This window comes from Streptomyces sp. iso_384 (genome assembly GCF_056172905.1).
This window is the reverse complement of sequence record NZ_JBWBTT010000001.1, coordinates 5043605-5157364: the sequence shown is the minus strand read 5'-3', so window position 1 is coordinate 5157364 and position 113760 is coordinate 5043605. Positions and strand designations below refer to the sequence as shown.

The 113760-nt window shown below is 72.2% G+C and carries 109 protein-coding genes (2 of these 109 only partly in view); 78 read left to right on the top strand and 31 right to left on the bottom strand.

What is annotated here, in order from left to right; translation table 11 throughout:
• A protein-coding gene (locus AC0VY3_RS23165; RefSeq protein WP_475550488.1) for an extracellular solute-binding protein crosses the window boundary here: on the bottom strand, positions 1–661 show its 5' portion. Its footprint begins 608 nt before the window's first position; the window shows 661 of its 1269 coding nt (coding positions 1–661); it begins with the start codon at positions 659–661; its stop codon lies off the left edge, out of view.
• Positions 662–941: 280 nt separating this feature from the next.
• On the opposite strand from AC0VY3_RS23165, the gene AC0VY3_RS23160 reads away from it, so the two are divergent.
• The 11 genes from AC0VY3_RS23160 (at position 942) to AC0VY3_RS23110 (ending at position 11472) form a co-directional block, all read left to right on the top strand.
• Positions 942–1781 (top strand): GntR family transcriptional regulator, encoded by an 840-nt coding sequence (locus AC0VY3_RS23160; RefSeq protein ID WP_475550487.1) that lies wholly within the window; start codon positions 942–944, stop codon positions 1779–1781.
• A gap of 123 nt (positions 1782–1904) precedes the next feature.
• Positions 1905–3164 (top strand): lactonase family protein, encoded by a 1260-nt coding sequence (locus AC0VY3_RS23155; protein WP_475550486.1) that lies wholly within the window; start codon positions 1905–1907, stop codon positions 3162–3164.
• A 110-nt stretch (positions 3165–3274) separates the two neighbouring features.
• On the top strand, positions 3275–3526 hold the full coding sequence (locus AC0VY3_RS23150) for a YkoF family thiamine-binding protein (protein ID WP_086778741.1): 252 nt from the start codon (positions 3275–3277) through the stop codon (positions 3524–3526).
• Positions 3523–3921 carry a helix-turn-helix domain-containing protein gene (locus AC0VY3_RS23145; protein WP_103508729.1) on the top strand — a complete coding sequence of 133 codons (399 nt, stop codon included), beginning with the start codon at positions 3523–3525 and terminating at the stop codon, positions 3919–3921. Before AC0VY3_RS23150 ends, AC0VY3_RS23145 begins: the two co-directional genes overlap by 4 nt.
• Positions 3922–4085: 164 nt before the next feature.
• The gene (uraD, locus tag AC0VY3_RS23140; protein WP_103508730.1) at positions 4086–4622 is read left to right on the top strand and encodes a 2-oxo-4-hydroxy-4-carboxy-5-ureidoimidazoline decarboxylase; all 537 of its coding nucleotides are present in this window, start codon (positions 4086–4088) and stop codon (positions 4620–4622) included.
• 20 nt (positions 4623–4642) lie between these two features.
• Positions 4643–5032 carry a hydroxyisourate hydrolase gene (gene uraH / locus AC0VY3_RS23135; protein ID WP_103508731.1) on the top strand — a complete coding sequence of 130 codons (390 nt, stop codon included), beginning with the start codon at positions 4643–4645 and terminating at the stop codon, positions 5030–5032.
• Positions 5033–5039: 7 nt separating this feature from the next.
• Complete coding sequence (gene pucL / locus AC0VY3_RS23130) at positions 5040–5963, top strand: factor-independent urate hydroxylase (RefSeq protein ID WP_103508732.1); 924 nt, start codon at positions 5040–5042, stop codon at positions 5961–5963.
• Between the two features lie 68 nt (positions 5964–6031).
• Positions 6032–7435, top strand: a complete 1404-nt coding sequence (locus AC0VY3_RS23125) for a nucleobase:cation symporter-2 family protein (protein WP_103508733.1) — start codon at positions 6032–6034, stop codon at positions 7433–7435.
• Between the two features lie 45 nt (positions 7436–7480).
• Positions 7481–8869 (top strand): 8-oxoguanine deaminase, encoded by a 1389-nt coding sequence (locus AC0VY3_RS23120; RefSeq protein WP_103508734.1) that lies wholly within the window; start codon positions 7481–7483, stop codon positions 8867–8869.
• Between the two features lie 310 nt (positions 8870–9179).
• A complete protein-coding gene (locus AC0VY3_RS23115) occupies positions 9180–10637 on the top strand; it encodes a nucleobase:cation symporter-2 family protein (RefSeq protein ID WP_103508735.1) in 1458 nt (485 codons plus the stop codon).
• A 151-nt stretch (positions 10638–10788) separates the two neighbouring features.
• Positions 10789–11472 (top strand): alpha/beta fold hydrolase, encoded by a 684-nt coding sequence (locus tag AC0VY3_RS23110; protein WP_475550485.1) that lies wholly within the window; start codon positions 10789–10791, stop codon positions 11470–11472.
• Positions 11473–11616: 144 nt separating this feature from the next.
• On the opposite strand, the gene AC0VY3_RS23105 is transcribed toward AC0VY3_RS23110, so the two are convergent.
• Entirely contained in the window at positions 11617–12234 is a 618-nt protein-coding gene (locus AC0VY3_RS23105) for a TIGR03086 family metal-binding protein (RefSeq protein WP_475550484.1), read from the bottom strand.
• Between the two features lie 159 nt (positions 12235–12393).
• On the opposite strand from AC0VY3_RS23105, the gene AC0VY3_RS23100 reads away from it, so the two are divergent.
• Both AC0VY3_RS23100 and AC0VY3_RS23095 read left to right on the top strand, forming a co-directional pair.
• Complete coding sequence (locus tag AC0VY3_RS23100; protein ID WP_475550483.1) at positions 12394–13386, top strand: fibronectin type III domain-containing protein; 993 nt, start codon at positions 12394–12396, stop codon at positions 13384–13386.
• Between the two features lie 186 nt (positions 13387–13572).
• Positions 13573–14994: a hypothetical protein gene (locus AC0VY3_RS23095; protein WP_475550482.1), complete on the top strand. Its 1422-nt coding sequence runs from the start codon at positions 13573–13575 to the stop codon at positions 14992–14994.
• 70 nt (positions 14995–15064) lie between these two features.
• On the opposite strand, the gene aceB is transcribed toward AC0VY3_RS23095, so the two are convergent.
• The gene (gene aceB, locus AC0VY3_RS23090; RefSeq protein WP_103508740.1) at positions 15065–16684 is read right to left on the bottom strand and encodes a malate synthase A; all 1620 of its coding nucleotides are present in this window, start codon (positions 16682–16684) and stop codon (positions 15065–15067) included.
• 259 nt (positions 16685–16943) lie between these two features.
• A complete protein-coding gene (locus tag AC0VY3_RS23085; RefSeq protein ID WP_475550481.1) occupies positions 16944–17573 on the bottom strand; it encodes a nucleotidyltransferase family protein in 630 nt (209 codons plus the stop codon).
• 201 nt (positions 17574–17774) lie between these two features.
• Here AC0VY3_RS23085 and AC0VY3_RS23080 point away from each other — a divergent pair, with 201 nt between their 5' ends.
• Complete coding sequence (locus AC0VY3_RS23080) at positions 17775–18077, top strand: DUF5955 family protein (RefSeq protein WP_475551723.1); 303 nt, start codon at positions 17775–17777, stop codon at positions 18075–18077.
• A gap of 55 nt (positions 18078–18132) precedes the next feature.
• Here AC0VY3_RS23080 and AC0VY3_RS23075 read toward each other — a convergent pair whose 3' ends face one another.
• A complete protein-coding gene (locus AC0VY3_RS23075) occupies positions 18133–18780 on the bottom strand; it encodes a response regulator transcription factor (RefSeq protein WP_103508743.1) in 648 nt (215 codons plus the stop codon).
• Positions 18777–19976 (bottom strand): sensor histidine kinase, encoded by a 1200-nt coding sequence (locus AC0VY3_RS23070; protein WP_475550480.1) that lies wholly within the window; start codon positions 19974–19976, stop codon positions 18777–18779. Before AC0VY3_RS23070 ends, AC0VY3_RS23075 begins: the two co-directional genes overlap by 4 nt.
• 111 nt (positions 19977–20087) lie before the next feature.
• Here AC0VY3_RS23070 and AC0VY3_RS23065 point away from each other — a divergent pair, with 111 nt between their 5' ends.
• Together AC0VY3_RS23065 and AC0VY3_RS23060 are read left to right on the top strand one after the other, a co-directional pair.
• Positions 20088–21167: an ABC transporter permease gene (locus AC0VY3_RS23065; RefSeq protein ID WP_475550479.1), complete on the top strand. Its 1080-nt coding sequence runs from the start codon at positions 20088–20090 to the stop codon at positions 21165–21167.
• Positions 21164–21844 carry an ABC transporter ATP-binding protein gene (locus AC0VY3_RS23060; protein WP_475550478.1) on the top strand — a complete coding sequence of 227 codons (681 nt, stop codon included), beginning with the start codon at positions 21164–21166 and terminating at the stop codon, positions 21842–21844. Before AC0VY3_RS23065 ends, AC0VY3_RS23060 begins: the two co-directional genes overlap by 4 nt.
• 107 nt (positions 21845–21951) lie before the next feature.
• On the opposite strand, the gene AC0VY3_RS23055 is transcribed toward AC0VY3_RS23060, so the two are convergent.
• Positions 21952–22755: an IclR family transcriptional regulator gene (locus AC0VY3_RS23055; RefSeq protein WP_030084043.1), complete on the bottom strand. Its 804-nt coding sequence runs from the start codon at positions 22753–22755 to the stop codon at positions 21952–21954.
• 373 nt (positions 22756–23128) lie between these two features.
• Between AC0VY3_RS23055 and allB the strand changes: the two genes are divergently transcribed.
• The 3 genes from allB to AC0VY3_RS23040 all read left to right on the top strand — a co-directional run bounded on the left by allB (position 23129) and on the right by AC0VY3_RS23040 (position 26114).
• The gene (gene allB / locus AC0VY3_RS23050) at positions 23129–24472 is read left to right on the top strand and encodes an allantoinase AllB (RefSeq protein WP_103508746.1); all 1344 of its coding nucleotides are present in this window, start codon (positions 23129–23131) and stop codon (positions 24470–24472) included.
• Positions 24473–24497: 25 nt separating this feature from the next.
• Complete coding sequence (alc, locus tag AC0VY3_RS23045) at positions 24498–25619, top strand: allantoicase (protein ID WP_103508747.1); 1122 nt, start codon at positions 24498–24500, stop codon at positions 25617–25619.
• Between the two features lie 165 nt (positions 25620–25784).
• Positions 25785–26114: a putative quinol monooxygenase gene (locus AC0VY3_RS23040; RefSeq protein WP_103508748.1), complete on the top strand. Its 330-nt coding sequence runs from the start codon at positions 25785–25787 to the stop codon at positions 26112–26114.
• A 72-nt stretch (positions 26115–26186) separates the two neighbouring features.
• Here the strand turns inward: AC0VY3_RS23040 and AC0VY3_RS23035 are convergent, their stop codons facing one another.
• The 3 genes from AC0VY3_RS23035 to AC0VY3_RS23025 all read right to left on the bottom strand — a co-directional run bounded on the left by AC0VY3_RS23035 (position 26187) and on the right by AC0VY3_RS23025 (position 28723).
• Positions 26187–27017 (bottom strand): aldo/keto reductase, encoded by an 831-nt coding sequence (locus AC0VY3_RS23035; protein WP_475550477.1) that lies wholly within the window; start codon positions 27015–27017, stop codon positions 26187–26189.
• Between the two features lie 124 nt (positions 27018–27141).
• Positions 27142–27969 (bottom strand): SDR family NAD(P)-dependent oxidoreductase, encoded by an 828-nt coding sequence (locus AC0VY3_RS23030; protein WP_242743092.1) that lies wholly within the window; start codon positions 27967–27969, stop codon positions 27142–27144.
• 112 nt (positions 27970–28081) lie between these two features.
• Positions 28082–28723, bottom strand: coding sequence for a TetR/AcrR family transcriptional regulator (locus AC0VY3_RS23025; protein WP_103508749.1), 642 nt, complete (start codon positions 28721–28723; stop codon positions 28082–28084).
• Between the two features lie 240 nt (positions 28724–28963).
• On the opposite strand from AC0VY3_RS23025, the gene AC0VY3_RS23020 reads away from it, so the two are divergent.
• Entirely contained in the window at positions 28964–29893 is a 930-nt protein-coding gene (locus AC0VY3_RS23020) for a DMT family transporter (protein ID WP_475550476.1), read from the top strand.
• 53 nt (positions 29894–29946) lie between these two features.
• Here the strand turns inward: AC0VY3_RS23020 and AC0VY3_RS23015 are convergent, their stop codons facing one another.
• Positions 29947–30150, bottom strand: a complete 204-nt coding sequence (locus AC0VY3_RS23015) for a hypothetical protein (RefSeq protein ID WP_475550475.1) — start codon at positions 30148–30150, stop codon at positions 29947–29949.
• Positions 30151–30295: 145 nt separating this feature from the next.
• Here AC0VY3_RS23015 and AC0VY3_RS23010 point away from each other — a divergent pair, with 145 nt between their 5' ends.
• From AC0VY3_RS23010 to AC0VY3_RS22995, 4 genes are all read left to right on the top strand, one after another.
• On the top strand, positions 30296–31516 hold the full coding sequence (locus AC0VY3_RS23010) for a sensor histidine kinase (protein WP_475550474.1): 1221 nt from the start codon (positions 30296–30298) through the stop codon (positions 31514–31516).
• Between the two features lie 73 nt (positions 31517–31589).
• Positions 31590–32330: a response regulator transcription factor gene (locus AC0VY3_RS23005; RefSeq protein ID WP_475550473.1), complete on the top strand. Its 741-nt coding sequence runs from the start codon at positions 31590–31592 to the stop codon at positions 32328–32330.
• Positions 32331–32370: 40 nt separating this feature from the next.
• Positions 32371–33543 (top strand): cytochrome P450 family protein, encoded by a 1173-nt coding sequence (locus tag AC0VY3_RS23000; protein WP_475551722.1) that lies wholly within the window; start codon positions 32371–32373, stop codon positions 33541–33543.
• 46 nt (positions 33544–33589) lie between these two features.
• Entirely contained in the window at positions 33590–34786 is a 1197-nt protein-coding gene (locus AC0VY3_RS22995; RefSeq protein WP_475550472.1) for a cytochrome P450 family protein, read from the top strand.
• An 18-nt stretch (positions 34787–34804) separates the two neighbouring features.
• Here the strand turns inward: AC0VY3_RS22995 and AC0VY3_RS22990 are convergent, their stop codons facing one another.
• Positions 34805–35824, bottom strand: a complete 1020-nt coding sequence (locus AC0VY3_RS22990; protein ID WP_475550471.1) for a Gfo/Idh/MocA family protein — start codon at positions 35822–35824, stop codon at positions 34805–34807.
• A gap of 98 nt (positions 35825–35922) precedes the next feature.
• Here AC0VY3_RS22990 and AC0VY3_RS22985 point away from each other — a divergent pair, with 98 nt between their 5' ends.
• The 11 genes from AC0VY3_RS22985 to AC0VY3_RS22935 all read left to right on the top strand — a co-directional run bounded on the left by AC0VY3_RS22985 (position 35923) and on the right by AC0VY3_RS22935 (position 45986).
• Positions 35923–36681 (top strand): GntR family transcriptional regulator, encoded by a 759-nt coding sequence (locus tag AC0VY3_RS22985; protein WP_242743097.1) that lies wholly within the window; start codon positions 35923–35925, stop codon positions 36679–36681.
• A 368-nt stretch (positions 36682–37049) separates the two neighbouring features.
• Complete coding sequence (locus AC0VY3_RS22980; protein ID WP_475550470.1) at positions 37050–38060, top strand: sugar ABC transporter substrate-binding protein; 1011 nt, start codon at positions 37050–37052, stop codon at positions 38058–38060.
• The gene (locus tag AC0VY3_RS22975) at positions 38057–39112 is read left to right on the top strand and encodes an ABC transporter permease (protein ID WP_103508755.1); all 1056 of its coding nucleotides are present in this window, start codon (positions 38057–38059) and stop codon (positions 39110–39112) included. Before AC0VY3_RS22980 ends, AC0VY3_RS22975 begins: the two co-directional genes overlap by 4 nt.
• Entirely contained in the window at positions 39109–39978 is an 870-nt protein-coding gene (locus AC0VY3_RS22970) for an ATP-binding cassette domain-containing protein (RefSeq protein ID WP_103508756.1), read from the top strand. Before AC0VY3_RS22975 ends, AC0VY3_RS22970 begins: the two co-directional genes overlap by 4 nt.
• Positions 39979–40111: 133 nt before the next feature.
• Entirely contained in the window at positions 40112–41278 is a 1167-nt protein-coding gene (locus tag AC0VY3_RS22965) for an ROK family glucokinase (RefSeq protein ID WP_103508757.1), read from the top strand.
• 77 nt (positions 41279–41355) lie between these two features.
• A complete protein-coding gene (locus AC0VY3_RS22960; protein ID WP_103508758.1) occupies positions 41356–41952 on the top strand; it encodes a hypothetical protein in 597 nt (198 codons plus the stop codon).
• Between the two features lie 124 nt (positions 41953–42076).
• Positions 42077–42541: an anthrone oxygenase family protein gene (locus AC0VY3_RS22955; protein WP_475550469.1), complete on the top strand. Its 465-nt coding sequence runs from the start codon at positions 42077–42079 to the stop codon at positions 42539–42541.
• A 118-nt stretch (positions 42542–42659) separates the two neighbouring features.
• A complete protein-coding gene (locus AC0VY3_RS22950) occupies positions 42660–43487 on the top strand; it encodes an NmrA family NAD(P)-binding protein (RefSeq protein ID WP_103508760.1) in 828 nt (275 codons plus the stop codon).
• Between the two features lie 171 nt (positions 43488–43658).
• A complete protein-coding gene (locus AC0VY3_RS22945) occupies positions 43659–44264 on the top strand; it encodes a hemerythrin domain-containing protein (protein WP_181010829.1) in 606 nt (201 codons plus the stop codon).
• Between the two features lie 56 nt (positions 44265–44320).
• Positions 44321–44830 (top strand): anthrone oxygenase family protein, encoded by a 510-nt coding sequence (locus tag AC0VY3_RS22940; protein WP_475550468.1) that lies wholly within the window; start codon positions 44321–44323, stop codon positions 44828–44830.
• A 163-nt stretch (positions 44831–44993) separates the two neighbouring features.
• Positions 44994–45986, top strand: a complete 993-nt coding sequence (locus AC0VY3_RS22935; RefSeq protein WP_103507155.1) for an AraC family transcriptional regulator — start codon at positions 44994–44996, stop codon at positions 45984–45986.
• Here AC0VY3_RS22935 and AC0VY3_RS22930 read toward each other — a convergent pair.
• The 6 genes from AC0VY3_RS22930 to AC0VY3_RS22905 all read right to left on the bottom strand — a co-directional run bounded on the left by AC0VY3_RS22930 (position 45976) and on the right by AC0VY3_RS22905 (position 52239).
• Positions 45976–46728, bottom strand: coding sequence for a 4'-phosphopantetheinyl transferase family protein (locus AC0VY3_RS22930; RefSeq protein WP_475550467.1), 753 nt, complete (start codon positions 46726–46728; stop codon positions 45976–45978). The genes AC0VY3_RS22935 and AC0VY3_RS22930 overlap by 11 nt on opposite strands.
• A gap of 106 nt (positions 46729–46834) precedes the next feature.
• A complete protein-coding gene (locus tag AC0VY3_RS22925) occupies positions 46835–47716 on the bottom strand; it encodes an alpha/beta fold hydrolase (RefSeq protein ID WP_103507653.1) in 882 nt (293 codons plus the stop codon).
• Complete coding sequence (locus AC0VY3_RS22920) at positions 47713–48222, bottom strand: SRPBCC family protein (protein WP_103507654.1); 510 nt, start codon at positions 48220–48222, stop codon at positions 47713–47715. The genes AC0VY3_RS22925 and AC0VY3_RS22920 overlap by 4 nt, the downstream gene beginning before the upstream one ends.
• Positions 48223–48288: 66 nt before the next feature.
• A complete protein-coding gene (locus AC0VY3_RS22915) occupies positions 48289–49797 on the bottom strand; it encodes an FAD-binding protein (protein ID WP_258047053.1) in 1509 nt (502 codons plus the stop codon).
• Positions 49798–49837: 40 nt separating this feature from the next.
• Entirely contained in the window at positions 49838–51349 is a 1512-nt protein-coding gene (locus AC0VY3_RS22910; RefSeq protein ID WP_103507656.1) for a flavin-containing monooxygenase, read from the bottom strand.
• 5 nt (positions 51350–51354) lie between these two features.
• The gene (locus AC0VY3_RS22905) at positions 51355–52239 is read right to left on the bottom strand and encodes a class I SAM-dependent methyltransferase (protein ID WP_030084110.1); all 885 of its coding nucleotides are present in this window, start codon (positions 52237–52239) and stop codon (positions 51355–51357) included.
• A gap of 205 nt (positions 52240–52444) precedes the next feature.
• Between AC0VY3_RS22905 and AC0VY3_RS22900 the strand changes: the two genes are divergently transcribed.
• From AC0VY3_RS22900 to AC0VY3_RS22890, 3 genes are read left to right on the top strand one after another with little or no spacing between them, the layout of a single operon-like run.
• A complete protein-coding gene (locus AC0VY3_RS22900) occupies positions 52445–52705 on the top strand; it encodes an acyl carrier protein (RefSeq protein ID WP_030084112.1) in 261 nt (86 codons plus the stop codon).
• A gap of 9 nt (positions 52706–52714) precedes the next feature.
• Entirely contained in the window at positions 52715–53698 is a 984-nt protein-coding gene (locus tag AC0VY3_RS22895) for a 3-oxoacyl-ACP synthase III family protein (RefSeq protein WP_103507657.1), read from the top strand.
• Positions 53695–54450: an SDR family NAD(P)-dependent oxidoreductase gene (locus AC0VY3_RS22890; RefSeq protein ID WP_103507658.1), complete on the top strand. Its 756-nt coding sequence runs from the start codon at positions 53695–53697 to the stop codon at positions 54448–54450. The genes AC0VY3_RS22895 and AC0VY3_RS22890 overlap by 4 nt, the downstream gene beginning before the upstream one ends.
• Positions 54451–54512: 62 nt before the next feature.
• On the opposite strand, the gene AC0VY3_RS22885 is transcribed toward AC0VY3_RS22890, so the two are convergent.
• Complete coding sequence (locus AC0VY3_RS22885; RefSeq protein WP_103507659.1) at positions 54513–55319, bottom strand: AfsR/SARP family transcriptional regulator; 807 nt, start codon at positions 55317–55319, stop codon at positions 54513–54515.
• A 416-nt stretch (positions 55320–55735) separates the two neighbouring features.
• Between AC0VY3_RS22885 and AC0VY3_RS22880 the strand changes: the two genes are divergently transcribed.
• The 17 genes from AC0VY3_RS22880 to AC0VY3_RS22800 all read left to right on the top strand — a co-directional run bounded on the left by AC0VY3_RS22880 (position 55736) and on the right by AC0VY3_RS22800 (position 71605).
• Positions 55736–56950: an aminotransferase class I/II-fold pyridoxal phosphate-dependent enzyme gene (locus AC0VY3_RS22880; RefSeq protein ID WP_242743108.1), complete on the top strand. Its 1215-nt coding sequence runs from the start codon at positions 55736–55738 to the stop codon at positions 56948–56950.
• A gap of 93 nt (positions 56951–57043) precedes the next feature.
• The gene (locus AC0VY3_RS22875) at positions 57044–58303 is read left to right on the top strand and encodes a beta-ketoacyl-[acyl-carrier-protein] synthase family protein (protein WP_103507661.1); all 1260 of its coding nucleotides are present in this window, start codon (positions 57044–57046) and stop codon (positions 58301–58303) included.
• Positions 58300–59145, top strand: coding sequence for a MaoC/PaaZ C-terminal domain-containing protein (locus AC0VY3_RS22870; protein ID WP_103507662.1), 846 nt, complete (start codon positions 58300–58302; stop codon positions 59143–59145). Before AC0VY3_RS22875 ends, AC0VY3_RS22870 begins: the two co-directional genes overlap by 4 nt.
• Entirely contained in the window at positions 59142–60629 is a 1488-nt protein-coding gene (locus AC0VY3_RS22865) for an AMP-binding protein (RefSeq protein WP_103507663.1), read from the top strand. The genes AC0VY3_RS22870 and AC0VY3_RS22865 overlap by 4 nt, the downstream gene beginning before the upstream one ends.
• Positions 60630–60725: 96 nt before the next feature.
• Positions 60726–60989: an acyl carrier protein gene (locus AC0VY3_RS22860; protein ID WP_103507664.1), complete on the top strand. Its 264-nt coding sequence runs from the start codon at positions 60726–60728 to the stop codon at positions 60987–60989.
• A 3-nt stretch (positions 60990–60992) separates the two neighbouring features.
• Positions 60993–62009 (top strand): hypothetical protein, encoded by a 1017-nt coding sequence (locus AC0VY3_RS22855; RefSeq protein ID WP_242743111.1) that lies wholly within the window; start codon positions 60993–60995, stop codon positions 62007–62009.
• A complete protein-coding gene (gene trpA / locus AC0VY3_RS22850) occupies positions 61999–62838 on the top strand; it encodes a tryptophan synthase subunit alpha (RefSeq protein WP_103507666.1) in 840 nt (279 codons plus the stop codon). The genes AC0VY3_RS22855 and trpA overlap by 11 nt, the downstream gene beginning before the upstream one ends.
• Positions 62825–63199, top strand: coding sequence for an ectoine synthase (locus tag AC0VY3_RS22845; RefSeq protein WP_103507667.1), 375 nt, complete (start codon positions 62825–62827; stop codon positions 63197–63199). The genes trpA and AC0VY3_RS22845 overlap by 14 nt, the downstream gene beginning before the upstream one ends.
• 131 nt (positions 63200–63330) lie before the next feature.
• The gene (locus AC0VY3_RS22840; protein ID WP_475550466.1) at positions 63331–64476 is read left to right on the top strand and encodes an acyl-CoA dehydrogenase family protein; all 1146 of its coding nucleotides are present in this window, start codon (positions 63331–63333) and stop codon (positions 64474–64476) included.
• Positions 64473–65174 carry a phosphoribosylanthranilate isomerase gene (trpF, locus tag AC0VY3_RS22835; RefSeq protein ID WP_103507669.1) on the top strand — a complete coding sequence of 234 codons (702 nt, stop codon included), beginning with the start codon at positions 64473–64475 and terminating at the stop codon, positions 65172–65174. The genes AC0VY3_RS22840 and trpF overlap by 4 nt, the downstream gene beginning before the upstream one ends.
• A 48-nt stretch (positions 65175–65222) precedes the next feature.
• Positions 65223–66062, top strand: a complete 840-nt coding sequence (locus AC0VY3_RS22830) for a beta/alpha barrel domain-containing protein (protein WP_242743114.1) — start codon at positions 65223–65225, stop codon at positions 66060–66062.
• A complete protein-coding gene (locus AC0VY3_RS22825; RefSeq protein WP_475550465.1) occupies positions 66059–67000 on the top strand; it encodes an alpha/beta hydrolase in 942 nt (313 codons plus the stop codon). The genes AC0VY3_RS22830 and AC0VY3_RS22825 overlap by 4 nt, the downstream gene beginning before the upstream one ends.
• A 150-nt stretch (positions 67001–67150) precedes the next feature.
• The gene (locus AC0VY3_RS22820) at positions 67151–67738 is read left to right on the top strand and encodes an anthrone oxygenase family protein (protein ID WP_475550464.1); all 588 of its coding nucleotides are present in this window, start codon (positions 67151–67153) and stop codon (positions 67736–67738) included.
• 279 nt (positions 67739–68017) lie between these two features.
• Positions 68018–69283 (top strand): bifunctional 3-oxoadipate enol-lactonase/4-carboxymuconolactone decarboxylase PcaDC, encoded by a 1266-nt coding sequence (pcaDC, locus tag AC0VY3_RS22815; protein WP_475551721.1) that lies wholly within the window; start codon positions 68018–68020, stop codon positions 69281–69283.
• Between the two features lie 12 nt (positions 69284–69295).
• A complete protein-coding gene (locus AC0VY3_RS22810) occupies positions 69296–69949 on the top strand; it encodes an MBL fold metallo-hydrolase (protein ID WP_475550463.1) in 654 nt (217 codons plus the stop codon).
• A 42-nt stretch (positions 69950–69991) separates the two neighbouring features.
• Positions 69992–70771 carry an exodeoxyribonuclease III gene (locus tag AC0VY3_RS22805; RefSeq protein WP_032767892.1) on the top strand — a complete coding sequence of 260 codons (780 nt, stop codon included), beginning with the start codon at positions 69992–69994 and terminating at the stop codon, positions 70769–70771.
• 87 nt (positions 70772–70858) lie between these two features.
• Positions 70859–71605 (top strand): Clp protease N-terminal domain-containing protein, encoded by a 747-nt coding sequence (locus tag AC0VY3_RS22800; RefSeq protein WP_103508209.1) that lies wholly within the window; start codon positions 70859–70861, stop codon positions 71603–71605.
• A gap of 36 nt (positions 71606–71641) precedes the next feature.
• On the opposite strand, the gene AC0VY3_RS22795 is transcribed toward AC0VY3_RS22800, so the two are convergent.
• Positions 71642–72421: an SDR family NAD(P)-dependent oxidoreductase gene (locus AC0VY3_RS22795; RefSeq protein WP_103508208.1), complete on the bottom strand. Its 780-nt coding sequence runs from the start codon at positions 72419–72421 to the stop codon at positions 71642–71644.
• Positions 72422–72529: 108 nt separating this feature from the next.
• Here AC0VY3_RS22795 and AC0VY3_RS22790 point away from each other — a divergent pair, with 108 nt between their 5' ends.
• From AC0VY3_RS22790 to AC0VY3_RS22770, 5 genes are all read left to right on the top strand, one after another.
• Complete coding sequence (locus AC0VY3_RS22790) at positions 72530–72970, top strand: DUF6278 family protein (RefSeq protein ID WP_103508207.1); 441 nt, start codon at positions 72530–72532, stop codon at positions 72968–72970.
• Positions 72971–73126: 156 nt separating this feature from the next.
• Positions 73127–73870: an amino acid ABC transporter ATP-binding protein gene (locus tag AC0VY3_RS22785; RefSeq protein ID WP_103508206.1), complete on the top strand. Its 744-nt coding sequence runs from the start codon at positions 73127–73129 to the stop codon at positions 73868–73870.
• A gap of 12 nt (positions 73871–73882) precedes the next feature.
• Positions 73883–74812, top strand: a complete 930-nt coding sequence (locus AC0VY3_RS22780; RefSeq protein WP_103508205.1) for a glutamate ABC transporter substrate-binding protein — start codon at positions 73883–73885, stop codon at positions 74810–74812.
• 17 nt (positions 74813–74829) lie between these two features.
• The gene (locus AC0VY3_RS22775) at positions 74830–75474 is read left to right on the top strand and encodes an amino acid ABC transporter permease (RefSeq protein ID WP_103508204.1); all 645 of its coding nucleotides are present in this window, start codon (positions 74830–74832) and stop codon (positions 75472–75474) included.
• A complete protein-coding gene (locus AC0VY3_RS22770; protein ID WP_475550462.1) occupies positions 75471–76358 on the top strand; it encodes an amino acid ABC transporter permease in 888 nt (295 codons plus the stop codon). Before AC0VY3_RS22775 ends, AC0VY3_RS22770 begins: the two co-directional genes overlap by 4 nt.
• Before the next feature lie 32 nt (positions 76359–76390).
• Here AC0VY3_RS22770 and AC0VY3_RS22765 read toward each other — a convergent pair whose 3' ends face one another.
• A complete protein-coding gene (locus tag AC0VY3_RS22765) occupies positions 76391–77998 on the bottom strand; it encodes a CocE/NonD family hydrolase (RefSeq protein ID WP_103508202.1) in 1608 nt (535 codons plus the stop codon).
• 122 nt (positions 77999–78120) lie between these two features.
• Positions 78121–79329 (bottom strand): L,D-transpeptidase, encoded by a 1209-nt coding sequence (locus AC0VY3_RS22760; RefSeq protein WP_103508201.1) that lies wholly within the window; start codon positions 79327–79329, stop codon positions 78121–78123.
• Positions 79330–79487: 158 nt separating this feature from the next.
• On the opposite strand from AC0VY3_RS22760, the gene murJ reads away from it, so the two are divergent.
• Positions 79488–81140: a murein biosynthesis integral membrane protein MurJ gene (gene murJ / locus AC0VY3_RS22755; protein ID WP_475550461.1), complete on the top strand. Its 1653-nt coding sequence runs from the start codon at positions 79488–79490 to the stop codon at positions 81138–81140.
• A gap of 9 nt (positions 81141–81149) precedes the next feature.
• Here the strand turns inward: murJ and AC0VY3_RS22750 are convergent, their stop codons facing one another.
• Positions 81150–81896 carry a hypothetical protein gene (locus tag AC0VY3_RS22750; RefSeq protein ID WP_475550460.1) on the bottom strand — a complete coding sequence of 249 codons (747 nt, stop codon included), beginning with the start codon at positions 81894–81896 and terminating at the stop codon, positions 81150–81152.
• A gap of 105 nt (positions 81897–82001) precedes the next feature.
• On the opposite strand from AC0VY3_RS22750, the gene ggt reads away from it, so the two are divergent.
• A complete protein-coding gene (ggt, locus tag AC0VY3_RS22745) occupies positions 82002–83819 on the top strand; it encodes a gamma-glutamyltransferase (RefSeq protein ID WP_475550459.1) in 1818 nt (605 codons plus the stop codon).
• A gap of 136 nt (positions 83820–83955) precedes the next feature.
• The gene (locus tag AC0VY3_RS22740; protein ID WP_475550458.1) at positions 83956–84666 is read left to right on the top strand and encodes a glycoside hydrolase family 75 protein; all 711 of its coding nucleotides are present in this window, start codon (positions 83956–83958) and stop codon (positions 84664–84666) included.
• A 107-nt stretch (positions 84667–84773) separates the two neighbouring features.
• On the opposite strand, the gene map is transcribed toward AC0VY3_RS22740, so the two are convergent.
• Positions 84774–85541, bottom strand: a complete 768-nt coding sequence (gene map / locus AC0VY3_RS22735) for a type I methionyl aminopeptidase (protein ID WP_475550457.1) — start codon at positions 85539–85541, stop codon at positions 84774–84776.
• A 73-nt stretch (positions 85542–85614) separates the two neighbouring features.
• Between map and AC0VY3_RS22730 the strand changes: the two genes are divergently transcribed.
• From AC0VY3_RS22730 to AC0VY3_RS22695, 8 genes are all read left to right on the top strand, one after another.
• Positions 85615–85884, top strand: a complete 270-nt coding sequence (locus AC0VY3_RS22730) for a helix-turn-helix domain-containing protein (RefSeq protein WP_018961443.1) — start codon at positions 85615–85617, stop codon at positions 85882–85884.
• A gap of 87 nt (positions 85885–85971) precedes the next feature.
• Positions 85972–86352 carry a PPOX class F420-dependent oxidoreductase gene (locus AC0VY3_RS22725; protein WP_242743138.1) on the top strand — a complete coding sequence of 127 codons (381 nt, stop codon included), beginning with the start codon at positions 85972–85974 and terminating at the stop codon, positions 86350–86352.
• Between the two features lie 173 nt (positions 86353–86525).
• A complete protein-coding gene (locus AC0VY3_RS22720; protein ID WP_475550456.1) occupies positions 86526–87956 on the top strand; it encodes a hypothetical protein in 1431 nt (476 codons plus the stop codon).
• 198 nt (positions 87957–88154) lie between these two features.
• Positions 88155–88997, top strand: coding sequence for a nitrilase-related carbon-nitrogen hydrolase (locus AC0VY3_RS22715; RefSeq protein ID WP_103510257.1), 843 nt, complete (start codon positions 88155–88157; stop codon positions 88995–88997).
• A complete protein-coding gene (locus AC0VY3_RS22710; protein ID WP_103510256.1) occupies positions 88994–90277 on the top strand; it encodes an aspartate aminotransferase family protein in 1284 nt (427 codons plus the stop codon). The genes AC0VY3_RS22715 and AC0VY3_RS22710 overlap by 4 nt, the downstream gene beginning before the upstream one ends.
• A gap of 97 nt (positions 90278–90374) precedes the next feature.
• Complete coding sequence (hydA, locus tag AC0VY3_RS22705; protein WP_475550455.1) at positions 90375–91775, top strand: dihydropyrimidinase; 1401 nt, start codon at positions 90375–90377, stop codon at positions 91773–91775.
• An 11-nt stretch (positions 91776–91786) separates the two neighbouring features.
• Positions 91787–92788, top strand: coding sequence for a TIGR03842 family LLM class F420-dependent oxidoreductase (locus AC0VY3_RS22700; RefSeq protein WP_475550454.1), 1002 nt, complete (start codon positions 91787–91789; stop codon positions 92786–92788).
• 83 nt (positions 92789–92871) lie between these two features.
• The gene (locus AC0VY3_RS22695) at positions 92872–94416 is read left to right on the top strand and encodes an NCS1 family nucleobase:cation symporter-1 (RefSeq protein ID WP_475550453.1); all 1545 of its coding nucleotides are present in this window, start codon (positions 92872–92874) and stop codon (positions 94414–94416) included.
• 235 nt (positions 94417–94651) lie between these two features.
• Here AC0VY3_RS22695 and AC0VY3_RS22690 read toward each other — a convergent pair whose 3' ends face one another.
• Positions 94652–95959 (bottom strand): ThuA domain-containing protein, encoded by a 1308-nt coding sequence (locus AC0VY3_RS22690; RefSeq protein ID WP_475550452.1) that lies wholly within the window; start codon positions 95957–95959, stop codon positions 94652–94654.
• Between the two features lie 285 nt (positions 95960–96244).
• Between AC0VY3_RS22690 and AC0VY3_RS22685 the strand changes: the two genes are divergently transcribed.
• Complete coding sequence (locus AC0VY3_RS22685) at positions 96245–98479, top strand: RICIN domain-containing protein (RefSeq protein WP_475550451.1); 2235 nt, start codon at positions 96245–96247, stop codon at positions 98477–98479.
• 27 nt (positions 98480–98506) lie between these two features.
• Here the strand turns inward: AC0VY3_RS22685 and AC0VY3_RS22680 are convergent, their stop codons facing one another.
• Complete coding sequence (locus AC0VY3_RS22680) at positions 98507–99268, bottom strand: hypothetical protein (protein ID WP_103510250.1); 762 nt, start codon at positions 99266–99268, stop codon at positions 98507–98509.
• Positions 99269–99466: 198 nt separating this feature from the next.
• Between AC0VY3_RS22680 and AC0VY3_RS22675 the strand changes: the two genes are divergently transcribed.
• Together AC0VY3_RS22675 and AC0VY3_RS22670 are read left to right on the top strand one after the other, a co-directional pair.
• On the top strand, positions 99467–99844 hold the full coding sequence (locus tag AC0VY3_RS22675; RefSeq protein WP_103510249.1) for a hypothetical protein: 378 nt from the start codon (positions 99467–99469) through the stop codon (positions 99842–99844).
• Positions 99845–100010: 166 nt separating this feature from the next.
• On the top strand, positions 100011–101489 hold the full coding sequence (locus AC0VY3_RS22670) for an amidase (protein ID WP_103510248.1): 1479 nt from the start codon (positions 100011–100013) through the stop codon (positions 101487–101489).
• 29 nt (positions 101490–101518) lie between these two features.
• Here AC0VY3_RS22670 and AC0VY3_RS22665 read toward each other — a convergent pair whose 3' ends face one another.
• Both AC0VY3_RS22665 and murG read right to left on the bottom strand, forming a co-directional pair.
• The gene (locus AC0VY3_RS22665; protein WP_475550450.1) at positions 101519–102526 is read right to left on the bottom strand and encodes a GDP-mannose 4,6-dehydratase; all 1008 of its coding nucleotides are present in this window, start codon (positions 102524–102526) and stop codon (positions 101519–101521) included.
• A complete protein-coding gene (murG, locus tag AC0VY3_RS22660; protein ID WP_475550449.1) occupies positions 102523–103674 on the bottom strand; it encodes an undecaprenyldiphospho-muramoylpentapeptide beta-N-acetylglucosaminyltransferase in 1152 nt (383 codons plus the stop codon). Before murG ends, AC0VY3_RS22665 begins: the two co-directional genes overlap by 4 nt.
• A gap of 64 nt (positions 103675–103738) precedes the next feature.
• Here murG and AC0VY3_RS22655 point away from each other — a divergent pair, with 64 nt between their 5' ends.
• The 4 genes from AC0VY3_RS22655 to AC0VY3_RS22640 all read left to right on the top strand — a co-directional run bounded on the left by AC0VY3_RS22655 (position 103739) and on the right by AC0VY3_RS22640 (position 110052).
• A complete protein-coding gene (locus AC0VY3_RS22655) occupies positions 103739–104452 on the top strand; it encodes a response regulator transcription factor (RefSeq protein ID WP_475550448.1) in 714 nt (237 codons plus the stop codon).
• A complete protein-coding gene (locus AC0VY3_RS22650) occupies positions 104449–105906 on the top strand; it encodes a sensor histidine kinase (RefSeq protein WP_475550447.1) in 1458 nt (485 codons plus the stop codon). The genes AC0VY3_RS22655 and AC0VY3_RS22650 overlap by 4 nt, the downstream gene beginning before the upstream one ends.
• A gap of 174 nt (positions 105907–106080) precedes the next feature.
• Positions 106081–108303 (top strand): NADP-dependent isocitrate dehydrogenase, encoded by a 2223-nt coding sequence (locus AC0VY3_RS22645; protein WP_475550446.1) that lies wholly within the window; start codon positions 106081–106083, stop codon positions 108301–108303.
• Positions 108304–108426: 123 nt separating this feature from the next.
• Positions 108427–110052, top strand: a complete 1626-nt coding sequence (locus AC0VY3_RS22640) for a molybdopterin-dependent oxidoreductase (protein WP_103510242.1) — start codon at positions 108427–108429, stop codon at positions 110050–110052.
• Between the two features lie 33 nt (positions 110053–110085).
• Here the strand turns inward: AC0VY3_RS22640 and AC0VY3_RS22635 are convergent, their stop codons facing one another.
• The 3 genes from AC0VY3_RS22635 to AC0VY3_RS22625 all read right to left on the bottom strand — a co-directional run.
• Positions 110086–111735, bottom strand: a complete 1650-nt coding sequence (locus AC0VY3_RS22635) for an FAD-dependent monooxygenase (RefSeq protein ID WP_103510241.1) — start codon at positions 111733–111735, stop codon at positions 110086–110088.
• Positions 111736–111820: 85 nt separating this feature from the next.
• Complete coding sequence (locus AC0VY3_RS22630; protein WP_242737962.1) at positions 111821–112885, bottom strand: lipoate--protein ligase family protein; 1065 nt, start codon at positions 112883–112885, stop codon at positions 111821–111823.
• A gap of 83 nt (positions 112886–112968) precedes the next feature.
• Positions 112969–113760, bottom strand: partial view of an MFS transporter gene (locus AC0VY3_RS22625; RefSeq protein ID WP_475550445.1) — the 3' portion only. 570 nt of this gene lie beyond the right edge of the window; only the last 792 of its 1362 coding nucleotides appear in the window; its start codon lies beyond the right edge, outside the window — the gene reads right to left on this strand; the stop codon is at positions 112969–112971.

Below are 113760 nucleotides of genomic sequence, written 5' to 3'. Positions count from 1 at the left end.
CGGACCACTTCTCCCCGGACCTGCCGGCGAGGTCGCCGCCCTCGTCCCAGATGAACCCGGCCAAGGCGTACCACATCTGTCCGGGCAGGTAGATGCCCTGCGTGCCGCCCTTGTTGAGCTTGGTCGTGGCGGCGATCCACTGCTCGCGGGTCTTGATCGCCGTGGCGTCGACGCCCGCCTTCTCGAAGAGGTCCGTGCGGTAGACGACCACCCGGTTGGCCGCGTAGTACGGGATGCCGTACTGCTTGCCCTCGTACGAGCCCGGCTCGGCCAGGCCGCTCAGCCAGTCCTTGCCGTTCAGCTCCTCGGTCCGGTCGCTGAGGTCGAGCAGCCCGCCGCTCTCCGCGAACTGCGCCACCTGGGTGTTGCCCGCCTCGATGACGTCCGGGGCGTCGTTGCTGGCCAGGGCGGCGGTGATCTTCTGGCCGATCCCGTCCCACTCCTGGACCTGGATCTTCACGTCGATCGTCGGGTGGCGCTTCTCGAAGTCCGCGGTGAACTCCTTCTGGAACTCGTCCGAGACACTGTCGCGCATCAGCCAGACGTCCACCGTCGTCCGGCCGTCCCCGTTGCCGGAGTCCGGCCCCGACGACGAACCACAGGCACTGAGTGCGACGGTCAGGACGAGCACGGACCCACCGGCGAGCAAGCGGTACTTCACGGTTCACCTCGGAAGCAGAACGGATCGGACGGACCTGACGAGGCCTGACCACCTGACCAGTAGGGCTCACTGGACAGCTCGCCTGTCGGTGGTGGATGAAGGTGGCATAGACCAATGAGGCCGTCAACCCCCTGCGTACAAAGGGGAATTGGTGATCTATCCGTAATGCGAGCGACCGGCCCGGGCCGGGCAAGCGCTACACTTCACCTGACCAGCAGGCCAGTTGGGGTGGCGGGATGGTCAACTGGTAAGAAAAATGCAGTCGTCGGGAGGGGAGACCATGGACGCGGATGTGCCGGGGACGGTGCTCAAGCGGGAGCGGACCCGCGATGCCGTACTGGAGCTGATCGAGTCGCGCAGCCCCGGCGACGCCATCCCCTCGGAGCGTGCTCTGTGCGCCCTGCTCGGCGTGTCCCGGCCCACCGTGCGCGCGGCGGTCGACGAGCTGGTCGCCGCCGGACTCCTGGTGCGCGAGCACGGCCGGGGCATGTTCGTCGCGCCCGCCAAGATCACCCAGGAGCTGGTGGCGGGAGACCGGTCGCTGACCGTGCCGCAGGCGTCGGGAGCCTGGTCGAGCCGGCTGCTGGAGTTCACCACGCTCCAGGCGGGGGCCCGGGTCGGCCGCAAGCTGCGGATGTCACCGGCCGCCGAGATCGTCTACGTGGCGCGGCTGCGGCTGGTCGACGGGGCGCCGCTGGCCATCGAGCATCTGCACATCCGGGCGGAGCTGGTGCCGGGGCTCAGCGCGCAGGAGCTGGAGAGCGGCGACCTGTACGAGCATCTGCGCGCCACCCACGGCGTGCACGTCCACGAGGCGGTCCAGGCGATCGAGCCCACCGTCGTCACCCGTGCCGAGGCCGGGCTGCTCGACGTCCCGGAGCTCTCGCCGGCGCTGCTCTTCGAGCGGCTGACCTCCGACACCACGGGCCGCCCGGTGGAGTACGTCCACTCGCTCTACCGGGGCGACCGCTACCGGATCGTCTCCCGGCTCGCGCTCGGCCCGGCGGCCGACATCGCCCCCGACCGGGAGGGACACCACCCGGGTATTCCGCCCGGCGATTTCGCGCACGGCGACGCCATCGCCTCCTCGACCAGGGGGGACATCCAGGCGGGCGCCTGATCGCGACCTCCCGGTCGCGTTGCGCAGGATGCAACTCCGGTTGCGCCTCTTGTCGAACGGGCGTCGGCGGGCCAGGGTGGCGGACGCATCCGAAGCAGCCGAACCCCACACGAGGTGCCTCGCATGAACCCAGCCCCCCACCCGAACCCGGTCCCCGGCCGTCCCGGCCGCGCCCCCGCGTCCGCCGTCCAGGCCCCCGCCCCCGGCCCGCTCAGCCGCCGGGGCCTCCTCGGCGGTCTGCTGGCGGGAGCCGCCCTGGCCGCCGCCCCCGTACTCGCCGCCCCGGCCCTCGTCGCGCCCGCCCATGCGGCCGCCCGGTCCGCTCCGGCGCCCGCCGCCCCGCGCGCCACCCGCCCGCTGCTGCTCGGCACGTACACCTCCGAGGCGGGAGGCGGCACGGGGATCGGCACCGCCGCCTACGACACCGGCACCGGCGCGATCACCACCGGGCCGGCGATCGCCGGCGTCGAGAACCCCTCCTACCTGGCTCTCCACCCCTCCGGCGCCACCGTCTACGCGGTCGCCGAGCAGGACGCGGGCGCGGTCACCGCCGTGGCGCTCGCGCCGGACGGGACGTACGAGGTGCTCGGCACCCGCCCCACCGGCGGTTCGGGCCCCACCCACCTCTCCGTCCATCCGTCCGGGGACTGGCTGCTGAGCGCGAACTACACCTCCGGCAGCGTCGCCGTGCACCCGGTCGCGGCGGACGGATCGCTGGGCGAGCGCACCGACCTGGTCACCCACGGTTCGCCGCCGCCCGGCCCCGGCCGGGGCGGACCGCACGCCCACCAGATCGTCACCTCGCCCGACGGCGGCCATGTCCTCGCCGTCGACCTGGGCACCGACACCGTGTACACGTACGCGCTGGACGAGTCCGCCGGGACGCTCACCGAGGTCTCCCGCGCCGCCCTGGCCCCCGGCTCCGGCCCCCGCCACCTGGCCTTCCACCCCGACGGGCGGTTCGCCTACCTGGCCTGCGAGCTGGACGACACCATGGTCGTCTGCGCGTACGACCCCGCCACCGGCGTCCTCACTCCGGGCCCCGGGCAGTCCACCGGCACGGGACCGGGCACCAGCTACCCCGCCCAGCCGGTGGTCACCGGCGACGGGGCGTACGTCTACCTCGCCAACCGGGGCCACAACAGCCTCACCCGGTACGCCGTCGAGGACGACGGGGCGGCCCTGCGCCTGCTGGACACCGTGCCGGTCGGCGGCGACTGGCCCCGCCAGCTCGCCCTCTCCCCGGACGGCTCCCTGCTCTTCGCCGCCAACCAGCGCTCCTCCACCGTGACCGTGTTCGCGGTCGGCCCCGACGGCTCCCTGACCGGGTCGGGCGAGCCCTTCCCGGCGCCGGTCGCGGTCTGCGTGCTGCCGCTCCCGTGACCACCCCGGCCGGGGCCCCGTGCGCACCGGAGCGGGGCCCCGCCCAGCGGTTACAGTCGTGGCCGAGCCGCGGGAGCCCGCACCCCGGGCGAGGACACCATGGAGGCACAGTGCGCTTGAGGGTGGAATTCACCACCGAGCCGTTCGATCTCGACGAGGCGCCCACCCACGCGGTGGTGGCCCGCGAGGTGATCCAGGGCGCCGAGCTGGACGCCGTCGACGTCGGCCCCTTCGGCAACACCGCGGAAGGCGGCGCCGACGAGGTGCTGACCGCCGTGGACGCCCTGCTGCGGCAGGCCCTGGCCTCGGGCGCCACCCGGGTCTCGCTCCAGGTGAACGTGATCGAGGGGGACGTGTCATGACCGAATCCGCCGATCACCCCCCGGTGGCGGGCGATCACCCTCTCGTCTCCGCCGTCAAGCCGCTCGTCGACGCGATGGGCGCCGAGCTGCTGGGCCCCGAGCAGGCCCAGCCGGACGATGTGGTGCTCGCCTGGGAGGGCCGGGACGTCATAGCCGTACGGCTGCCCCAGCTCTCCGACTCGCTGGACCACATCCTCGCCGCGATGGAACGACGGCACGGGATGCCGCTCGCCGACCTGGACCGCAAGGCCAAGCAGGGCGTCGTCCGGACCCTGGAGGCACGCGGTGCCTTCTCCGTACGGCACGGAGTGGAGACCGTGGCCGGCGCTCTGGGCGTCTCCCGGTTCACCGTGTACAACTATCTGAACCGGGAACATTCGGCCAAGGGTGAGTAGTTGGCCGAACCCGCCGAACGCACCGGAAAGCCGCCGTCCGCATGTCGGGACGGCGGCTTTCTTCGTTCGCGAGATTTCAACAAAGTGTTGACGTGGTGTTGCGGAGGGCGTTAGCTATCCGCAGCCCGAACAACGCACAGCGAAAAACAGCCACGGAGGCTCCCGTGACTTCGAGCTCCACACCGGGCCTCACCCGGTTCAACACCCTGGCGGACGGCGAGGCCACTCCCGCACTGCACGAGGTGTGTGCCAGTGCGACCTGGGGAAACACCATCCTCGCCGGGCGTCCGTACGCCACCGAAGAAGCCCTGCTCGCCGCGAGCGACGCCGCCATGGCGACGCTCACCGCGGCGGATCTGGCCGAAGCGATGGCAGGCCACCCGCCGATCGGCCGCCCGAAGCCCGGCGACCCGACCTCCTCCCGTGAGCAGCGGGGGATGGCCGGCGCCTCCGAGGAGCTCAAGACCGAGATGCTCGAACTGAACCTGGCCTACCAGGAGAGGTTCGGACATGTCTTCCTGATCTGCGCCACCGGCGCCACCGGTGAGCAGATGCGCGACGCGGTGAAGTCCCGGATCGGGAACTCGCCCGAGCAGGAGCAGGAGATCGTGCGCACCGAACTGGGCAAGATCAACCGCATCCGGCTGACCCGTCTCGTGACGGAGCCCCTCGCAGAGGGCGCTCCCGCACAGGACTCTTGAGATCTAGGAGAGTGACGGTCTTGAGTACCGACACGACCGCATCGGTGTCCACCCACATCCTGGACACCAGCATCGGCCGCCCCGCCGCGTCCGTCGCCGTCTCGCTCGCCGCCCGCAGCGGAAGCGACGCGCCGTACGTGACGCTCGGAGCGTCCGCGACCGATGCGGACGGGCGTTGCAAGGACCTCCCGGCACTGCCGGAGGGAACCACCCATGTGCGTCTCGCATTCGACACCGAGGCGTATTTTTCCAAGAAGCAAGCCGAGGCGCAGCAGGACGCCCCCCGCGTAAGGGACAGCGGCGCGTTCTTCCCGGAGGTGACCATCGCGTTCGCGGTCGTCCCGGGCGAGCACTATCACGTACCGCTGCTGCTCAACCCGTTCGGCTACTCCGTTTACCGAGGGAGCTAGCACCGACATGCCCACGATTCTCGGCCAGAACCAGTACGGCAAAGCAGAGAACCGCGTCGTCAAGATCACGCGGGACGGCGACACCCACCACATCAAGGACCTGAACGTCTCGGTCGCCCTCTCCGGCGACATGGACGACGTCCACTACTCCGGCTCCAACGCCAACGTCCTGCCGACCGACACCACCAAGAACACGGTGTACGCGTTCGCCAAGGAGCACGGGATCGAGTCCGCCGAGCAGTTCGGCATCCACCTCGCCCGGCACTTCGTCTCCTCGCAGGAGCCGATCCACCGCGCCCGGATCCGGATCGAGGAGTACAGCTGGGAGCGCATCGCGACCTCCGACGGCAACTCCAGGTTCATCGGCGCCGACGAGGTCAAGCACTCCTTCGTCCGCAAGGGCCAGGAGACCCGCGTCTCCCAGATCACCTACGACGGTGAGAACTGGGAGGTCATCTCGGGCCTCAAGGACCTCACCGTGATGAACTCGACCAACTCCGAGTTCTGGGGCTACGTCAAGGACAAGTACACGACGCTGAAGGAGGCGTACGACCGCATCCTGGCGACGGACGTCTCCGCCCGCTGGCGCTACAACTGGACCAGCGACGAGCAGCGCATGCCGAACTGGGAGAAGTCCTACGAGCAGGCGCGCAAGCACATGCTCCACGCCTTCGCCGAGACGTACTCCCTCTCGCTCCAGCAGACCCTGTACCAGATGGGTTCGCGCATCATCAACAGCCGCAGCGAGATCGACGAGATCCGGTTCTCGCTGCCGAACAACCACCACTTCCTGGTGGACCTCGAACCGTTCGGCCTCAAGAACGACCATGAGGTCTACTTCGCGGCGGACCGTCCCTACGGTCTGATCGAGGCCACCGTGCTCCGGGACGGCGTCGAGCCGAAGATCCCGGTCGACATGACCAACCTCTGACGCGGCACTGAACCGGCCGCCGTCCGTCCACAGCCGGGCGGCGGCCGGTCATCCCGGAGGGAAAACCCATGGCACAGCCTGCAACGGGGCCGGCCGAAAGCCCAGGCAAAGAGCCCTCGAAATCCCTCGCCGACCCGGCAGTTCACCCGGTCGACGAGAAGCTTCCGCCCGCGCGGCTCGTCCCCGCCGCGCTCCAGCACATCGCCGCCATGTACGCGGGCGTCGTCACCCCTCCGCTCATCATCGGCCAGGCCGTCGGCCTGGACACCGCCGGCATGACCCGGCTCATCGCGGCCAGCCTCCTGATCGCCGGTCTCGCCACCATCCTCCAGACGATCGGTCTCGGCCCCTTCGCCGGCAACCGGCTCCCCTTCGTCAACGCCGCCTCCTCCGCCGGGATCGCGCCGATGCTCGCCATCGCCGAGACCAGCGCACCGGGCCACCAACTCCCCGCGATCTACGGGGCGGTGCTCGTCGCCGGAGTCTTCTGCCTGGCCGTCGGCCCCTTCTTCGGCAGACTGCTGCGCTTCTTCCCGCCGCTCGTCACCGGCGTGGTCATCACTCTCATCGGCGTCACCCTCATGCCCGTGCCGGTGGCCTGGGCGCAGGGCGGCGACGCCACCGCCGACGACTTCGGCGCCATGAAGTACCTGGCGCTGGCCGCCTTCACGCTCGTCGTCATCCTGCTCATCCAGCGCTTCGGCCGCGGCTTCCTCAAGCAAGTGGCTCTGCTCATGGGCATGTTCGTCGGCACGCTGGCCGCGATCCCGTTCGGGCTCGCCGAGTTCTCCGCGCTGAAGTCCGCGCCGCTCGCCGCCCTGCCGACCCCCTTCGCCTTCGGCGCGCCGGAGTTCCACCCCGCCGCCATCCTCTCGCTCTGCATCGTCATGCTCGTCCTGATGACGGAGTCCTCGGCCGGAATGCTCGCCCTCGGCGAGATCTGCGACCGCCGCACCGACGGCCGCACGATCACCCGCGGCCTGCGCACCGACGGCATCGCCACCCTCTTGGGCCCAATCTTCGGGGGCTTCCCGACCAGCGCCTTCGCCCAGAACGTCGGCGTCGTCTCGCTGACCCGCGTCCGCAGCCGGTACGTCGTCGCGGCGGCGGGCGGCGCGCTCCTGGTCCTCGGCGCCTTCCCGGTGCTCGGCGCGGTCGTCTCGCTCGTGCCCATGCCCGTCCTCGGTGGCGCCGGGATCGTCCTCTTCGGCTCCATCGCGGTCAGCGGCATCCGGACGCTCTCCGAGGCCGGCCTGGACGACAGCTCCAACATCATCCTGGTGGCCGTCGCGCTCGGCGCGGGCATCATCCCGCTCGCCGCGCCCACCTTCTACGCCGGTTTCCCGGCCTGGGCACAGACCGTCCTCGGCTCCGGGATCAGCGCGGGAGCACTGGTCGCGGTCGTGCTCAACCTGTTCTTCCATCATCTCGGCACCCACAGCCGCACCGCTGTGGCACTCAAATCCTCCTAGGGTCCTGCCGTGCCCACATCGCCACAGAGAGAAGAAGGAAGCGCCATGGCAGCTTCGGCAGACCCTCAGCGCATCGTCATCGAGAACTGTTCGATCGCCACCGTCGACGCCCACGACACGGAGTACGCGTCCGGGTACATCGTCGTGGCGGACAACCGCATCGAGTCCGTAGGCGCCGGCAAGGCGCCGGTGGGCCTGACCGGCGTCGTCCGCCGCGTCGACGGCACCGGGCACCTCGCGACCCCCGGCCTGGTCAACACCCACCACCACTTCTACCAGTGGATCACCCGGGGCCTGGCCACCGACCACAACCTCTTCAACTGGCTGGTCGCCCTCTACCCGACCTGGGCGCGCATCGACGAGCCGATGGCCCGCGCCGCCGCGCAGGGCTCGCTGGCCATGATGGCCCGCGGCGGCGTCACCACCGCCATGGACCACCACTACGTCTTCCCGAAGGACTCCGGCGACCTGTCCGGCGCGATCATCGGCGCCGCCCGTGAGATGGGCGTACGGTTCACCCTCGCCCGGGGCTCCATGGACCGCAGCGAGAAGGACGGCGGACTGCCGCCGGACTTCGCCGTCGAGACCCTGGAAGGCGCGCTCGCCGCCACCGAGGCGACGATCGACGCCCACCACGACGCCTCCTTCGACGCGATGACCCAGGTCGCCGTCGCGCCCTGTTCCCCCTTCTCGGTCTCCACCGAACTGATGCGCCAGGGCGCCGAGTTGGCCCGCCGTCGAGGCGTACGGCTGCACACCCACGGCTCGGAGACCGTCGAGGAGGAGCAGTTCTGCAAGGAACTGTTCGGGATGGGCCCGACCGACTACTTCGAGTCCACCGGCTGGCTCGGCGACGACGTGTGGATGGCGCACTGCGTCCACATGAACGACTCCGACATCGCCGCTTTCGCCCGTACGGGAACGGGCGTCGCCCACTGCCCGTCCTCCAACGCACGCCTGGCCGCCGGTATCGCCCGGGTCCCCGACATGCTCGCCGCCGGCGTACCCGTAGGCCTCGGCGTGGACGGCACCGCCTCCAACGAGTCCGGCGAACTCCACACCGAGCTGCGCAACGCACTCCTCATCAACCGCCTCGGCGCCCACCGCGAGGCCGCCCTGAACGCCCGTCAGGCCCTGCGCCTCGGGACCTTCGGCGGGGCCCAAGTACTGGGCCGCGCCGATCAGATCGGCTCCCTGGAGGCCGGCAAGCTCGCCGACCTCGTCCTGTGGAAGCTCGACACCCTGGCCCACTCCTCGATCGCCGACCCGGTGACCGCGCTCATCTTCGGCGCGGCCGCCCCGGTGACCCTCTCCCTCGTCGACGGCAAGCCGGTCGTCGAGGGCAACCACCTCACCACGGTGGACGAGGACGCCATCGCCCGCGTCACCCGCGACGAGGCCCGCCGCCTCGCGCAGATCGCCGCCGGGGCCTGACCCCGGGCGGTATCCCCGACCGGCCGGTCGAGGGGGACGGCCCGAGACCGGCCGCCGTGGACCCGAGCGGGGCCCACGGCAACCGGTCCGGCGGACGCGCGCCCCATGGTGCGTGCCCGCCGGACCGGTGATGAACGCTGCCCGCACACACCCCCGGTGCGCGCTCCTTCCCGCACCCCCCTCTGCACGACCTGCACGACCTGCACGACCTGCACCACCTGAGAGAGCCGCAAGCACCGCCGCACCACTTACGCATCACCTCCCTGACACCCGCGTCGCCGACGACGCGTAACCGACCGGAGGAACCGCCGTGGCCGCTAAGCCCAGGTTTCGCAAAGACGCAGATGCAGCCGCCCCCGACGCGACGGCCGATACCGCCGTGGACACGGGAGACGACCGGAAACACCCGGTCGACGAGACCCTTCCCCCACTGAAGATGTTCACCAGCGGCCTCCAGCACGTGGCCGCCATGTACGCGGGCGTGGTGGCCCCGCCGCTCATCGTGGGGCCGGCCGTCGGCCTCACCGCCAAGGAGACCGCCTTCCTGATGGGGGCGAGCCTGTTCACCGCGGGCATCGCCACCCTGCTCCAGACCATCGGCTTCTGGAAGGTCGGCGCCCGGCTGCCCTTCGTCAACGGCGTCTCGTTCGCCGGTGTGGCCCCGATGATCGCGATAGGCAAGGACCGGGGGCACGACGGGATAGCCGTCATCTTCGGCGCGATCATCGTCGCGAGTCTGCTCGGGTTCGTCCTCGCCCCGTACTTCTGCAAACTGGTCCGCTTCTTCCCGCCGGTCGTCACCGGCACCGTGATCACCCTGATCGGCGTCTCGCTCCTCCCGGTCGCCTTCAACTGGTCGCAGGGAGGCAACGCCACGGCGGACGACTACGGTTCGCTGACCAACATCACCATGGCCGCCGTGACCCTGGTGATCGTGCTGGCCCTGCGCAAGCTGCTGCGCGGCTTCCTCCAGCAGATCGCGATCCTGCTCGGCCTGGTCCTCGGCACACTGATCGCCATCCCGGCCGGCATCACCGACTTCGGCGCCATCAGTGACGCGGACGTCGTGGGCTTCCCGACGCCGTTCGCCTTCGGCGCCCCGCAGTTCGAGATCGCCGCCATCATCTCCATGTGCATCGTGATGCTCGTCTGCATGACCGAGTCCACCGCGGACATGCTGGCCCTCGGCAAGATCGTCGGCCGCCCCGCCGACGAGAAGATCATCGAGGGCGGTCTGCGCGCCGACACCCTCGGCAGCGCCATCAGCCCGCTCTTCAACGGGTTCATGTGCAGCGCCTTCGCCCAGAACGTCGGCCTGGTCGCCATGACCAAGATCCGCAGCCGCTTCGTCGTCGCGGTGGGCGGCGCGATCCTGATCGTCCTCGGCCTCGTCCCGGTCGCCGCCTCGGTCATCGCCCTCGTACCGCTGCCGGTGCTCGGCGGCGCGGGCATCGTCCTGTTCGGCACGGTGGCGGCCAGCGGCATCCAGACCCTGGCCACCGCCGCCCTGGAGAAGGGCGAGAACGCCCTGATCGTGGCGGCCGCCGTCGGTATCGGCCTGATCCCGATCGCCGCGCCGCAGTTCTACCATGCCTTCCCCGAGGACCTGCTGGTCGTCCTCGACTCGGGCATCTCCACCGGCTGTGTGGTGGCGATCGTGCTCAACCTCGCCTTCAACCACTTCGGCCGCAAGCCGGACACGGAGGACGAGGAGCCGGCGCACGGCGAGCACGTCGTGCCCGCTGCCGCGGGGGTCGGTGTCCACTGACGTATCCGCCCGCCCTCCGGTGAAGCCCCGTGCCCCGCACGGGGCTTCGGCCGTGCTCCGGCGACGTCAGCCCTGGTCACCCGCCCAGCCTGCCAGGCCGGGGCCGGGGGCAGGGAGCCGACCGGGGTCCGTCGGCTGTAGCGTCAGGGGCATGGAAGATCAGTCTGTTGTGGATGTCGGCGATGTGCGCCTCGCTTACCGGACCTGGGGCGACGCGTTCGGCTCGCCCGTCGTGCTGCTGCACGGCCTCGGCGGTTCGGCCGCGAACTGGGAGGCGGCCGGCGCCCTGCTGGGCCAGGAGTGGCGGGTCTTCGCCCTGGACCTGCGCGGCCACGGCGAGAGCGACTGGCCCGACGACTACGACCTGGAGCTGATGGCCGAGGACGTCGTGGGCTTCCTCGACGAACTGGAACTGGACCGGGTCGGCCTCGTCGGCCACGGCATGGGCGGTGTCGTCGCCCGGCTGCTGGCCCAGGAGCACTCCGACCGGGTGGAGCGGCTGGTGCTGGTGGAGACCCCGGCCCCGTTCCCCGGCGACCCGGGTCCGGCGGGGCGGGCCGAGGGCCCGGTGGACTACGACGAGAACGCGGTGTCCGCCGTACGGAACCAGCTCGCTGACCCGGGACCGGACGCGGACGCGGCCCTCGGCGACATCGTCTCCCCGACGCTGATCATCACCGGTGGCCCGGAGAGCGCGATGGAACAGCACCGTCAGGCGGATGTGGCCTCCCTGATCCCGGACTGCCGGCTGATCACGGTCCCGGGCGGCCACCGGATGCACGAGACCCGGGCCGACCAGGTGGCCGCGCACATCACGGAGTTCTTCACCAGCTGAGCGGCGCTTCGGCCGCGCGCGGTGATCAGGGCCGGATGATCGTGCGGACCAGCTCCGGCGTCCACTCGACGAGAGAGGCGCCTGAACGAAACCGTCAGGTACGCCGAGGCACGCCGACTCGGACGGGCCCCGCCTCCGCCGCCCTCACCCGCCCGGCGGCCGCCAGTCCGGACGGCGGCCGCTGAGGCCGATCACCCGGTCCAGCAGCGGGGCGTCGTCCGGCACCGGGACCGGCGGCCCGAAGATACCCCCGCCGTCCGGGTCGTCCTCGTCCGGAGCGAGCAGGACCGCGCAGGACCGCAGCTCCGCCTCGCCCGCCGCGTACGGCTGCCCCGTCGACCGGGCCAGGTCCCAGCCGTGGACGACGAGCTCGTTGAGCGCGACCGCCCCGGCCACCTCGCCGGGCAGCTCCACCCCGCCCGCCCGGGTCATGCCCGTCCAGGCGGCGGGGGAGCGCCAGGCCGCCGCCACCTCCTCCAGTCGCCGGGGCAGCACCTCACGCCAGTCGTCGTCGAGGACGGGCAGGGCGGCGTCCGGGGAGACGGCGGTGCTCGCGCCGAGATCCTTGCGGGCGGCGTCACGGAAGGCGGCGGTGAGCCCGGCGAGATGGCCGAGCAGCTCCCGTACGGCGTAGTCGGGGCAGGGGGTCGGGCCGTCCAGCCGGCCGTCGTCGACCGGACCGAGCAGCCCGGCGATCCGCCGGGCGGCCGGCTCCAGGTCCAGCAGGACGGAGGCCGACGCGGAGGTCTCGTGCGTATCCATACAGGGCAGACCCCTCCACCACCGAAAACTCATCGGCCGGCGGGCCACCCGGACCGCGAGGCGAGCGACGCAACCCGGCACATAGCGGAAGGTTCCCGGCCGGACTCTTGTCGGAGGGCCCCACGCCATGTCATACAGGTCTGGACCATTGCTGTCCGGATGGAAGGCACCCCCGTGCAACGCCCCCACATATCTGCCGCGTTGGCCTTTTCCGCCCTGCTCCTCACCCCCCTCCTCTCCGCCTGCGGTGGTACCGTCGAAGCCGACACACAGCCCCCCGGCACCCCCGAGGGCGTGACCGCCCAGGCCAGCAGTTCCACCTCGGTGCACGTCATGTGGAAGGCCGCCTCCGACGACGAGAAGGTCGCCGGCTACGAGATCTACCGGGGAGAGGCCAAGGTCAAGAGCGTCCCCGCGACCAAGACCATGATCGACGTCGACGGGCTCACGGCCTCGACGGACTACACCTTCAGCGTCCGGACCAAGGACACGGCCGGGAACCTGTCCGCGCCAAGCAAGGCCGTCCCCGTCACCACCCAGGCCATCCCGCCCAAGGACGACACGCCTCCCACCGCCCCGGCGAAACTGGCGGGCCGCGCCGACGGAAGCCGCGCCGCCACCCTCACCTGGGGCGCCGCCAAGGACGACGTCGGCGTCACCTCGTACGACATCTACCAGGAGGACTCCCGGATCCACAGCGTCGTGGGCACCGAGACCTCGGCGAAGGTGACGGGCCTGCGCCCCGGGACCGTCTACACCTTCACCGTCCGGGCCCGTGACGCCTCCGACAAGTCCTCGGCCGACAGCAACGCGCTCGACCTCACCACCGAGTCCGCCCCCGGCGCGCCCGCGAGCACCGCCCCCACCGGTCTGCGCACCGAGATCGGCAAGGAGGGCGCCGAGTTCACCCTCGACCTGTCCTGGGACCAGCCCGAGACGGGCGGTGTGATCCCCGCCTACGAGCTCTACCTGAACGGCAAGCTGACCACCACCATCGTCTGGGGCGGCACGCCCCCGAAGGGCCGGGCCACCTACCGCCTGAACCTCCCCGACCCGGCGGGCACCCGCTACTCGCTCAAGCTCAGGGCCAAGCTTCCGGACGGCACGTGGGGCGACTTCTCGGCCCAGCCGACAGTGGTCCTGACGGACTGACACCGGTCGCGGCATCCGCCTCCCAGGCGTGCGGCCCCTCGCGCCCTGTGGCCATCGGCACCGGAAGAGCCGGAGGGGCGGAACCGGCGGAGGCCGGCTACGACAGGAGCCTCCGCTCGCCCGGTGTCACGCTGAGCGGGCTTCGCCTACGGTAGATCTCTGTGGTGATCCATGAAGGGCGGGGAGATGCGCGGCGCGCGAAAGGGCCTGTCGGGCCTGCTGGTTGTGGTATTTCTGGCGGTGGCGGGATGCAGTTCCGGGGGCGAGGACTCCGCCGGTGCGAAGGACGACAAGGGCGGCCGGAGCGCAACGTCGAAGCCCGCCGGGAAGCCGGAGCTGAAAGCGCACGAAGCGCCGGTGAGATTCGCGGCGCAGCGTACGGGTGATCAGCTCGTCCAGTACGGGCCCTGGCGGAATTCGGCTCTGGTCGGGCGCTATCTCTTCACCCGGACCGTCGAGGACGTCCAGGTCACGGATGTGGCCACCGGGCGGCAGGCGGGGCCGCGACTGAGGCCGAAGAACCCGGTCGGGCGCGTGTACCAGGGCGCGTTCGAACGGGACACGGACCGTCAGGACGCCCTGGCCCCGTTCGCCCTGGAGCGGACGGACGGGCCACCCCTCGTCCTCGTCCCCTTCCACGTGTCCAAGCAAGGCCGTGGCACCGCCGCATCCCAGGAACTCGTCGAGCTCATGGTGCTCGACTCCGGCACCGGCAAGCTCCGCAGCAGCCTGGAGACCCCGCTGGTGGCGGATGCGTACCGGGACGCGAACCAGGGCCGGTCCACGGCTGTACGCGTCGTGGGCGCCCAGGACGGCACGGTGGCGGTCTCGCTGCGCGTCCACGCACGGCGGTCCGGCTCGGCCAACTCCGTGAGGGAGACCATCGGTGTCGACCTGAGCGACCCGGACCGGCCCAGGACCGCCTGGAAGAAGGCGGGCTTCGAGGCGTACACCGTCGCCGGAGGAAACGCGGTGGGCGCGGAGGCCGACACCGGCCTGCAGTACAAGGTGCTGACGGCCGTGAGTATGGAGGACGGCAACACGGTGTGGCAGGACCGCACCCACGAGCGCACCGCGGGCATGAACCCCGAACTCCAGGCGCAGTGGACGACGCCCGCCGGGCCGGACCGGATCATCACGACGAGGGTGACGCGCAGCGGCCTCGTCTCCTCCACCGCCCAGCTGCTCCTCGTGGACGCGGCGACGGGCAAGCACCGACCGCTGTCCGGCAAGCAGCGACCTGTGCACTGCCGCTACGACGGTACGTCGGTCGTGGTGTGCGGTCCGTACCCCGGCACGAGATCCCCGAAGGAGGTCTTCGCCCTCGACGCCCCCAGCGGAAAGATCCTCTGGGAACTGCCCGACCGTGCGGCAGGCCGCATCGTCCCCGAGGTCACCGCCGTCCGGCACGGCCGGGTCTACGCCGACACCCCTTCGGGCCCGGTGGTCCTGGACGCGCGCAGCGGCAAGGACATCGAACTCGATCCGGGCGTTGCTCCGGTGCTCGTCAACGAGTACGCGGGAGTGGCCGCCAGGTCGCGCGGCTCGGACTCCGGCCGGGCATCGGACGAGGACTGGGAGCTGTCCCTGCACCACACACGCGGCTGACCCCGCCGTGCACGCGAACCGCCCCCGGCGCTGTGCGGTGCCGGGGGCGGTGTTCGTACCTCGTGACGGGTCAGCGCAGTTGCTCGTACGCCGGCAGCGTCAGGAAGTCCGCGTAGTCCTGGTCCAGGGAGACCTGGAGCAGGAGGTCGTGGGCCTGCTGCCACTTGCCGGCGGTGAAGGTCTCCTCGCCGATCTCCGCGCGGATCGCGGCCAGTTCCTCGGCGGCGACCTTGCGGGCCAGGTCGGCCGTGGCGTGTTCGCCGTTCTCGAAGACCACGTCCGCGTTGATCCACTGCCAGATCTGCGAGCGGGAGATCTCGGCGGTGGCCGCGTCCTCCATCAGGTTGAAGATGGCGACCGCGCCCAGGCCGCGCAGCCAGGCCTCGATGTAGCGGATGCCGACCGCGACGGCGTTGCGCAGGCCGTCGTAGGTGGGCTTGGCGTCGAGGGTGTCGATGGCGATCAGGTCGCCGGGCGCCACCGAGACGTCCTCGCGCAGCCGGTCCTTCTGGTTCGGCCTCTCGCCGAGGACCGCGTCGAAGGAGGCCAGCGCGATCGGGACCAGGTCGGGGTGGGCGACCCAGGAGCCGTCGAAACCGTCGCCCGCCTCGCGGTCCTTGTCGGCCTTGACCTTCTCGAAGGCCACCTTGTTGACCTCGGCGTCGCGGCGCGAGGGGATGAAGGCGGCCATGCCGCCGATCGCGTGCGCGCCGCGCTTGTGGCAGGTGCGGACCAGGAGTTCGGTGTACGCCCGCATGAACGGGGCGGTCATCGTCACCGCGTTGCGGTCCGGCAGGACGAACTTGGCTCCGCCGTCACGGAAGTTCTTGACGATGGAGAAGAGGTAGTCCCAGCGGCCCGCGTTCAGGCCGGCGGCGTGGTCGCGCAGCTCGTAGAGGATCTCCTCCATCTCGTACGCGGCGGTGATCGTCTCGATCAGGACGGTGGCGCGGACCGTGCCCTGCGGGATGCCGACGTAGTCCTGGGCGAAGACGAAGATGTCGTTCCAGAGGCGGGCCTCCAGGTGCGACTCCGTCTTCGGCAGGTAGAAGTACGGGCCCTTGCCGAGGTCGATCAGGCGCTGAGCGTTGTGGAAGAAGTAGAGGCCGAAGTCGACCAGCGCACCGGGCACGGAGACGCCGTCCAGCTGGAGGTGGCGCTCCTCCAGGTGCCAGCCGCGCGGGCGCATGACGACCGTGGCGAGTTCGTCGGCGGACTTCAGCGCGTACGACTTGCCGGACTTCGGGTCGGTGAAGTCGATGCGGCGCTCGTAGGCGTCGGTCAGGTTGAGCTGGCCGAGGACGACGTTCTCCCACGTCGGGGCGGAAGCGTCCTCGAAGTCGGCGAGCCAGACCTTCGCGCCCGAGTTCAGGGCGTTGATGGTCATCTTGCGGTCGGTCGGACCGGTGATCTCCACCCGGCGGTCGTCGAGCGCCGCCGGGGCGGGTGCGACCTTCCAGGAGTCGTCCGCGCGGACCGCCGCCGTCTCGGGCAGGAAGTCCAGCGTGGAGGTGCGGGCGATCTCGGCGCGGCGCTCCCCGCGCCGGGCGAGCAGCTCATTGCGGCGCGGGGTGAACTGCCGGTGCAGTTCCGCCACGAACGCGAGGGCCGCGTCGGTCAGGACCTCTTCCTGCCGGGGCAGGGGCTCGGCATCGACGATGGCCAGCGTGGACGGCGCTGGTGCGGACATGAGCTGTCACTCCTTCAGCGGGCGGCGGCGTCATGGCCGCCGGGTCGCCTGATACGGCACGGCGTGCCATGGCTCCGAGATACGGCCGTGGGCGCCGTCTGAGGTTCAGAGGGCTTCTGACCAGTGGATAGTAGTTTCCTCATGGTGGAAGTTCAATGGTTTGTTGATGTCGAGATTCTCCGGGTCGACAGAAACGGGCCGGTGGCGGCGCAGCGTGCCAGCACGGCCACGGACGGTGGACGGTGAGCGGCGTCGTCCGTCACTCCAAGTGCTTGAGATCCTGCGTGGTGTCGATGTCGTACGCCTCGGCCACATCCGAACACTCCACGAGCGTGATCGCATCGCGGTGTTCCCGCAGATACACCCGCGCGCCCCGGTCGCCCACCGCCCCCGCGGCGATGTCCGTCCACCGGTCCGCGCCGAACAGCACCGGATGGCCCCGCTCCCCGTCGTACGAGGCGGCCGCCAGGCTCGCCCGCGAGCGGTACGCCAGACGCACCCGCGCCACCGCCTCCGCACCGATCCCCGGCTGATCGACCAGAAGGACGAGCGCCGCATCCGCGTCCGTCCCGCTCAACGCGGCCAGACCCAGACGGAGCGAGGAGCCCATGCCGTCCTCCCAGCCCGGGTTCACCGTCACCGCGCAGCCCGGGAGATCCGCGCGGGCCCGCACCTCGTCGGCCGCCGCGCCCAGCACCACGTGCAGCGGGCCGCAGCCGCCGTTGCCCAGGGAGCGCACCGCGTGCTCGATCAGCGGGCGGCCCCGGTGCTCCAGCAGCGCCTTGGGCCGGCCGCCGAGCCGACGGCCCCCTCCGGCGGCCAGCAGCAACCCCGCGACCTCGGGGTTCTTCGCCTGGGAGCGCGTGTTCGTAGCCATGTGCGTAACCATGGGGTCTGGATACCACTGAGCCCTTCGCACACGCGACACGCATGTCACCCTCAGGGGTAACCCTGATTTCTTTCCGTGGGCTGGCGCGCACTGCCTGTCATGGCGTTAACTTGCGGACGAACCCGGGGACTTGGCCACCGCCCGGGATCGGGGGTCACACCGGCACAAGGACGTGCGAGGGGGAGTGCTGTGTTGCGAAGCGTGGGGCAGAAGCGGCTGACCGGCAGCGGCGAGGACCCGAGAGTGGCCGAGCTGCGGATGGCCGTGTCCCGGCTTCGCCGGGAGCTGGCCGGGCTCCGGATCGAATTCCCCGACCGGCCGGTCGCCGAGGACGAGCTGGCGGCCCTGGACGCGATGGCCGTCAGCGGCGTGCCCGAGATCCCCCGGATGCGCCGTTCCCTGCTGCTGATCGCGGGGGCGATCGGCTCGGTGAGCGCGCTGGCCGCCGCGCTGCGCGAGGTGCGCAACGCGGTCGACCTCTTCGGGGAGCCCCCGCGCGGGTGAGCGCGAGGCGAAGCCCTCACCCGGCCCGCGCGGCTGAACCGCCGGGCGTGTCCCGTCAGCGGCGGATCAGCCTGCGGGCCGTGGCCGCCGCGACCGCCGACGTACGGGAGTCGACGCCCAGCTTGGCGTAGATGTGCACCAGGTGGGACTTCACCGTGGCCTGGCTCAGGAACAGCCGCTTGCTGATCTGCAGGTTCGACAGGCCCTCCCCGACCAGCTGGAGCACCTCCAGCTCCCGCCGCGTCAGCGCCTCGGCCGGGGTGCGCATCCGGTCCATCAGCCGGTGCGCCACCGAGGGCGCCAGCGCCGAGCGGCCCGCCGCCGCCGTGCGCACCGCGGCCGCCAGCTCCTGCGGCGGCGCGTCCTTCAGCAGATAGCCGCTCGCCCCGGCCTCGACCGCCGCCAGGATGTCCGCGTCGGAGTCGTAGGTCGTGAGGATCAGGACCCGCGGGCCGTCCGGCAGCGCGGTGATCGTCGCGGTGGCCTCCGAGCCGTGCAGACCCGTACCGAACTGGAGGTCCATGAGGACCACGTCGAAGCCGCCCGCCGCCGCCAGGGCGACGGCCTCCTCGGCGGTGGCGGCCTCACCGGCGACCCGGAAGCCCGGCTCGGTGTCCAGGACCGCCCGCAGCCCCGCCCGGACGACCGGGTGGTCGTCGGCGAGCAGCAGCCGGATCGCCGCCGCGCCCTCGCCCCCGCTCATGCCGCACGCTCCGTCTCCGCGACGGGCAGCGGCAGGGTGAGCGCCACCGCCGTGCCCTGGCCGGGCGCCGACTCCACGCTCAGCGCACCGCCGAGCGATCCCGCGCGCGCCCGCATCGCCGGCAGCCCGAAGCCGCCGTCGCCGCGCTCGTGCACCGGCGCCCCGGACGGGTCGAAGCCCTGCCCGTCGTCCACGACGTCCAGGGCCACCGAGGTGTCCATGAAGCTCAGGGTGATCTCCGCCCGCCCGGCCCGCGCATGGCGCACCGTGTTGGCCAGCGCCGACTGCGCGGTCCGCAGCAGCGCCACCTCGTACGGGGTCGGCAGCTCCACCGGAGTGCCGCTGACCGCGAACCGTACGGTCAGGTCCGGTGCGGTCGTACGGGCGCAGAGCCGCTCCAGCGCGGCGGCCAGCGAACCGTGCTCCAGATCCGGCGGCGTCAGGGCGCGGACGAAGGAACGGGCCTCGGCGAGATTGGCCTGCGCGGCCTCGCGGGCGGCACGGACATGCGCGGCGGCCGGGGCGTCCTCGGGCAGCGAGCGCTCGGCCGCACGCAGCAGCAGCTGGATGCTCGACAGACCCTGGGCCAGCGTGTCGTGGATCTCCCGGGCGAGGCGCTCACGCTCGGCGAGCGTCCCGGCGGTACGTTCCGCCTCGGCCAGGTCGGCGCGGGTGGCGACCAGCTCCACGATCAGCTCGCGCCGCCGTTCGCTCTCCCGGAACAGGGCGTCGTACCCGAGGACCGTGGCGACGGCGACCGCCGCTCCGATCAGCGGCCCGATGAACGCGCCGGGCGCGATCTCCTGCCGGTGCACGACGAAGCTGGTGATCGCAGCGGCCGCGGTGACCACGACGGAGGGCAGCGCCCAGCGCATCGGCAGGAAGTGGAGCTGGAGGAAGTAGAGCGGGAAGGCCACCCACAGGGCGTCCGGCGACAGCACCAGCAGCGCCGCCCACAGGATCCACAGCCCGCCCAGCCACCGCGCCCCCGCCCGGCTCCCCGGCTGTACGGAGGAGGTCAGCGCCCCCGCCGCGTACAGCGCCGCCGTCAGCAGCGTCACGGCCACGACCGCCGCCGTGTCCTGCGCGTCCTCGCTCACCGCGCGCACCACGACCAGGGCCAGCAGCCCCGCCAGCAGCGCGTGCAGACAGAGTCGCAGGGCTGCCGTGACGTGGGTGTGCGATCGCGAATCCATGGTTCGTCCAGCGTAGCCGCGGCCTTCCCGGTCCCGGTCAATCGAAAGGTTGATCCCGGGCCCGTCCGCCGCGCGATGTTTTCCCGCCCGCGCCGCATGACGCTGGAGCCCATGTTCGTCGCATGGAGAGACCTCCGCTTCGCCAAGGGCCGGTTCACGCTCATGGGCTCGGTCGTGGTGCTGATCACGCTGCTCGTGGGCCTGCTGTCCGGCCTCACCGCCGGGCTGGCCCGGGAGAACACCTCGGCCGTCACCGGGCTCGACGCCGACCATCTGGCCTTCGCCGCGCCACCGGACGGGCAGGCGGAGTCGTTCGCCGACTCGACCGTCCGGGAGGACGACTGGCGGGCCTGGGCCGCCCGGCCCGGGGTCGAGGCCGCGCAGCCGGTCGGCATCCGGACCCTGAACGCCACCGCCGGTGAGCGGAGCGTCGCCGTCTCCGCATTCGGCGTCGAACCGGACGGCACGCTCGGGCCGGACGGCATCGGGCCGGGGCGGGTCGTGCTCTCCGCACGGGCGGCCGAGGACCTGGGAGCCGCCGCCGGTGACCGGATCGCGCTCGGCCGGACCGAACGCGAGGTCGCCGCTGTCGCCACCGACGCCTCGTACAGCCACACGCCCGTCGTCTGGACCACCCTCGACGACTGGCAGCAGACCGGCCACGACGGCGCCGGGCCCGCCGAACAGGCGACCGTGATCGCCCTGACCACCACCGGCGGCGTCGACCTCGCGGCCGGGGACGAGGCGGCGGGCACCAGCACGCTCGCCCTCGACGCCTCCCTCACCGCGATCGGCTCCTACCAGGCGGAGAACGGTTCGCTGCAACTGATGCGCGGCTTCCTCTTCGCTATCTCCGCCCTCGTCATCGGCGCGTTCTTCACCGTCTGGACGATCCAGCGCAGCGGCGACGTCGCCGTACTGAAGGCGCTCGGCGCATCGACCCCGTACCTCCTGCGCGACGCGCTCGGGCAGGCCGTGGTGATGCTCGCCCTCGGTACGGGTCTGGGCACCGCGCTCGCCGCCGGGGCCGGCGCCCTGATCGGCGGGGGAGCCGTGCCGTTCGTGCTGGACGCGGCGACCGTCCTCGTCCCGGCCGCCGTGATGATCGCCCTCGGCGCGCTCGGGGCCGCCCTGTCCGTCCGGCGGATCACCGCCGTCGACCCGCTCACCGCACTCGGGAGTGCCCGATGACGCTCACCCTGACCGACGTCACCCTCACCTACCCGGACGGCGAGGGCCGGCTCACCGCCCTGGACCGGGTGTCGCTGGACGTGCCGGCGGGCACGCTCACCGCCGTCGTCGGGCTCTCCGGCTCCGGCAAGTCCAGCCTGCTCGCCGCAGCCGCCACGCTGGTCACCCCGGACTCCGGCGAGGTCGTCGTGGCCGGGACGCCGACCGCCGGGCTGAGCCGCGCGGGCCGGGCCGCCCTGCGCCGGGACCATATCGGCATCGTCTTCCAGCAGCCCAACCTGCTGCCCTCGCTGACCGCCGCCGAACAGCTCCAGGCGATGCGCCACCTCTCCGGCGGCCCGGTGCGCGCCGCCCGCCGCCGGGCCCTGGAGCTGCTGGACGCGGTCGGACTCGCCGACCGCGCCGACCGGCGGCCGCACCAGCTCTCGGGCGGTCAGCGCCAGCGGATCAACATCGCGCGGGCCCTGATGAACGAACCGGCGGTCCTGCTCGTCGACGAGCCGACCAGCGCGCTCGACCACGAACGGGGTGCGGCCGTGCTCGACCTGCTGGTCACCCTGACCCGGGAGCGCGCCACCGCCACGGTGCTGGTCACGCACGATCTGGCGCACCTGGACCGGATGGACCGCACGGCGACGATGGACGACGGGCGGCTGACCGTACCGGCCCGGGTCTGACCGGCCCGGGGCGGGGGCGGGACGCGGCGGGGTCCGGAACACCGGGCCCCGCCGCACCCCGTCTCTGAATCGTCGGCGGTCTCGGCGGTCTCGGGGGTCTCGGCGGTTCAGCCGCCGTTCGAACCGCTGCTCGCCAGGGCGTCGGACAGCTCCTTGGCGACCTGCTGGAGGATCGGCACGATCCGCTCCGTGGCCGCCTCGGTCACCCGGCCCGCCGGGCCCGAGATGGAGATCGCGGCGGAGGTGGGGGAGTTCGGCACGGAGACCGCGAGACACCGCACCCCGATCTCCTGCTCGTTGTCGTCCACCGCGTATCCGGCGCGGCGCACCGCCTCCAGGGCGTCCAGGAAGCCCTCCGGCGTGGTGATCGTCTTCTCCGTGGCGGCCGGCATGCCCGTACGGGCCAGGAGCGCGCGGACCTCGTCGGCGGGGGTGTGCGCGAGGAGCGCCTTGCCCACCCCGGTGGAGTGCGGCAGCACCCGGCGGCCGACCTCGGTGAACATCCGCATGGAGTGCTTGGACGGCACCTGGGCGACGTACACGATCTCGTCCCCGTCCAGCAGCGCCATGTTGGCGGTCTCGCCGGTCTCCTCCACCAGCCGGCTGAGGTAGGGGCGGGCCCAGGTGCCCAGCAGCCGGGAGGCGGACTCGCCGAGCCGGATCAGGCGGGGGCCGAGCGCGTAGCGCCGGTTGGGCTGCTGGCGTACGTATCCGCAGACGACCAGGGTGCGCATCAGCCGGTGGATGGTCGGCAGGGGAAGACCGCTGCTCGCGGACAGCTCGCTCAGCCCGACCTCGCCCCCGGCATCGGCCATCCGCTCCAGCAGATCGAAGGCGCGCTCAAGGGACTGCACCCCACCGCTGGAACCGGAGGGCTTGGAGTCGGCTGTGCTGGCGTGGGACGGCGGCACGTCAACGGTCCTTTCGAAGCGGAAGGCAAGGCAGCAGCCTACCGGGCGGTTCCCGGACGGCCCACAGCTGCCCGGTCGGCGTCCATGCCGGTCAGGGCCTGTTTTGTCCGGGTGCCGCCGGTCGGTGCGGGCGGCTCGGCACCGCCTCTCCTGACCCATGCTACGTTCCGCAGTTCGAAATCGGACTTCTACTTTGTGGAAACCTCCAGTCGGGGGTCCGGGTGGTACGGCGGGTCCCCGCGACGGAAGGTGGGGTCTTGACGAGGGCGTTCCCCGAGTGAAGACTCCACCGAAGCTTCAACAGTTCGTTGAATTCCTGTTGTGGATCAGTGGATCATCTGTTGTGGATCATTTCTGGAGTGAAGGAGCACGGGTGTCCGGTCCGGACGTGAACCTGGTACTGCGCTCGACGCGCGTCGTCACCCCCGAGGGGACCCGCCCGGCGGCGGTCGCCGTAGCGGGCGGGACGATCGACGCGGTCCTGCCGTACGACACCGAGGCGCCCGCGGGCGCCCGCCTGGAGGACTTCGGCGACGACGTCCTGCTGCCCGGACTGGTCGACACCCACGTCCACGTGAACGACCCCGGCCGCACCGAGTGGGAGGGCTTCTGGACCGCCACCCGCGCGGCCGCCGCCGGTGGCATCACCACGCTCCTGGACATGCCGCTCAACTCCCTCCCGCCGACCACCACCGTCGGGAACCTGCACACCAAGCAGCAGGTCGCCGCCCCCAAGGCGCACGTCGACACCGGCTTCTGGGGCGGCGCGATCCCGTCCAACGTCAAGGATCTGCGCCCGCTGTACGAGGCCGGGGTCTTCGGCTTCAAGTGCTTCCTGTCGCCCTCCGGCGTCGAGGAGTTCCCGGAGCTGGACCAGGAGCAGCTGGCCCGCTCCATGGCGGAGATCGCCGGATTCGGCGGACTGCTCATCGTGCACGCCGAGGACCCGCACCACCTGGCCGACGCCCCGCAGCGCCCCGGCCCCGCCTACGCCGACTTCCTCGCCTCCCGCCCGCGCGACGCCGAGAACACCGCGATCGAAGGGCTCATCGCCCACGCCAAGCGGCTGAACGCCCGCGTCCACGTCCTGCACCTCTCCTCCAGCGACGCCCTGCCGCTGATCGCCGCCGCCAAGCGCGAGGGCGTCCGCGTCACCGTCGAGTCCTGCCCGCACTTCCTCACCCTCACCGCCGAGGAAGTCCCGGACGGGGCCACCGAGTTCAAGTGCTGCCCGCCGATCCGCGAAGCCGCCAACCAGGACGCCCTGTGGGCCGGGCTCGCCGACGGCACCATCGACTGCATCGTCAGCGACCACTCGCCCTGCACCACGGACCTCAAGACCCCGGACTTCGCCTCCGCCTGGGGCGGCATCTCCTCCCTCCAGCTCGGCCTGCCCGCCATCTGGACCGAGGCCCGCAGGCGCGGCCACTCCCTCGACGACGTCGCCCGCTGGATGTCCGCCGCCCCCGCCGAGCTCGCCGGGCTGACCCGCAAGGGCGCCATCGAGGCCGGCCGCGACGCCGACTTCGCGGTCCTCGCCCCCGAGGCGACTTTCACCGTCGACCCCGCCGAGCTCTTCCACCGCAACCAGGTCACCGCCTACGCCGGGAAGACCCTGCACGGCGTGGTCCGCTCCAGCTGGCTGCGCGGTGTCCGCATCGCCTCCGACGGCGTCCTCGCCGAGCCCACCGGCCGCCTCCTCGAACGCGACCACTGACCGTTCCCGAAAGGACACCCCGACCATGACGGACGCCGCGATACCCCGCTTCACCGGAGACGCCCGCCCCTATGCGGGCGGCGACCCGTACGCCGACCACCGCACCGCCGACTTCCCCTTCACTCACCTCGTCGACCTGGCCGATCGCCGCCTCGGCGCGGGCGTGATCGCCGCCAACGACGAGTTCTTCGCCGAGCGCGAGAACCTGCTGAAGCCCGAGCCCGCCGTCTTCGACCCGGAGCACTTCGGGCACAAGGGCAAGATCATGGACGGCTGGGAGACCCGCCGCCGGCGCGGCGTCAGCGCCGCCGAACCGCACCCCACCGCCGACGACCACGACTGGGCCCTCGTCCGCCTCGGCGCGCCCGGCGTCATCCGGGGCATCGTCCTGGACACCGCCCACTTCCGCGGCAACTACCCGCAGGCCGTCTCCGTCGAGGCGGTGTCCCTGCCCGGTTCCCCGTCGCCCGAGGAGCTCCTCGCTCCCGACGTGAAGTGGACGGTGCTCGTCCCCCGTACGGCGGTCGGCGGCCACGCGGCGAACGGCTTCGCCGTCGACACCGAGCAGCGCTTCACCCACCTGCGGGTCAACCAGCACCCGGACGGCGGAATCGCCCGGCTGCGGGTGTACGGAGAGGTCGCCCCGGACCCCGCCTGGCTCGCCGCCCTCGGTACGTTCGACCTCGCGGCGCTGGAGAACGGCGGCCGGGTCGAGGACGCCTCCGACCGCTTCTACTCCCCGGCCACCAACACCATCCAGCCCGGCCGCTCGCGCAAGATGGACGACGGCTGGGAGACCCGCCGCCGGCGCGACCGGGGCAACGACTGGATCCACTACCGCCTCGCCGCGCAGTCCGGGATCCGGGCCGTCGAGATCGACACCGCCTACCTCAAGGGCAACTCCGCCGGCTGGGCGAGCCTCTCGGCGCAGGACGGCGACGACGGCGACTGGACGGAGATCCTGCCCCGGACCCGCCTCCAGCCCGACACCAACCACCGCTTCGTGCTGGACGGGACCGTCCGGGCCACCCAGGTGCGGATCGACATCTTCCCGGACGGCGGCATCTCACGGCTCCGGCTGTTCGGATCGCTCACCGAGGAGGGCGCCGCCGCGCTGGCTGCCCGTCACCGGGAGCTCGGCGGCTGACCCCCGAGGACGGGCAGGGCCGGACGCACCGCGGTCGCGCAGGGGGGCCGCGGTGTGCCCGGCCGGTCCCGTTACGTGAGGGTGTGTCACCCTGGTCGGGGTGCGGCGAGCGGGCCCGGGGCCCGGCGGACCGCACCTTCCGACGCCCTCGACCAGGAGACCCCCATGATCTTCATCGCCGTCAAGTTCACCGCCCTCGTCGCCGAGCGCGACAACTGGCTTCCCCGGCTGGAGGACTTCACCGTCGCCACCCGCAGCGAGCCCGGCAACGTCTTCTTCGACTGGTCCTACAGCGTGGAGAACCCCGGCGAGTTCGTCCTGCTGGAGGCCTTCGCCGACGCGGCGGCGGGCGAGGCGCACGTGAACTCCGACCACTTCAAGGCGGCGATCGAGACGATGTCGGAGATGGTGGCCGAGGTCCCCGAGATCATCAACGTCGAGGTGGCGGGCACCGGCTGGTCCCGGATGGCGGAGGTCACCCCGCGCAACCGGTGACCAGGGAGCCTTCCCAGGGTCTGTCGTCACACGGCCGCCTGCCGGGCGACGACGGCAGTGTGACGACAGACCCTAGAACTCCTCGTGCGACTCCGGGTCGCCGCCGAACCGCCGCTGCCGCCCGGACGCGATCGTCGTCAGCTCCTGCGCCGTCAGCTCGAACCCGAACAGATCGAGGTTCTCGCGCTGCCGGCCCGGGTCCGCGGACTTCGGCACCGGCACCGCGCCCAGCTGGGTGTGCCAGCGCAGTACCACCTGGCCGGGGCTCACCCCGTGGTCCTCGGCGATCGCCACGGTCGAGGGATCCTCCAGCACCTCGCGGCCCCGGGCCAGCGGGCTCCAGCTCTCCGTGACGATGCCCTTCGCCGCGTGCACCGCCCGCAACTCCTCCTGCGGGAGCAGCGGATGCATCTCGATCTGGTTCACCGAGGGCAGCACGCCCGTCTCCCGCTCCAGCCGCTCCAGGTGCGCGGCGGTGAAGTTGGAGACGCCGATCGAGCGGACCAGGCCGTCCTCGCGGAGCCGGATCATCGCCTTCCAGGTGTCCACGTACCTGTCGACGCGGGGGAGCGGCCAGTGGATCAGATACAGGTCGACGTACTCCAGGCCCAGCCGGGCCCGTGACTCCTCGAACGAGGCGAGCGTCTCCTCGTACCCCTGGTGCCGGCCGGGCACCTTCGTGGTGACGACGACCTCTTCGCGGGGCACGCCGCTGCGGGCGATGCCCCGGCCGGTGCCGGTCTCGTTGCCGTAGGTGAGGGCCGTGTCGACCAGCCGGTAGCCCAGCCCCAGGGCCCCGGCGACGGCCTCCTCGGCCGCCGCGTCGTCCAGCGGGTAGGTGCCGAGCCCCACCGCCGGGAGCCGTGTGCCGTCGTTGAGCGTGTGAACCGGTGTGCCGGACATGTGCTGGTCCTGTCCTTCCCGTCGCTGCCCCGTCCCGGCCAGCGTAGGGGCGCGGCCGGTACGGGGCAGCCGGACGGGGCCGCCGGGGGAGCGCGCCCGGCGTACGCCCGGGCGGCGGCGGTACTCAGGCCGCGTGGCCGCCGTCCACGACGAGTTCCGTGCCCGTGATGAAGCCCGCCTCGGCGCTCACGAGGTAGGCGACGAGCGAGGCGATCTCCTCCGTCGTGCCGAAGCGGCCCAGCGCGTTCGCCGCGCGCTGGCCCTCGGCCAACGGCCCGTCGGCCGGATTGAGATCGGTGTCCACGGCCCCCGGCTGAATCACGTTCACCGTGATGCCGCGCGGCCCCAGCTCCCTGGCGAGCGGCTTGGTCAGCCCGGTCAGGGCGGACTTGCTGAGCCCGTAGAGCGTGGAGCCGGGCCCGCCGGCGTACCGGCTCAGGGCGGAGCCCACGGAGATGACGCGGCCGCCGTCGGCCAGCCGTTCCGCCGCCGCCCGGCAGGCGAGGAAGGCCGCCCGTACGTTCACCGTCAGCGTCCGGTCCACGTCAGGACCGGCGAGCGTGGCGATCGGGCCGAGGACGCCGACGCCCGCGTTGTTGACCAGGATGTCGAGCCGGCCGAGCGCGTCCGCCGCCCGGTGCACGGCGTCGGCGGCCGCGTCGGCGTCCGCCGCGTCGCAGCGCAGGGCGACGCCCCGCCGGCCGAAGCCCTCGATCTTCGCGACGACCGCACGGGCCGCCGCCTCGTCCTGGACGTAGGTGACGGCGACGTCCGCGCCGTCCTGGGCGAGCCGCAGCGCGATCGCGGCGCCGATGCCCCGGCTGCCCCCGGTGACCAGGGCGGCCCGCTGTGGAAGGCCGGTGGGAACGGTGGCGGAAGCGGCGACAGGAGCGGTGCCGGACAGGGGTGCGGAAGAGCTGCTGGAAGAAGCACGGGAAGCGGTGCTGGACATGGCTGTTCCTCGCTGACGGGGATGCCGTCGCTCCGACGGCATCCCCCAGCAAACGCGCGCCGGGGCCCGCGCACCGGCGGCTATCGGACACCCACGGCAGCCCCGGGGCCGCCTACCGTAACGGCAGCAGCGCGGGGTCCGTCGCCGCCGCCCGCAGGCGGACCAGAATGGCGCGGGCCGCCTTGTCGTAGCCGAGGTTGTTGTTCTGGAGCACCGACTCGGCGTTGGCCAGCTCCAGCAGCGCGATCACCTCGAACGCCAGCTGGCACACGTCGGTGTCCCCGTGCAGCTCCCCGGTGGACCTGGCCTCCTCGATCGTCTCCTCCACGAAGGTGACCCAGCCCGTCTGCGCGGACGCCAGGGCGTCGTGGACCCGGCCGCTGCGGGCGTCGAACTCCGCGGTGGCGGCGTAGAAGAAGCAGCCGCCCCGGAACACCCGCTCGCGGGAGTACGCGATCCACGCCTCGCACATCCGCCAGACCCGCCCCAGCCCCGGGGGCACCGACCGGGTCGGGCGCAGCACATGGTCGACATAGACGGCCACCGCCCCCCGTACGGTCGCCAGCTGAAGCCCCTCCTTCGAGCCGAAGAGCGCGAACACGCCGCTCTTGCTCAGCCCCAGCTCGGTGGCCAGCCGCCCCAGCGACAGGCCCTCCAGTCCTTCGACCGAGGCGATCTGCACCGCCCGCCCCAGAATCAGCTGCCGGGTCTGGTTCCCCCGCTCGACCCGTCCGTCCGCTCTTACCGACGCCATGTGACCACTCCGTGTCTCAGAGTTATCGAGGCGTCAGTCTAGGGAGCGGTGGCGCGGGTCGCCGGACCCTCCGTCGCCCGCCGGAACGGCCGGACCGCCTCTGACCACGGCCGATGCCCGCCGACGCCCGGCCGTTGAGACAGGTGTTCCCTTCCCGGGAGCCGGGCGGGTAGCGTGATCGTTCCGCGTGCGAGCCGGTGAGGTCTCCACATCACCTCCGTGGAGCTCCAGGAGAACCAGGTGTCCGCTGTCGCCGTGCCCGCCGTCGCACCCCCGCACCGCGCCTGGGCCACCGATCTGCCCGTGCTGGCGGTCGCCGTCGTCTGGGGCGCCAGCTACCTCGCGGCCAAGGGCATCACCACCACCCACACCGTCATCGCCGTGCTCGTCCTGCGGTTCGCGGTCGTGCTGCCGGTGCTCGTGGCGACCGGTTGGCGCCGGCTGAGGGCGCTGACCGGCGCGCAGTGGCGGGGCGCCGGTCTGCTGGGCCTGGTGCTGAGCGGGATCTTCCTGCTGGAGACGTACGGGGTGGTGCACACCTCCGCCACCAACGCCGGGCTGATCATCAGCCTCACCATGATCTTCACGCCGCTGGCCGAGGCCGCCGTGACCCGGGTGCGCCCGTCGGCCGGGTTCGTCGCCGCGGCCGGGCTCTCCGTCACCGGGGTGGTCCTGCTGACCCAGGGCGGCGGGTTCACCGGCCCGTCGGCCGGTGATCTGCTGATGCTGCTCGCCGCCCTCGCCCGGACCGTCCATGTGCTGGCGATGGCCCGGATCAAGGCGGTCCGGAACGCCGACTCGCTCTCCCTGACCACCGTTCAGCTCGGCAGCGCGGTCGCCGTCTTCGCCGTCCTCGCCGCCGTCCCCGGCACCGGCGCCTCGCCGTGGAGCGCGGCGGCGGACTTCGGCGCGCGGGAGTGGGCGGGGCTGGTCTTCCTCTCGGTGTTCTGCACGCTGTTCGCGTTCTTCGTCCAGATGTGGTCCGTACGCCGCACCTCGCCGTCCCGGGTCAGCCTGCTGCTCGGTACGGAACCGCTGTGGGCCGCCGCGGTCGGCATCAGCCTCGGCGGGGAACGGCTCGGGCTGCTCGGGGCGACCGGTGCGGTGCTCGTCCTGGCGGGCACCGTGTGGGGCAGGCGGGACGCGGACCGGGAGCGCGCCGGGGCGTAGGGCCTGTCGTTCGGATCAGGCCCTACGCCCTCACCGGGTCGTGATCGTGCCCATCAGCTCTTGATCGAGTCCGCGGCGATCATCACGGCCGTGCCCGTCACGATCAGCACGATGTTGACGAACAGCATGCGGTCGCTGAGAAAGTCGATGTGCCGCACCACCGTCCACAGCCGGAACCAGCCCGTCCACTCGTACAGCAGCCCGCCCACACCCTGGGCGAAGACGAGGAACCCGATCGTCTCGACGATTCTCTTCATGGCCCGAGCCTCCCGCCCGGCCCGGGCCCGCCGCGTCGGCCACCGGTCCCGCCCGCCGCGCCGAAAGTAGCGGACCGCGCGACTTTGGTAGCCGCCTGGCCCCGTGACGCCCCTCCGCGGCGGGGTGCTGCGTAACTTTGTCGACATGACGCGCACCGAGTACCGCTGGCTGCTCCCGTCGGCGATGGCCGATCCCGGCCTGCCCGACGACCGGGCCCGGACGCGGCGGACCGTACGGGACTGGGTCGTCGACATCACGGCCTTCCTCTGCGCCGCGGGGTTCGGCCTGCTGGTCCTCGCCGCGATCGAGGCGGACGACACCACGGCGGACGTCGTCGTGGTCGTGGACTCGGTGATCGGGGCCGCGGCCTGCTGCGCGCTCTGGGTCCGGCGGCGCTGGCCCGTCGCACTCGCCGCCGTGCTGACCGTCGTCTGCATCATCGAACCCGTGGCGGCGGGCGCGCTGATGGTGGCCCTCTTCAGTCTGGCCGTCCACCGGCCCTTCAAGCCCGTGGCGATCGTCGGCGCGGGCGCCCTGGCCGTCACGCCCCTCCAGCCCTTCCTGCGCCCCGACCCGGCGACCTCCTACGTCGCCTCGACCATCATCGGGGTCCTGCTGGTCCTGCTGGTGCTCAGCTGGGGCATGGTCGTACGCTCCCGGCGCCAGCTCGTCGTCACCCTCCGGGAACGGGCCCGTCGCGCCGAGGCCGAGGCGGAGCTGCGCGCCGAGCAGGCCCAGCGGCTGGCCCGGGAGGCCATCGCCCGCGAGATGCACGACGTCCTGGCCCACCGGCTGACGCTCCTCAGCGTGCACGCCGGGGCCCTCGAATTCCGGCCCGACGCCCCCGCCGCCGAGGTGGGCCGGGCCGCCGGCGTCATCCGGGACAGCGCCCACGAGGCCCTCCAGGACCTCCGCGAGATCATCGGCGTCCTGCGCGGGCCCGGCGACACCGACGAGGGCGACCGGCCGCAGCCCACCCTCGCCACCCTGGACACCCTCGTCGCCGAATCCCGGCTCGCGGGCATGAAGGTCACCGTCGACAACCGGGTCGCCGACCCCCAGCACGCCCCCGCCGCCACCGGCCGCACGGTCTACCGGATCGTGCAGGAGTGCCTGACCAACGCCCGTAAGCACGCGCCCGGCGCCGAGGTCCGCCTCACCGTGACGGGCTGCCCAGGTGATGGCCTCACCGTCGAGGTGGAGAACCCCGCCCCCGTCGAACCCTTCGAGCGGGTCCCCGGCTCCGGCCAGGGGCTCATCGGCCTCACCGAACGCGCCACGCTGGCCGGCGGCGCGCTGGAGCACGGCCCGACGAAGGGCGGCGGCTTCGCGGTCCGGGCCCGGCTTCCGTGGCCGGCCGCGTGACGCCCGCGGCCGTGACGCCGGGCCGGAAGCCCGCCCCGTGGGCCGCGCGCCCCGGCTGGTTACGGTGGCCGTCATGAACACCCCGGCGTCCCCGACACCCCCGGCGTCCCCCGCGCCCCCGCCCGTCCGGCTGCTGATCGTCGACGACGACCCGCTGGTCCGCGCCGGGCTGACCCTGATGCTCGGCGGAGACGAGGCCATCGACATCGTGGGGGAGGCCGCGGACGGCGTCGAGGTCGAGGAGCTCGTCGAGCGACTGCGCCCCGACGTGGTCCTGATGGACATCCGGATGCCGGTGATGGACGGACTCACCGCCACCGAGCGACTGCGCCGCCGGCCCGGGGCCCCCGAAGTCGTCGTCCTCACCACCTTCCACGCGGACGAACAGGTGCTCCGGGCCATCCGGGCCGGGGCGGCCGGATTCGTCCTGAAAGACACCCCGCCCGCCCGGATCGTCGATTCGGTGCGCCGGGTCGCCGCCGGGGATCCGGTGCTCTCGCCCGCCGTCACCCGTCAGTTGATGGCCCGTGCCGCGGGCGGCGGACCTGATGACCGCAGCGCCCGTACCGACCGCGCACGCAGGCGTTTCGACCAGCTCGCCGAGCGGGAGAAGGCCGTCGCCGTCGCGGTCGGACGCGGCGGATCCAACGCGGAGATCGCGGCCTCCCTCTACCTCAGCGTCGCGACCGTCAAGACCCATGTCTCACGGATTCTTGCCAAACTCGAACTCAACAACCGGGTGCAGATCGCCCTGTTGGTCCACGATGCGGGACTCCTCGACACGGACGAGGAGAGCGGCGGCGGCCTAGGCTGACGGAGTGCAGCGGACCGCAACGGATGAGGGGCTGACCACGATGGCTGTGCTCGATCTGCGGAACCTTCCCGACTTCACCGTCGACCCCTATCCGTACTACGCGAAGCTGCGCGCCGAAGGGCCGGTGCACACCGTGCGCACCGAGGAGATGGAGCGGATCTGGCTGATCGTCGGATACGAGGAGGCCCGTGCCGCCCTCGCCGACCAGCGGTTCGGCAAGGACTGGCGGACCAGCGGGCGTTGGACCGAGTCCGATGCCATGCTCAGCGCCAACATGCTGGAGATGGACGCCCCGCACCACACCCGGTTGCGCCGGCTCGTCGTCCGCGAGTTCACCCCCCGGCGCATCGAGGCGCTGCGCCCGCGCATCACCGAGGTCACCGCACAGCTCCTCGACGCCATGGTGCCCCGGGGCTCCGCGGATCTGGTGGACGCGCTCGCCTTCCCCCTGCCGATGACCGTCATCTGTGAACTCCTCGGCGTCCCGGACATCGACCGGGACGCCTTCCGGGCGCTCTCGAACGGCATCGTCACGCCCACCCCGGAACAGCGGGAGGCCGACCCGGTCGGGGCGATGAACGCCTATCTTGTCGACCTCATCGAGGACAAACGCCGCTCGCCCGGAGAGGACCTGCTGAGCGCGCTGATCCGGGCCCGGGACGAGGGCGGCGACAGCCTTTCCTCCGCCGAACTCGTCGGCATGGCCTTCGTGCTGCTGGTCGCCGGTCACGAGACCACCGTCAATCTGATCGCCAACGGGGTCCGCGCCCTGCTCGACCACCCCGGGCAACTCGCCCTGCTGCGCGCCGACCCGGGGCTGCTCGACAACGCGGTGGAGGAGATGCTGCGCTACGACGGACCGGTGGAGACCGCCACCTTCCGCTTTACTCGGGAGCCGGTGACCGTCGGCGACACGGTGATTCCGCGCGACGGGGCGGTGCTCGTCGCGCTGGCCTCCGCCGACCGCGACCCCGGCCGCTTCCCCGACCCGGACACCTTCGACATCCGCCGCGAGCCCCAGGGGCATCTGGGATTCGGCCACGGCATCCACTACTGCCTGGGCGCGCCGCTCGCCCGGATGGAGGCCCGCATCGCGATCGGCGCCCTGCTGGAGCGCTGCCCGGACCTCGCCCGCGACCCGTCCGGCGGTGAGCTGGACTGGCTGCCCGGCCTGCTGATGCGCGGGGCGCGAGGGCTACCGGTGCGCTGGTGAGGCGCGCCGCGGCCCCATCCGTCACCTCCTCCCGAAGGGAAACGCGTTGACCACTCCGCCCCTGGTCGATCTCGCAGCGCTCGGCGAGCAGTTCACCCGTGACCCCTACCCGGCCTACGCCGCCCTGCGTGAGAAGGGCCCGGTCCACCGGGTGCGGATCCCCGAGGGCGCGGACGCCTGGCTCGTCGTCGGATACGAGGCGGGCCGCGCCCTCCTCGCCGACCAGCGGCTCTCCAAACACTGGAGCCGGGCCTCGCCCGCGCTCGGGGTCAGCAAGGTGTCCGCGGGCTCCTCGATGCTCGGCTCCGACGCCCCCGACCACACCCGGCTGCGCAAGCTGGTCGCCCGCGAGTTCACCCCGCGCCGGATGGAGCGACTGGCCCCACGGGTGCAGGAGATGACCGACGGGCTGCTGGACTCGATGCTCGCCGCCCCGGACCGTACGGCGGACCTGGTCGAGGCGCTGTCCTTCCCGCTGCCGATGTCGGTGATCTGCGAACTGCTCGGCGTGCCGTTCCTGGACCGCGAGGACTTCCGCACCTGGTCCGGCCAGGCGGTCTCCGCCCTCGACGCGTCCCTGCGCGCCTCCTCCACCCAGGCGATGACCGCGTACATCGCCGCGCTGCTGGGCGACAAACGCGAGAAGCCGGGCGACGACCTGCTGAGCGCGCTGATCCACACCGCCGACGAGGACGGCGACCGGCTGTCCGGCGACGAACTGATCGGCATGGCCTGGCTGTTGCTGGTCGCCGGTCACGAGACCACCGTCAACCTCATCACCAACGGCGTGCACAACCTCCTCGCCCACCCCGGCCAACTGGCCGCTCTGCGCGCGGACTTCTCCTTGATCGACAACGCGGTCGAGGAGATCCTGCGCTTCGAGGGGCCCGTGGAGACCCCCACGTACCGCTTCACGACCGATCCGATCGAGGTCGGCGGGACGGTGATCCCCGGCGGCGGCGAACTGGTCCTCGTCGCGATGTCGGACGCCAACCGCGACCCCGCCCGCTACCCCGACGGGTCCCGCTTCGACATCACCCGCGACGCCCGGGGCCATATCGCCTTCGGGCACGGCATCCACTACTGCCTGGGCGCTCCGCTGGCCCGCATCGAGGCCAAGATCGCCATCCGGTCGCTGCTGGAGCGCTGCCCGGACCTGCGGCCGGCCGCCGACCCGGCGACGCTCGCCTGGCGCACCGGAATGCTGATGCGGGGCCCGCTGAGTCTTCCGGTCGCCTGGTAGCGGCGGGCCGGCTTCCGTTCAGCCGCAGGGGATCTCGGTCATCGCCACCGGCCGGCGTTCGCGGCGGGAGACCTCGCACGCCTCGGCGATCCGCAGCGCGTGCAGGGCCTCCCGCCCGTCGCACGGATTGGCCAGCTCCCCGCGGGCCACGCGCAAAAACGCGTCCAGCTCCGCCTCGTACGCCGGGGCGAACCGCTCCAGGAAACCCGGCCAGGGCTTGGCCGGGGCTCCGGGGCCTTCGGACTCGGCCGAGGTCAGCGGCGTACGGTCGTCCAGGCCGACGGCGATCTGGTCCAGCTCGCCGGCCAGCTCCATCCGCACGTCGTACCCGGCGCCGTTGCACCGGGTCGCGGTGGCGGTGGCGAGCGTCCCGTCGTCGAGGGTGAGCAGCGCGGCGGCCGTGTCCACGTCGCCGGCCGCCCGGAACATCGCGGGTCCGACGTCCGAGCCGGTGGCGTACACCTCGGCCACCTCGCTCCCCGTGACCCAGCGCAGGATGTCGAAGTCATGGACCAGGCAGTCGCGGTACAGCCCGCCGGAGAGCGGGAGGTAGGCGGCGGGCGGCGGGGCGGGGTCGGAGGTGACCGCCCGCACGGTGTGCAGCCGGCCGAGCCTCCCCTCCCGCACGGCGGCCCTGGCCTCGCCGTACCCGGCGTCGAAGCGCCGCATGAAGCCGAGCTGGAGGACGCTGCCCGCGGCCTCGACCTCCGCGAGCGCGGCCAGGGTGCCGGGCAGGTCCAGGGCGATCGGCTTCTCGCAGAAGGCGGCCAGTCCGGCGCGGGCGGCCCGGGCGATCAGTCCGGCGTGCGCCGAGGTGGCCGAGCAGATCACCACGGCGTCGGGCAGGCCCTGGGCCTCGCCCTCCCCGGTGAACAGGTCGTCCACGGCGACGGCCCTCCCGCCGGTCCGCAGGGCCGAGGCGGCAGCCCGCTCCGGATCCGCGTCCGCCAGCAGCAGGGCGTCCACGGCGGGGTGTCGGCTCAGCACCTCCGCGTGGAAGCTGCCGATCCGTCCCGTTCCGATCAGTCCGATGCGCATGGGCCCCAAGGTGGCTTCGCCCGGTCGTCATGTCAAGCGTTTGTCCTGACAAACGACAAGCCATGGCCATGTCCGGACAAGCGAACTACGCTCGCCCCGTGACCGCACATGGAACCGACCGGCCGCTGCCGCTGAGCGTGGACCGCACCAGCCCGGTGCCGCTCTACTTCCAGCTGGCACAGCAGCTGGAGGCCGCCGTGGAACAGGGCCGGCTGGCCCCCGGCGCGCTGCTCGGGAACGAGATCGACCTCGCCGCACGCCTCGGCCTGTCCCGGCCGACCGTCCGCCAGGCCATCCAGTCACTCGTCGACAAGGGACTGATGGTGCGCCGCCGGGGCGTCGGCACCCAGGTCGTGCACAGCAAGGTCCGCCGCCCGCTGGAGCTCAGCTCGCTCTACGACGACCTGGAGGCGGCCGGCCAGCGCCCCGCCACCGGCGTCCTGCGCAACAGGGTGGAACCGGCCACCGCGGAGGTCGCGGCGGCGCTCGGGGTCGCCGAGGGCGGCGAGGTCCACCTCGTGGAGCGGCTGCGCAGCGCGCATGGCGAACCGGTGGCCCTGCTGCGCAACCACCTGCCGCTGGGGCTGCTGCCGCTGCCCACCGAGGAGCTGGAGGCCACCGGCCTCTACCGGCTGATGCGGGCCGCGGGCATCACGCTGCACAGCGCCCGCCAGTCGGTGGGCGCCCGCGCCGCGGACGAGGGGCAGGCGCGGGTGCTGGGGGAGCCGGTGGGGGCGCCGCTGCTCACGATGGAGCGTACGACGTACGACGACGGTGGCCGGGTGGTCGAGTTCGGCTCGCACGTCTACCGGGCGGACCGGTACGCCTTCGAGTTCCAGCTCCTGGTTCGTGCCTGAACGGTGAATGCGGCCCGCACATTCAGCCGGTCCGGCGTTCGAGGGCGGAACCGTTGCGGTGGTGTCGGCCGCACTCGTGAGGTTCCTGTGCCCAGGGTCTCTGCGGTCCGCAGGCCCACCACCCGAGGGTTCGGTCCTCAATCGCCGGACGGGCTCGGTGGGGGCCGGCCCCAAAGGCCGGGTGGGCTGAAAACGTGTGGCACACGGGTTGCGCCGGCCGGGCCCCGTGCCCCAGGCTCCTGTGTCCTCGGCCCACCCGCGCAAGGCCCCCGGGCAGGGCTCGGGGATACTTGGGCGGTCGGGTCGGGGCCGTACACTCCGCGGCCCGGTCAAGCGCACAGCGAGCAGCAGTAGAAGGGCACGGCGTCGTGGCAAGGGTTCGGACAGGGGTACGCGCGATGGGCGCCGTGCTGGCAGTGGTGCTGGGCGCCTCCCTCGCGGGATGCAGCAGCACCGGCGGCAAGCGGGCGGAAGAACGCGCGGCCGCGGCCGCCGAGGGACGGGCCGCGGTCAACACACCGCGCTGGACCGTCGCCATGGTCACCCACTCGGGCGACGGCGACACGTTCTGGGACATCGTCCAGAAGGGCGCCGAGCAGGCGGCCCTGAAGGACAACATCAACTTCCTCTACTCGCACAACGACGAGGCCAACCAGCAGGCCCAGCTCGTCCAGACCGCGATCGACAAGAAGGTCGACGGGCTGATCGTCTCGCTGGCCAAGCCGGACGCCATGAAGGCCGTGGTCGCCAAGGCCGTCAAGGCGGGCATCCCGGTCGTCACCGTGAACTCCGGCTCCGCCGAGTCCAAGGAGTTCGGGGCGCTCACCCACATCGGCCAGGACGAGACCATCGCCGGTGAGGCCGTCGGCGACGAGCTGAACGAGCGGGGCCGCGAGAAGGCGCTCTGCGTCCTGCACGAGCAGGGCAACGTGGGCCACGAACAGCGCTGCGCCGGAGCGAAGAAGACCTTCGACGGCACGATGCAGAACCTGTACGTCGACGGCACCAACATGCCCGACGTCACCGCGTCCATCGAGGCCAAGCTCCAGTCCGACAAGAGCATCGACGCGGTCGTCACCCTCGGCGCCCCCTTCGCCGACGCCGCCGTCCAGGCCAGGCAGACGGCGGGCAGCAAGGCCGAGATCGATACCTTCGACCTCAACGCCAAGGTCGCCACCGGCCTGCAGACCGACAAGCTCGGCTTCGCCGTCGACCAGCAGCCCTACCTCCAGGGCTACGAGGCCGTCGACCTGCTCTGGCTCTACCGCTACAACCGCAACGTCCTCGGCGGCGGCCAGCCCGTCCTCACCGGCCCGCAGATCATCACCAAGGACGACGCCGACGCCCTGGCCGACTACACCAAGCGGGGCACCCGATGAGCGGTTCCACCGCCGCCCCGGAGAAGCCGGCGCAGGCGGACGAGCGCCTGGTGCGCACCTCGCCGCTGCGCAAGCTGCTCGGCCGCCCCGAGCTCGGCTCGGTCGTCGGCGCGGCAGCCGTCTTCCTGTTCTTCGCGATCGTCGCCGACAGCTTCCTCCAGGCCTCCAGCTTCGGCACCGTGCTGTACGCGGCCTCGGTCCTCGGCATCATGGCCGCCCCGGTCGCGCTGCTGATGATCGGCGGCGAGTTCGACCTCTCCGCCGGGGTCCTGGTGACCAGCTCCGCGCTGATCTCCTCGATGTTCAGCTACCAGATGACCGCCAACGTCTGGGTCGGCGTCCTCGTCTCGCTGCTGGTCACCCTCGCCATCGGCGCGTTCAACGGCTTCGTGCTGACCCGCACCAAGCTGCCGAGCTTCATCATCACGCTCGGCACCTTCCTGATGCTGACCGGTCTGAACCTCGGCTTCACCAAGCTGATCAGCGGCACCGTCTCGACCAAGGCGATCGGCGACATGGAGGGCTTCGAGTCCGCCCGCGCCCTGTTCGCCTCGACGCTCACCCTCGGCGGCGTCGAGTTCAAGGTGACGATCCTGTGGTGGGCGGCGCTCGTCGGTATCGCCACCTGGATCCTGCTCCGTACCCGCTTCGGCAACTGGATCTTCGCGGTCGGCGGTGAGGCCGACGCGGCGCGAGCGGTCGGCGTGCCCGTGATCCGTACCAAGATCGGGCTCTACCTCGGCGTCGCCTTCGCCGCCTGGGTCTCCGGCCAGCACCTGCTGTTCAGCTACGACGTCGTCCAGTCCGGCGAGGGCGTCGGCAACGAGCTGACCTACATCATCGCGGCCGTCATCGGCGGCTGCCTGATCACCGGCGGCTACGGCTCCGCGATCGGCTCGGCGGTCGGCGCCTTCATCTTCGGCATGACCAGCAAGGGCATCGTGTACGCCGAGTGGAACCCGGACTGGTTCAAATTCTTCCTGGGAGCGATGCTGCTCCTGGCCACCCTGCTCAACGCGTGGGTGCGCAAGCGCGCGGAGGCGACGTCATGACGGCCACCCCTGAAGAGACCGCGGGAACGACCGGGGAAGCGACCGCCGGACCGCTGGTCGAGCTGGACGACGTCAGCAAGTTCTACGGGAACGTCAAGGCCCTGGAACATGTCTCGCTGGAGGTCCACGCGGGCGAGATCACCTGCGTCCTCGGCGACAACGGCGCCGGCAAGTCCACCCTCATCAAGATCATCGCGGGGCTGCACCGGCACGACGCCGGACGCTTCCTGATCGACGGCGAGGAGACCGCCCTCGCCAATCCGCGCGACGCCCTGGACCGGGGCATCGCCACCGTCTACCAGGACCTCGCCGTCGTCCCGCTGATGCCGGTCTGGCGGAACTTCTTCCTCGGCTCCGAGCCCACGCTCGGCGCCGGCCCCTTCAAGCGCCTCGACGTCCGGAAGATGCGCGAGACGACCCGTACCGAACTGCTCCGCATGGGCATCGACCTGCGCGACGTCGACCAGCCCATCGGCACCCTGTCCGGCGGCGAGCGGCAGTGCGTGGCCATCGCCCGCGCCGTCTACTTCGGCGCCAAGGTCCTGGTCCTGGACGAGCCGACCGCCGCGCTCGGCGTCAAGCAGTCCGGCGTGGTCCTGAAGTACGTGGCGGCCGCCCGCGACGCCGGTCTCGGCGTGGTCCTCATCACGCACAACCCGCACCACGCCCACCTCGTCGGCGACCGGTTCGTCCTGCTCAAACGCGGTGCGATGTCCGGCAGTCACACCAAGGACGACGTCACGCTGGACGAACTGACCCGGCAGATGGCGGGCGGCAGTGAGCTGGAGGAGCTCAGCCACGAGCTGGAACGCACCCCGACGCCCACCCTCCCGGGCGGCTCCGCCGCCACCGAAGAGGGCTCCTGACCGCCGACCCGCCCCGGCGCGGCCGACCCCGGCCGACGGCCGCCGGGGCCCGGCAGTGGCAGAATCGAGCGCGGCGGGCGCCGTCCGCCGCCGGCCGTGACAACGGCCCGGACCCCCAGACCCCGCAGGGACGATGAGCACGTACCGCGACTTCGCACACCGCGGCTCCGCCCGCGCCACCGTCCTCAAGACCGTCGGCACCAAGGAACGCCGCTCGCACCTCACCGCGCCCCGGGTCCCCACGGTCGGGATCGACATCGGCGGCACGAAGGTGATGGCGGGTGTCGTCGACGCCGACGGCAACATCCTGGAACAGCTGCGGACCGAGACGCCCGACAAGTCCAAGAGCCCCAAGGTCGTCGAGGACACCATCGTCGAGCTGGTCCTGGACCTCTCCGACCGGCACGACGTCCACGCGGTGGGCATCGGCGCGGCGGGCTGGGTGGACGCCGACCGCTCCAAGGTCCTGTTCGCCCCGCACCTCGCCTGGCGCGACGAGCCCCTGCGCGACGCCATCGCCTCCCGCCTCGTCGTCCCCGTCATGGTCGACAACGACGCCAACACCGCCGCCTGGGCGGAATGGCGCTTCGGCGCGGGCCGCGGCGAGGACCATCTCGTCATGATCACCCTCGGTACGGGCATCGGCGGCGCGATCCTGGAGGACGGCCAGGTCAAGCGCGGCAAGTACGGGGTGGCCGGTGAGTTCGGCCACATGCAGGTCGTGCCCTCGGGACACCGCTGCCCGTGCGGGAACCGGGGCTGCTGGGAGCAGTACAGCTCCGGCAACGCCCTGGTCCGCGAGGCCAAGGAGCTGGCCGCCGCCGACTCCCCGGTCGCGCACTATCTGCTGGACCGGGTCAAGGGAAACATCCCCGACATCACCGGGCCGCTCATCACCGAACTGGCCCGCGAGGGCGATGCGATGTGCATCGAGCTCCTCCAGGACATCGGCCAGTGGCTCGGCGTCGGCATCGCCAATCTGGCCGCCGCGCTCGACCCCTCCTGCTTCGTCATCGGAGGCGGCGTCAGCGCCGCCGACGACCTCCTGATCAACCCCGCCCGGGACGCCTTCAAGCGCCACCTCACCGGCCGCGGCTACCGCCCCGAGGCCCGGATCGCCAAGGCACAGCTCGGCCCCGAGGCGGGTATGGTCGGCGCGGCGGACCTGGCCCGGCTGGTCGCCCGCCGATTCCGCCGGGCCAACCGGCGGCGCGTCGAGCGGTACGAGCGGTACGCCCAGATCTACGACCAGGCGGCGAGCACCATCCGCAACACGCGGTCCACCCGTACCGCCGACTGAACCGCGACCGCCCTTTCGGGCGTCCACCCATCCGTACGTCTCGTCACGTCGCCCCAGCACCTAGGGACCACCTGATCATGATCGCAGCCGAGCACCCCGTGGTGCCGCACCAGTCGGAGTCTCCGGGCGACGGCGAGGGCAAACCGCCCGAGGGCCGTCGGCGGGTGTTCAAGCGGCGCTTCATCACCGCCACGATCATCGTGCTGCTGATCGGCATCCCGGCCGGCTACCTGCTGATCTCGGCCGGCCAGAGCCGCCGCTCGGGTCAGGACAAGGAGGCCGAGGCCGCCGCCCAGGGCCTCCGCGAGGGCTGGCCCTCCAAGATGCAGCGCCGGATCTTCGAGATCCCGATCCCCGGCAACGGCCAGGGCGTCCAGTACTACGAGACGAACAACTGGAAAGCCAGCCGGATGTACGCGAAGTTCCGGACGACCTCCGCCGGCCTCGACCGCTTCCTGTCCGGAGTGGGCACGGGGCGCGCGGCGCTGGAGCCGGGCGAGATCGACATCAGCCAGCGCGACATCAAGATCACCGGCTGGTCCTTCGGCCCGGGCGAGTACTGGGCCAGCACCACGCACAGCAACAAGAAGCCGCGCCCCACGCTGAACATCACGGTCAATATGACCGACCCGGCCAGCCCTGTCGTCTATGTCGTATCGGCGGCGACCCCCTGACCCCCCGCCCGACGGAGGGTGGCCGGGGTGAGGGCCGCCGGCAGGCCGAGAATCGGCCGCGCGTTCCCGGCTCGTCTCAAAGATGTCCTGCGAAGGAGCCTCCTCGGCGACGATGATGATCGCCATGCCGGAAGTTCTGGAGATCCTCGCCCTCGCCTGTACCGGCCTGTACGCCGGATACATGGTCGCTTTCATGTCGGGCATCATGCCCGCGCTCAAAGAAGTGGACGACGCGTCGTTCACCCTGGTCATGCGGGCGGTGAACCGCAAGGTTCCCGGCCCGCTCTTCCTGCTCCTCTTCCTCGGATCGCTCGCCTTCCCCGTGGCCTCGTTCTTCGTCGCGCCGGACGGCCGGGCGGGCGGCGACACCACCCTGATGGGCGTCGCTGCCGGGTGCGCCCTGGTCGGGCACCTGATCACCTCGGGCGGCAACGTCCCGCTGAACAACGCGCTGGAGTCGTCGAAGGGGCGGGGCGACGAGCGGAGCGCCCGTACGGCCTTCGAGGGCCGGTGGAGCGCCCTGCACGCGCTGCGCACCCTGTTCGCGGCCGCGGCCTTCGGCCTGGTCGCCGTGGTCGTCACCGGCTGAGCGGCCGCCGCCGACCGGATGGGTACCTACGTGAAGCTTCGCCGAGATGAGACGATGAAGCATGAAACTGAGTCTGTGAGCTATTCACCGTCTGCGAACCGGAGACTTTAATGGAGTCATGAGCACTCACGGACAGAACACAGCGCCCATCCTCGTCATCGGCGGCACCGGCAAGACCGGGCGGCGCGTCGTCGAGCGTCTGGAGGCGCTCGGCCGCCCGACCCGGGTCGGCTCGCGCTCCAGCGAGACGCCCTTCGTATGGGAGGACGAGAACACCTGGCAGGCCGCTCTCGACGGAGTCTCCGCGGCCTACGTCACGTACTACCCGGACCTGGCGTTCCCCGGCGCCAAGGAAGCCATCGGACGGTTCGCCGCCGTCGCGGTGGAGCGGGGCGTCAAGCGCCTCGTGCTGCTCTCCGGCCGGGGCGAGGAAGGGGCGGTCGCGAGCGAGGACGCGCTCAAGGCGTCCGGCTGCGACTGGACCGTCGTCCGCTGCAACTGGTTCAACCAGAACTTCAGCGAGAGCTTCTTCCTCGACCCCGTCCTCGCCGGTGAGCTGGCGCTGCCGACCGGTGACGCCGTCGAGCCCTTCGTGGACGCCGACGACATCGCCGACGTCGCGGTCGCCGCGCTCACCGACGACCGCCACATCGGCAAGACGTACGAGCTGTCCGGCCCGCGGCTGCTGAGCTTCCACGACGTGGTCCGCGAGCTGTCGGCCGCCACCGGCCGTACCATCACCTACATCCCGGTCAGCGTCGACGACTACCGCGCGGCGCTGCGGGAGCTGGGCGAGCCGGAAGAGTTCGCCGACCTCTTCACCCTGATCGTCGACGGCCGCAACGCGAGTGTGGTGCACGGCGTCCGCGAGGCGCTCGGGCGGGAGCCCAAGGACTTCGCGGACTACGCCAAGGAGGCGGCCGCGGGCGGCGCCTGGAACACCTGACCGCTCCCGTACGAGCAGCGGTGGTCCGCGGAACCGGGAAACCGGACCGCGGACCACCCTGCGGACCGTGTGTTGCCACATACCGACAAGTCGGGAGCCCGGCAGCGCAGCGCCGGAGCGCCCGAAGAAAAGAGGGACGCGATGGACGGGCCGGCGTGGGAGGGCAGAAGTGTGGGCGCACTGCCCCGCCACCTCCGCGGATTCGCGCAGACGCATCTCGCGCTGCGACGTGACTCCCGCCGACTGGTCGCCGCGGTACCGCTGCTGACATCGAGCGGCCTGCCGGCGGTCGCGGAGTGGTGGCGGCAGTTCCGGGACATCGTCGACTGGCACCACCGTACCGAGGACGAGATCCTCTGGCCGGGTCTGATCGAGCACGCCCCCGAGATCGCCGCCGGATCGCACCTCATGGTCCAGGACCACGTGGCCCTCGACGACTCCATGCTCCGGGTGACCCGGGCCCTGGAGGCGGGCCGGGCCGAGGCGCTGGACGGCCCCGTCGGCATGTTCGACTCCGTCCTTCACCGGCACCTGCACGAGGAGGAGGAACTGACGTTCCCGGTCTTCGCCAGGGTGCCGCCGGACGTCTTCACCGCTCTGGAACGCCGCGTCCTGGCCGCGGCTCCCTTCGGCGTCAAGCGGATCCTGCCGCCCTGGCTGCTGGACGGACTCCCCGACCCGGACGGGGTGATGCCGACGCCGGTGCGGCTGATCGGCCGCACGCTGCTCTCGAAGCGCTACCGCCGCTCCGTCACCGGACTGCTGGAACCCACCTGACCCGGACCCTCCGCCGGTGCCGGCGGCCCGCACCACCGAACGACCGGAGAGACATCATGAGCCCCACCTCCTCCCGACCCGACCCCGCACTCCTCGCGGCCACCGTCGGCACCGGTCTGATGGCCGGTCTGTATCTCGCCTTCGACGTCGGTGTGATGCCCGCGCTGGCGCGCCGCGACGACGAGGCGTTCGTGAGCACGATGCGCCGGGTCAACGACGCCCTCGACGACAGCGCCTCCTTCGGGGCGCTCTTTCTCGGAGTGTTCGTGGCCACCGGTGTCGCGGCCCGCCGGCTCCGGCGCGCGGAGCGGGGCGCGGCCGCCCGGCGCGCGGGGGCCGCCGCGGTGCTCTACGGCCTGAGCGTCGCGGTGACGATCGGCGCCAACCTGCCGCTGAACCGTCGGCTCCGCGGCGCCCCGGTGGCCGCGTCGGCGGCGACGGCTGCAAGGACCGCCTACGAGCGGCCGTGGCGGACGGCGAACACCGTCCGTACGGCCGCCTGCCTGGGGGCTCTCGTCCTGCTCGGCGACGCGGCCCGGCGGCGGGCGGTTTCCCGGGCGTGGTGACGGGAAGTGTCGAGCGGGGAGCCGGGAACCGCCGCAGGTTTTGGGCCGTTGGCAGAAGGCCCGGGGCATGACCGAGCTTCACGGACCGTCCGTGCGGTGGTCGGCGGCCGGGTCCGCACCCACTCGCGGGACCACGATGGCGAAACGGTATGAGGTGACTGTGGTGGATGCGTTCAGCGGCCTGCTGGGAAGCCCCAAGGCGCGGGGGGCCTTTCTGCTGAAATCCGTGTTCAACCCCCCGTGGGGCCTGCGGGTCGAGGACCGTGCCCCGCTGTCGCTCGTCACCCTGCTGCACGGGTCGGCGTGGGTGCTCCGCGAAGGCGGCGAGCCGGTCAAACTGGCCGCCGGCGACGTCGCGGTCCTGCGCGGCCCCGAGCCGTACACCCTCGCCGACGACCCGGCCACCCCGCCCGGCGTCACGGTCGCCGCCGAACAGCGGTGCAGCACCACCGACGGCGAGGACGTCACGGAGACGATGTCGCTGGGCGTGCGGACCTGGGGCGAGCCGCACCGCTCCGGCTCCACCGTGATGCTGAGCGGCACCTACCAGGCGCCCAACGAGGTCGGCCGTCGGCTGCTCGCCAGCCTGCCGGCCCTGCTGGTGCAGCCCGCATCGGCCGCCCGGACGCCGCTGATCGGCATGCTGGCCGCCGAGATGGACCAGGAGGACCTCGGCCAGGAGGTGGTCCTGGACCGGCTGCTCGACCTGCTGCTGATCAATGTGCTGCGGTCCTGGCTGGCCGAGCCCGGCACCGGTGCGCCGCTCTGGTTCCGGGCCCAGAGCGACCCCGTCGTCGGCCGGGCGCTGATGCTGCTGCACGACCGGCCGAGCGAACCGTGGACGGTCGCCTCGCTCGCCTCCGCCGTGGAGGTGTCCCGGGCGAAGCTGGCGCGTCACTTCAACGAGCTGGTCGGCGAGCCGCCGATGTCCTACCTGACCGGATGGCGGCTCACGCTCGCCTCCGACCTGCTGCGCGACCCCGATCTCTCGGTCGCCAAGATCGCCGAACAGGTCGGCTATTCGGGGCCGTTCGCGCTGAGTGCCGCGTTCAAACGCGAGCGCGGCGTCAGCCCGCAGGAGTACCGCCGGGGCAAACGCTCGGAGCAGGTCCCGGCCACCGGTTCCGACGGCCGGACGGTGATGCTCAGACGCTGAGCCGCGCCGTCGGCCGGGAGACACCCGGCCGACGGGGGGCGAAGCCCGGCACGGCCACGGCCGTGAGCAGCAGTCCGCCCCCGACGTGCCAGCGGCCCGCATAGGGGTACGCGCCACCCACCGGTCGCGGCACCCCCCTTCCGGTCGCGGCGGGCCGCCGCCGCGCCGGGGGCGGTTCCGTACGCCCCGGACGCACCCGGGCCGTGAACAGGCCGTCGGCGGTGAACGCCACCTCGACGGCCAGCGTCCCGATCCAGCGGCCCGTGGCCGGGTGCCAGGCTTTGTAGACCGACTCCTTCGCGCTGAACAGCAGCCGGTCCCAGGGGACTTCGGGGCTGCTCCGAAGCAGCTCGGCGACCATGCGCCGCTCCGGGTCCGTCGCCACCAGACCCAGCAGCCCCGTCGGCAGCGGCAGGGCCGGTTCGGCGTCCACCCCGAGCGCCGCCCACACCTCGGCGCGTGCGGCCACCGCGCCCCGGTACCCGGCGCAGTGCGTGATGCTCCCGACGACACCGGCCGGCCATGCCGGGCCGCCCTCCGCCGTACGCAGCAACGGGCCCGGTGCGACGCCGAGTCGGTCCAGGCAGCGGTGGGCGCAGGCCCGCGCGGCGGCGAACCGCCGGACGGTCGCCTCGGGCCGTCCGCGCAGCAACGCCAGCTCCCGGGGATCGGGCAGGCCGGGCAACGCGTCGTCGAAGGCCTCCGCCCGTGCGACTCCTTCCGGAACGACCCGCTCGATCACGGCCTGCCGCCCGCCCCGAGCACCCCGGGGCCGTGCCCGGAAGCCCGCGCGCCGGGCGCGGCCTTCCGGACCCGGCCCCGGGGTGCGGAGCGCAGCGGGTCACCGGTCACCGGGAGCCCGTCCGTTTCACGGCCCCGTCGCTCCGGGACCGGCCGGCCGACGCCCCGTGGACCCGCAGCACCGCCGCGACCACCGCGTCCGGGCTCTCCAGCGGCAGGACGTGTCCGGCACCGGGCAGCAGGGTGAACGTGGCGTCCGGCAGCGCGGCGGCCAGCTCCCGCCCCAGCTCCGGCCGGATGACCTTGTCCTTCTCCCCGGCCAGGACCGCGGCCGGAACCCGCACGGAGGCCTGTGCCGCCCGCAGGTCCATGCCCCGGGAGGACCGGAAGCAGGCGGCGCGCACCGTCGGCGCGGTCCCCGCGAACACCTGGCGGTTCACCTCCCGGAGCCGGGAATCCAGCGCCGTACCCGTCATCTGGCCGAGCAGGAGCCGCCCGAGCGCGGGCCGCCGCAGCGCCCAGGAGAAGAGCGGGGCCTCCATCATGGCGGCCTCCTTCTCCGGCGTGTCCTGGTCGTGCGCGGCGGAGGCGACCAGCACCAGGCCCACCGGGCCGGCGTCCGGCCCGGAACCGGCCGCCAGCGACAGCGCCGCGAACCCGCCCCCGGAGTGGCCGACGACGATCGGCGCGTCACCGGCGTACGAGAGGACCGTCGCCAGGTCGGCGGTCATCGCGTCCGCGCTCACCCCGGAGGACCCGACGGTCGACGCGCCGTGGCCGCGCAGATCGTAGAGGACGACCGGGAAGCCGCCGCGCAGCAGGCGGTCGGTCACCAGGCTCCAGATCCGGCGGCTGCCACCCCAGCCGTGCGCCAGCACGACCACGGGACGCTCGTCGCCTCCGTGCTCCAACGGGTGCAGCACGGAGACCGCGATCCGCCCTCCGTCCTCGGCGGTGAGGAAGACCTCACCGGCGTCGGGCGCGGTCACCGTGTCCCCCCGGCGGCCGGAGCGGCGGGCGCGGCCGATGGGGCGGCGGCGAGCAGCAGGTTCAGCCGGCCGAACGCCGCGCGGGTGGCCCGGGTGTGCATCGCGCCGACGTCCACCAGGTTCGCCAGGAGGGCGAGTTGGCCCTGCGGGGTGGCCCGGAACGCCATCGCGAGCCGGGTGCCGCCGTCCTCCAGCGGGGTGAGCGTGAACTCCGCGGTACCGCGGAACGCCCCCTCCACGTACTCCAGCGCCAGCCGCTCCGCCCGCTGTACGGCGGTGGTGCGCGCGGTGAACCGCAGCTTCTTGCCGCCCTTGTCGACGCCCTTGGTGTGGACGGTGATCCGGGTCAGCGCGCCGACCCGGTCGGGGGAGCCGTCCACCGGCTCGAAGGTGTTGTCCGGCACCCACCACCGCGCGTCGCCCGCGAGCTCGCCCAGCAGGGCCTCCCAGACCGCGTCCGGACCGGCGGCGAGCAATGCCTCGTCGACCAGCTCGTACTTCTTCAACTGCTCCTCCTCCTGGGGTGAACGGGAAGGGCCGCTCCCGCAGGAGCGGCCCGGGGCCGTGCTCGGTCAGCCGAAGAAGCCCTGGCCGGGGGTGAGGACGTTGCCGGGGTCGAAGCGGCGCTTCGCGTCGCACAGCGTCCCGTAGCTGCGGCCGAAGTGGCGCCGCCAGTCCGCGGCGGTCAGGTCCGGCACCGCCCCGACGAGGTAGCGCTTGGCGCCCAGCTCCACGGCCCGGTCGTACAGCCAGCGGTTCTGCTTGACCATCCGCGCGATCTCCGCGTCGCTGGTCCCCGGGTTCGGGAAGCGCAGCAGGTCGAAGAGGTATCCGGTCCGGTCCCTCGGCTGCACCGCCATCGGCACGGTGACCTTGGACGTCGGGTACGGGTAGGTGAGCAGCACCCCGGCGCCCAGGCTCTCCGTGGTGAGCTGGCTCTCCACCAGGCGCAGGAAGCGGGCGGCCTGGGAGCTCGGCAGGAAGAGGCTCAGCCAGGGCTTGGCCTCGAACCAGTGGCCCGCCTCCTTGAGGAAGGCCTCGTAGCCGTCCAGCCGGAAGAGGTAGTCGCGCAGCGCGAAGTCCTCGATGTGCGCCTCGGCACGCAGGTCCTTGAGGCCCGACAGCAACCGCGCCCGGTCGGGTACGCGCCCGCCGGAGTACGTGGCGACCGCCTCGATCTTGTAGCGCCAGCCGGAGTCGTCCGGCTTGCGGACCATCTCGCCGCCCTGCATCTGGAAGCGGTGGTCGGCGAGCAGGATCTCCGAGTCCTTCATGAAGGCCGTGACGTCGCTGTAGAACAGGCTGAAGACGGTGGCCCGTTCGGCGGCCGGCACGGTCCGCAGCGTCACGCTGACGATGACGCCGACCTGACCGCCGCCGGCCAGCGCGGCGCGGAAGAGGTCGGATCGCCGGTACCTGGAGGTGGTGACCACCTCGCCGGTCCCGGTCACCACGGTCATCGAGGTCACGGTGTCCGCGATGAGGCCCTCGGAGCCCATGGTCAGGCCGATGCCGCCGACGCTGAGCGTTCCGCCCACCGAGAGCGGCAGGTAGTCGGGCAGCGCGGGCAGGGTGCGGCCGCGGGGCAGCAGGTGGTCGGTGATCTCCGCCCAGGTCGCCCCGGCCTCCACGGTGATGGAGTCGCTGCCGGTCGACAGGATGCGTGCCATGCCGCGGGCGTTGACCGATATGCCCCCGGGCACGGCGGCCTGGCCGTAGCAGGAGTGGGACTCCAGATCGCCGCCGGTGCCGCTGCGGCCGTTGACCGCGAGCTTCAGCCGGTTGGTCCGTGCGTAGCGGATCATCTTGGCGATGTCCTGGACCGAGCCGGGCGTCAGGACCGCCCAGGGCACGGTGCCGTTGACCAGTCGGCCGAAGTCGTGGCTGTAGGAGCCGAACTGGCTGGTGTCCGTGGTGAGCGTGCCGTCCAGCGGCGGTACGGCCACGACGCGGTCGCCGGGGCGGCGCGTCTGATCGGCCGCGTGGGCCCAGCTGCCGGTGGTGGCGTTCCAGCCGATCACCGTGGCGGCGGCGCCGACCGTGCCGAGCACTGCTCTTCGGGAAGGGGTGTGCAGGTTCACGGGGAGGGACTCCATGTCTCGTCGGTCACGGGTACGGCGGTCAGGACGCGGCGGGCGCGGTGGCCCGCAGGTCCTCGCTGGTGCTCAGCAGGTGCTCGGCCGGCTCGAACCGGCTGGTGGCCCGCCGGAAGCGCCAGGTGTAGGTCGGCCAGATGGACGGGTTGCGCCCGTGCTCGTCGAGGTACCAGCTGCGGCAGTTGCCGGCGTTCCAGACGGTGCCGTCCAGCCGCTGGTCGAGTTTGTCGTTGTAGGCGCGCTGGGCCTCCGGCAGTGGCTCCACGGCGGCCAGACCGCGTTCGTCCATCGTCTTCAGGGCGTCGAGGAGATAGGCGATCTGCGCCTCGATCATGATCACCTGAGAGGAGTGGCCCAGCGTGGTGTTCGGCCCGAGCAGCATGAACAGGTTCGGGAACCCGGCCACGCCCGTACCGCGCAGCGCGCTCATGCCCTCGTTCCAGGTGTCCTTGAGGCCGGTGCCGTCCCGGCCGAAGACACGCTCGGCGATCGGGCGGCGCACCGCCTCGAACCCGGTGCCGAGCACGATGGTGTCCACCGGGCGCTCCCGGCCGTCGGCCGTGACCACCGCGTCCGCGGTGACCTTGGCGATGCCGTCGGTGACCAGCTCCACGTTGGGCTGCTGGATCGCGGGGTAGTACGTGTTCGAGAAGAGCAGCCGCTTGCAGGCCAGCACGTAGTCCGGGGTGAGCCGGGCCCGCAGCGCCTCGTCCGGGACGCTCTTCTTGAGGTGGTCGGACGCCATCTTCTGCATCTTCCCGGCGACGGCCGGACGGGCCATCACGAAGGCCAGGATCTCCCGGCCCCACATGTTGAAGTTCCGGCGGAAGCGCTGGTAGCCGGGGACGGAGGTCAGCAGCTTCGTCTGGAGGGCGCTGTTGGCCTTGTCGTTCTTCGGGCCGATCCAGGGCGGGGTGCGCTGGTAGAGGTCGAGCTGTCCGACCTCCGGCTGGATGGCGGGGACGAACTGGATCGCGGACGCACCGGTGCCGATGACGGCGACCCGGCGGCCGGTGAGGTCCAGGTCGTGCCGCCACCGCGAGGAGTGGAACACCTCGCCCTGGAAGCCGGAGAGACCGGGGACGTCGGGGATGGCCGGCTCGCTGAGGTAGCCGGTGCCGGTGACCAGGACCCGGGCGGTGTAGTCGCCGCCCGTGGTGGAGATCAGCCACCGCTTGCGCAGATCGTCCCAGCGGGCCTCGGTCAGCTCGTGCCGGAAGCGGATGCGCGAGCGCACCCCGAACCGGTCGGCGCAGTCGCGCAGGTAGTCGAGGAGCTCGCGCTGCTTGCCGAAGGTGCTCTTCCAGTTCGGGTTCGGCGCGAACGAGAACGAGTACAGGTGCGACATCACGTCACAGGCGCAGCCCGGGTAGGTGTTGTCGCGCCAGGTGCCGCCGACCTCGTCGGCCCGCTCGAACACGAGGAAGTCGTCGATGCCCTGCTGCATGAGCCGGATCGCGGTGCCGAGCCCGGAGAAGCCGCTGCCGATCACCGCCACCCGCAGATCGCGGGCCGGGTCCAGGGGTGCCTGAGCCATCCCGGTCACCCCTTGCGGGCGAGCGTCAGCCGGAAGTTGTTGAAGAAGCGGTCCTCCAGCGTGTACGCGAAGATGTCCAGGTAGCGTTCGAAGCGGGCCACCACCTCCTCGCTCTCCAGTGCCACGGCCTCCTCGCGCCGCTCGGCGAGCAGCACCAGCCAGGCACGGCACGCCCGGGCGAACGCCTCACGCTCGTTGACCAGTTCCACCACCTCGAACAGGCCCTCGGCGGCGGCGGCCAGCTCGTGCAGGTGCGGGATGTGCATGCCGGCGAACTCGGAGCGCTGGAGGAACTTGAGGTCCGCCAGGATCTTCCGGCCGATCGGCTGGGCCTCGGCGGTCATCGTGTGCAGGACGAACCGGCCGTCCGGCACCAGCGCCTCGTGGACCTGCTGGAAGAAGAACCGGTAGCGCTTGGTGCGCTCCTTCGGCGACAGGCTGGACGGTACGAAGTGCTCCAGCGCGTTGACACAGAACGCCGCGTCGTACGAGCCCGGGGCGCTGTGCTCCGACCAGCTCTCCACCCGGGTGGTGAGGGCCGGGTTGTCCAGTCCCGCGATGAAGTCGGCCTGGGTACGGCTCAGCGTCAGGCCGACCGCCTCGCGTACGCCGTGCTTCCGCGTCAGCCGGTCCATCAGGGTGCCCCAGCCGCAGCCGATGTCCAGCACCCGGTCCTTGCCCGCCGCGTCCGCCAGCTCGGCGAACGCGTCGAGCTTGCGCTCCTGGGCCAGGTCCAGGGCCTCGGTGAGGCCCTCGCCCTCCTGCCAGTAGCCGCCGCTGTACATCATGCTGGGCCCCAGCAGCAGACGGTAGAACTCGTTTCCCACCTCGTAGTGGTGGCGGACTGCGTCCACCTCCGGCTCCGCGGTGTGGGAGGCAATCGTCGCCATCCTCGCCCTCTCCTCGCAGCTTGCGCCGACCGGGCGCAGAGCGCGCCCTGCGGCTGTCCGGTCCTGAACCGTGCTGAGAGGGAGCCAAGCGGACCTGTGCAATCCGTCCGCAACAGCGGCGTGTGACCGCTCTGTTGCGGTCCGATTGCGAGGAGCGGCTTGCATGCCGACACGACCGTACGTCGCGTTGAGAGAGGAACAAATCATGGCACTGCCGACTGTCGAGGTTCTCTCGGAGCAGCTCGCCGCCGTCTCCGGAGCCACCGAGGTGACGCCCGACGCGCCGATCCGGCACATCCCGGGGGTGGACTCGCTGGACCTGATGGAGTGGCTGTACAACTTCCAGAACGAGCACCCCGACATCCCCGCCGACGAGTCTCTCTTCGCGGACCTGGACGACAGCACGACCATGCGGGACGTGTACGCGAAGCTGGTCGACCTGGCGCCGCAGCCGGCCGAGGCCTGAGGCGGGCACATGAGTGGATTCGCCATCGCGGGGTGGGGCAAGGCCCTGCCCGAGCGGGTCGTCACCAGCACCGAACTGGCCGGACGCTTCGGGGTCGACGAGGACTGGATCGTCAGCCGCTGCGGCATCCATGAGCGGAGGGCCGTCGATCCGGGGCAGACCACCGCGTCCCTGGCCGTCGACGCGGGGCGCGCGGCCCTGGCCAGGGCGGGGCTGACCGGCGCCGACATCGCCCATCTCATCGTGGCCACGGCCACACCCGAGCAGCCGTCTCCCGCCACCTCCGCCTTCGTCCACCATGAACTGGGCATCGGCGGCGGGGCGATGGACGTCAACTCCGAGTGCGCGGGCTTCGTCTACGGGCTGGTCGCGGCCATGGGCATCCTGCGCATGGACCGCCGCCCGATCCTGCTGATCGGCTCGGACACGCACACTCTGACCGCCAACCCCGCCGACCGGGATCTCTCCATCCTCGTCGGTGACGGAGCGGCCGCGGTGGTGCTCGTGCCGGGCCCGGAAGATCCCGTTCTGGCCTGGAACCTGGGCGCGGACGGGTCGTGTGCGGACGCACTCAAGGTGCCGGCGGGCGGAAGTCGGATGCCCACAACAGCCGAAACGGTCGCGCAGGGGCTCCACTTCGCCCAGATCAAGGGCAACGAGATCTACCTGAACGCCGTTCGGTACACGGTGCGGACGGTGCGCGAGACGCTGGAGAGCGCGAAAATCGCTCCGGCGGAGGTTGATCACGTCATCCCGCACCAGGCGAACATCCGCATCATCAACTCCGTGGTGCAGCACTCGGGTCTGCGTCCGGAGTCCCTGATCACCAACCTGGACCGGTACGGCAACACCGCGTCGGCCTCGATCCCGCTGGCCCTCACCGAGGCCCTGGAGGCGGACCGGATCAAGGCCGGGGAACTGGTCCTGCTCGCCGGGTTCGGGGCGGGCATGACCTGGGGATCGATCCTGATGCGCTGGGGAGGAGCCACGTGAGCGGAGCGAAGCAGGCGGGCAAGAGGCCCGAGGCGCCGGTGGCCCTGGTCACCGGCGCCTCGGGCGGCCTCGGGCAGGCGCTGGCGGTCGAACTGGACGCGCTGGGCTGTCGGGTGGCCGTCCATTACCGGAGCTCGGCCGACCAGGCCCGGGCGGTGAGCGGGAAACTGACGAACGACTCGGTCGTCGTCGGCGCGGACGTCGGCTCGTGGGAGGAGACCCAGCGTCTCTACCGGGAGGTCGAGGCGGCGCTCGGTCCGATCGACGTGGTGGTCAACAACGGGGCCGTCCGCAAGGACGCCCTGATGGCCATGCAGTCCCCGGACGACTGGCACGAGGTCATCCGCACCAACCTGCTGGGGTCGTTCCACACCAGCCGGGTGGCGCTGCCCGCCATGCTGCGGCAGCGCTGGGGCCGGATCGTCAACGTGGTCTCGCCGTCGGGCTTCATCGCCACGGCGGGGCAGACCGCGTACTCGGCCTCCAAGGCGGGTGTCATGGGGATGACCCGGGCGCTGGCGGCGGAGTGCGGCCGGCGCGGGGTCACGGTGAACGCTCTGTCACCCGGATTCATGATCACGGGCATGACGGATCAGCTGCCGGAGAGCATCGTGTCGGACATGGCGCGCAAGGCGCCCGTCCCGCGGTTCGTCACGGTCGAGGAGGTCGCCCGCAGCGTCTCCCTCTTCCTCGACCAGGACTGCATGACCGGACAGGTGGTCAGCATCGACAGCGGTGTCTCCATCATGTGAGCCGGTACACGGCAGTGGGGAGGGACGCGAGATCGCGTCCCTCCCCACTGCCGTGCCGGGGATCAGCTCAGCCGGTGTGTTGACATCGCTTCCCACTCCGTCCGGCGCGAAGCCCCCGGCAGCCGGCTCCGGTCCAGCAGACCGAGGTAGGCGGCCTCGCTCTCCGGACTGGGGTCGCAGCCCAGCTCCTCGGCGAGGACGACGCGCAACTGCTGGTATATCCGCAGGGCTTCGGCCCTGTTGCCGGCCAGCCGGTGCGCGGTCATCTGGCAGCGGTAGGCGCTCTCCCGGAACGGAGCCTGGCGCACCGCCTCCGCGGCGTACCGCAGGGCGTGGTGGGTGTCGCCGAGAGCGGACGAGGAACTGCTCGCGGTCTCCAGGGCCGAGACCCGCAGATCCTTGAGGTGACGCCGGACGGACTCCACCCACTCGCCCTCGTGGGAGGCGAGGAAGGGGCCCCGCAGCAAGGACACGGAGGTGGTCGCGAGCCGCTGCGCGGTGCTGTGGTCGCCCTCGCGGTGGGCGACGGCGGCGGTGAACGCGGCCTGCTCCGCGCGCTCCACGTCCACCTGGGCTTCCTCCGGCAGTCGCAGCAGGTAGCGTCCGCCGTGTGCGATCACCGCCGGCTCGGCGCTGGCCCCCTCCGAGAGGGAGGCTCTGAGGCGGCTGACGACACTGCGTAATGCCGAGGCCCAGGTGCTGGGCAGGCCGTCCGGCCATATGGTGTCGGCGAGTTGCTCCCGGCCTATGCCGGAGGGACGTTCCAGGCAGAGCCGGGCCAGGGCGATCTGTGCCTGATGGCTGGCCAGTACCCGTGGGGCTTCGGATTCATGTTCGATGGAGACGAGGCCGACAAGCCTGATGAGCACGATCGATCCCCCCAAGAAGAGGTTGCGGCGACTTCCCCGGCGGCATGGATGACGGAAGTCGACTGTCTGGCGTGCGTGCGGTTCCGTGCGTATACCTCAGCGTGTGGCTCGTGGGCCGAGTGGCGCACGTGAGGATCCCGTGGGAGGGCTGCGGTGATCCGGAAGGAGCTTGGTCAATTCTTCTCCACGGCTGAGTAAACAGCATTCTCGTTCAAAAAGAGTGTGTGTCAACTGCGCCATTAAGTTGCATCAGTTAACGCCCGATGAATCGGAGTCTCCGGCACAGGCAAATCCTCCGGTGACTGTTTGATCTTGCTCCCGTGTTGCGCCTCGATTGCGAGAGGTCCGTTGAATTCGAGACGCATCAGATTCGTTGCACCTATGTGCAATGGCAGTCACCAATGAGAGGACGGCCGATGGCATCCGCAGCGTGGGGGAGAATTGCGCACAAACTGGAGGCGACCGGGCGGCGCGTGGCCTCGCTGGAGTCGGAGCCCGAGCGCCGCAACAGCTTCGTCCCCTACACCGCCGAGCGCGACACCGCCTACGTCGACCTCGACGGCCGCCGCCTGCTGATGATGTCCGGCTACAGCTACCTGGGGCTGGCCGGCGACGAGCGCGTGGTCGCCGCCGCCCAGGCCGCCGCCGCCCGCTACGGCACCGGCAACCACGGAGTACGCGCCCTCGCCGGGTCCATCCCCCTCCACGAGGAGCTGGAGGACGAGGTCGCCACCGTCGCCGAGCGGGAGTCCGCCATCGTCTTCGGCTCCGGCTACGCCGCCAACGTGGGCACGATCGGAGCCCTGGTCGGCCCCGGCGACACCGTCTTCGTCGACAAGTACGCCCACGCCAGCATCGTGGACGGCTGCCGCCTCAGCGGGGCGACCGTGGTCCGGTTCCGGCACAACGACACCGAGCACCTGGCCCGCCGCATGGAGGCCGCCGCCCCCGGCGGAGTCCGTCTGGTCATCGTCGACAGCGTCTACTCCATGGACGGCGACATCGCACCGCTGCCCCGGCTGCGCGAGGTCTGCGACGCCCACGAGGCGCTCCTGATGGCCGACGAGGCCCACGCCCTCGGCGTCATCGGCCGTACCGGACTGGGCGTGGAGGAGCACTTCGACCGGCGGGTACGGGTGGACGTCAAGCTCGGCACCCTGTCCAAGGCCATCCCCTCCATGGGCGGCTGGGTCGCGGGATCGTCCGAGCTGATCGGCCATCTCCGTTACGCCGCACGGCCGTTCCTCTTCTCCGCCGCCCTCGCGCCCGCCTCGGCCGGCGCCGCCCTGGAGGCGCTGCGCGTGCTGCGCGCCGAACCGGAGCGCGTCACCCGCATCCAGGGGTACGGAGCCCGGTTCCGGGAGCTGGTGACCGCGGGCGGCATGCGGACCGGCGACAGCGAGACCGCCGTCGTGCCGCTCATCGCGGGCAGCGACGAGTCGGCCTACGACCTGGCCACCGCCGCGCGTCGCCTGGGCGTGATCGGGCTGCCCGTGGTCACCCCCGCCGTACCGCGCGACCTGGCCCGGCTGCGGATCGCCGTCACCGCACGGCACACGGACACCGACGTGGACCTCGCCGCCGAGGCGTTCCTCAAGGCCGCCGGAGAGTGCGGCCTGCTGACGGGCTGACACCGCCGGCGCCGCCCGCGCACCCACGCGAGCGCGGCGACCTCGTCCACGGCCGACGGCCGGTCACCGGAACGGGAAGGAACCACACGGACCATGCGCACCGAAGCGGAACGCTCCGCCCGGCCGGACATCGCCATCAGCGGGATCGGCGCCGTCACCCCGGCCGGACTCACCCCCGAGGAACTGTGGACCGCGGTGTCCGCGGGCCGGTCCCTCGCAGTCGGCCTCACCCACTTCGACACCACCGGCCACCGCATCAAGATCGGCTGCCGGGTGCCCGAGCTCACCGGCCACGGCCTGCCCTGGCAGGAGGCGCTGGCCGGCAAGGCGGCCCGGCGGCTCGACCCCTTCGCCCGCTACGGGCTCGCCGCGGCGCTGGCCGCCCACGCCGACGCCGGGCTGCCGCAGGCGCCCGCCGCCCGCTGCGCCATCGTCGTCGGCAACGCCGTCGGGGGCCGCAGCACCAGCGACGCCGAGTCCGTCAACTTCGCGGCGAAGGGCCCCGGTGGGGTCCGCCCGCTGATGCCCCTGATGACGATGCCGAACGCGGCCGCCGCCCAGATCGCCCTCCAACTGGGCTGGCACGGACCCGCGCTCACCGTCTCCACCACCTGCGCCAGCGGGGCCGACGCCATCGGGATCGGCGCGGCCATGCTCCGCGACCACCGCGCCGACGTGGTGATCGCGGGCGGCTGCGAGGCGACCCTCACACCGATCACCCTCGCCGGGTTCGGCAACCTCAACGCCGCCTCCCTCCGTACCGAACCGGCCACCGCGTGCCGGCCGTTCGACGAGAGCCGGGACGGCTTCGTGATGGGCGAGGGCGCCGCCTTCGTGGTCCTGGAGCGGGCGGCCGACGTGCGCGCCCGGGGCGGCCGGGCACACGGCCTGGTCGCCGGATACGCCGCCACCTCGGACGCCCACCACCTCTCGGCCCCGCACCCCGACGGGGCGTACGCCGCCGAAGCCATGACCGGCGCGCTCGCCGACGCCGGTCTCGTCCCCTCGGACATCGCCCACGTCAACGCCCACGGCACCGCCACCGTGCACAACGACCGCGCCGAAGCCGCTGCCCTGGCCAAGGTGTTCGGGCCGGACGGCCCGCCGGTCACCGCCAGCAAAGGCGTGCTGGGCCACCTCATCGGAGCGGCCGGAGCCGTCGAACTCGTGGTCGCCGTGATGTCGATGAACGCCGGTGCGGTGCCGCCCACCGCCAACCACACACGAACGGAACCCGAGATGGAGATCGACGTGGTCCACGGCACCCCGCGGCCTGTCCCCACCGGCCCCGCGCTGACCAACTCCTTCGGCTTCGGCGGCCACAACAGCAGTCTGGTGGTGGCCCCCGCATGACGACCCTGCCCGATTCCGCGCTCGACCCGTCCGCACCGCTCCTCGACGCGGACGCCGCCCGCCGCTACCGCACCGTCACCCGTCGGGCGTTGGACCGCCCGGCACCCGTCCGGGCCGGGGCGGGGCCCCTGGCCGCCTTCGTCCTCACCCATCCGCTCGCCGAGCGCACGGTCGCCGGCCTCGCCGCCGGCCACGGCCCGTACTCCCTGGTCCACCTCGCCCAGGAGATCGAGCTGCACCACCCGCCGCGCCCCGGCGCCCCGCTCGACGCGTCCGCCGCGCTGGACGCCGTACGCGTCGAAGCCAAGGGCACCCGGCTCGTCCTGACCACCACGCTCACCGACCGGGCGACCGGCGCCGAACAGGCCCGGCTCACCGCCCACATCCTGCTCGCCGGCATCCGGGCGGCCGAACCGCGCGGCACCCTCGTCCCCACGGCCTCGGTGCGTCAGGAGACGCCGGGCGACACGGTCAGCCGTGACCTCGGGATCGACCGGGAATGGATAGCCGACTACGGCCGCGCGGCCGGCGACCTCAACCCCGTCCATCTCGACCCGGAGGCCGCCCGGTCGGCCGGGTTCACCGATGTCATCGCCCACGGCATGAGCCTCGTGGCACTCGCCGTGGAGGAGGCCGCCGAGCGGTACGCGGACGGAGACGTCGACCGGGTCCGGGCGATCGGCGCGCGCTTCGCCCGCCCGGTCCCGCCCGGCGCGGGAACGACCCTCGACCTCACGCCCGCCGCCGGGGACGTCGTCGCCTTCACCGTACGGTCCGGGGGCGCCGCAGCCGTCAAGGGCGGCTGGCTCCGGCTGGGCCCCGGGACGGGAGCAGGCCGATGACCCGGACCCGCCACGGCGAGACCGCCGAATCCGTGCTCCGCTGGGCCGACAAGACCCCGGACGCCCCCGCCCTGTGGTGGAACGGCAGCCCCACCAGCTACCGGGAACTGGCCGACGCGACCGCCGCCGCCCGCGCCCGGCTCGCCGAACACGTCCCCGCCGGGGCCACGGTCGCCGTGCTCGACGACAAGTCGCCCGGCACCGTCGCCACCGTCCTGGCCTGCCTGGCCACGGGCCGCCCCGCGCTGCTGCCCTCGCCCACCCTGCCGCCCGACCACCTCGCGGCGGTGATGGCGGAGGCGGGCTGCCGGTACGCGCTCGCCGGGCCGGCCGTCACGGCGAGGGATCCGGAGCGCGGCGGGGGAGCGGTGCCGCCGGGCACCGCCCTCGTCCTCACCACCTCCGGCTCCACCGGCATCCCCAAGGCGGTCCCGCTGCCGCACCGGGCCGTGGAGGCCTTCACCGGCTGGGCCGCGGACGCCTTCGGCATCGCCGAGTCCACCCCGGTCCTCAACTACGCCCCGCTCAACTTCGACCTCTGCCTGCTGGACGTCTGGACCACCCTCGCCCACGGCGGCCAGGTGGTTCTTGTGGACCCGGCGACAGCGGCCAGCGGCCGGGGACTGTTCCGCCTGCTGCGCACCCACCGCATCGAGGTGGTCCAGGCGGTCCCGCTCTTCTACGCCCTGGTCGGCGCCCAGGCCCGCGTGGAGGGCGGCGGCCCGCTGGAGGCCGTCCGGCACGCGGCGTTCACCGGCGACGTGATGCCCGATCAGGCGTTCGCCGACCTCGTGGACCTCGCCCCCGGCGCCCGGCTGCACAACATCTACGGCTGCACCGAGACCAACGACAGCCTGATCCACGAGGTCGACCGGAGCCTCCCGCAGTCCGCCCCGATGCCGCTGGGCCGCCCGCTCCCCGGCGTACGCCTGAGGCTGCGGAACTCCGACGGCCGGCTGCTGAGCGGACCGGGACGCGGCGAACTGGAGGTCTCCACGCCCTTCCAGAGCACCGGGTACGCCGATCCGCGCCGGGCCGCCGAGAAGTTCGTCCTGGACCCGGCGGCGGGCAGCGGCCCGGGCACCTGGTGGTTCCGCACCGGCGACCTGGTCGAGAGGGACGCCGACGGCACTCTCCGGCTCGTCGGCCGACTGGACCACCAGGTCAAGATCCGGGGCGTCGCCGTCAACACCGGCGAGGTCGAACAGGTGCTGCTGGAACACCCCGAGGTGCTGGAGGCCGGGGTGACCACCGTCCCCGACCCGGTCGAGGGCCGCCGCCTGGTCGCCGTCGTACGGCTGAAGGACGCCTCCACCGCCAACAGCCTCGACCTCAAGAGGCACTGCACCGCCCTTCTGGCCCGCGGCTGGGTACCGGGTCTCCTCGTCCCCGTGACCGAGCCCCTGCCGCGTACCAGCACCGGCAAGGTGGACCGCCGCGCGATCGCGCGGACCGCGGCCGCACCCGCCGCCACCGCGTCCTGACCCGGCCCGACCGCCCTCCGCGGACCGCCCGGCAGCCGCCGGCAGGCCCCGCACCACCCGAGAACCCCGTACGAGCGACCCGCCAAGGAGCACTCCGTGAGCAACGCCGACCAGATCAGCGAGTACATCGTCCGGGAGTTCCTTCCCGACCTCACCCCCTCCCAACTCCCGCCCGACATGGACCTCCTGGCCGACGGTGCGCTCGACAGCCTCGGCGTCCTCAAGCTGATCGCCTGGGTCGAGCACCACTTCCGGCTGGCGGTCGGCGACACCGACCTCGACCCCGAGAACTTCCGCAGCGTCAACGCCATCGACGCCTACATCGCGCGCTCCCGGAGCACCGCCGCCACGGGAGGCTGAGCCGTGCACCCGGCCCTCGTCCCGATGGTCGACCGGCGCGCCCCGGCCGGCCCCGAGCAGTGGGACGCACTCTGGCAGGCGCTGGCCGACGGAGCACTGGACCGCGGCGACGCGCTGGCGCTCCTCGCCTCCCTCACCGCGGCCCTGCCCGAGGAGGACAGCCTGCTCGCCCTGCTCGACGCGCTGGACCGGCGGCGCCCCGCGCGGCCCGCGACGCCGTGGCCCGGCACCGTCAACGTGGTGGGCACCGGCGGCGGCCCGCCCACCGTGAACCTGTCCACGGCCTCCGCACTGGTCGCCGCCGCCTGCGGGGTCCGGGTCGTCAAGTCCGGCTCCCGCGCCCACACCGCGCGCACCGGTTCGGTCGACCTCCTGGACCGGCTGGGCGTCCCGTTCGCCGCCTCGCTCGACCAGGCGTCCGGCCACCTGGAGGCCCACGGCATCGCCTTCACCGGGCCGTTCGTCTACCCCGTGCAGCTGGCCCGGCTCGCCCTGCTGGCCGTGCCGACGTCCATGCGGGTGTTCGGCCGGTTCCTCAACACCCTGGGCCCGTTCCTCGCGGCCGTCCCGGTGGCCGCCCAGGTCACCGGCGTCAGCGGGGGCCGGATCCCGCCCTCCCTGCGGGCCGTGGCGTCCAGGCCGGGAGCCCCGGCGACGTGGCTGGTCACCAATCCGCTCGGCGCCGACGAACTCCTCAGCATCTGCGACAACACGATCCACCTTCCCGACGGAGGCACGCTGACCCTCCGCGCGGGCGACCTCGTCCCCGCCGACGGGTCACCCGGCGATCTCGCCCCCGTCCCCCGGGACGCCGCCGCCGAGCACTTCCGAACCGTTCTCGCCGGCCGGGCGGGCGGTCCTCTGCGCGCCACCCTCCAGCTCAACGCGGCCGCGCTCGCCCTGGCGTCCGGCCACCGCGACGACTGGGCGAAGGCGGTCGCCGAGGCGGGCGCCGCGCTCGACGACGGGGCGGCGCTCGACCTGCTGGAGCGGCTGAAGGGGGCGGGCCGTGCCGGCTGACTTCTTCGCCGAGGCCCGCGCCCGCGAGGAACTGGGCCTGGCGGTCTTCCTCAACGCGGGCGACCCGCCGCTGCCCGTCCTCACCGACCTCGTCGCGCTGCTGGACGAGTCGGGCGTCGACTGCCTCGAACTGGCCGTCCCCTTCCCCGACTCGCCCACCGACGGGCCCGTCGTGCGCCGGTCCGCCGACCGGGCCCTGGCGCAGGGCGTCGGGCTCCGCGAGACCCTGGCCTTCGTCGCCGCCGTACGGCCGGGGCTGAAGCGGCTGCGGATCGCGGTGCTCGCCGACTGGAGCCACAGCCTGCGCACCGCCGCGCCCGCCGACTACGCCCGCGCCGTCGCGGACAGCGGCGCCGACGCCCTGCTGGCCCACGGCCTGCCGCCCCGGCTGCGGCCGGCCCACCACGAGGCGCTGCGCGCGGCGTGCCTGCCCGAGGTCACCACCTGCTACCCGGCCAGCGCACCGGCCACCGTCGCTGAGGCGGCGGCCCACGCCACCGGATACCTCTACCTGGTCGCGCACTACGGGCGCAGCGGTGCCGGAACGCCGGACGGCGGCCACGCCGGTCTGGCGCCGTCCGTCGCCGCCCTGCGCGACCTCACCGCCTCCCCGATAGCCGTCGGCTTCGGGGTGTCCACCGCCGAGGATCTCGTCTCCGTCGCCTGCAGCGGTGCGGACGCGGCGATCGTCGGCTCCGCCGGAGTGGCCGCGCTGGAACGGAGTCTGGAGGCCGGGTCCGACCCGGTCGACGGCTACCGCTCCTTCGTCGCCGCCCTCGGCCGTCCCCACACCGCCCGTCCGAAGGAGGACCCCCGTGCTCATCCGTAACATCGAGACCGTCAAGACCGTCGACTGGGGCAACGGACTCAGTCGCAGATTCATCCTGGACGCCGACGGCCTGGGCTACAGCGTCACCGACACCACCGTGCGGGCCGGGACCAAGTCCCGCCTGGAGTACCGCAACCACCTGGAGACCTGCTACTGCATCGAGGGCTCCGGCGAGGTGGTGGAACTCGACGGCACCAGTCATCCGCTGTCGCCGGGCGTCCTCTACTCGCTCGACAACAACGACCCGCACTTCCTGATCGCCTCGCCCCACGAGGACCTGCGTCTGGTCTGCGTCTTCGCCCCGGCGCTCCAGGGCGACGAGGTGCACAGCCTGGCCGAGGGCGTCTCCTCCGCCTACTAGGCCGCACAGCCGCTCACCCGACGGGCGCCTGAACCACGGGCGCCCGCCGATCCGACGACGGGGCACCGCCGTCACCTCTCCGCCCGACATCGACCGAGGCCACCCGCACGGCCCGTACGGAAGGCTCCGCCATGAGAAACCGCGACGCGGATCAGCAGGCGCTCTGCGCCGGCATGGCCCAGTGGGGCAAGATCCTGAGCGAAGGACATGTCGAGGCGGACGCCCGGTCCGCGTTCGAACCGGACCGCTGGCGGTCCCTCGCCGACAGCGGCGTTCTCGGGCTGCCGTTCCCTCAGCAGTGGGGCGGCGCGGGCCAGTCCCTCCTGACCACCCTGCACGTCCTGGAGACCCTCGGCGAGACCTGCCGGGAGTCCGGGCTGAACTTCTGCGCCACCACGTCGATGGCCAGCACCGGCGTACCCCTCACCGCCTTCGGCAGCGACGCCCTGCGCGAGCGCTATCTGCCCGGCATCTGCTCGGGCGAGCTGATCGGCGCGCACGCCATCACCGAACCCGACAGCGGATCCGACGCCATGGCGATGACCACCCGCGCCGAGCGCGACGGCACGCACTACGTCCTCACCGGCGGCAAGGCCTTCGTCAGCAACGGCCCCATCGCCGACGTCTTCGTCGTCTACGCGCGTACCCGCCCGGAGGGCGGACCGCTCGGCACCACCGCCTTCCTCGTCGACCGGGACACCCCCGGCCTCTCCGTCGGCGGGGCGACCGCCAAGATGGGCCTGCGCACCGCCCCGTTGTCCACCCTCCACCTCGACGGCTGCCGGATACCCTCCGACCGGGTGCTGGGCCGGGTCGGCGGCGGGCTGCTCGTCCTGGACCACGTGATGAAGCGCGAGATCCTGTTCGGCTTCACCGTCCAGCTCGGCGAGATGCGCCACCGGCTGGAGCGCACCGTCGCCTACGCCCGGGAACGCCGGGCCTTCGGCCACTCCATCGGCGACTACCAGGCGGTCTCGCACCGCGTGGTCGACATGCAGATCCGCACCGAGACGGCCGCCAAGTGGCTCTACGACACCGCCGAGCGGCTCGCCGCGGGCGAGGACGTCACCGCCGACCTCGCCATCACCAAGATCCTCGCCAGCGAGGCCGCCCTCTCCACCAGCCTCTCGGCGATCCGCGTCTTCGGCGGCGCGGGCTACCTCACCGAGGTCGGCCTGGAGAAGGAGGTACGGGCCGCGGTCGCGGGCACCCTCTACTCCGGGACCAACGACATCCAGTACAACCACGTCGCCTCGGCCCTCGGGCTCGGCGGATGAGCGCCCCGGCCGGACCGCCCCGGCCGCTGCTCAAGGTGTGCGGAGCCACCGCCCCCGAGGAGGCCGCCGCCGTGGCACCACGGGCCGATCTCGTCGGCCTCTGGTACGGGGTGGAGAACGGGGCCCGCGATCTGACCGGTGCTCGGCTGACCGAACTGGCCGACGCCGTCCGCACGGCGGGCCGGGCCGAGCCGGTGCTCGTCACCTTCCTGCACGACGCCGAACGGATCGCCGCGGCCGCCCGCGCCGCCCGGGTGCGCTGGATCCAGCTCCACGCCTACCAGCCGCCCACGGCCGTGGCCGCCCTGCGCGCGGCCGTGCCCGACGCGGTGCTGGTCAAGGCCGTGCACGTCCTCGACGGGGCGTGCGTCGAGCGGCCGTTCCTCACGGCGTACGCCCGCGCCGGAGCGGACCTGTTCCTCATCGACGCGGCGACCCGGGGAGGAGCGGTCGGCAGCACCGGCCACCGCGTCCCGGCCGAGGCGCTGGATGCCCTGCTGCCCGCCCTGCCCCGGCCGTTCATCCTCGCGGGCGGCCTCGGCGAGGCCGACGCACCGGGACACGCCTTCGCCGCGCACCCCGGGTTCCGGGGCGTCGACATCGACCACGCCGCCCGTGGAGACGGCGGCCCACTCGACCCGGCCCGGGTCGCCGCGCTGGACCGCGCCTGGACCGGCACGCCCGCCCCTGCGCCGTGACGTCCCCCGCCCCGCAAGAGAAGCCCGCCACTTCGTGAGGAAAGCCCGATGACGCAGTCCTTCCTCTCCGCGCTCCTCGGCGCGGAGCGCCCCGTGATCATGGAGGTGAAGTCCCGCGACGCGCACGGCGCCGACCTGTTGCGGGGCCGCACTCCCGGCGACATCGCCGCCGCCTACGAGCGGGCCGGAGCCCCGTGCGTGTCCGTCGTGACCGGCCGCTGGTTCGGCGGGTCGGCCGCCATGCTGCACGAGGTGACCGCCCGCGTGGACGTCCCGGTTCTGCTCAAGGACTTCGTGACCCGGCGCGATCAGGTCACCGCCGCCGCCCGCGCGGGCGTCTCGGCGGTCCTGCTGACCGCGGCGCTGCTGCCCCGGGAGTCCCTGCACGACCTGGCCCGCGCATGCCAGGCACACGGGCTGACCCCGTTCGTGGAGATCACCGGCGCCGAGGAGGCGATCGGGCTGCCGAACCCGCAGGACTGTGTCGTCGCGGTCAACAACAAGGACATCACCGCACGCGAACGGGACGCCGGGGACCTGGACCGCAGCCGCGCGCTGCTGCCCGCCGTACGGGCCGCGGGCACGCTCTGCCCCGTCAGCGCCAGCGCGGTGAGCGACCCCGCCACCGCCGCCGGTCTGCTGGCCGAGGGCTACCGGGGCCTGCTCATCGGTACCGCGCTGCTGCGGGCGCCGAGCGTGGACGCCTGGCTGGCCGAGTTCGACGCACACCGAGCCGCGGGCGCCGAGGAGACCGGGCGGGTCGTGGTGCCGCTGACCGTCGAAGCGCCCTCGGTCCTGCCGCACCCCGCCCCCGTGGCCGGCGCGGCGGCTGCGCGGCCGGACGCCTCGGCCGCTCCCGCCGGCGAGGCCGAGGACGTGCCCGCGTGAGCGCCGCGCCGACGGAGTCGGTGGCCACGGCGGACGTCACCGCGGCCGGGCACGACGTCGCCCTGAGCGGCGTGCAGCAGATCGTGCTGGGCCACGGCCGCCACCGCCTCGGCGCCTGGCGGGCCGAACCGGCCACCGGTGCGCCCAGATCCGTGCTCGTCGCCGTCCACGGCCGGGCCATGTCACCCGGCTATTTCGCCGGACCGGTCGCCCCGCACACCTCACTGCTCGCCCTCGCCACCTCGCTCGGCCACACGGTCCTCGCGGTGGAACGGCCCGGCTACGGTCTCTCCCGCGCCGCCCTCCCGCACGGTCTGCCGCTCGCCGAACAGGCCCGGCTGCTGCGCCGATCACTCGCCGGCTACGCCGAACTCCACCCGGTCGGGGCCGGGTTCTTCCTGCTCGGACACTCCGACGGCGGCAAGACCGCCCTGCACCTGGCAGGAGAACCCTGGAGCGGGGCGACCCCCGCCGACCGCCTGCTCGGGCTCGACCTCAACGGCTGTGGCTGGCACTACGCACCGGCCGCCGCCCACTTCCCGGACACCCTGGCCGGTGGGGCGGGAGAGCTCAACTGGGGTCCGCTGCGCCTCTATCCGGGCGGCACCTTCCGGGCCAGCCGCGCCCTGCTCCGCGAGGTTCCGGCCGCGGAGGAGGAGGAGACGGGGCGGTGGCCCGCCCGGTTCCCGGCGGCCGCCGCCCGGGTGCGCTGCCCGGTGCGGCTCACCTTCGGCGCGTACGAGGGCTGGTGGCGCCTGGACCGGGACGAACTGGCCGCGGTGGCCGCGAGCTTCACGGGCACGCGCCGCCCCGCCGTCGAACGCCTGCCGGAGGCCGGACACAACCTCAGCCTCGGGCTGGCCGCCCCGCTCTACCACGCACGGGCGCTGGCGTTCCTCGAGGAGTGCCTGGCGGCCTCCTCCGACAGCCGGGGGTGACGTACGCGTATGCGCGTGAGCGCGTGAGGTATGGACCTTTGGGCCCTGAACCTGCTGGGATGATCGCGCGCACCGCGTACACGCTCCGTTCTGCCGCGTGCACCGTACGCCACCGCCCGGGAGAGTCCATCCGATCGACAGGACTGCGACATGAGCCACTACCCTCCCCATGCCACCCCGTACCCGGCCGGCCCGGCCCGGCCCGGCGGGCATCCGCCCGCCGGCGACCGGATCACCGCGCCGCTCCTCGTGGCATCCGTGCTCTGCACGGGGCTGATGGCGGGGTTGTTCTTCGCCTACGACATCTCCGTGATGCCGGGCCTGGCCGAGCTGGACGACGCCGCCTACGCGGCGGCCATGCAGCGGTTCAACGCGGCGATCGACGGCAGCGCGCTGTTCGGCCTGGTCTTCCTCGCCGCGCTGGGGCTCACGGTCGCCGCCGCGATCGTGGCCTTCCGCCGCAAGCGCCGCGCGGTGGCCCTGCCGCTGGCCGCCGCGGCGCTCTGCTACCTGCTGGTGCTCGTCGTCACCGTCGCGGTCAACCTTCCCCTCAACGCGGACCTCGCGGCGCTCGGCGACCCCGCGTCCGCCCGGGACGTGCATGCGGTGATCGACGACTTCAAATCGGTATGGGTGCCGGTGAACATCTTCCGGACCCTTTTCTGTGTTCTGAGCCTCGGTGCCCTGTGCGCCGCTCTGCTCCGGTACGGGAAGCCGGAATCCCCTGCGCTCCGGTAGAAAGGAGTCCGGAGAGGAGTCGGAAGAAGTGAGGTACCGGTATTTCATCCGGCAACGGCTGATCGACGCCTCCCGCATGCTCGGTTAATTCTCTCGTATTTGCGTTCGCATAGGGTGAGCCCCCTTTCTGTGCCGGCCGGCGAAAGGGGGCACCTGTGCGTGCCGTGCTCCACCTCCGTACCGCTCGACGCGGTGCGGCCCCCGTCCCGCCCCCCGCCGGTCGGCGGCCCGGGGAGATGTGGGAGCGTGGGAACGGTGAGTGACAAGCCGACGGAATCCATGCAGTACCGCTTCGACGGGCCCGAGGACGCCCCGGTCCTCGTGATCGGTCCCTCGCTCGGGACGACGTGGCACATGTGGGATCGCCAGATTCCCGAGCTGTCCCAGCACTGGCGGATCTTCCGCTACGACCTGCCCGGCCACGGCGGCGCGCCCGCCCATGCCGCCGCCTCCGTCGCCGAGCTGGGCGACCGGCTGCTCGCCACGCTGGACGGTCTCGGCGTCCAGCGCTTCGGCTACGCGGGCTGCTCGATCGGCGGCGCGATCGGCGCGGACCTGGCCCTGCGCCACCCGCACCGGGTGGCCTCGCTGGCGCTCGTCGCCTCCTCGCCCCGGTTCGGCACGGCCGACGAGTTCCGTCAGCGCGGCGTGATCGTCCGTACCAACGGCCTGGAGCCGATGGCCCGCACCGCGCCGGAGCGCTGGTTCACCCCCGGCTTCGCCGCCGCGCAGCCCGCCATCGTCGAGTGGGCCGTGCAGATGGTCCGCACCACCGACCCCGGCTGCTACATCGCCGCCTGCGAGGCGCTCGCGGCGTTCGACATCCGTGGCGCGCTGGGCCGGATCGGCGTTCCCACGCTGGTCCTGGTCGGAGCGGAGGACCAGGTCACCGGGCCCGCCGAGGCCCGCACGCTGGTCGCCGGGATACCGGACGCCCGCCTGGCGCTCGTCCCCGGCGCCTCGCACCTCGCCCCGGTCGAGCAGCCCGCCGCCGTCAGCGACCTGCTGCTGATGCACTTCTCCACCGCCTGGCAGCAGGACACCTCGGCCGCCATCCCCGTACTGCCGCTGGTCCCCGGCCCCGCGACGCCCGCAGCCCCGTTCGCCCCGGTGGCCGAGATCGCCCCGGCCGCAGCCGCCGCCGAGGCCCTCGCACCGACCCCGGACGACCGGCGCGAGCAGGGCACGAAGGTACGCCGCGAGGTGCTGGGCGACGCCCATGTCGACGCGGTGAACGCCTCGGCCGACGCCTTCACCGAGGACTTCCAGGAGCTGGTCACCCGGTACGCCTGGGGCGATGTCTGGAGCCGGGACGGCCTCGACCGCCGCACCCGCAGCGTCATCACGCTCACCGCACTCGTCGCCTCCGGCCACCTGGAGGGCCTGGCCGCGCACACCCGGGCCGCCCTGCGCAACGGTCTGACGCCCGCCGAGATCAAGGAAGTTCTGCTCCAGACCGCCGTCTACTGCGGCATCCCGGCCGCCGGGGCCGCCTTTGCCGTCGCGCAGAAGGTGATCCAGGAGGAAACCACGCCGCCCGCGTAGCAGGATGGGGCCATGAACGCATCGCCTCGGGCACTCACCCTGACCAAGAAGACCCACTCCTGCGTCCGGATCGAGAAGGAGGGGCGGGTCCTGGTCATCGACCCCGGAGGCTTCTCCGAGGACGACGCGGCGCTCGGCGCGGACGTCATGCTGGTGACGCACGAGCACCCGGACCACTTCAACGAGGCGCGGCTGCGGGCGGGCCTGGAGGCGAACCCGGCGGCCGAGGTCTGGACGCTGCGCAGCGTCGCCGAGCAGCTCTCGGCCGCCTTCCCGGGGCGGGTGCGCACCGTGGGCGACGGGGACGCGTTCACCGCCGCCGGATTCGACGTCACCGTGCACGGCGAGCTGCACGCGGTGATCCACCCGGACATCCCGAGGATCACCAACGTCGGCTTCCTCGTCGACGGTTCGGTCTTCCACCCCGGCGACGCGCTCACCGTGCCCGAGCGCCCCGTGGACACCCTCCTGCTGCCGGTCATGGCTCCCTGGAGCAAGATCTCCGAGGTCATCGACTACGTACGCGAGGTCAAGCCGCGCCGCGCCATCGACGTCCACGACGCCCTGCTGACCGATCTGGCGCGGCCGATCTACGACAACCAGATCGGCGCCCTGGGCGGCGCGGACCACGGCCGGCTGGCCCCGGGCGGCACCACGGAGCTGTGAGCCCGGCGGTCGCTGTCAGTGGGAGCCGCTAGGTTGGCTGCCATGCGCATCGCCACCTATAACGTCAATTCGATCACCGCCCGGCTGCCGAGGCTTCTGGCCTGGCTGGAGAGCAGCGGCACCGATGTGCTGTGCATCCAGGAGACCAAGTGCACGGCGGAGCAGTTCCCCGCCGAAGCCCTGCGCGAGGCGGGTTACGAGTCCGCGGTCAACGCCACCGGCCGATGGAACGGGGTCGCGCTGCTCTCCCGCGTCGGCCTCGCCGACGTCGTCACCGGGCTGCCCGGCGGCCCGGAGTACGACGGGGTGCAGGAGCCCCGCGCGATCTCCGCGACCTGCGGCCCGCTGCGCCTGTGGTCGGTGTACGTGCCCAACGGCCGTGAGGTCGAGCACGAGCACTACGCGTACAAGCTGCGCTGGCTGGAGGCCCTGCGGAAGGCGGTGGCGGCGGACGCCGCGGGGAGCCTGCCGTTCGCGGTCCTGGGCGACTTCAACGTGGCCCCGACCGACGAGGACGTCTGGGACCCGGCGCTGTTCGAGGGCGCCACCCATGTGACGCCCGCCGAGCGCGCCGCCCTCGCGGCGCTGGAGGCGGAGGGCCTGAGCGAGGTCCACCCCCGTCCTCTCAAGTACGACCGCGCCTACACCTTCTGGGACTACCGCGAGCTGCGGTTCCCCAAGAACAAGGGCATGCGGATCGACCTCACCTTCGGCAACGCCCCGTTCACCGCCGCCGTCAAGGACAGTTACGTCGACCGCGAGGAGCGCAAGGGCAAGGGCGCGTCCGACCACGCCCCGGTCGTCGTCGACCTGGATCTCTGAGCGGGGCGGGCGGAGGCGGGCGCGAGGTCGCGCACCACGTGACAACCTGAGGTTGACACTCCCTGGGTGTCAACCTACGGTTGTCACATGACGCAGCCTCTTCCCGTCACCCCTTCCGTACGCCTCGACGACCTGATCGAGGCCATCAAGAAGACCAACGACGACGCCCTGGAGCAGCTTTCGGGCGCGGTCCTCGCCGCCGACCACCTCGGAGACGTGGCCGACCACCTCATCGGCCACTTCGTGGACCAGGCCCGCCGCTCCGGCGCCTCCTGGACCGACATCGGCCGGAGCATGGGGGTCACCCGCCAGGCCGCCCAGAAGCGTTTCGTGCCCAAGAAGGGCGAAGGCTCCTCGGACCTGGACCCCAACGAGGGCTTCAACCGCTTCACCCCGCGCGCCCGCAACGTGGTGGTCGCCTCCCACAACGAGGCCCGGACCGCCCGGCACGCCGAGATCGTCCCCGCCCATCTCCTTCTCGGCCTGCTGGCCGAGCCCGAGGCCATCGCCGCCCGCATCCTCCTCGGGCAGGGCGTGGAGCCGGACGCGCTGCGGGCGGCGGCGACAGCGGCGCTGCCCGCCCCCGTGGACACGGTGCCCGAGCTCATCCCGTACGACCCGGACTCCCGCAAGGTCCTGGAGCTGACCTTCCGCGAGGCCCTGCGGCTCGGCCACAACTACGTCGGCACCGAGCACGTCCTGCTGGCCCTGCTGGAGTTCGAGGACGGCTCCGGCGTGCTGACCGGCCTCGGCCTGGACAAGGAGGCCGTGTCCGCCGCGGTGGAGCGGGCGGTGGGCGAGGCGGCGGGAGCCCTCCGGCAGCAGAAGCCCTGAGCCCCGCGGCGACCCCCGGGTGCGTGGACGGCGGCCTCAGTGCACCGAGAACCCGCCGTCCACGCACACCGACTGCCCCGTGACGTACGCCGAGGAGCGCCCCGCCAGGAACACCGCGGCCCCCGCGAAGTCCTCCGCGAGACCGTTGCGGCCCACCAGCGTGCGGGCGGCCAGCGACGCCACCTTCTCCGGGTCCGACTGGAGCCGTGCGTTCAGCGGGGTCAGCACGAAACCGGGCACCAGGCTGTTCACGGTGACGCCGTGCGGCGACCACGCCTCGGCCTGCGAGCGGGTCAGCGACTCCAGACCACCCTTGGACACCCCGTAGGCACCGCTGCTCACGAAGGCCCGGTGCGCCTGCTGCGAGGTGACGTGGATGATCCGCCCGTACCCCCGCTCGGCCATGCCCGGCCCGAAGCGCTGCCCCAGCAGGAACGGCGCCTTCAGATTCACCGCCATCGTGATGTCCCAGACGTCCTCGCCGAGCTCCGTCATCGGCGGGCGCAGATTGATCCCGGCGCAGTTCACCAGGATGTCCGGCTCGCCGAACGGCACCACGGCCTCCTCCGCCCCCGCACGGACCCCCTCGGTGGTGCTCAGGTCCGCACTCGCCCAGGCCGCCCGGCAGCCCTCGGCGGTCAGCTCGTCCACGGTCTTCCTCAGCTCCGCCTCCCGGCGGGCCACGACCACGACGCTCGCCCCGGCCCGCGCCAGGGCGCCGGTGATCGCCCGGCCGATGCCGGAGCTTCCGCCGGTGACCACCGCCACCCGGCCTTCCAGCGAGAACAGTTCCGCGACGTACGTCTGTGCACTCATGTACGTACTTTAGATATCCGCTCGGTTGCCGGGCCGGGGCGGGTGGGGGAACGGTGAACGCCGCGCGCCCTGTGGTGCGGAACCTGGCCGGGATGGGACCCTAGTGGTATGAACATCCCTTTCTTGGACAACTGGCGTAAGCGTCAGGGTGGTACGCATTCAGGCACACTCGCCGCCGCCGTCGAGACGGACCCCGACGGTGTGGCCGAGCTGCTCGCCGAATGCGAACTGCTGCGCGTCCGGGCGGGGCAGCACGGACTCGAACTCGACGACACCCCCACTTCGTTGGCCGCGCTCGACCAGCTGCCGCCCCGCTGGCGCGACGACCCCGAAGAGCTTCCCTGGCTCGGCAACGACGCCGGTCTCTATCTCGGCACGGTGATCGTGCGGACCGTCCCGGGCGCCGCGTGGGACATCTGGCCGAGCGGCCGGCCCGTGGTGCGGCTGGAGTCCGGGCGGGAGATCGACGTCGTCGCGGCCGGTCTCGACTGGGCGATGGCGGGCAGCCCGGAGCTCTCCCAGGTCTACGCGGAGTCCGCGGAGAACTGACCCGGGAGCCGGTCGGCTCCCGTCCACCCCTGTCCTCTTCGACTAATCCAGTTAAAAAGCCTTTTGCGCCATTTACGCGTGTCGGGTGCGAAGTCCCTTTTCGCGATGGATAGTTTGCGCTGACCTCGACACAGCGACAAGTGGGTAGGGCAGCGCATGGCCGTCGATCCGTTGATCGAACTGAGGGACGTCAACAAACACTTCGGGGAGTTGCACGTACTTCAGGACATCAATCTCACCGTCGGCCGCGGGGAGGTGGTGGTGGTCATCGGCCCCTCCGGCTCCGGGAAATCCACCCTCTGCCGGGCGATCAACCGGCTGGAGACGATCGAGTCCGGCAGCATCACCATCGACGGCAGCCCCCTTCCCGAGGAGGGCAAGGGGCTGGCCCGGCTCCGTGCCGAAGTCGGCATGGTCTTCCAGTCGTTCAACCTCTTCGCCCACAAGACCGTGCTGGACAACGTCTCGCTGGCGCAGCTGAAGGTCCGCAAGCGCAAGAAGGACGAGGCCGACCGGCGCTCCCGCGAGCTGTTGGAGCGGGTCGGTCTGGCCGCGCACGCCGACAAGTTCCCCGCCCAGCTCTCCGGCGGCCAGCAGCAGCGCGTGGCCATCGCCCGCGCCCTGGCCATGGACCCCAAGGCGCTCCTCTTCGACGAGCCGACCTCGGCGCTCGACCCGGAGATGATCAACGAGGTGCTGGAGGTCATGCAGCAGCTCGCCCGGGACGGCATGACCATGGTCGTGGTCACCCATGAGATGGGCTTCGCCCGCTCCGCCGCCAACCGCGTCGTGTTCATGTCCGACGGCTGCGTCGTCGAGGACCGCACCCCGGAGGACTTCTTCACGAACCCGGAGAGCGACCGCGCCAAGGACTTCCTGTCCAAGATCCTCAAGCACTGAGGGGAGGCTTCCATGTTGCGCACGAGGAACACGCGTACGGGCAGGGCGGCCGCCCTCGTGGCCGGTCTCCTGCTCGCCGCACTCGCCGCGGGCTGCGGCAAGGACGGCAGCCCGCCGGTCAAGGGCCCCAAGGCCGAGGCCCTGCCGACGTACCAGGTCGACACCGGCTTCGAGCTGCCCGACTCCCGCACCTGGACCAAGGCGAAGCGGCGCGGCTATCTGGTCGTCGGCGCCAAGGAGGACCAGCCGTACCTGGGGGAGAAGGACCCGGCGACCGGGATCTACTCCGGGTTCGACATCGAGATCGCCCGGATGGTGGCGGCCTCGCTCGGCTTCGAACCGAAGACGATCCGCTTCCGCACGATCGCCTCCGCCAACCGCGAGACGGCCCTGCAGAACGGACAGATCGACTACTACGTCGGCACCTACACCATCAACGACATGCGCAAGAAGCTCGTCGGCTTCGCCGGCCCGTACTACATGGCGGGCCAGGGCCTGCTGGTGCGCACCGACGAGAACGACATCAACGGGCCGCAGGACCTGGCGGGCAAGACCGTCTGTTCGGCGGCCGGCTCCACCCCCTACCAGCGCATCGCCGCCGACTACCCCAAGGCGACGCTCGTCGCGTACGACACGTATTCGATCTGCGTCGACAACCTCCTCACCTACCAGGTCGACGCCGTCACCACCGACGACGCGATCCTGCTGGGCTTCGCGGCCAAGGCGCCCGACGAGATGAAGGTCGTCGGCAAGCCCTTCTCCCAGGAGCCGTACGGCATCGGCGTACCGCGCGGCGACAACGCCCTGCGCAACGCGATCAACGACGCGCTGGAGGCCAACGAGAGAAACGGCAACTGGAAGAAGGCGTACGAAGCGACGCTCGGCCTCTCCGGAGCGCCCGCGCCGACCCCGCCGCCCATCGACCGCTACCCGGCGAACTGAGGGGACGCGCCTCACCCATGGACGTACTGACAGAGAACTTCTCCCTCTACGGCAAGGGCTTCCTCGGGACCGTCGAGCTGACCGTCTACGCCTCCGCGCTGGCGCTCGTCCTCGGCTTCCTGATGGCGTCCTTCCGGGTCGCGCCCATCGGCTCCTTCCGGGTGCTGGGCACGGTCTGGGTGACCGTGCTCCGCAACACCCCGCTGACGCTGCTGTTCTTCGCGGTCCTGCTCGGCCTGCCCCGCTTCGGGCTGGTCCTGCCGTTCCAGGTCTTCGCCGTCATCGCGCTCGGCTGCTACACCTCGGCCTTCATCTGCGAGGTGCTGCGCTCCGGCATCAACACCGTGCCCAAGGGCCAGGGCGAGGCGGCCCGCAGCCTCGGCATGAACTTCGGCCAGACCCTCGGCACCGTGGTGCTGCCGCAGGCGTTCCGGTCGGTGATCCCACCGGTCGGCTCGACCCTGATCGCGCTGGCGAAGAACTCCGCGATCGCCGGGGCGTTCAGCGTCACCGAACTCCTCGGCACCTACAAGACGCTCAACGAGCTCGGGTACAGCATCATCTGGTCCTTCATCTGGATCGCGGTCGGCTACCTGATCATCACCCTGACCATCAGCGCGGTGTTCAACGTGATGGAGAAGCGCTGGGGAGTGGCACGATGACCAAGACCCTCACCCGCGGGCCGTCGTCGCCCGCGGCCACCGCGCTCTACGACATCCCCGGACCGGTGACCCGTAAGCGGCACAGGATGTACGGGATCGCCTCGACGGTGCTGATCGTGGCGCTGTTCGGCTGGATCGTCTATCTGCTCTTCGACACCGACCAGTTCACCGCGCAGAAGTGGACGCCCTTCGAGTACAAGGGCATTCAGGAGCTGCTCCTGCGCGGCCTCGGCAACACCCTCAAGGCGTTCGCGTACGCCGCGGTCCTCTCGCTCGCGCTCGGCGCGGTCCTCGCGGTCGGCCGGCTCTCCGAACACCGGGTGCTGCGCTGGATCTCCACCCTGCTGGTCGAGTTCTTCCGGGCCATGCCGGTGCTGGTGATGATCTTCTTCATCTTCGTTGCGCTGAAGGTCCAGCCGCTGCCCGCCCTGGTCGCCGGTCTGACGCTCTACAACGGTTCGGTCCTCGCGGAGGTGTTCCGCACCGGGATCGACTCCGTGGACCGGGGCCAGCGCGAGGCCGCGTACGCGCTCGGCATGCGCAAGACGCAGGTCACCACGTTCGTCCTGGCGCCCCAGGCCGTACGCGCGATGCTGCCGACCATCATCAGTCAGCTGGTGGTCGCGCTCAAGGACACCTCACTGGGCTATCTGATCACCTACGAGGAATTCCTCCACGCCGGAAAGCTGATCGCGTCGAATCTCGACTACGATCTTCCCTTCATCCCCGTCGTGATGGTGATCTCTCCGATCTACATCGGGATGTGCATGCTGCTCTCGTGGTTCGCCACCTGGGTGGCCCGCCGTCAGCGGCGCAATCCGAAGACGGAGGCGGTGGGGGTGGCCCCGGCCGAACCGGGGACGCTGCTGCCGGGAGGGCAGTAGCCGGGCAGTGCCCGCCCGGCAGCAGTCGGTGATCACTTCTCGCGCAGCGGGACCGAGAGATGACTCGGGTCCGTGGCGGGCGAGGAGAAGGTCAGCTGCGCGCCGGTCGGGTTGTGCTCGATGTACAGCGGATCGACGGTGTCGATCACCAGGGCGAGCCGGTGACCGGCCGGGACGTCGTAGGCCGTGGAGTACAGCTCCAGGTCCACGGGGAACGGCCGGCCCGGCGTCTGCCCGTGGAAGGTGTACGGAGCATTGCTGACCAGTTTGCCGACGCCGAGCGGCCCCACGTCGTAGAGATACGCGACGAGGGTGCCGCTCGGCTTCGTGCTGGTGACCGTCGTGTGCAGCGCCGATGTGCCGCGGATCCGCTGCTCGGTGGCGTACCGCTCCGACTGCCACACGCTCGCGAAGGTGCGCGGCAGCAGGGGGACGGAGACCTTCGGCGGCAGCTTCAGGAACTGGTCCAGGGCGTTGGACAGGATCGCGATGCCGCCGTTGGCGCCCGAATCGATGTTCGCCCAAACCTTCTTGGTGCCGTCCAGCGGGATCCGGTTCTTCGCCGCGCCGACCGACTTCCAGTCCGGGTAACCCTCGTAGCCCTTGTCGCTGCGGGACTTGAGCTGCACCGGCTGCTCGGTGTCGATGCCGTTGCGCTCGCCCTTGAGATAGCGGTCGAACCAGCGGCGGGTGCTCGTCCAGGTGTCGTTGGGCAGGCCGAGCAGTCCGGTGGCCTCGGCGGTGGCGTGGTCGCCGGGGCGGAACTCCAGCCGCTTGGGGCCGGTGAGCTTGTCGTAGAACGAGGCGTACTGGTTGGGCGGGAAGATCGTGTCGCCCCAGGCGTTGCCCATCATGATCGCCGCGCCGTTGGCGTTGATCCGGTCCAGATACGTCACAGGGGAGCGCTTCTTCCCCCAGGCGATCATCTCCGGTTCCTTGTCGAGCCTGGAGCCGAGGAAGTCCTTGAGCGTCTGCGTCAGCTCATCGCTGGGGCGGCCGGTGAGGACACCCGCGCCGCCGAGGAGGGCGCCGGCCTGGAGATGCTGGGTGCGCCCGCTGTAGATCGAGTCGATCAGGTCGGCCCAGCCGCTGAGCGCGGCGACCGCCTTGATGCGGGGGTCGTGCCCGGCCGCGAGCAGGCTGATGCCGGCGCCGTAGGAGACACCGCCCATGCCGATGCGGTCCGGGTCGGCGGAGGTGTGCTCCAGCGCCCAGTCGATGACGGCGGAGGCGTCCGCGATGTCCGGCGGTCCGGCCACCTCGATCTTCCCGCCGGAGAGCCAGAAGCCGCGTGAGGTGTAACTCACCACGACGTAGCCGGAGTCGGCGAGCTTCTGGGCCTGCGCCAGATATTCGATCTGCGGCATGGCCCAGCTCGCCGGGAAGACGATCAGTGGATGCTTCGCCCCGGCTTGGGCCCCGGCCTGGTTTCCGGCCGGGGTGAAGACGTTGCCCTTGAGCGTGACGCCCCCGGAGCCGGGGATGTCGTGGAACGTCAGGCCCTGGGCCGTCGTGCTCGCGGGCGCGACGGCGGGGGCGGCGGTCGCCGCCGGTGCGGAGACGAGCGCGCCCCCGGCTAGCAGGGCGGCGGCGGTGGTGATCGAAGCGGTGGTGCGCAGTGCCGGTTTCGGACGTGCCACGGGTCACTCCTCACGCGTGTCAGTGCAAAGTGACCCGACGGTAACCCCGGTTGTTTACCGCTGGTAACTGTCGCGTGTGTTGCGTGAGGGTAACGATTGTTGGACGTCGTGTCAGCAGTCGCTCACTTCAGGGCGCTCTTGGCCTGCCAGTCGGCCCACGACACGTTCCACGCGCCGTACCCGTTGCCCTCGGCGACCGGACCCTTGGCGTCCGCGCCGGTCATCTCGAAGGGATCGCCCACCCGTACCTGTCCGTACAGCGCGGCCGCGTCGGCGTCGCTCATCCCGAGACAGCCCGAACTCCGGTTGGCCTGGCCGAAATAGCCCGCGTTCCACGGGGCCGCGTGGGCGTACATCCCCGACCAGGTCAGCCGCATCGAGTAGTCGACCATCTTGTCGTAGGCGTCGCCGAGGCCCACCGTCTCGGAGCGCATGTTGATCGTGCCCTCCTTCGACATCAGGACCGCCGTGCCCCGCCAGGAGGCCTTCTCGCCGCCCGGGGTGCCCGCCGACATCGGGATGTCCAGGACCTGCTTCCCGTCCCGGTGCAGGGCGAGCCGGTGCCCGTCGAGGTCGACCTCGACCACCTGGGCCGCGCCGATCGTGAACGTCGTCGTGTAGTCGCGGACGAACCAGCCGCCGTCCGCGCCCGTGTTCACGCCGTTCAGCCGTGCGTCCAGGGTGACCTTCGTTCCGGGCTTCCAGTACTCCTTGGGCCGCCAGTCGACGCGGTCCTTGCCCGAGTAGTCCTGGAGCCAGCCCCAGGAGCCCTCGGTGTTGTCGGACGTCGAGACCTTCAGGGCCTTCTCGACGGCCGCCTTGTCCTTCACCTGGTGGTCGAAGACGACGGAGAGCGGCTGTGCGATGCCCACGGTCGTGTTCTTCCCCGGCGCCAGCGACAGCTTGTTGACCTTCTCGGCCGCGGCGGTGGTGAACGCCACCCGGTCGTTGCCGCCGTCCGTGTCCTTCGCCTCGACCGTGTACGCGGTGCCCGGTGCGGCGACCCGCTCCGATATCCAGGTCCGGCCGTCGGCGGATATCTTCCCCGCCAGCGCACCGCCCTTGCCCGCCGTCACCGACACGGTCTTGAGCTTTCCGTGCGCCAGCGTCACCTTCACCGGCCCGCCGGGCGTCGCGGCCTTGCCCCTGAGGTTCACCGACACGCTGGTCTCGGGCGCCTTGCCGTCCCCGCCCGCCTCGGCGGAGCCCGAGGGGCCGCCCGAGCACGCGGTGAGCGCGGCGGCGAGCAGCGCCGCGGGCCCGGTCAGGGCGAGCCGGGCCCTCCGGCCGGCCGGGGCGGTACGACGGATGCGCGGGCGTACGGGACTCAACGGAAAAACCTCCAGGGCAGCGGCACTCAGCAAGGGAGAGGCATTTCCCTCATGTCGGGTTCCGTCTTCGCTCCCGGAAAACCCTGAGGTCAAGGCGCCTCCCCGGTCCGGAGTACGCTCCACCGTCGGCCGACACCTCGGAACACGGGAGACCATCAGTGAGCGCGACCGTCGACAGCACCACCGGGCCTTCGGCCAAGGCGGCCTCGGTGCTGCGCAGCGGGGCCGTGATGGCCGCCGGCTCCGTCGTCTCGCGCGCCACCGGCTTCGTGCGCTCGGCCGTCGTCGTCGCGGCACTCGGCACCGGCCTGACCGCGGACGGCTACACGGTCGCCAACACCGTGCCCAACATCCTCTACATCCTGCTCATCGGCGGCGCGCTCAACGCGGTCTTCGTCCCCGAACTGGTCCGGGCCGCCAAGGAGCACGCCGACGGGGGAGCGGCGTACACCGACCGGCTGCTCACCCTGTGCACCGCTTGCCTCCTCGCGCTCACCGCGCTCGCCGTCGCGGCCGCGCCCCTCATCGTCGGGCTGTACACCGACTACGACGACCGCCAGGCCGAACTGACCGTCGCCCTCGCCCGCTACTGCCTGCCGCAGATCCTCTTCCACGGGCTCTTCACCCTGCTGGGCCAGGTCCTCAACGCCCGCGGCAGATTCGGCGCGATGATGTGGACCCCGGTCCTCAACAACATCGTGATCATCGGGGTGTTCGGGCTCTACATCGGCATCGCCGCCGACTCCGACGGCACCCTCTCCACGGCACACGCCCACCTCCTCGGCTGGGGCACCACCGCCGGGACAGCCGCCCAGACCCTCGCCCTGATACCCGCCCTGCGCGCCGCGAAGTTCCGCTGGCGGCCCCGGTTCGACTGGCGCGGCAGCGGACTGACCCGGCCCATGCGCGCGGCCGGCTGGCTGGTGCTGCTGGTCCTCACCAACCAACTGGCGTACTGGGTCGTCACCCGGCTCTCCACCGCCTCCGGGCTCCACGCCGTCGAGCAGGGCGTGGCGGGCGGCGCGGGCTACACCGCGTACAGCTACGCCTATCAGCTCTGGGTCGTTCCGCAGGGCATCATCACCGTCTCCCTGGTCACCGCGCTGATGCCCCGGATGAGCCGGGCCGCCGCCGACGGCGACCTCGCCGGGCTGCGGCGCGACGTCGCGTACGCCCTGCGCACCAGCGCCGCCGTGGTGGTTCCCGCCGCCACCGCCCTGCTGGTGCTGGCGCCCTGGGTGATCGGCTCGGTCTTCGGGTACGGGCGTGCCACCGACGCCGGCGTCACGGTGATGGCCGGGATGCTGGCGGCTTTCGCCCCCGGGCTGCTCGCCTTCTCCGGGCAGTACGTCCTCTCGCGCGGCTTCTACGCGATGAGCGACACCCGCACCCCGTTTCTTCTCAATCTGGTGATCGCCGCCGTGCAGGCGGGCCTCTCGGTCGTCGCGTATCTGCTGCTGCCGGCGCGCTGGGCGGTGACCGGGATGGCGGGGGCGAGCACGGTGGCCTTCTTCGCCGGGTTCGCCGTCACCGGATACGTCCTGTCGAGGCGGCTCTCGGGGACCGGGGCCGCGTCCCTGCTGCGGTCGCCGACCCTCGGCGCGCACGCCCGCCTGATCGCCGCCTGTCTGCCCGCCGGTGCGCTGGCGTACGGCGCGGCCCGCGCGGCGGAGGGTGCCGGGGACGTGGCCGCCGCCGCTGCCGGAACCCTCGTGCTGCTGCTCGTCGTGGTGCTGCTGGCCCGGCCGTTCGGGATCGGCGAGATCACCACGACGGTCGCGGCCGGCCGGGCACGGCTGCGCCGCCGATAGCGGGCCCGGTCAGCTGCCCGCCCGGTGCGAGGCTGGCGTGGCGGTGGGCGCCGGGGCCTGCGCCTCGCGGGTCACATCGCCGACGAGCTCGACCACGTCGGGGCCGTACGCCTGGGAGTTGACGACCTTCAGCAGCAGACAGAACGACTTGTTGCCGTGCTTGCGGATCAGCTTCTCGTGGTTCCGCGCCACATAACGGGTCGCCGCCTGGTTGGTGATGGCCCGCTGGCCGCAGAACAGGAAGACCGGGCGTGCCTCCTGGCCACCCGTCAGTCGGGCGAGCAGAACGTATTCGGAGGTGCCGGGCTCCAGCCGGTAGCGTTCCGAGCCGACCTGGAACGCCACCCGGTCCGGGCCCGGATCCTGCTCGACGTTGATCCGCACGCCGGGCAGCAGGGTCCGCAGGTGGGCCGCCATCCGCTGATTGGACATCGGGCCGCCGACGCAGAATTCCGTACGCTCCCCGAACCCCTGCTGGGCCGTGTCGTGCGTGACGATCTGCGCGTGCGCCGCGCAGTCCTTGATCAGCGCGGAGAGTTCGAGCAGCGCGAAGGCGTCGTAGCGGTGCACGGACCCGTCGGCGCCCGCGTACCGGTTCACCACCAGCAGGCATGCGGAGTTCGCCGGCAGTCCGAAGAAGACCTGCTTGCGGCGGAGCTTGCGCCGCCAGAGATAGGTCCGGGCCAGCCAGCCCAGCGAGGCGCTGATGCCGGCGGCTATCACGCCCAGCACGATGTTGCGTACGTCGTCGGTCATGGCCGCGCATGGTATCGGTCATTCGGGTAGCCGTTCGAGGCGGTCCTGACGATCCGGGTCCACCGCGGCTACCCTGCGGCGGAGATCCGTTGACTGGAGGTACGTATGCGCCGTTCCGTCGGTCGGAACACGTCGCTGTTGGCCGTCCTCGCCGTGGTCGCCTCGGTCGGAGCCGCCGCCCCGGCGGCCTCCGCGGGGTCCACCGCGCCGAGGCCCGCGCCGCCCAAGTCCCCGGTGGCGGTGGGCCATGGGGGAGCGGTGGCGAGCGTCGACCCGGACGCGTCGGCCGCCGGGATCGAGGTGCTGCGCAGGGGCGGCAACGCGGTGGACGCGGCCGTGGCCACCGCGGCCGCGCTCGGCGTGACGGAACCGTACTCGGCGGGCATCGGCGGCGGAGGCTACTTCGTCCACTACGACGCGAAGACCCGCCAGGTGCGGACCATCGACGGCCGCGAGACCGCCCCGCGCAGCGCGGACTCCTCCCTCTTCCTGGAGAACGGCAAGCCGATCCCCTTCGAGGAGGGTGTGACCAGCGGTCTCGGTGTGGGCACACCCGGCACCCCGGCCACCTGGGAGCGGGCGTTGGACGCGTGGGGCTCCAAGTCCCTCCGTGCGCTGCTGAAACCGGCCGAACGCCTGGCCCGGGACGGCTTCGTCGTGGACGACACCTTCCGCTCGCAGACCGCCGCCAACCAGGCCCGGTTCGCCGACTTCCCCGCCTCGTCGAAGCTGTTTCTGCCGGGCGGCGAACTCCCCGTCGTCGGATCGTTGTTCAAGAACCCGGACCTGGCCCGTACGTACGAGAAGCTCGGCCGCAAGGGCGTCGGCGAGCTGTACCGGGGCGAGTTGGCCGACGACATCGTGCGTACCGTACGCAAGCCGCCCGTCGACCCGGACGCCGCCCGGGTCGTCCGCCCCGGCGACCTGACCCGCAAGGACCTGGCCTCCTACCGGACCCTGCGCCAGGACCCGACCAAGGTGAACTACCGGGGCCTGGACGTCTACGGTATGGCCCCCTCCTCGTCCGGCGGCACCAGCGTCGGCGAGGCCCTCAACATCCTGGAGTCCACCGACCTCTCCCGGGCCGACCGGACCCAGTATCTGCACCGGCTCATCGAGGCGAGCCGGATCGCGTTCGCCGACCGGGGCCGCTGGGTCGGCGACCCGGCGTTCGAGGACGTGCCCACGAAGGAACTGCTGAGCCAGCGGTTCGCGGACGCGCGCGAGTGCCTGATCCGCGACGACAAGGCGCTGACCAGCCCGCTGCCGCCGGGCGACCCGCGCAGCCCCGAGCGGTGCGGCAGTGGCGGCACCGCCGCGCCCACCACGTTCGAGGGCGAGAACACCACGCACCTCACCGCGGCCGACAAGTGGGGCAACGTCGTCGCCTACACCCTGACGATCGAGTCCACCGGCGGCAGCGCCATCACCGTGCCAGGGCGCGGCTTCCTGCTCAACAACGAACTGACCGACTTCTCCTTCGCCCCCGCCGACCCGGCGGTCCACGACCCGAATCTGCCGGGCCCGGGCAAGCGCCCGCGCTCGTCGATCTCGCCGACCATCGTGCTGAAGCACGGCAAGCCGGTGCTCGCGCTCGGCTCACCGGGCGGGGCCACGATCATCACCACCGTCCTCCAGTCGCTCACCGGACACCTGGACCGGGGGCTCCCGCTGGTCGACGCCATCGCCGCGCCGCGCGCCAGCCAGCGCAACGCGCCGACGACGGAGATCGAGCCCGGCCTGTGGAACAGCCCGGTCCGCGCGGAGCTGGAGAAGCTCGGCCACGCCTTCAAGCAGAACCCGGAGATCGGAGCCGCCACCGGAGTGCAGCGGCTGCCCGACGGCCGCTGGCTGGCGGCGGCGGAAAAGGTGCGCCGGGGCGGCGGCTCGGCCATGGTGGTGCATCCGGGCGGCGGTCACTGAGCCGGCCGGACGAAGCAGGGGCGGCGGGGCCGGTATCACGCGACACAGCGCGCGGTACCGGCCCCGCGGCCTTGGCGCACCGCCAAGGGAACCCGTACGGGCGTCCCCAGGTCCGAGGGAAGGGTTCTTCCGCACGATGCGCACCCGCATGCTCGCCCTGACATCCGCCGCCTGTGGCGCCGCGCTCCTCGGAGCGGCGGCCCTGCCCGCCTCCGCCACCGGCCCCGGACCCGCCCCCGGCCAGGAGCCGGAAGCGGCCACCGCGGCGACCGCCGCCGAACTGCTGGCCGAGGTCCGCGCCTGCGCCCGGATCTCGAAGGGCAAGTACCGCACGGACAGCGGCAGCGCGAAGGCCACGGTCCTCGTCTGCGGCACCGAGGACGCCGTCTTCTGGAAGGCGGACATGGACATCGACTGCGACGGCCGGAAGACGAAGGCCTGCAACAGGAAGACCGATCCGTACTTCCTGCCGGAGACCGCGTTCCAGAGCTCCCGCGGCGAACCGCTGGACTCGGCCGCGCTCCCCTATGTGGTGGTACCGGGCCCGAGCAAGGTGTGGGACTACCGGAAGTCGGGGCTCACCGGCGGCAGCGTGGTGGCCGTCGTGTACCGCGACCGGGTGCGTTACGGCGTGATCGGCGACACCGGCCCCACGAACATCATCGGCGAGGCGTCGTACGCCATGGCGAAGGCGCTGGGCATCGACCCCGACCCCTCGACCGGAGGCGCGGCGTCCGGCGTCACGTACATCGCGTTCAAGAACTCCCGCGTCTCCCCGATCGAGAGCCGAGCACGGGCGCAGAGCCGGGGAGCGGCACTGGCCAGGGAGTTCGTCGGACGGCCTTAGGGCCTGTCGTCGAACTGCCGTCGTTGCCCGGCAGGCGGCAGTTCGACGACAGGTCCTATGGTCCGAGCGGACCGGCCGTACGGCGCGAGTCGTGCCGTACGGCGTGTTCAGAGCGCGGTCAGGATGCGCGGGCCGTCGTTCGTGATCGCCACCGTGTGCTCGGCGTGCGAGGCCCGGCTGCCGTCGGTCGTCCGCAGCGTCCAGCCGTCCGTGTCGTGGCGGAACTCGTCGCCGCCGCCGGCGATGAGCATGGGCTCGATCGCCAGGACCATGCCGTGCCGCAGCGGCATACCGCGCCCGGGGCGTCCCTCGTTCGGCACGGACGGGTCCTCGTGCATGGTCCGGCCGATGCCGTGCCCGCCGTAGCCCTCCATGATCCCGTAGCCCGCCTCGCGGCAGACCGTGCCGATCGCGTGCGCGATGTCCCCGATCCGGTTGCCCGCGACGGCCGCGGCGATCCCGGAATCCAGGGCCCGGTTCGCGGTGGCGATGAGGCGGGTGTCGGCGGGGCGGGCCTCGCCCACGGTGAAGCTGATCGCCGAGTCACCGGCCCAGCCGTCGAGGAGCGCGCCCGCGTCCACGCTGACCAGGTCACCGTCGCGCAGGGGCTCGGCCGAGGGGATGCCGTGCACGATCGCGTCGTTGACCGAGACGCAGACGACGGCCGGGAAGGGGGTGGGCGCGAAGTGCGGCTTGTAGTTCAGGAAGGGCGAGGAGGCTCCGGCCTTGCTCAGCACCTCGCGGGCCGCCTCGTCCAGTTGGCGGGGGGTCACGCCGACCGCCGCCACCTCCCGCGCCCGGGTCAGGATCTGCGCGACGACCCGTCCGGCCTCGCGCATCGCTTCGAGCTGTGTGTCCGTCTTGATGTGCACCATGCCCATTACTATACCGGTCGAAGCGGTATAGTAATGACGGTATAGAAATGGCATTCCGTAGTACGATGGGCCCATGGTCCGCACCCCTCTGACACCCGAAGAGCGCCTGCGCGGCGAACGGCTCGGCGCATTGCTCCGTGCGGCGCGCGGGGAGCGCAGCATGGCCGCCGTCGCGGCGAGCGCCGGAATCTCCGCGGAGACCCTCCGGAAGATCGAGACCGGCCGCGCCCCCACGCCCGCCTTCTTCACCGTGGCCGCCCTCGCCGGTGCGCTGGGCCTCTCCATGGACGAGATCCTCGGCCGCTGCGCGCCGGAACCGGCCGCGGTGCCGCTGATCGCGTAAGCGGATCTGTTCGTCGCCCGGGAGGCCCTCACCCGTGCGGACGGCCCCGACCCGCAGGACGCCCACCGGGGCGCGTAGGGTCGCGCCGTGACTCTCCAGGACTTCGCGCGCAGCGAATACGTCAGCCTGACCACGTACCGGAAGAACGGCACAGCCGTCGCCACGCCCGTCTGGGCCGCCGCCGAGGGCGATGTGCTGTACATCTGGACCCGCTCCGACTCGTGGAAGGTCAAGCGGCTGCGCAACAACGGCAAGGTCGTCGTCACCGTCTGCGACGTGCGCGGCAGGATCGCCGACGGAGCCCCCAGCGCTGAGGGCACGGCGACGCTCCTCGACGAGGACGGCACCCGCGCGGCGCGCAAGCTGCTGGCTCGCAAGTACACCTGGAAGTTCTGGCTCGTCGACTGGCCGGCGACGATCGCCCGGCTCGGCAAGCGCCCGCACACCGGGATCGCTGTCACCTTCTGAGCCCGGTCGCGGTCACCGCCACCGGAACGAGTGGAGTGCGCGCGGGGCGCGCGGCCGGGCGCCGTGCTCCCGCCGCAGCGTGCCCGAAAGCTGCGCGTAGCCGTCCCGTAACACGTCTGCGGTCGAATGCCTCCGGACTGGAAGGCTCCAGTCGACAGTCGGCGAGGGCGACGATGACGGTGCATCAACAGGCTGACGAAGTAGGGGCGTTCGCGGAGTACCTGCGGGACCTGGTGGCCCGGCTGGACCCCGGACGCGGTTGGTACGGGGTCTTCAGCCGGCGCGATCCGGCCGGTATGCGGTCCTGCCTCGACGGAGCCGAGATCCCGCCCTGGGACGTGGTGGAGTCGCTGCTCGCGGACCTCGCCGCACTCCACGGCGCCCGGTTCGCCGAGCAGGTCTCGGTGCGGGCCGCGGCGCTCTACTCCGCGTCCGCCGCCACCCACGACCGGCGGCCCGGCGGACGCCAGGAGCTGGTCCACCGGCTGGAGTTGATGGTCCGCGAGCAGCACCGGGCGGCGGAACGGCTGCGCGGCGCCGGACCCGGCGACCCGGACCCCACCGGCCCGGAGGCGCTGGCCTGGGCCCGCGACGACCATGAACGGGCCACCGCGCGGTGCGCGGAACTGCGCAAGCGGCTGGCGGCGGTGACGGTGCCCGAGGGCTGGTTCCGGGCGGAGCACCCCGAGGAGCCGCCCGCCGGGACGGCCGCGACGGGCCTGGTTCCGCAGCCGCGCGCCGAGGTCCGGGACCTGGCGGCCGGACCCCCGGGCGCCTCCGCCCAGGGCGCGCCCGCTCCCGGCCTGTCGACCGAACCCGCTGCTCAAGCCGCCCAGGCCGCCCCGGCGCCCCGGCGGAAGAAGCCGCGGGGCGCCCGGTTCGCCGGACTGGAGGTCGACGAGGAGGAGACCGGCTACGCCCCGTTGCCGCTGCCCGGTCCGCCCGCCCCCGCGCGCTCGGGCGCGCCCGCCCCGCGCGGCGCCCGCTTCGGCGGCGCGGGGGAGGAGAGCCGGGAGGGGCGCGGGGGCCGGGGCGGGGCCGGGCGGGACCGTGCGCCGGACGCCCTGCCGGATCCGGCCGTCGGGCATGCCGTCGCCGGGGCCGTGGCCCAGCTGGTCCGGCTGCGCGCCGAGGGCCGCAGCGGTGAGGCGCACGTGGTGCTCTGCGAGGTCGCGGCCTGGCCCGCGCCCCGGCTGCCGGTGCTCGCGGTCGCCCTGTACCGCGCCGGGCTGGCCGCCGACTGGACGACCCTGCTCTGGGAGGTGTCCTCGCTGCCGCCCGCCGGGTTCGCCGCGGCCGCCGGCGCGCTGGCCGCCGCCGGGCGCGAGGCGGACTGCGGGCTGCTGCTGCGCCAGGGCGTGGCCCGGCCCGCCGCCGAAGTCGCCGCGTCCGTGCTCGCCCTGGACGACGCCGGCCGGGAACGGGAGGCGCGGGACCTGCTCGGCGCCTTCGTCCGCGTACGCACACCGCAGGAGTCCGCCGCGCTGGCCGGAACCGGCAGCCGGCTGCTGCCGCTCCTGCTGGCGGCGGCCCGGGAGGTCTCCGTCGAGCAGGAGTGGGACCTGGTGCACGCGCTGCGGGTGGCGGGCGTGCCGGGGGTCTGAGCTCCCGCGTGCGGCGCCGCCGGATCGGTACGGTGTCCGATGTGGACCGCTCGGGTGCGAAACATGATCGACTCAGCCGGTTCACGGCGATGGTCTTGCCCCGCCGGACGGAGGGGCTTACGTTCTCCATCCATGCACCGATCTACGTGCGTAGAGAACGCGTGCAGGCTCTCTGACGCCGCGTCGAAGGAGCAGCTCATGTCCCACGTCGTACGCGCCGCACTCGTCCAGGCGACCTGGACCGGCGACACCGAATCCATGATTGCCAAGCACGAGGAACACGCGCGCGAGGCCGCCCGGCAGGGGGCGAAGATCATCGGCTTCCAGGAGGTGTTCAACGCCCCCTACTTCTGCCAGGTCCAGGAGCCCGAGCACTACCGCTGGGCCGAGCCGGTCCCCGACGGGCCGACCGTGAAGCGGATGCAGGACCTGGCCCGCGAGACCGGCATGGTGATCGTCGTCCCGGTCTTCGAGATCGAGCAGTCCGGCTTCTACTACAACACCGCGGCCGTGATCGACGCCGACGGCTCCTACCTCGGCAAGTACCGCAAGCACCACATCCCGCAGGTCAAGGGGTTCTGGGAAAAGTACTACTTCAAGCCCGGCAACGCCGGCTGGCCGGTCTTCGACACCGCCGTCGGCAAGGTCGGCGTGTACATCTGCTACGACCGGCACTTCCCCGAGGGGTGGCGCCAACTCGGCCTGGGAGGAGCTCAGTTGGTGTACAACCCGTCGGCCACCTCCCGTGGGCTCTCCAGTCACCTCTGGCAGCTGGAACAGCCGGCCTCCGCCGTCGCCAACGAGTACTTCGTCGCCGCGATCAACCGGGTCGGCCGCGAGGAGTACGGCGACAACGACTTCTACGGCACCAGCTACTTCGTCGACCCGCGCGGCCAGTTCGTCGGGGAGGTCGCCAGCGACAAGGAGGAGGAACTCGTCGTCCGGGACCTGGACTTCGACCTGATCGAAGAGGTCCGGCAGCAGTGGGCGTTCTACCGGGACCGACGGCCCGACGCGTACGACGGGCTGGTGGAGCCGTGACCGGACTGTACGAGCGCCATCTCGCCGTCAGCCCCGAGTGGCTGGCCCTCTACTACCGCCACCCCATCGAACTCACCCACGGCGAGGGCCGGCACGTCTGGGACGCGGACGGCAACCGCTACCTGGACTTCTTCGGCGGCATCCTCACCACGATGACCGCCCACGCGCTGCCCGAGGTCACCAAGGCCGTCGCCGAACAGGCCGGGCGGATCATCCACTCCTCCACCCTCTACCTCAACCGCCCCATGGTGGAGATGGCCGAGCGGATCGCCATCCTCTCCGGCATCCCGGACGCCCGGGTATTCTTCACCACCTCCGGCACCGAGGCCAACGACACCGCGCTGCTGCTCGCCACCGCGTACCGCAGGTCCAACCAGATCCTCGCGATGCGCAACAGCTACCACGGCCGGTCCTTCTCGACGGTCTCGATCACCGGCAACCAGGCCTGGTCGCCCACGAGTCTGTCGCCGCTCCAGACCCTGTACGTCCATGGCGGCGTCCGCACCCGGGGCCCGTACGCCGAGCTGAGCGACGAGGCGTTCATCCGGGCATGCGTCGCCGACCTGGAGGACCTCCTCGGACACACGCGCAACCCCGCGGCCCTGATCGCCGAACCCATCCAGGGCGTCGGCGGCTTCACCTCCCCGCCCGACGGGCTGTTCGCCGCGTTCCGGGAGGTCCTGGACCGGCACGGGGTGCTGTGGATCTCGGACGAGGTACAGACCGGCTGGGGCCGTACCGGCGAGCACTTCTGGGGCTGGCAGGCGCACGCCGGGAACGGGCCGCCGGACATCCTCACCTTCGCCAAGGGCATCGGCAACGGCATGTCGGTCGGCGGGGTGGTGGCCCGCGCCGAGGTGATGAACTGCCTCGACGCCAACTCCATCTCCACGTTCGGCGGTTCGCCGATCACCATGGCCGCTTCGCTCGCCAACCTCTCCTACGTCCTGGAGCACGACCTCCAGGGCAACGCGCGGCGCGTCGGCGGGCTCCTCATCGAACGGCTGCGCTCCGTCGCCGCCGGTTCGCCCGCCGTACGCGAGGTGCGCGGCCGGGGTCTGATGATCGGCATCGAGTTGGTGAAACCCGGCACCGACGAGGCCGACCCGGACGCCGCCGCGGCCGTCCTCGAAGCGGCCCGCGCCGGCGGGCTGCTCATCGGCAAGGGCGGCGGCCACGACACCAGCGTGCTCCGCATCGCCCCGCCGCTCACCCTGACCGTCGCCGAGGCCGAGGAGGGCGCGGCGATCCTCGCGGACGCCCTGCACGCGGCGGGCTGACCCGCGCCCGGCGGACCCCGTACGTATTCGAACCGCACGGGGCCGACCGGCCCTACGTCCAAGGGCCGGTGAGCCGACCCGAGTTGAGGAGGTACCCATGAGCCGTACCGTCATCCACGGTGGTCTGGTCATCACCGCGTCCGACGAGATCCACGCCGATGTGCTCGTCGAGGGCGGCCGGATCGTCGCCCTCGCCGCCCACGGAACCGATGCCGCCGAGAGCTGGAGCGCCGACCGGAGGATCGACGCGACGGGCAGGTACGTCATCCCGGGCGGCGTCGACGGGCACACCCACATGGAGATGCCGTTCGGCGGGACGTACGCCGCCGACACCTTCGAGACCGGCACCCGGGCCGCCGCCTGGGGCGGCACCACCACCATCGTCGACTTCGCCATCCAGAGCGTGGGCCGCTCCCTGCGCGAAGGGCTCGACGCCTGGTACGCCAAGGCCGACGGCAACTGCGCGATCGACTACGCCTTCCACATGATCCTCGCGGACGTGAACCCCTCCTCGCTCAAGGAGATGGACCACCTCGTCTCCGAGGGCGTCACCTCCTTCAAGCTGTTCATGGCCTACCCCGGCGTCTTCTACAGCGACGACGGTCAGATCCTGCGCGCCATGCAGCAGGCCGCCGGCAACGGCGGGCTGATCATGATGCACGCCGAGAACGGCATCGCCATCGACGTCCTGGTCGAACAGGCGCTCGCCGCCGGTCACACCGACCCCCGCTACCACGGGGACGTCCGCAAGGTCGCCCTGGAGGCCGAGGCCACCCACCGCGCCGTCCAGCTCGCCCGGGTCGCCGGATCCCCTCTCTACGTCGTCCACGTCTCCGCCGACGAGGCCGTGGCGGAGATCGCCGCCGCCCGCCACAAGGGCCTCCCGGTCTTCGGCGAGACCTGCCCGCAGTACCTCTTCCTCTCCACCGACAACCTCGCCGAGCCCGACTTCGAAGGCGCGAAGTACGTCTGTTCCACCCCGCTGCGGCCCAAGGAGCACCAGGAAGCCCTGTGGCGGGGCCTGCGGAACAACGAACTCCAGGTCGTCTCCACCGACCACTGCCCCTTCTGCTTCTCGGGCCAGAAGGAGATGGGCCGCGGCGACTTTTCCAAGATCCCCAACGGCATGCCGGGCGTCGAACACCGCATGGACCTGCTGCACCAGGCCGTCGTGGACGGCCACATCACCCGCCGCCGCTGGATCGAGATCGCCTGCGCCTCCCCGGCCCGGATGTTCGGCCTCTACCCGAAGAAGGGCACCATCGCCCCGGGGGCCGACGCCGACATCGTCATCTACGACCCGGCCGCCGAACAGACCCTCTCCGCCGAGACGCACCACATGAACGTCGACTACTCGGCGTACGAGGGCAAACGCATCACCGGCCAGGTCGAGTCCGTGCTCTCGCGCGGCGAACTCGTCATCGACGGACGGAAGTTCACCGGCCGCGCCGGACACGGCATGTACACCCCCCGCGCCACCTGCCAGTACCTGGACTAGGAGATCCCGCCATGGACTTCGGACTCGTCCTCCAGACCGACCCGCCCGCATCCGCCGTCGTCGGCCTGATGCGGCGCGCCGAACGCAACGGTTTCCGCTACGGCTGGACCTTCGACTCGGCGGTGCTCTGGCAGGAACCGTTCGTCATCTACAGCCGCGTCCTGGAGCACACGGAGAAGCTGATTGTGGGCCCGATGGTCACCAACCCGGGCACCCGCACCTGGGAGGTCACCGCCTCCACCTTCGCCACCCTCAACGACATGTACGGCAACCGCACCGTCTGCGGCATCGGACGCGGCGACTCCGCTATGCGCGTCGCCGGCCGCAAGCCCAACACCCTGGCCCGGCTCGGCGAGGCGATCGACGTCATCCGGGACCTCGCCGAGGGCCGGGAGGCGACGGTCGACGGGCAGCCGCTGCAGCTCCCCTGGGTGAAGGACGGGCGGCTGCCGGTGTGGATGGCGGCGTACGGGCCCAAGGCCCTGGCGCTGGCCGGGCAGAAGGCCGACGGCTTCATCCTTCAGCTCGCCGACCCCTTCCTCACCGAATGGATGATCAAGGCGGTACGGGACGCGGCGTCCGACGCCGGACGGGACCCGGACTCCGTCACCATCTGCGTCGCGGCCCCCGCCTACGTCGGCGACGACCTCGATCACGCCCGGGAGCAGTGCCGCTGGTTCGGCGGGATGGTCGGCAACCACGTCGCGGACCTGGTCGCCCGCTACGGCGAGCACTCCGGCCTGGTCCCCGAGGCGCTGACCGCGTACATCGCCGGCCGCTCCGGTTACGACTACAGCCACCACGGCCGCACCGGCAACCCGGACACCGCCTTCGTCCCGGACGAGATCGTCGACCGGTTCTGCCTGCTGGGCCCCGCCGAGGCGCACATCGAGAAGCTCCGGGCGCTGCGGGACATGGGCGTCGACCAGTTCGCCGTCTACAACATGCACGATGCCCGCGAGGCGACCATCGACGCGTACGGATCCACGATCATCCCCGCGCTGACCGCCTGACCTGCCACACCCCTGGTTCCGTCCCCCCAACCCTTCTGTCCCGCCCCGCACGGCACCGCTCCCGAGCGAAGGGCTCAGCCGCCATGACCGCCACCGTCCCGCCCACCCCGCCACCCTCTCCGCAGGACGCGATACCCGGCGAGTCCGCCGCGTCCGGCCGCGTCGAACTCGCCCACGGATACGTCCCCGACGACGCCCGCTTCGCCAACGACGACCTGCTGCCCGTCCCCGCGGAGCGGCGCACCTGGACGACGTACAACTTCGCGGCCCTGTGGATCGGGATGGCCCACAACATCCCGTCCTGGCTGCTCGCCTCCGGCCTGGTGGCGCTCGGCATGGACTGGAAACAGGCCGTGTTCACCATCGCGCTCGCCAATGTGATCGTGCTCGCCCCGATGCTGCTCACCGGGCACGCCGGACCCAAGTACGGCATCCCCTTCCCGGTCCTGGCCCGTGCCTCCTTCGGCCTGCGCGGCGCCAACCTGCCCGCCCTGATCCGGGCCGCCGTCGCCTGTGCCTGGTTCGGCATCCAGACCTGGATCGGCGGCGTCGGGATCTTCACCCTGCTCGGCAAGGTCTTCGGGGGCTGGGCGAACGCCGGGGAGATCGGTGGCCAGCCGTGGACCCTCTGGCTCTGCTTCACCCTCTTCTGGGCCCTCGAACTGACCATCATCTACCGGGGGATGGACGCCCTGCGCCGCTTCGAGAACTGGGCGGCGCCGTTCGTCCTGGTCGGGGCCGTCGCGCTGCTGGTGTGGGTCGCGGTCAAGGCGGGCGGTTTCGGGCCGCTGCTGGACCAGCCGTCCGCGCTCGGCTGGGGCGCCGACTTCTGGCCGGTCTTCTTCCCGTCGCTGATGGGCATGATCGCCTTCTGGGCGACGCTCTCCCTCAACATCCCCGACTTCACCCGCTTCGGCGCGGGCCAACGCGCCCAGATCCGGGGCCAATCGCTGGGTCTGCCGACCACGATGACATTTTTCGCCCTGCTGTCGGTCTTCGTTACCTCCGGCTCGCAGGCGGTGTACGGGGTCGCCATCTGGGACCCGGTCCAGCTCGTCGCCCGTACCGACAACGTCTTCGGGCTCCTCTTCGGCCTGGTCACCGTGCTGATCGCGACGATCTCCGTGAACATCGCGGCGAACGTGGTCTCACCGGCGTACGACCTGGCCAACCTCGCGCCGAGGTTCATCAGCTTCAAGGGCGGGGCGCTGATCACGGGCGTGATCGGGGTCGTCATCATGCCGTGGAAGCTCACCGAGACGCCCGAGCTGTACATCTTCACCTGGCTGGGGCTGGTCGGCGGGCTGCTCGGTACGGTGGCGGGCATCCTGATCGCCGACTACTGGATCGTCCGCCGAACGGTTCTGGACCTGGCCGACCTCTACCGGCCCGGCGGCCGCTACTGGTACCGGGGCGGCTGGAACTGGCGGGCGGTGGCGGCCTTCGCCGTGGGTGGCGTCCTGGCGGTGGGCGGCTCCCACTCGGCTCCCGGGAAGGGGCCCTTCCCGGCCGACGGGCTGATCCCGTTCCTCAAGCCGCTCGCCGACTACGGCTGGGCGGTCGGGCTCGCCTCCTCCCTGCTGCTGTACGTGGCGCTGACCGGGCGGGAGCGTCGGGCAGGGCAGTGAGTGACCTGCCATCAGGCCCGTTCGGTGGCAGCCCTTTTCGGGATTCCACCGACCGGGCCTGTGGCGTACTTCGCTAGGGCCTTTCGTTTGGATCATGCCGGGCTCGCGGGGGCCGGCACGCACATCTGCGGCGTTGTCGTCAGTCGCCGATGCTCCGCAGTGACTCCCTCCTCCGCCTTGCAGCTGTACGCACCGGCCCCCGCTCCCTGATCCGGCCTGATCCAAACGAAAGGCCCTAGCCGGTCAGCGCGAAGGACTGGGCTGTCGAGCCGTCGCACGTGCGCTGGACGAGCGCGGTGGACGGGGCGCCGCCGCCGACGGGCAGGCTCAGGCACTTGCCGCTGTGCCGGGCCGTGAAGTGGTAGCGCCCGGACGCCTCGCGGCCGGGCATCCACTGCTGGTTGGTGCCCCCGGTGTACGTCCAGAGCTGGAGCGGGGCGTCGTCGGCCGTCGAGACCCCCGTCACGTCCACCGCCTTCGCCGGATCGTTGCGGGCGGCGATGCGGATGAAGCCGCCGTCCGTCGGCTGGAACTGGAACTGCTGGGCCGTCGTGCCGTTGCACGCGTACTGCTGGACGACCGTCCCGTTCGCCGTGGCGGCCGCCCTGGTGTCCACGCAGCGGCTGTTGGCGGCGCTCGTCAGGCTGTACCAGGTGGTCGGCGGGATCGGGTCGCCGGGGCCGGGGGTGCCGGTCGAGCCGGTGCCGAGCCAGGTGAGCCCGTCGATCAGGAAGGTGTTCTGAGTGGCGGAGGCGAAGGTGGACGACAGCGGGATGTTCTTGGCGTAGTCCATCGCGTTGTGGCCGAAGTTGGCATACAGCATGCGGTAGTTCTTGTTCGTCCACACGATCGGGTAGTCACCGCTGTACCAGCTCTGGTTGGGGTCGGTGCCCAGCGGGAAGCTCACCGGGTCCACCGAGGCCAGGACGTCGATGTCGGGGTTGGTCCGCAGGTTGCGGCTCCAGCTGTACCACTCGCTCACCGACGAGGTGAACGTACCCGGAAGGTGGCCCGTCGACGGGTGGGCGCGGTGGTCGGTGTGCAGGGTCGCGGTGGTGGGGCCCCAGGTGTTGGTGGCGAAGTTTCCGCTGCCCAGGAACTGGTTGTAGTACCAGGGCCAGTTCTGGGCGCTGGTCGTGAACGCGGCCACATGGAAGCCCATCCAGGCCCCGCCGCCTCTCATGTACGCCTCGAAGCCGCTGCGTTGGGCGGCCTGCTGCGGGGCGTCGTCCAGGAAGAGCACCACCTGGTACTGCTTCAGAGCCGTGCTGTCGGCCAGCAGATTCCAGTTGGTGGTCGAGGTGTAGGTGAAGCCGTGTTCGGCGCCCGCCCTCGGGAACCACTCGTTGGCTTCCTTCACGAAGCTGATGTGGGCCGCGTCCCAGGTGCCGTTGTAGAACGCGATGACCTTGAACGGCGCTGCCGCTGCGGGAGCTTGAGGAGGAGCCGCTCCGGCGGGTGAGGCGAGGAGTGTGAGGAGCAGGGCCAGCAGCGCGAGGAGGGACAGGCCGGCGCGCGGGCCGCCGTGGGGGGCCTGGGGCATGGGTGTGATCCTTTGTTCGTCCATGTGGTGGACGTTCTCCCATGTGATTAAGAAGTGAACGGAACGAGGTGTCAAGGCTTTGGTCCGGACCAGTTCCGATGCCGGGCCGGGGGACCCCCGAGCGGCCAGTGGCGCGCCGTAAAGGCGTAAGTGCCCAGGGAGTTGCTGCCATACGCCCCCGGCCGGGCCGGATTCACCTTCCGTACGCGCAGTCTTGACGTGTCCACGGAACGGGCCTAACTTCACGGCCTGAAGTAAGCCCACCCCCCGCTCTCGGAGACACATATGAGAATGCCCGGCCCCCTGGCACCCCGCGGCCCGCGCCGCGACGGACACAGACCCCGTCGCCTCGCCGTCCCGCTGCTGGCCCTCGGCGGACTGGTGGGCTCCCTGCTCACCGCCGTCGCCACGGCCCCCGCCGCGCAGGCCGCCGAACTGCCGACGGGCTGGGTCACCGTGACCGCCGCCCACAGCGGCAAATGCGTGGACGCGGCGGCCGCCGGAACCGCCGACGGCACGGCGGTCCAGCAGTACGCCTGCAACGGCAGCAACGCCCAGCAGTGGCAGTTCCGGTCCGTCGGCGGAGGGTACGTCCGGGTCGACAACCGCAACGACGCGGCGAAGAGCTGGGACGTGACCGATGTGTCCACCGCCGACGCCGCGCCCGTACAACTCTGGTCGTACTCCGGCGGCTTGAACCAGCAGTGGCTGCCCGTCGAAGAGCCCGGCGGGGCCTTCCACTTCGTGAACCGCAACAGCGGCAAGTGCCTCGACATCCCGGCCGCCTCCACCGCCGACAACGCCCGCGTCCAGCAGTACACCTGCAACGGCTCGGCCGCGCAGTCCTTCCGGGTCGGCGCCACCGATGTACCGAACCCGCCCGGCACCCCCGACCTCGGCCCCAACGTCTCGGTCTTCGACCCCTCCACGCCGAGGGCGACCATCCAGAACAAGCTCAACCAGGTCTTCGCCCAGCAGGAGACCAACCAGTTCGGCTCCCAGCGCCAGGCCCTCCTCTTCAAGCCCGGCAGCTACGACGTGGACGCGAACGTCGGCTTCTACACCCAGGTCGCCGGGCTCGGCCTCTCGCCTGACGACGTCACCATCAACGGCGGCGTCCACGTCGAGGCCGACTGGTTCCAGGGCAACGCCACCCACAACTTCTGGCGCTCCGCCGAGAACCTCTCGGTCGACCCGCCCTCCGGCACCGACCGCTGGGCCGTCTCGCAGGCCGCCCCGTACCGCCGTATGCACGTCCGAGGCAACCTCCAGCTGGACGACGGAGGCTGGTCCAGCGGCGGCTTCATGGCCGACTCCAAGATCGACGGACAGGTCCGCTCCGGCACCCAGCAGCAGTGGCTCTCCCGCAACAGCCAGTGGAACAGCTGGACCGGGTCCAACTGGAACATGGTCTTCGTCGGCGATGTCAACGCCCCCGCCGACAGCTTCCCCAACCCGCCCTACACCACGGTCGCCCAGACCCCCGTGAGCCGTGAGAAGCCCTTCCTGTACGTGGACGGGGCCGGCGCCTACCAGGTCTTCGTACCGGCCCTGCGGACCAACACCCGAGGCACCAGCTGGGGTTCGGGCACGCCCGCCGGACAGTCCCTGCCCATCGGCCGGTTCTTCATCGTGAAGCCGGGCGCCACCGCGTCCCAGATCAACGCGGCGCTGGCGGAGGGCAAGAACCTGCTCTTCACCCCAGGCGTCTACCGCATCGACCAGACGATCAACGTCTCCCGCGCCGACACCGTCGTCCTCGGCCTCGGACTCGCCACGATCGTCCCCGAGAACGGCATCACCGCCATGAACGTCGCCGACGTCGACGGCGTCAAGATCGCCGGAATCCTGATCGACGCGGGCACGGTCAACTCCCCGACGCTGATGCAGGTCGGACAGCCGGGAGCCACCGCCCGGCACACCGCCAACCCCACCTCGCTGCACGACGTCTTCTTCCGCATCGGCGGCGCGGCCGTCGGCAGGGCCACCCAGAGCCTGGTCGTCAACAGCTCCGACGTCATCGGCGACCACCTGTGGCTCTGGCGCGGCGACCACGGCAGCGGCATCGGGTGGAACACCAACACCGCGGCCACCGGACTCGTCGTCAACGGCACGGACGTCACGATGTACGGGCTGTTCGTCGAGCACTACCAGCAGCACCAGGTCATCTGGAACGGCAACGGCGGACGCACCTACTTCTTCCAGAACGAGATGCCGTACGACCCGCCCGGCCAGGCCGCCTGGATGAACGGTTCCACGCGCGGATACGACGCCTACAAGGTGTCCCCGTCCGTCACCCGCCACGAGGCGTGGGGCCTGGGAAGCTACTGCTTCTTCAACGTCAACCCGTCCGTGGTGGCCGAGCGCGCCTTCGAGGCCCCGAACACGGCGGGGGTGCGGTTCCACAACATGGTCACCGTCTCGCTCGGCGGGACCGGCACGATCAACCACGTCATCAACGACACGGGAGGGCCGTCCGACTCCGGCAGCAACGTGGCCAACCTGGTGGCCTATCCGTAGCGCACCGCAGCACGCCGTACGGGCGGGCTACACGGGTTTGATGCTGCGGCCCAGCAGGGCCGTGACGTCCACCGTCTCGTCCGCCGAGGGAGTGGCCGTGGGCACCGGCCGGTCGAAGCCGGAGAAGTCCACGGTCCCTTCCTCGTCGGCGTCGCGCACGGTGATCCGCACCGGGTACGGCGTTCCCTCGGCGGCCACGTAGGCCGTCAGCCGCTCGCCGCCCGAGGCGAAGGTCACCGGAACCGCGGGCGCGCCGTTCACCTCGGTCTTCGCGCCCTTCGTCAGGTCGCCCCGGTCGGCGGTGACGTCGTTGTCCGTGATCAGCTCGCGGAAGGTGTCGAGATCGCAGGCCTCGGTGACACTGAGCAGCCGGGGGTCGTCGGCCTTCGCCTTCATGTACCGGCCGTCGAGGATCGCGTCGAAGGTGGAGCCGCCGATCGGCACATGGGTGTTCCAGAAGGCGGCGTCCGGCTTCAGCCAGACGTCGTCGCCGCGCTTCACGATCTCCACCGAACCGTCGTCGCCCATGTCGACCCCGCCGGCGCAGTTCCCCTCGCGGTCCAGGGTGAGGTCCAGGCTCTGGTCCGAGGCGGCCCCGTCGATGCTGCCGCGCGCGCTCAGATGCAGGGACTGCACGTCGAGCAGGGCGTCGCGCGAGCGTTCGACGATCTCCTCGGCGCTCAGTGAGTCGATGTCGTCATCGGCCTGCGCGACCACACCACTCGTCAGGGTGAGGGCTACGGCCGCGGCCCCGGTCGCCGCACGCGCGGCCCAACGATGTCCGCTCACGTCGCCTCCTCGAAAACGCCCCGGTCAGGGGGTGCGCTCCATGAGAACCGGCACTTTCGAGCGTACGCCGGGAGCGGGGGAGCCGCCCGGCGCGCACACGGAGCGTCAGGAGCGAAGGCGTTTCTCGTCACGGAGGGTGGGCAGAGCTGCGGTGATCCCGCCCGGGATCACCGCGGACACGCACCACGAAGGAGAACCATGAAGCTGTTCACGGGGAAGAGTCCGGCCACGCGGAGCGAGCGGTTCCGGTCGGTCCGGCGGACCGTCGCCGCCACCACCATGGCGGCCGCGCTGACGGTCCCGGTCACCGCCGTGACCGCGACCGCCGCTCCGGCCGCGATTCCGCCCGGCCTCTCCTGCGACACCGGCAAGCACGCCATCGACGAGTACACGGGCTTCGCGCTCTGTCGCAACAACGGCAGCCAGACGCAGACCTTCTGGGTCCATCTGGTCTGCGGCTGGGCCCCGGACGTCGACGGCAACCACGTCACCCTGAGGCCCGGCGAGTCCGGCCAGTCCACCGCCCACTGCGGGAAGATCGGCACCGGAATCGGCGAGATCCACGTCCGCCCGTGACGCCGGGGCCGTAGCGCCGTAGCGGCCCACGGCCGCCGCAGCCCGAACGGCCGGAACGTCCGCACCGGTTGAGCGTGCCGCCTCCTCTCGTTACCCTCCAGTAAGTAGCCGTGGGCGCAGCCGGGACGACCGGCCGGCCCCGCGACACGAGGGAGGCGGCACGCCCATGTCCTCAGCGGAGCCCACCGAGCAGACCGGCCCGGCCGTACGGGAAACCGGTCGCGCACCCCGCACGGCCGCCCCCGCCGCGCCGCCGCTGCCCGGGCTCGCGGAGAGCGCCCGCAGGCTCGCCGACGCCACCACCACCTCCACCGCACTCGTCGCCGACGCCCTCGCCCGCATCGAGGCCACCCAGCCCACCCTCAACGCCTTCCGCCACCTGCGGACCGAAGCCGCCCTCGCCGAGGCGGCGGAGGCCGACCGCAGGCTCGCGGCGGGGGAGCGGCTGCCCCTGCTCGGCGTGCCGGTCGCCGTCAAGGACGACACCGATGTGGCCGGCCTGCCCACCCACTTCGGCTGCGACGGCGAACTGCCCCCGGCCGTGTCCGACAGCGAGGCGGTCCGCCGGCTGCGCGCCGCCGGAGCCGTCGTCGTCGGCAAGACCAACTCCTGCGAACTGGGCCAGTGGCCCTTCACCGAAGGACCCGCCTTCGGCGCCACCCGCAACCCGTGGAACACCGCGCACACCCCGGGCGGCTCCTCCGGCGGCTCCGCCGCGGCCGTCGCCGCCGGACTCGTCCCCGCCGCCCTCGGTTCGGACGGCGCCGGATCCGTGCGCATCCCCGCCGCCTGGACGCACCTCGTCGGCATCAAACCGCAGCGCGGCCGGATCTCCGTCCACCCGCACAGCGACGCCTTCCAGGGGCTCACCGTGAACGGCCCCCTCGCCCGTACGGTCCCCGACGCCGCCCTGCTGCTGGACGCCGTCGCCGGAGCCCACCCCGAGGACTTCCACCGCCCGCCCGCCGTACGCGCCGCCGACGCCGCCCGCCGTGACCCGGGCCGCCTCCGCATCGCCCTGGCCTGGCGTCCCCCGCTCACCCTCACCGGCGCCGGACCGGACCCCGAGGTGCGCCGGGCCGTCGCCGGGCTCGCCGAGACCCTCGCCCGGCTCGGCCACCACGTCGAGGAGGCCCGCCCCCGGTACGGGCTGATCGGCCTCGCCTTCGTGCCCCGCGCCACCGTCGGCATCGCCGAATTCGCCGCCCGTCACCCCGAACCGGCCCTCCTCGACCCGCGCACCCGCAGCGCACTGCGGACCGGGACGCGGCTGGGCGGGCGGGTGGTCCGGGCCGCCCGCGCCCGTGAAGTGCGCCAGCACCGCAGGATCGGCGCCCTCTTCGACGCCTCCGGCTTCGATGTGCTCCTCACCCCGACCACGGCCGCGCCGCCGCCCCGGATCGGCACCTTCGACCGCCTCGGCGCCTGGCGCACCGACGTCACGATGGCGGCCGCCTGCCCGTACGCCTGGCCGTGGAACGTCCTCGGCTGGCCCGGCGTGAACGTCCCGGCCGGCTTCACCCGCTCCGGCCTCCCCGTCGGCGCCCAGCTGCTCGGCCCCTCCCGCAGCGAGGAGCGGCTGATCGCACTCGCCGCCCAGTTGGAGGACGACCTGCGCTGGTACGAGCACCGGCCGCCGGTCTGACGGGCGAGCGTCCACCCTCTGGGGGGCGCTCAGACCTGGTAGCGCGTCGGGGCGAAGAGGCGCAGGTGGTCCGCCACCCAGGCCGAGGTTCGCTCCAGGCCCTCCTCCAGGCCGACTTCGGGCTCCCAGCCCGCCCAGGTGCGGGCGCGGGTGTTGTCGGACAGCAGGCGGTGGACCTCGCTGCCGCAAGGCCGCAGCCGCGCCGGGTCCACGACGATCTCGGCGTCCCGGCCGGAGGCGGCGATGAGGGCCTTCGCGAGGTCCCCGACCGAGATCTCCCGGCCGGTACCGAGGTTGACGCTCTCTCCCAGCGCCCGGTCGCAGTCCGCCAGGGCCAGGAACCCGGCGGCGGTGTCGGTGACATAGGTGAAGTCGCGGGTCGGGGTCAGCGAGCCGAGGCGGATCTCCCGTGCTCCGGAGTGCAGTTGGGCGAGGATCGACGGGATCACCGCCCGGGCCGACTGGCGGGGCCCGTAGGTGTTGAACGGCCGCACGACCGTCACCGGCAGCTCGAAGGCGTGCCAGTGGGACAGGGCCATCATGTCCGCGCCGATCTTCGACGCTGAGTACGGCGACTGCGGCTGGAGGGGGTGGTCCTCGCCGATCGGGGCCGTCAGCGCGGTCCCGTACACCTCGCTGGTCGAGGTGTGCAGGAGGCGGCGCACGGAGTGGCGGCGGCAGGCCTCGGCGATGTTCTCCGTACCGACGACGTTGGTCCGGACGTACGCGCCGGGGGAGTCGTAGCTGTAGGGGATGCCGATGAGCGCGGCGAGGTGGAAGACGGTGTCGCAGCCCTCCACCGCGTCCATCACGCGGCCCGCGTCGCCGACGTCCCCGGCGACGAACTCGACCGGGCCGTGCGGGTCGTCGAGGTAGCGGGCGAGGTGGCCCTTGTCGGCGTACGGCTTGTAGTGGACGAACGCCCGGACGCGCGCGCCGCGTTCGACGAGCAGGTCCACGAGGGTGGAGCCGATGAAGCCCTCGGCCCCGGTGACGAGGACGGTACGGCCGGTCCAGTCGACGGCGGTGCTGTTCATGAGGTGAACTCCCTTGTGGTGGTGGGTTGTCCAGCGAGGCGGATGACGGTTTCCGCGAGCAGGTCGGCGGCGCGGCCGTGGTGGCCGGGGTCGGCGGCGCGCCCCATCACGGCGAGCCGTGCGGGGTCGGCGAGCAGGGGGTCGACGAGTCCGGCGAGGCGGTCGGCGGTGGTCTCGGCGTCGGGGACGAGGTAGGCCGCGCCCGCGTCGGACAGGACCCGCGCGTTGTGGGTCTGGTGGTCGCCGGGGGCGTACGGGTACGGCACGAGGACGGCGGGCACCCCGGTCGTGGCGAGCTCGGCGATCGTGGCCGAGCCCGCCCGGCAGACCACCAGGTCGGCGACCGCGTAGGCGAGGTCCATCCGGTCGAGGTAGGGCACCGCCTGGGCGACGGGCCCCGCCCCGGCGTCGACGAGCTTCCGCCGGGTCTCCGCGAGCGCGGCCGGGCCCGTCTTGATCAGGAGGTGGACGTCCCCGCGGTCCCGCCACCGGGCCGCGAGGCCCACCGCGGCGGCGGTGAGCCGGGCCGCGCCGAGGCTGCCCCCGTTGAAGAGGACGACCCGCGCCCCCTCGGGTATGCCGAAGGCGCGCCGCCCCTCCTCGCGCAGGGCGGGCCGGTCCAGGGCGGCCAGGGACGCGGCGATCGGCATGCCGACGGTCCGCGCCCGCTCGCCGCCCGACAGATGGGCGCGGCTGCCGTCGAAGGCGACGGTGAGGTGCTCGGTGAGCCGGGCGGCGAACTGGTTGGCCCGGCCCGGCACCGCGTTGGACTCGTGGATCACGCTGGGCAGCCCGGCCATCTTCGCCCCGACGATGGCCGGGGCGCTCGGGTAGCCGCCCATGCCGACGACGACCTGCGCCTTCTGGGTGCGCAGGACCGAGCGGGCCTGGGCCCCGGAGCGCAGGAGCGCGGCCGGGAGGAGGAAGCGTCTCGCGCCGAGCGCGGGGTCGAAGGGGATCATGTCGACGGTGTGCAGCCGGTATCCGGCCGCCGGGATCAGGGTCGTCTCCAGCCCGCGTTCGGTGCCGATGAACGAGATGACCGCGTCCGGGTCGGCGCGGCGCAGGGCCTCGGCGAGGGCGAGACCGGGGTAGATATGGCCGCCGGTGCCGCCCGCACCGATCACGACGGAGAGTGGTGTGCGCATGGCCGCCACTCTGGGCGGGAGGCTTAAGAAGGTTCTAAGAGTCCGGTTTGGCAGGCTTCGGGGTATGAGCGGTGTGAGTGGCGTGAGCGGCCTGCGGAGTACGGGCAGGATCCTGGTGGCCGAGGACGAGCCGGACGTACGGGCCGCGGTCGAGGACGGGCTGAGCGTCGAGGGGTACGAGGTCCGGGGCGTCGGCGACGGCCTGGCGGCGCTGTCGGCGGTGGCCGCCTGGGAGCCGGACGCCCTGGTCCTGGACGTGATGATGCCGGTGCTCGACGGGCTCGCGGTGTGCCGGAGGCTGCGGGCGATGGAGGACCGGACGCCGGTGCTGGTGCTGACCGCGCTGTCGTCGGTGAGCGAGCGGGTGGACGGTCTTGAGGCCGGGGCCGACGACTATCTGGTGAAGCCGTTCGCCCTGGACGAACTGGTCGCACGCGTACGGGCGTTGCTGCGGCGGGCCGCGCCGCCGGCCCCGGACCGGGGGCTGGTCTTCGCGGATCTGACGCTGGACCCGGTGACGCGGACCGGACGGCGCGGCGGCCGCCCGGTGGAGTTCTCCCGCACCGAGGCCGCGCTGCTGGAACTGCTGCTGCGCCACCCGGGGCAGGCGCTGCCGCGCGAGGTGATCCTGGAGCGGGTCTGGGGCCAGGACTTCGGGCCCGACTCCAATTCGCTGGCGGTGTACGTGGGTTATCTGCGGCGGAAACTGGAAGCGGGCGGCGAGCCGCGCCTCGTCCACACCGTGCACGGGCTCGGCTACCGGCTGGACGTGGCGTGAGCGGGGTGCGGCGGCTGGGCGCCCGCTGGCGGCGCAGGCGGCCGCTGCGGACCCGGCTCGCGGTGGCGGCCTCGGCGGCGGTGGCGCTGGTCGCGGTCGGCGTGTGTGCGGCGGCCTTCTTCGTCATCCGCTACGAGCTGCTGCACCAGCTCGACCTGTCGCTCACCCAGTCCGCGACCCGGGTGATCCAGGAGAACCGGGGCGAGGGTCCGCAGATCGTGGCGGGCGAGTGCCGCTACCTCTCCGCGCCCGCCTGCGCCCAGATCGTCCCGGCCGACCCGGCGGCGGACCCGGACACGGCGTATCTGCTGCCCGTCTCCACCCCCGTACGGGAGGTCGCGGGCGGGAAGCGGGCCCCGTACTACAGCAACGTCAGCCGCTTCGGGCAGCCGCTGCGGATGCTGACGACCCCGTTCGGGGACGGCCGGGCGCTCCAGGTGGCGCTGCGGGCGGACCCGGTGGAGAAGGGCGTGCGGCAGGCGGCCGTGCTGCTCGCGGCGGTCGGCGGGTCGGGGGTGCTGCTGGCGGGGCTGCTCGGATACGCCGTCTCGCGCACGGGCCTGGCCCCGGTGGCCCGGCTGACCTCGACCGCCGAGCGGATCGCGGCGACCCGGGACCCGCGCCACCGGATCGAGTTGCCGCCGGGCCCGCCGGGCCGCCAGGACGAGGTGACCCGGCTGGCGGCCAGCTTCAACACGATGCTCGGGGAGCTGGAGCAGTCGGTGAGCTCCCAGCGCCGGCTGGTCGCGGACGCCTCCCACGAGCTGCGGACCCCACTGACCGCGCTGCGCACCAACGCGGAGTTGCTGGCCCGCGGCGACCGGCTGACGCCCCAGCAGCGCGAACGGGCGTCGGGTGCGCTGGGGCGGGGGATCCGGGAGGTGACCGGGCTGGTGAACGACCTGATCGAGCTGGCCCGGGACGAGGAGCCGCTGCCGCTCCTGGAAGAGGTGCGGATCGCGGGGGTGGCGGAGCATACGGTGGCCACGGCCCGCACGCACTGGCCGCGGACCCCGTTCCAGCTGGAGGTGGGGCCGGGTGCGGCGCAGGCGGTCCGGCCCGGGGTTCCGGCGCGGCTGGCGCGCCTGCTGACGAACCTGCTGGACAACGCGGCCAAGTTCAGCCCGCCGGGCACCCCGGTGGAGGTGGCGCTGAGCGCGTACGGGAGCGGGGGCGAGGGCAGCGGAGGGCCCGGGAGCGGCGGCGGGCTGGAGCTGACGGTCCGGGACCACGGGCCGGGGATTCCGGCCGCGGACCTCCCGTACGTCTTCGACCGCTTCTACCGGGCCGAGACGGCGCGCGCCCTGCCCGGCTCGGGTCTCGGCCTGGCGATGGCCCGGCAGATCGCCCGCGCGCACGGGGCGGAGCTGGCGGCGGGGGCGGCGCCGGGCGGCGGGGCGCTGTTCACGCTGACGTTCGGCCCCGAGGGCCCACCGGGCGGTGGCGGGCGGTGACGAGCGGCGCAGGGGGCGGCAGGGCCAGGAGGTCACCCGTCGTGAGCGCTAGGTCACGCACGCCGGCCCGTCCGGGGGCCGGCGGTGAAGCCGTGCGGGGGCCTTGTGGAGCCCGGCACGGCGAAGAGATATCTTGATGTCAAGCAATGTTGCAGACGTGGAGCGGAGCACCCGGTGACTGACTCGACCATCATCTATACGCACACCGACGAGGCCCCTGCCCTGGCGACCTACTCGTTCCTGCCCGTCGTCGAGGCCTACGCCTCGACCGCAGGCGTCACGGTCGAGCGCCGTGACATCTCCCTCGCGGGCCGGATCATCGCCAGTTTCCCGGAGCACCTCAAGGCCGAGCAGCGTATCGATGACGCGCTCGCCGAGCTCGGCGAGCTGGCCAGGACGCCCGGCGCGAACATCATCAAGCTGCCGAACATCTCGGCGTCGATCCCGCAGCTCAAGGCCGCCATCGCCGAGCTCCAGGAGCAGGGCTACGCGCTTCCGGACTACCCGGACGACCCGCAGACCGACGCCGACAAGGACGTCCGCGCCCGGTACGACAAGGTCAAGGGCAGCGCCGTGAACCCGGTCCTGCGCGAGGGCAACTCCGACCGCCGCGCCCCCGCCTCCGTCAAGAACTACGCCAAGGCCCACCCGCACCGCATGGGCGCCTGGTCGGCCGACTCGAAGACGAACGTCGCCACCATGGGCGTCGACGACTTCCGTTCCACCGAGAAGTCCGCGGTCATCGCCGAGGACGGTTCGCTCCGCATCGAGCTGCACGGCGACGACGGCACCACCACCGTGCTCCGCGAGTCCGTACCCGTCCTCAAGGGCGAGGTCGTCGACGCGGCCGTCCTGCGCGTCGCCGCGCTGCGCGAGTTCTTCACCGCGCAGGTCGCCCGCGCCAAGGCCGAGGGCGTGCTGTTCTCCGTGCACCTCAAGGCCACCATGATGAAGGTCTCCGACCCGATCATCTTCGGCCACGCGGTCCGCGCCTTCTTCCCGAACACCTTCGCCAAGTACGGTGAGCAGCTCGCCTCCGCCGGCCTCACCCCGAACGACGGCCTGGGCGGCATCCTCAAGGGCCTGAACTCGCTGCCGGACGTCGGCGCCGAGATCCAGGCGTCCTTCGAGGCCGAGCTCGCCGAGGGCCCCGCCCTCGCGATGGTCGACTCCGACAAGGGCATCACCAACCTGCACGTCCCCAGCGACGTGATCGTCGACGCCTCGATGCCCGCCATGATCCGCACCTCGGGTCACATGTGGGGCCCCGACGGCAACGAGGCCGACACCATCGCCGTCCTCCCGGACAGCAGCTACGCCGGTGTCTACCAGGTCGTCATCGACGACTGCCGCGCCAACGGCGCCTTCGACCCGGCCACCATGGGCTCGGTGCCCAACGTCGGTCTGATGGCGCAGAAGGCCGAGGAGTACGGCAGCCACGACAAGACCTTCGAGATCCCCGCCACCGGCACCGTGCGCGTCGTCGACACGAACGGCACCGTCGTGCTGGAGCAGACCGTGGGCGCCGGCGACATCTTCCGGATGTGCCAGACCAAGGACGCCCCGATCCAGGACTGGGTCAAGCTCGCCGTCACCCGCGCCCGCGCCACCGGCAACCCGGCCGTGTTCTGGCTGGACGAGGGCCGCGCGCACGACGCCAACCTGATCGCCAAGGTCACCACGTACCTCGCCGACCACGACACCGACGGCCTGGACATCTCCGTCAAGACCCCGGAGGAGGCCACCGCCTTCTCCCTGGAGCGCATCCGCCGCGGTGAGGACACCATCTCCGTCACCGGCAACGTGCTCCGTGACTACCTCACCGACCTCTTCCCGATCCTGGAGCTCGGCACCAGCGCCAAGATGCTCTCCGTCGTCCCGCTGATGAACGGCGGCGGTCTGTTCGAGACGGGCGCGGGCGGCTCGGCCCCCAAGCACGTCCAGCAGCTCGTCAAGGAGAACTACCTGCGCTGGGACAGCCTGGGCGAGTTCCTGGCCCTCGCGGTCAGCTTCGAGCACCTGGCCACCACCACGGACAACGCGCGGGCCCAGGTCCTCGCCGACACCCTGGACCGGGCGACGGGCACCTTCCTCAACGAGGACAAGTCCCCGAGCCGTCGCCTCGGCGGCATCGACAACCGCGGCAGCCACTTCTACCTGGCCCTCTACTGGGCCCAGGAGCTGGCGCAGCAGACCGACGACGCCAAGCTCGCCGAGGCGTTCGCGCCGCTCGCCAAGACGCTGGCCGAGCAGGAGGAGACCATCGTCGCCGAGCTGATCGCGGTGCAGGGATCCCCGGCCGAGATCGGCGGCTACTTCCAGCCCGACCCGGCCAAGGCCGAGGCGGTCATGCGCCCGTCCGCCACGTTCAACCAGGCCATCGCCACCCTCGGCTGACCTGATGGGGGCGGACCCGTCCGCCCCGCCGTTCCGCCCCGGCAGGCCCCGTGCCCGCCGGGGCGGTCCGTGTTCCGGGGGCCGTACGGGTGGAGAACCAATCCGCCGCTCCCACGGCTCCGAATGACGACCGTGAGGATCACCCGGACAGCACTGACCCGCGGCACGCTCGCCGCCCTGAGCGGACTGCTCGCGGGATTCGCCTCGCTGGCCTTCGCCGAGCTCGTATCGGCGGCCGTCAGGCCCGAGGCGAGTCCCGTGACAGCGGTCGGCGGAGCGGCCATCGACCGGACGCCCGCCGGTGTGAAGGACTGGGCGATCCGGACCTTCGGCGAGGACGACAAGCTCGTCCTGCAACTCGGCATCGTGGCCACACTCGCCCTTCTCGCCCTGGCCGTCGGCCTGTTGGCGCTGAGGCACCGGCGGACCGGCGCCGCCGCCGTCCTGCTCTTCGGCGTGGTCGGCACGGCGGCCGCCGTCAGCAGGCCGGACTCCACCGGCCTCGTGGACGGTCTGCCGTCGCTGCTGGGCGCGGTCGTCGGGGCCGTCCTGCTGTACGTCCTCATCGGCCGCCTCACCGTCCCGCACCGGATCGCCGGTCAGGAGGAACAGCGCGAGCAGCAGCCCGGGCAGGACAACGAGCAAGCGGACGAGGCCGGTTGGGACCGGCGCGGCTTCCTGGTCGCTGCCACCGCCGCGGCCGCCGCGTCCACGGCGGCGGGCGCGATCGGCCGGACGCTGAACGGCCGCAGCAGCCGCGACGCCGTCGCCTCCCGTGCGTCCGTGAAGCTGCCCGCCCCCGACTCGCCCGCGAAGCCGACCCCGGCCGGCGCACGGCTGCGGATCCCCGGCATCAGCCCGTTCACCACCCCGAACGACACGTTCTACCGGGTGGACACCGCCCTGGTGGTCCCGAAGGTCGACGCGAACTCCTGGCGGCTCCGCATCCACGGCAAGGGCGTACGACGGGACCTGGAACTCACCTACCAGGACCTGCTGGACCGCCCGTTGATCGAACGGGAGATCACCCTCACCTGCGTCTCCAACGAGGTCGGCGGCCCCTACATCGGCCACGCCCGGTGGATCGGGGTCCGGCTCGCCGACCTGCTCAAGGAGGCCGGGGTGAAGCCGCCGTCCCGGGGTGGCCCGGCCGATCAGATCGTCGCCCGGTCCGTGGACGGGATGACGCTCGGCACCCCCGTCGAGGACGTGATGGACGGCCGGGACGCGATGCTCGCGGTCGGGATGAACGGCGAACCGCTGCCCTTCGTCCACGGATTCCCCGTACGCATGCTCGTCCCCGGCCTGTACGGATACGTCTCGGCCTGCAAGTGGATCGAGGACATCGAGCTCACCACGTTCGACGCCTACGACCCGTACTGGGTGAAGCGCAGGTGGGCCCGCAAGGCCCCGATCAAGACCCAGTCCCGGATCGACACCCCCAAGCCCTTCGGGCGCCCCGAGGCCGGCACGGTCATGGTGGCCGGAGTGGCCTGGGCCCAGCACCGAGGCATCGAGAAGGTCGAGATCCGGGTGGACGAGGGCCCCTGGCGGCCGGCGCAGCTCGCCGAACAGGACACCGTCGACACCTGGCGCCAGTGGTCCTACCCCTGGCGGGCGACCCCCGGCGGCCACACCCTGACCGTCCGCGCCACCGACCGGACCGGCGAGGTCCAGACCGAGCAGCGCACCGGGACCGTTCCCGACGGGGCTGCCGGCTGGCACTCGGTCGTGGTGACCGTCGACTGACCCGGCCGGTCACCTGCCAGGACCGGTCGGCCCCTACGTGGAGCCGGCGTCGAAGACCCTCCCGAGCGCCGACGCCAGCTCCCGTACCGTCGGAGGACAGAGCCGGGCGCCCAGATACCCGTCCGGCCGCACCACGAACGCCGTCCCCTCCCCGGCCCCGTACCGCCGCGCGAACTCGCCGAGTCCGTCCCGGTGACAGGGAACGGGCGACGGCGGAGCGGTCGCGTCGGCCGGCAGGATCCAGCGGGTCTCCATCAGCCCGTGGGACGACTCCCGTGCCGCCGAGGCGAGATCGGACACGGAGTCGCCGGCCGGGTGCGACCCGTACACCAGCAGGACGTGCCCGCTCCCGCGCAGCACGTCGAACAGCCGCATCGGATAGGCGGCGATGTCGCCGGTGAGCCCTCCGCAGTCCGGAGCCCGGTCGCCGGGCTCCGGCGCGCTCCCGTCGGCCCGGGGCAGCGGCGTCACCAGCGGGCTGTCCCGGTAGCCGATGAGCAGCTGGGCCTCGCGGAGCAGCAGCGTCTCCCGGTCCGTCGGATCGGCCTGGACCCCTTCGGCGGCGTGCCGGACGGTCCGCCCGACGACCTCCTCGCCGACCGGGCGGCGTTCGGCGTCGTAACCGGCGAGGACCTGCGGGCCCGCCGCTCCGCCGACCGCCAGGGCCAGCTTCCACGCCAGATTGCAGGCGTCCTGGATCCCGGTGTTCATGCCCTGGGCGCCGGTCGGCGGATGGATGTGCGCCGCATCCCCGGCGACGAACACCCGGCCCTCGCCGTAGCGGTCCACCAGCCGGTGGCTGATCCGGAACACCGACGACCAGCGCAGCGCTGACGCCGTGACCGGCTCCGGAGCCAGCCGGTCCAGCACCTTCTGGATGTCGGCGAGCGCGGGAGCCGTGCCGCCTTCGAGCCCGTGGACCACCCCGTCACCGGCCCCGGCGCCTGAGGCCCGCCGTGCGGCGGACAGCTCGGGCGGCGCCGGCATCGACATGCGGTAGCGGCCGTCCCCCGGCAGCGGGATGCAGACCAGCAGGTCGTCGGTCGCGCCGTCCTCGCCCCGGTGCATCGACCGCACCGCGTACCCGGGCGGCAGCCCCCAGCCCACCTCCACATCGGCGAGCATGTACTCCTCCGGGAACGCGCCGCCCTCGAAGGACAGCCCGAGCCCCTTGCGGACCAGGCTGTGCGCCCCGTCGCACCCCACCAGGAACCGGGACCGCACCTCCTCCTCGCCCCCGGACGCCGTGGTCAGCCGGCAGGTCACCCCGTCGGCGTCCTGGTCGAACCCCACCAGCTCGGTGGACCGCTCGATCGCCGTGCCGAACCGCCCCAGGAACTCCTCCAGGACGCCTTCGGTCGCGTACTGCGGCAGTGCCGCGAAGCCGTACGGCACCTCCGGCGGCAGCACGAGCTCGATCCGGCCCTGCGCGGCCCCGTTCACGTACGTCAGCTGACCGCGCATCGGCACCGCCGCGTCCAGCACGTCCCGCACCACGCCCATCCGGTCGAAGAGCTCCAGCGTGCGTGGCTGGACACCGACCGCCTTGGCGTACGGCAGCCGGGCCGGGAGGCGGTCCACGATCCGGCAGCGGACGCCCGCGCGCCGCAGCTCGGCGGCGAGCGTCAGCCCGACCGGGCCGGCTCCCGCGACGAGTACATGGGTCGATTCGCTGCGTGCCACCGTGGCCTCCCGCCGTGGGCCCCCGCGTACGGTCCTCTCCATCGTGCTGCCGCCGGAGGCTCCCGGCACCCGGGCGAGGGTCCGGCTACGGCACCCGGGCCGTCCACTCCGGCGTACCGAACTTGGTGCGTACGAGCTCCTCGGCGCGCGCCAGCTCCGCCTCCGTCACGCTTCCCGGGGTGAGGCCGTGGCGCTTGCGGAAGGAGTCGATCATCCGCTCGATGACGATCTGCCGGGGCAGCCCCGTCTGCCGGCGCAGCGGGTCGACGCGCTTCTTCGCGGACCGGGTGCCCTTGTCGGACATCTTCTCCTTCCCGATCCGCAGGACCTCCAGCATCTTGTCGGCGTCGATGTCGTACGCCATCGTCACGTGGTGCAGCACGGCGCCCGGCCCGCCGTCCGGCCCGACCATCCGCTTCTGCGCGGCCCCGGCGATCTTGCCGACCTCGGTGGCGATGTCGTTGAGCGGCTGGTACCACGCCTTGATGCCCATGTCGGCGAGGGCTTCGAGGACCCAGTCGTCCAGATAGGCGTAGCTGTCGGCGAAGGAGAGGCCCGACACCAGCGACTGCGGAACGGCCAGCGAGTAGGTGATGGTGGAGCTCGGCTCGGCGAACATCGCGCCGCCGCCGGAGATCCGGCGTACGACGTTCACGCCGTGCCGTTCGACGCCGGCCGGCTCGACCTCGTTGCGCAGCGACTGGAAGCTGCCGATGATCACGGCGGGTGCGTCCCACTCCCAGACCCGCAGCGTCGGCGGCCGCAGCCCCGCGGCGACCTCGGCGGTGATCACCTCGTCCAGCGCCATGTGCAGCGCGGGCGACTGCGGGGCCTCGTGGATCAGCTGCCAGTCGTAGTCGCTCCACTCCGTGGCCTGCGCGAGCGCCCGGCGTACGGCGACGGCGACGCCCTCCGCACTCAGCCCCAGCATCACCGTGGAGTCGGGCAGCGCGGCCTCGATCCGGGCCGCGAGCCCGGCCGTGTCGGTGTGGGCCGGGGCGCCCTCCAGCGCCGCGTCGATCGCCAGGATCGCCTCGTCCGGTTCGAGGAAGAAGTCCCCGGCGACCCGGACGTTCCGCAACGCCCCGCCCGCCACCTCCAGGTCCACCACGACCAGCTTGCCGCCGGGAACCTTGTACTCACCGTGCACAGCGCCGCCTCCAGCTCCAGTTCCGTGGCCCGGTTCGACGATGAGCCGGACACACCTGGAGATAACGCGCGTCAGAGGGTGGATCATCCCCGCCGTGCGGCGCCCGTCTTCCCGGGCCAGCGGTGGTGATGCCGGTCGATGACGTAGTGGTGGCGGTGCTGCCAGCCGTGCGGGCCGCGGAGGGCCTCGGCGAGGTGCGGGTGCCCGGCGGGCAGGTCCCGGTGGACGTGGTCGAGCCGGGTGGGGTCGTGGACGGGCCAGCTGGTGGCGGCCGCCGCCGAGGCCAGGGCGATGGAGCCGAGGACCACGGCGGTGACCGGGAGCCCGGCCCCGGCGGCGAGCAGTCCGGCGAGCGGGTAGGTCAGCAGCCAGCAGCCGTGCGAGAGGGAGAACTGCGCGGCGAAGGCGGACGGCAGGTCCGCGTCGGTGGCGGAGCGCCGGATGACCCGGCCGGCCGGGGTGAGGACGGCGGAGGAGGCCGCGCCGACAGCGGCCCAGGCCGCCAGTGTCGCGGCCCAGGCCCCGGTGCTCGGAGCGCGGGCGGTCAGCGCGGCGACGGCGGCCAGGACCAGCGGGAGGGCGAAGGCGGCGGGGAGCATGACGGTGCGGTCGTCGAAGCGGTGCAGCAGGCGCGGCAGGAGCAGCGCGCTCAGCACGGATCCCGCGCCGTACGCGGCCAGCGCGAGGGAGACGGCTCCGGCGGGGCGGTCGAAGTGGTCGCGGACCACGACGACGGTGTTGACGAAGACGATCGCCCCGGCGGAGGCGACCGCGAGATCGAGGGCCAGCAGCGCCCGCAGCCGGGGGGTGACCCAGAACAGCCGGGTGCCGAAGAGCGCCTTGGCGTGGACGCCGCCGGTGCGCTCCACGGGGGC

Bases quoted from the DNA above. Each gene is read 5' to 3' on its own strand.
- AC0VY3_RS23160 (WP_475550487.1), top strand. From the start codon at position 942: ATGGACGCGGATGTGCCGGGGACGGTGCTCAAGCGGGAGCGGACCCGC.
- AC0VY3_RS23155 (WP_475550486.1), top strand. From the start codon at position 1,905: ATGAACCCAGCCCCCCACCCGAACCCGGTCCCCGGCCGTCCCGGCCGC.
- AC0VY3_RS23145 (WP_103508729.1), top strand. From the start codon at position 3,523: ATGACCGAATCCGCCGATCACCCCCCGGTGGCGGGCGATCACCCTCTC.
- pucL (WP_103508732.1), top strand. From the start codon at position 5,040: ATGCCCACGATTCTCGGCCAGAACCAGTACGGCAAAGCAGAGAACCGC.
- AC0VY3_RS23125 (WP_103508733.1), top strand. From the start codon at position 6,032: ATGGCACAGCCTGCAACGGGGCCGGCCGAAAGCCCAGGCAAAGAGCCC.
- AC0VY3_RS23120 (WP_103508734.1), top strand. From the start codon at position 7,481: ATGGCAGCTTCGGCAGACCCTCAGCGCATCGTCATCGAGAACTGTTCG.
- AC0VY3_RS23110 (WP_475550485.1), top strand. From the start codon at position 10,789: ATGGAAGATCAGTCTGTTGTGGATGTCGGCGATGTGCGCCTCGCTTAC.
- AC0VY3_RS23105 (WP_475550484.1), bottom strand. From the start codon at position 12,234: ATGGATACGCACGAGACCTCCGCGTCGGCCTCCGTCCTGCTGGACCTG.
- AC0VY3_RS23100 (WP_475550483.1), top strand. From the start codon at position 12,394: ATGGAAGGCACCCCCGTGCAACGCCCCCACATATCTGCCGCGTTGGCC.
- AC0VY3_RS23095 (WP_475550482.1), top strand. From the start codon at position 13,573: ATGCGCGGCGCGCGAAAGGGCCTGTCGGGCCTGCTGGTTGTGGTATTT.
- aceB (WP_103508740.1), bottom strand. From the start codon at position 16,684: ATGTCCGCACCAGCGCCGTCCACGCTGGCCATCGTCGATGCCGAGCCC.
- AC0VY3_RS23085 (WP_475550481.1), bottom strand. From the start codon at position 17,573: ATGGTTACGCACATGGCTACGAACACGCGCTCCCAGGCGAAGAACCCC.
- AC0VY3_RS23075 (WP_103508743.1), bottom strand. From the start codon at position 18,780: ATGAGCGGGGGCGAGGGCGCGGCGGCGATCCGGCTGCTGCTCGCCGAC.
- AC0VY3_RS23070 (WP_475550480.1), bottom strand. From the start codon at position 19,976: ATGGATTCGCGATCGCACACCCACGTCACGGCAGCCCTGCGACTCTGT.
- AC0VY3_RS23065 (WP_475550479.1), top strand. From the start codon at position 20,088: ATGTTCGTCGCATGGAGAGACCTCCGCTTCGCCAAGGGCCGGTTCACG.
- AC0VY3_RS23060 (WP_475550478.1), top strand. From the start codon at position 21,164: ATGACGCTCACCCTGACCGACGTCACCCTCACCTACCCGGACGGCGAG.
- alc (WP_103508747.1), top strand. From the start codon at position 24,498: ATGACGGACGCCGCGATACCCCGCTTCACCGGAGACGCCCGCCCCTAT.
- AC0VY3_RS23040 (WP_103508748.1), top strand. From the start codon at position 25,785: ATGATCTTCATCGCCGTCAAGTTCACCGCCCTCGTCGCCGAGCGCGAC.
- AC0VY3_RS23035 (WP_475550477.1), bottom strand. From the start codon at position 27,017: ATGTCCGGCACACCGGTTCACACGCTCAACGACGGCACACGGCTCCCG.
- AC0VY3_RS23030 (WP_242743092.1), bottom strand. From the start codon at position 27,969: ATGTCCAGCACCGCTTCCCGTGCTTCTTCCAGCAGCTCTTCCGCACCC.
- AC0VY3_RS23025 (WP_103508749.1), bottom strand. From the start codon at position 28,723: ATGGCGTCGGTAAGAGCGGACGGACGGGTCGAGCGGGGGAACCAGACC.
- AC0VY3_RS23015 (WP_475550475.1), bottom strand. From the start codon at position 30,150: ATGAAGAGAATCGTCGAGACGATCGGGTTCCTCGTCTTCGCCCAGGGT.
- AC0VY3_RS23010 (WP_475550474.1), top strand. From the start codon at position 30,296: ATGACGCGCACCGAGTACCGCTGGCTGCTCCCGTCGGCGATGGCCGAT.
- AC0VY3_RS23005 (WP_475550473.1), top strand. From the start codon at position 31,590: ATGAACACCCCGGCGTCCCCGACACCCCCGGCGTCCCCCGCGCCCCCG.
- AC0VY3_RS23000 (WP_475551722.1), top strand. From the start codon at position 32,371: ATGGCTGTGCTCGATCTGCGGAACCTTCCCGACTTCACCGTCGACCCC.
- AC0VY3_RS22990 (WP_475550471.1), bottom strand. From the start codon at position 35,824: ATGCGCATCGGACTGATCGGAACGGGACGGATCGGCAGCTTCCACGCG.
- AC0VY3_RS22975 (WP_103508755.1), top strand. From the start codon at position 38,057: ATGAGCGGTTCCACCGCCGCCCCGGAGAAGCCGGCGCAGGCGGACGAG.
- AC0VY3_RS22970 (WP_103508756.1), top strand. From the start codon at position 39,109: ATGACGGCCACCCCTGAAGAGACCGCGGGAACGACCGGGGAAGCGACC.
- AC0VY3_RS22965 (WP_103508757.1), top strand. From the start codon at position 40,112: ATGAGCACGTACCGCGACTTCGCACACCGCGGCTCCGCCCGCGCCACC.
- AC0VY3_RS22960 (WP_103508758.1), top strand. From the start codon at position 41,356: ATGATCGCAGCCGAGCACCCCGTGGTGCCGCACCAGTCGGAGTCTCCG.
- AC0VY3_RS22955 (WP_475550469.1), top strand. From the start codon at position 42,077: ATGCCGGAAGTTCTGGAGATCCTCGCCCTCGCCTGTACCGGCCTGTAC.
- AC0VY3_RS22950 (WP_103508760.1), top strand. From the start codon at position 42,660: ATGAGCACTCACGGACAGAACACAGCGCCCATCCTCGTCATCGGCGGC.
- AC0VY3_RS22940 (WP_475550468.1), top strand. From the start codon at position 44,321: ATGAGCCCCACCTCCTCCCGACCCGACCCCGCACTCCTCGCGGCCACC.
- AC0VY3_RS22910 (WP_103507656.1), bottom strand. From the start codon at position 51,349: ATGGCTCAGGCACCCCTGGACCCGGCCCGCGATCTGCGGGTGGCGGTG.
- AC0VY3_RS22905 (WP_030084110.1), bottom strand. From the start codon at position 52,239: ATGGCGACGATTGCCTCCCACACCGCGGAGCCGGAGGTGGACGCAGTC.
- AC0VY3_RS22900 (WP_030084112.1), top strand. From the start codon at position 52,445: ATGGCACTGCCGACTGTCGAGGTTCTCTCGGAGCAGCTCGCCGCCGTC.
- AC0VY3_RS22895 (WP_103507657.1), top strand. From the start codon at position 52,715: ATGAGTGGATTCGCCATCGCGGGGTGGGGCAAGGCCCTGCCCGAGCGG.
- AC0VY3_RS22880 (WP_242743108.1), top strand. From the start codon at position 55,736: ATGGCATCCGCAGCGTGGGGGAGAATTGCGCACAAACTGGAGGCGACC.
- AC0VY3_RS22875 (WP_103507661.1), top strand. From the start codon at position 57,044: ATGCGCACCGAAGCGGAACGCTCCGCCCGGCCGGACATCGCCATCAGC.
- AC0VY3_RS22870 (WP_103507662.1), top strand. From the start codon at position 58,300: ATGACGACCCTGCCCGATTCCGCGCTCGACCCGTCCGCACCGCTCCTC.
- AC0VY3_RS22865 (WP_103507663.1), top strand. From the start codon at position 59,142: ATGACCCGGACCCGCCACGGCGAGACCGCCGAATCCGTGCTCCGCTGG.
- AC0VY3_RS22840 (WP_475550466.1), top strand. From the start codon at position 63,331: ATGAGAAACCGCGACGCGGATCAGCAGGCGCTCTGCGCCGGCATGGCC.
- trpF (WP_103507669.1), top strand. From the start codon at position 64,473: ATGAGCGCCCCGGCCGGACCGCCCCGGCCGCTGCTCAAGGTGTGCGGA.
- AC0VY3_RS22830 (WP_242743114.1), top strand. From the start codon at position 65,223: ATGACGCAGTCCTTCCTCTCCGCGCTCCTCGGCGCGGAGCGCCCCGTG.
- AC0VY3_RS22820 (WP_475550464.1), top strand. From the start codon at position 67,151: ATGAGCCACTACCCTCCCCATGCCACCCCGTACCCGGCCGGCCCGGCC.
- pcaDC (WP_475551721.1), top strand. From the start codon at position 68,018: ATGCAGTACCGCTTCGACGGGCCCGAGGACGCCCCGGTCCTCGTGATC.
- AC0VY3_RS22810 (WP_475550463.1), top strand. From the start codon at position 69,296: ATGAACGCATCGCCTCGGGCACTCACCCTGACCAAGAAGACCCACTCC.
- AC0VY3_RS22805 (WP_032767892.1), top strand. From the start codon at position 69,992: ATGCGCATCGCCACCTATAACGTCAATTCGATCACCGCCCGGCTGCCG.
- AC0VY3_RS22800 (WP_103508209.1), top strand. From the start codon at position 70,859: ATGACGCAGCCTCTTCCCGTCACCCCTTCCGTACGCCTCGACGACCTG.
- AC0VY3_RS22795 (WP_103508208.1), bottom strand. From the start codon at position 72,421: ATGAGTGCACAGACGTACGTCGCGGAACTGTTCTCGCTGGAAGGCCGG.
- AC0VY3_RS22790 (WP_103508207.1), top strand. From the start codon at position 72,530: ATGAACATCCCTTTCTTGGACAACTGGCGTAAGCGTCAGGGTGGTACG.
- AC0VY3_RS22785 (WP_103508206.1), top strand. From the start codon at position 73,127: ATGGCCGTCGATCCGTTGATCGAACTGAGGGACGTCAACAAACACTTC.
- AC0VY3_RS22780 (WP_103508205.1), top strand. From the start codon at position 73,883: ATGTTGCGCACGAGGAACACGCGTACGGGCAGGGCGGCCGCCCTCGTG.
- AC0VY3_RS22775 (WP_103508204.1), top strand. From the start codon at position 74,830: ATGGACGTACTGACAGAGAACTTCTCCCTCTACGGCAAGGGCTTCCTC.
- AC0VY3_RS22770 (WP_475550462.1), top strand. From the start codon at position 75,471: ATGACCAAGACCCTCACCCGCGGGCCGTCGTCGCCCGCGGCCACCGCG.
- AC0VY3_RS22750 (WP_475550460.1), bottom strand. From the start codon at position 81,896: ATGACCGACGACGTACGCAACATCGTGCTGGGCGTGATAGCCGCCGGC.
- ggt (WP_475550459.1), top strand. From the start codon at position 82,002: ATGCGCCGTTCCGTCGGTCGGAACACGTCGCTGTTGGCCGTCCTCGCC.
- AC0VY3_RS22740 (WP_475550458.1), top strand. From the start codon at position 83,956: ATGCGCACCCGCATGCTCGCCCTGACATCCGCCGCCTGTGGCGCCGCG.
- map (WP_475550457.1), bottom strand. From the start codon at position 85,541: ATGGTGCACATCAAGACGGACACACAGCTCGAAGCGATGCGCGAGGCC.
- AC0VY3_RS22730 (WP_018961443.1), top strand. From the start codon at position 85,615: ATGGTCCGCACCCCTCTGACACCCGAAGAGCGCCTGCGCGGCGAACGG.
- AC0VY3_RS22720 (WP_475550456.1), top strand. From the start codon at position 86,526: ATGACGGTGCATCAACAGGCTGACGAAGTAGGGGCGTTCGCGGAGTAC.
- AC0VY3_RS22715 (WP_103510257.1), top strand. From the start codon at position 88,155: ATGTCCCACGTCGTACGCGCCGCACTCGTCCAGGCGACCTGGACCGGC.
- hydA (WP_475550455.1), top strand. From the start codon at position 90,375: ATGAGCCGTACCGTCATCCACGGTGGTCTGGTCATCACCGCGTCCGAC.
- AC0VY3_RS22700 (WP_475550454.1), top strand. From the start codon at position 91,787: ATGGACTTCGGACTCGTCCTCCAGACCGACCCGCCCGCATCCGCCGTC.
- AC0VY3_RS22695 (WP_475550453.1), top strand. From the start codon at position 92,872: ATGACCGCCACCGTCCCGCCCACCCCGCCACCCTCTCCGCAGGACGCG.
- AC0VY3_RS22690 (WP_475550452.1), bottom strand. From the start codon at position 95,959: ATGCCCCAGGCCCCCCACGGCGGCCCGCGCGCCGGCCTGTCCCTCCTC.
- AC0VY3_RS22685 (WP_475550451.1), top strand. From the start codon at position 96,245: ATGAGAATGCCCGGCCCCCTGGCACCCCGCGGCCCGCGCCGCGACGGA.
- AC0VY3_RS22675 (WP_103510249.1), top strand. From the start codon at position 99,467: ATGAAGCTGTTCACGGGGAAGAGTCCGGCCACGCGGAGCGAGCGGTTC.
- AC0VY3_RS22670 (WP_103510248.1), top strand. From the start codon at position 100,011: ATGTCCTCAGCGGAGCCCACCGAGCAGACCGGCCCGGCCGTACGGGAA.
- AC0VY3_RS22665 (WP_475550450.1), bottom strand. From the start codon at position 102,526: ATGAACAGCACCGCCGTCGACTGGACCGGCCGTACCGTCCTCGTCACC.
- murG (WP_475550449.1), bottom strand. From the start codon at position 103,674: ATGCGCACACCACTCTCCGTCGTGATCGGTGCGGGCGGCACCGGCGGC.
- AC0VY3_RS22655 (WP_475550448.1), top strand. From the start codon at position 103,739: ATGAGCGGTGTGAGTGGCGTGAGCGGCCTGCGGAGTACGGGCAGGATC.
- AC0VY3_RS22640 (WP_103510242.1), top strand. From the start codon at position 108,427: ATGACGACCGTGAGGATCACCCGGACAGCACTGACCCGCGGCACGCTC.